Source organism: Inquilinus sp. YAF38, from assembly GCF_052113205.1.
Taxonomy (GTDB): domain Bacteria; phylum Pseudomonadota; class Alphaproteobacteria; order DSM-16000; family Inquilinaceae; genus Inquilinus.
Window position 1 is genome coordinate 1 of the sequence record NZ_JBFRCU010000023.1, and the last position, 81,903, is coordinate 81,903.

Genomic DNA, 81,903 nt, shown 5'->3' on the forward strand with positions numbered 1-81,903 from the left:
GCCGAAGCCCGCTTCAGCACCCTCTTCCTCGCCATCCGCCGCGCCGTCGCGCTCAAGCTGCGCCGGCGGCGGGAGGATGCCGTAGCGTGGCCGGGCGCGATCGAGGCCGACGCCGCGATGCTGTCCGAGCTGATGGAGCTCGCGGAGGCGCTGGCCCGCGGCTTTCACGCCCTGGCCCTCGCCGCCCTCGCGGCCGGCGATCTCGATCGCGCCGGGGATGCCGAGACCCGCTTCAGCAGCCTGTTCCTCGGCATCCGCCGCGCCATCGCGCTCAAGGCCAGGCTGCGGCAGCAGCGGGAGCTGGCACAGCGCGAGGCCGAAATCCGGCGGAAGGCCCGGCAGGACGAGAAGGACGATCGGCGCCAGGCCGCCGCCCAGGGCGTCGCCGCCGCCATCGCCGCGGTTTCCGACGCCGACGCCCAGGAGCGGCTGACCGCCGAGCTCCGGGAAAAGCTGACCGAGGACGAGCGCATCGACACCGACCTGGCCGACACCGCCTTGCCGATCGAGGCCCTGATCGCCAGCCTGTGCCGGGCCCTCGGCCTCCCGCCCCCCGGCACTCCTCCGGCCGGCGGGCCTGCCGCAGGCGGCCCCGCTGCCGGCGGCACCACCGCCGCGGCGAAAGCCGGGGCCGATGTGGCCGGCGCCGGCCCGAAGCGTCAGGCCTCCGGCCCGGCCTCGCACCGAGCCTCTTCCCACCTCCGTTCTGCCATCCCGGCCGAAGACGCCGGCAGGCCCGAGCACGAACGCTCTATCCACACCGTCGCCGCCGGGCCGCCCGATCCGGCTCTGCCCCGCGCGCCGCCCTGATCGGCCGACGCCGGACGGGCCGAACGTCACCGCCGGGACAACGGGCGCAATGCCCGGTAGCGCCACCTGCCGGGGGTGTTAGGGGGAGGGGGCTTGCCGTCAGGACCGGCCTGGACTCTGGCGGTCCGGTGGAGAGTTTGCGAGGGAAGTCTCCCGACTTCACTCTCGCCTTTGCACGTCTTGCGCTCCGCTACCGCGAGACGGAGAGCCTGCGTCCGAAGCCAGCCATCCAGCCACGATCAGCCCATGAGGCGCGCGCGAAACAATGTGCAACCATCCGTCAGGCGCGACCTGGAAATATCCCGGAATCCGGCCTCGGTCATCCACGCGCGATATTGACCTTCGGTGTAGGATTCGCCGTGGCGATAGAGGTTCAGGAAGGTGAGATTCAGAAAGACACCCTCAGGCGGGCCGAGGCGGTCGTCATCGACGACACCCCACCCCGCGATCGCGATCTCGCCTCCGGGTGTGAGGCACCGCGCCGCGTTCAGGATCGAACGGCGCGCCCGATCCGGCGGAAGGACCTGAACGACGGCCTTCAGGATCGCCAGATCGTGCCGCCCTTTCGATGGCGCGACAGTGATGTCCCCGTCTTCGACAATCACGTCGCCGGCGCCGTATTCCGACAGGATATCCGGCGCGACCGCTGCGACGGTCGGAAGTTCCATCAGCGTCGCCGCGATCTGCGGCCACCGCTCGCGAAGCCCGACGAGAATGGTCCCGGCGCCCCCGCCGATGTCGATCACCGAATGGACCGCCGAGAGGTCCATCTCCCGGGCCAGATGTCGGCCGAAAATCACCCCGCCCGGTGCGAGCATGCGGCTGAAGGCCGCCGCGGCCTCGGGCCCCGCTTCGGCAAAGTCGTGCAGCGCCGCGGGCCGGTTCTGCCGCAGCGACTCCGCGGTCAGCAGGTCGGCGCCCCAGAGCTCGCGCAGGAGCGCATGATCGCCGCCGCGATAGGTCGGCTTGGACGCGTCGAGGAAGGCCGACGCTTCAGCTCCGTTGCGGAATTGGCCATTCTCGACTTCGAGGAGACCGATGCTGGCGAGCGCGTAGAGGAGCCGCGACAGGCGATCGGGATCGATGCCGAGCGCGGCCCCAAGGCTSTCGGCRGTCACCGCGCCGCCACCGAGCCGGGTGAAGATGCCGAGGTCCAGCCCGGCGCGAAGCGCCAAGGCGGGGGGCACCGCTGCGATCAGGTTGTCGATCCGATCAGAATCCACCATGTCACACCCCTCCCGGACGGTGCTCTCGGCCCTGTTCTGCCGGCAGCAGCGGCCTGAGTGTCCATTTCTCGTCCGATACCACAATCCGCTCGCCCGGCGCTGCGTCCCGGCAAGGAGGCAGGAGCGGGGGGACGGCATCATAAATACATCATTCATCTGATATTTGCCGTCGGCATGGCTGATTGGCTGTGAATTGGGTTGTGATCCGCTGAAGCGATCTGTATGACGCGCCGCACGGGCTTTGTCCGTCATATCGACCGGAGTCCTCGACAGTCCCGTTCTGCCGAAAGTGCCATGGCCGACCCATCGATCACCGCCGAGCTCGTCAAGCTCATCCGCTCCTCGGCCCCGGGGCCGGAGGCGATCGCCGCCGCCCGGGACGGCGTGCTCGACTTCCTGGCCTGCGCCTTCGGCGGCGTCGGCGACCGCGCCATTGCACCGCTCGAGGCCGCTTTGGGCGGCGAGGGTGGGGCGACGACCGCCTCAGTGATCGGCCGGGGCGAGCGCGTGGCGCCGCTGACCGCCGCCCTGCTGAACGGCACCATCGGCCACGCGCTCGATTATGACGATGTCCAGCGCAGCGTCGGCGGCCATCCCAGCACCGTGATCCTGCCGGCGCTCTTCGCCCTGGCGGAGGAGCAGGGCCACACCGCTGAGGCGCTGCTCGACGCCTATGTCGTCGGGGTCGAGGCGATGGCCCGGATCGGCCTTGCCCTCGGGCGACAGCATTACGAAGCCGGGTTCCACCCGACCGCGACGCTCGGCCCCGTCGGTGCTGCCGCGGCCACCGCCTTCCTCGCCGGGCTGGACGAGGCCGGAACCGCCAGGGCGCTCGGCCTCGCCGTCACCCAGTCGGCCGGGCTGCGGCTGCAGTTCGGCAGCGACGCCAAGCCGCTGCACGCCGGCCTGGCGGCCCGCGCGGGGCTGTTCGCCACCCGGCTGGCCCTGGCCGGCTTCGGCGCCGCCGAGACCGCCTTCGACGGGCCGATCGGCTTCCTCGCCGTCTATGGCGGGGCGGAGCCGGGGCGCGCGGTCGAGGGCTGGGGCCAGCCCTGGCAGATCGTCTCTCCCGGCCTGATCTTCAAACGTTACGCCTGCTGCTCCGCCTCGCATTTCGCCGCCGACGCCGCCTTGGCATTGCAGGCGGAGCACGCGATCGATCCGGCCTCGGTGGTCGAGGCGACCGTGACCTTCGCCCGCGGCGGCGACGCGGCCCTGACCGTGCGCCGGCCGCGCACCGGCCTCGAAGGCCGGTTCAGCGTCGAATATGTCGTCGCGGCGGCGCTGCAGGACGGACGGCTCGGGCTCGACCTCTTCGCCGACGCGCCGGTGCGGCCGGAGCTCGCTTCCCTGTCCGCCAGGGTCGAGCGCCGGATCGATCCGGACGCCCCGCCGGTCTCGAACGACCCCGCCACCCGCTTCTCGACCGTCGAGATCCGCCTGGCCGATGGCCGCACCCTGTCGCGCCGGATCGACCGGCCGCTGCCGGCGGACGACCTGGCCGCCAAGTTCCGCGACGCAGCCGGCTCCGGCCCGGAGCGCGACGCCGTGCCGGAAATCGTCCGGACCATGCGCAGCCGGGACGACCTCGCCGCTCTGTTCGCCGCCTTCCGCGCCGCCTGACCTGGAGACCGCCCCGATGTTCCGATCCCTCGCCGGAACCCTTCTCGCCGCCGCGGCACTGCTGGCTGCTCCCCTGGCGCATGCCGACTCCACGCTCGACCGGGTCAAGGACCGCGGCGTGCTGACCGCCGGCATCCTGGTCAACGGCACCGCCTTCGGCTTCCTCGACCCCGCCAGCAACACGGTGAAGGGCTTCAATGTCGACCTCGCCCAGGCGGTGGCCGACAAGCTCGGGGTCAAGCTCGACATCGTCACCGTCGACCCGCCGAACCGGGTGCAGTTCCTGCAGCAGGGCAAGGTCGACCTGCTCGTCGCCTCCTTCACCGACACGCCGGAGCGGCGCGAGCAGACCAGCGTCATCCCGACCGCCTATTACGAGGTCGGCGGCGCCGCCATGACCCGCAAGGACAGCGGCATCGCCGGCTGGGCCGATCTGCGCGGCAAGAGCGCCTGCGCCTCGCAGGGCAGCCACTATGCCCGGCTGCTGGCCACCGAATACGGCGCCGAGGTGCGGGCGCTGAAGACCTCGGCCGAGGCGCTGTCGACCCTGCGGGCCGGYGGCTGCGTCGTCTCGGTGCATGACAACACCCTGATTTCCTCCCTGCTGAAGCAGCCGGAATGGCAGGACTACAAGGCCGACCTGCCGCTGATCGGCCTCGGCACCTGGGTCGCCGCGGTGCGCAAGGGGCAGGACGACACCGCGGCCCTGGTCGACGGCGTGATCCGCGACCTGCACAAGAGCGGCGGCCTGATCGAGATCGAGAAGCGGTGGGAGATCGCCCCGCCGTCGCCGTTCCTGGCGCAGATGCACGAGAAGCTGCTCAACGGCGGCTCATGATCGACACCCTGATCGACCGGCTGGCGGCGCTCGGGCTCGATTTCAGCTTCATCCAGACCGCCTATGACCGCGGCCTGTTCCTCGATGGCGCGGTGACGACGGTCGAGATCGCGGTGCTGTCGATCCTCGGCAGCCTGGTCCTCGGCCTCGTCCTCACCGTGCTGCAGCTGACCCGGCGGCCCTGGCTGGCGGCGATGATCCGCGCCCAGATCGAGCTGACCCGCAACACGCCGCCGCTGGTGCAGCTGTACTTCGCCTTCTTCGCGCTGAACGCCCTGATCGGCGCGGTGAGCGGCGAGGCCGCCGCGGTGGTCACGCCCTTCGCCTGGGTCGTGGTCGTGCTGTCGGTCTACAAGGCCGCCTTCAACGCCGAGGCGTTGCGCGCCGGCCTCGAGGCGGTGCCGAACGTGACGCTGGAGGCCGCGGCCGCGCTGGGCCTGACGCCGCGCCTGGCCTTCCTGCTGGTGCGGCTGCCGATCGGGCTGCGCTTCGCCTTGCCGTCGCTGGTCAACAACGCCATCGACCTGGTGAAGACCTCGGCCATCGCCTCGGCCATCGCGGTCGGCGACATCACCTACGCCTCGATCATGATCTGGTCGGACCGCGACAACGTCACTGAGCTGATGATCCTGCTGCTGGTGTTCTTCAACATCCTGACCTTCGGCATCGACCGCATCGGGCGGTGGCTGGAGGATCGGCTCCGGATGCCCGGCTATGGTCAGTGACGCCGTCGCGGCGCCGCGCCGCCGCACCGCCGCCCTGCCGCTGCTGGTCGCGGCCGTCCTCCTCGGCGGTGCCGCCTGGGCATTCTGGCCGCAGGTCGCGGACAATGCCGCCCTGCTCGCGCTGTGGATGCCGGTGCTGCTGCTGGGCTTCCTGCAGAACATCCTGATCGGCGCGGTGGCGATCGCGGCGGGCACCGCGGCCGGCCTGCTGGTCGGGGCGCTGCAGATCTCGCCGGTCAAGCCGTTGCGTTGGCCGGCCCGGGCCTTCGTGCTGTTCTTCCGCAACTCGCCCTGGCTCGTCTTCATCTACTTCATGACCTACATCCTGCCGTTCGAGATCGTGATCGGGCGCAGCTACCTGCCGTTCCCGGACTGGCTCAAGGCGACGGTCGGCCTGGCCCTGCCGGCCTCGGCCAATGTCGCGGAGATCTTCCGCGGCGCCATCATGTCGATCCCGAGCGCGCAGTGGGACGCGGCCAGCTGCCTGTCCTTCAGCCGCGCCCAGATCTTCCGGCTGATCATCCTGCCGCAATGCCTGCGCCGGATGCTGCCGCCCTGGATGAATCTCTACGCCATCATCACCAAGGGCACGGTGCTGGCCTCGCTGGTCGGGGTGACCGAGGTGCTGACCACCGCCCAGCGCGCCGCCAATTCGGTGCACCGCACCGACTTCACCCTCTTGGTCTACTTGACCGTGTTCCTGCTGTTCTTCCTGTACTGCTACCCGATCGCCCGGCTGACCCGCCGGCTGGAGCGGCGCCATGCCGGGCGCTGAGATCCTGGCCGAGCTCGCCGGCGTCGAGGTCACGCTCGGCGGCACCCGGGTGCTGCGCGGCATCGACCTGGCCGTGCGCCGCGGCCAGGCGGTGTCGGTGATCGGCCCGTCGGGCTCGGGCAAATCGACCCTCCTGCGCTGCATCGCCGGGCTGCAGCCGGTCGAGCGCGGCACCGTCACCGTCTGCGGCCTGCCGGTCCATGCCCTGCGCAAGCACGAGGCCAAGCGGCCGCTGTGGCGCCGCGTCGGCGTCGTGTTCCAGCAGTTCAACCTGTTCCCGCATCTGACCGCGCTGCAGAACCTGACCATCGCCCCGACCCGCGCCCTCGGCCGCGACCCGGGCGAGGTCGAGCGCGAGGCGCGCGCCCTGCTGGACCGGGTCGGCCTCGCCGACAAGGCGAATGCCTATCCGTCGGAGCTGTCCGGCGGCCAGCAGCAGCGAGTGGCGATCGCCCGGTCGCTGGCGATGAAGCCGGAGCTGATCCTGTTCGACGAGGTCACCTCGGCCCTCGACCCCGAGACGGTGGGCGAGGTGCTGGCGATCATCCGCGACCTGGTGCGCGACGGCATGACCTGCCTGCTGGTGACGCATGAGCTGCGCTTCGCCGAGGAGATCAGCGACGAGATCCACTTCACCGAGGGCGGCGTGGTGGTCGAGCGCGGCCCGCCCGCCGCCCTGTTCCATGCGCCGCAGCACGACCGCACCCGGGCCTTCGTGAACCGGGCCCGTCCTTCCGACCGGATCTGAGCGAGAGAGAATGAGCGAGACCAAGCGCGAGATGAAGCTGGGCCTGTTCCTGCAGCCGCTGGGCCACCATGTGGCCGGCTGGCGCCATCCGGAGGCGCAGGCGGTGGAGCAGGACCTGGCCCTGATCCAGCGCATCGCCCGGACGGCGGAGGACGCGAAGTTCGACATGGTCTTCCTGGCCGACGGCCTGACCACCGGCCGCGACGCCCACCCCTCCTGGGTGGTGCGGTTCGAGCCGCTGACCCTCCTGGCCGCGCTGGCGATGACGACGACGAAGATCGGCCTCGCCGCCACCGCCTCGACCACCTATGGCGACCCGTTCACCACCGCCCGCGCCTTCGCCTCGCTCGACCATCTCAGTCGGGGCCGCGCCGCCTGGAACGTGGTCACCACCTCCTATGACCGCTCGGCCACCAATTTCAGCCGCGAGCAGCATCTCGAGCACGACCTGCGCTACGAGGTGGCGGAGGAGTTCGTCGCCGTCGCCAAGGGGCTGTGGGACAGCTGGGACGCGGACGCCTTCCCGAAGGACAAGGCGGCCGGCGTGTTCTTCGACCCGGCCAAGTTCCACGAGCTGAACCACAAGGGCCGGTTCTTCTCGGTCAAGGGGCCGCTCAACGTCGCCCGGGCGCCGCAGGGCCATCCGGTGCTGATCCAGGCCGGCTCCTCCGGCATCGGCATGGATTTCGCGGCGAAGATCGCCGAGGTGGTGTTCACCGCCCAGTTCGGCACCGACGAGGCGCGCGAATTCTACCGCGGCCTGAAGGAGCGGGTGGCGGCGCAGGGGCGGCGGCCGGACCAGGTCCACATCATGCCCGGGGTGATGCCGGTGATCGGCCGCACCACCCAGGAGGCGAAGGACAAGTACGCCGAGCTGCAGCGCTGGTCGGATGATTCCGGCGCGCTGTTCCTGCTGTCGGAGCGGCTCGGCCACGACATCTCCGGCTATCCGCTGGACGGGCCGCTGCCGCAGCTGCCGCCCTCGAACCAGAACCGCAGCCGGGCCGAGCTGCTGACCCGCCTGGCGCGCGAGCAGAACCTGACCATCCGCGAGCTGTACCACCTGGTCGCCAGCGCCCGCGGCCACCGCATCGTCTGGGGCACGGCGGAGGAGGTGGCGGACGCGCTGCAGGACTGGTTCACCGGCGGCGCCGCCGACGGCTTCAACATCATGCCGGCCTATTTCCCCGGCACCTTCGAGGAGTTCACCGGCCAGGTGGTGCCGATCCTGCAGGACCGCGGTCTGTTCCGGCGGGATTATGAGGGCACGACACTGCGGGACCACCTCGGGCTGCCAGTGCCGCAGAGCCGGTGGGCTTAGCCCGTCGGGCAAGGCCACTCGGGGCGCTGATCCGATTGCCTCTCCCGCTTGCGGGAGAGGTCGGAGACGCGAAGCGGCTCCGGGTGAGGGCTCTTTGTCGAGGCCCGGGCCAGCCCTCACCCGGTCGTCCTGCGGACGCCCGACCTCTCCCGCCACGCGGGAGAGGCAACGCAAAGCAAAGCCGGCCGGGGCCTCCCCGCCAGCCTCAGGTCACCGGCGCCGGATTGAACAGCGTCAGCGCATTGAACAGGCCCCAGCGGTCGGACCAGGGCTTGATGCGGCCGCTGGCGACGTCGAGGATCAGGCGGAACAGGTCCCAGCCGACCTGCTCGATCGTCGCCTCGCCGCTGGCGATCCGGCCGGCATCCAGATCGATCAGGTCGGACCAGCGCTCGGCCAGGTCGGTGCGGGTCGACATCTTGATCACCGGCGCCGCCGCCAGGCCGTAGGGCGTGCCGCGGCCGGTGGTGAAGACCTGCAGCGTCATGCCCGAGGCCAGCTGCAGCGTGCCGCAGACGAAATCGCTGGCCGGGGTGGCGGCGAAGACCAGGCCCTTCCTGCGCACCCGCTCGCCGGGCGCCAGCACGTCGACGATCGGGCTCGCCCCCGACTTGACGACGGAGCCCAGGGCCTTCTCGACGACATTGGCCAAGCCGCCCTTCTTGTTGCCGGGCGACGGGTTGGCGCTGCGGTCGGCCTGGCCGCGGGCGAGATAGGCGTCGTACCAAGCCATCTCGCGGATCAAGGCGCGGCCGACCTCCTCGGTCGCCGCGCGCGGCGTCAGCAGATGGATGGCGTCGCGCACCTCGGTGACCTCGGAGAACATCACCGTGGCGCCGGCGCGGACCAGCAGGTCGGCGGCGAATCCCACCGCCGGGTTGGCGGTGACGCCGGAGAAGGCGTCGCTGCCGCCGCACTGCACCCCGACCACGAGGTCGGAGGCCGGGCAGGTCTCGCGCCGCCGCCGGTTCAGGATCTCCAGCCGGGCCTCGGCCATCGCCAGGATCGACTCCACCATGGCGCCGAAGCCCGCCTCCTCCTGCAGCCGGACGATGCCCGGAGGTGCCCCGTCGGGCAGCAGCCGCTCCGGCTGCAGCTTCTCGCAGCCCAGGCCGACGATCATCACCTCGCCGCCGAAATTCGGGTTCAGCGCCAGGTTCTGCAGGGTGCGGATCGGTATCACCGCCTCCGGCGCGTTGATCGCCACGCCGCAACCGTAACTATGGTTCAGCGCCACCACGTCGTCGACATTGGGGAAGCGGGGCAGCAGCTGCTCCTTGATCCGCTTCACCGCGAAATCCAGCGTCCCGGCCACGCATTGCACGCTGGTGCTGATCGCCAGCACGTTCTTGGTGCCGACCGACCCGTCCGGGTTGCGGAAGCCCTCGAAGGCATAGCCCTCGAGCGGCGGCAGCGGCGCCGGCGCCCGGGTGGCTAGCTCCAGCCGGTCGAGATCCGGCGCGGCCGGCACCAGCACCGCCGCCTCCTCGACCCAGTCGCCGGCCGTCAGCGGCCGGGCGGCGCGGCCGATCACCTCGCCGTAGCGCCGGATCTCGGCGCCCTCGGCGATGTCGGACAGCGCCACCTTGTGCCCCTGCGGCACGAACTGCCGCAGGGTCGGGCCGTCCGGCAGGCGCGTGCCTTCCGGCAGGCCGAAGGAGTTGACCACGATGGCGACGTTGTCGGTCTCGTGCAGCCGGATGGTGCGGGGAATGTCCGGCGTTCCTGGCTCCGGCATCGCCGCTCTCCGTTACGCCGCGGCGGCGAAGCTGCTCCGCGCCAGGCCCTGCACCAACGAGGCCAGCTGCTCGGTCTCCGCCTCGGTCAGGTCGTGCAGCGGCGCCCGCACCGGGCCGGAATCCCGCCCGATCACCCGCATCCCGGCCTTGATGATCGAGACCGCATAGCCCTTGCGGCGGTTGCGGATGGTCAGCAGCGGCAGGATGAAGTCGCGCAGCCCCGCCTGCACCGTCTCGCGGTCGCGGCGGCGCACCGCGGCGTAGAACTTGGTCGCGAACTCCGGCACGAAGTTGAACACGGCGGAGGAATAGGTGGTCACGCCCATCTCCAGATAGGGCAGGGCGTAGGTCTCGGCCGTCGGCAGCCCGCCGATATAGGTCAGCCGGTCGCCCATGCGCAGCTGGACCCGGGTCATCAGCTCGATATCGCCGATGCCGTCCTTGTAGCCGACCAGGTTCGGGCAGCGCTCGCACAGCCCGGCCAGCGTGTCCTCGGTCACGATCGCGTTGTCGCGGTTGTAGACGATGACGCCGAGCTTGGTCGACGCGCACACCGCCTCGATATGGGCCGCCAGCCCCTCCTGCTCGGACTGCACGAGATAGGGCGGCAGCAGCAGGATGCCGTCGGCGCCGGCGCGCTCCGCCGCCACGGCCATCTGCTTGGCGATCTCGGTGCCGTAGCCGGCCCCGGCGATCACCGGCACCCGGCCGCGGGTCTCCTCGACAGCGGTCCGGACCACGGTCTCGACCTCGGACGGGGCCAGCGAGAAGAACTCCCCGGTGCCGCCGGCGGCGAACAGCCCGGCAACGTCATAGCCGCATAGCCAGTCGAGGTTGGAGCGGTAGCGCGCCGCATCGAAGCCGTTGTCGCGGTCGAACGGGGTGACGGGGAAGGACAGCAGGCCGGAGCCGAGCTGCTGCGCCATCTCGTTCGGGGTCATCCTGGCCATCAATCGTCCTCCCGGCATCGAAATCAAGGTCGCCCTCGTTCTAGCGTCCGGATCAATTCCGTTCCAACCCGATTGCTGGATCGATCGATGCGGCTTCGGTATCGGCCGGCCGGTGCTGCTCCGCCAGCCCGCCGGCGATCTCGAGGATCGCCGGCAGCAGCGGATTGTCGTTGTCCTGGCGCCAGGCGATGTACAGCTCGGCCGAGCGCGGTGAGGCGAGGTCGAGCGGCCGCAGCACCACGCCCCGGCTGTACAGGTGCAGCGCCGCCTCCGGCACGATCGAGATGCCCAGGCCGGCCCGCACCAGGGCCAGGATCGAATGGATCTGGCTGAGATGCTGGACATAGTCCGGCAGCAGGCCGGAGCGGGCGAACAGCTCGATCACCAGGTCGTGGAAATATCGCGCCTCGTAGGGCGCATACATGATGAAGGGCTCGCCCGCGAAGTCGCGCAGCGACAGGCTGGGCGCCCGGGCGAGGGGATGGTCCTCCGGCAGGGCGGCCATCAGCCGCTCCTCGGCGACGCGGAAGCTGGCGGTGCCGGCCTGCACCACCGGCGGCCGCAGCAGCCCGGCATCGATCTGGCCATTGCCGAGCGCCTCGAACTGGTCGCCGGAGACCATCTCGCGCAGCACCAGGGTGACGTCGGGCAGCTGGCGGCGGCAGGCGGCGACCAGGTCGGGCAGGCAGCTATGGGCCGAGGTGGCGGTGAAGCCGATGCCGATCGCGCCGGCCCGGCCGGCGGCGACGCGGCGGGCCAGCAGCGCCGCGCCCTCGGCCTGTTTCAGCAGCCGCCGGGCCTCGACCAGGAAGCTCTGCCCGGCCGGGGTCAGCCGGACCGACCGGCTGGTCCGCTCGAACAGCGCGACGTCGAGGATGCGCTCGAGGATCTGCACCTGCCGGCTCAAGGGCGGCTGGGTCATGTTCAGCCGGGCGGCGGCGCGGCCGAAATGCAGCTCCTCGGCGACGGCGACGAAGCAGCGCAGCTGGTTCAGGTCGAACATCGGTGGGCGTCCCGCGTCAGTCAGGGGCGGAGTGTGCCCCGTCTGCCGCGGCTGGCGAAAGGGGAGGGACCGGATCGGCCCCCTCACCGCTTCAACTCGCCGAGTGCATGGAACCGGTTGGTCCCGTAGCGGAAGCGTCTCCTGGATCTGCGGTCGACGGCGGCAGTGACGGCCATCGGATTCCTCCCGGGTTCGGCTAAAGATAAAAGCTATGCTTCCGGTGCGTTGGGCTCACGGGCCTGGATGATCCAGGCGCTGCCGAAGCGTCTCGATCCAGGCGCCGGCTGTCCTGAGATCATGGGTGTCGAAGCCCTCTGTAAAGCGACCATGGACGGAGGAGAGAAGCTGATAAGCGTCCGCCATGCGGTCTTTCCGGTACCAGAGCTGGGCCAGGCTCGTAGCCGCCCGCAGTTCCCATGACACGGCGCCCTGCTGTCGCGCCAAGCCGAGCGCCTGCCCGCAGTGCTCCTCTGATGACAGAAGCCCGGCCTTGATGCGAAGCAATTCCGGCAGGCACCAGCGCTCCTCGTTTCGCTCGGCCATCCCGATCGCGTCCTCGATGGTGTTGCCGGCCTGCACGGGCTGCCCTGCAAGCGCCAAGCCCTGCGCCAGTGTCCCGAGATAGGCCGGCAGGCGCATGAGGAATTCTGCCTCGCGAAGCTCGTCGGCCGCCCTGCGCAGCAGCGGGACCCCGGCGACATCGCCCCGCTGAATCAGCAGCACGCCTTCCAGACAATCTGCCGTCGCGTGGTGAATATCCAGCGGCTGGTTCGCCAGACTCTCCCTGACGATGCCGAGCACGCGCCCGGCGGCGGTCCAATCCCCGACATACAGGAAGACCGCGAGAGGCCAGTGGATGAGAACATCGCAGAGACTCGACCCGCTCAGGATGGCTTGAGCCTCGCGAACGGCGTTTTCCGCCGTGTGCACCGCTTGATCCGGATACCCCTGCAACCAGAGAATGTTGGACAGGATTCCAGACGCCCTGACGCGCTGATCATGTGGAAAGCGAGCATCGGTCGCCGGGCTGCGGTGTTGCGCGAGGAAGCGATCGACGATGCGGCGTGCGTCGTCGTGATGGCCCAAGTGGAAGCGCGCTCCGGCAATCAGCCTGTCGGCCGCGAGCTGAACGGCGGAATCGCTGCTCGCCTGCGCCGCATCGCGACACATCTCCGCGAGCCTCAATGCCTCTCGATGGCTGCCGCGGGAGCGGTGATAGCTGGACAGGCCCCACAGCGCCTGCAGCCGATGCTCGCTGTCATTGAGCCGATCGGCGATCTGAAGCGCCTTGTTCCAGGCAGAGCCGACATCATGTTTCGGCCCGTTGATGCGGCGCAGCGCTATGCTGAGGGCGGCATAGAGCTTCATCTGATCGCTTTCCTGGACTCTGCCCGGCTCCCCCGCGAGTGCCCGCTCGATGCACAGGCAGCATTCACTCCACAATGAGAGGTGCATCCAGAGGCCAATCGCCATGACGGTCATGGACACGCCGATGGAGCGATCTCCATCCGCGGAGAACGCCCAGTCCAACGCGGCGCGAACGTCGTCGATCTTGCGGCCATAGGCCGCGAGCCAGTCGGCGTCGGGACGCGTCTCCAACTCGGCCGCCGCCCGCTCCAGCAGATCCCGGTGATGCTCCGCGTGGCGTCGGGCGACCGGCTCGGCCTCTCCAGCCTCGGCGAGCTTTCGGAAGGCGTAGGCACGCGTCGTGTCGAGCAGGCGGTATTGCATGGCGATACCGCTCACATCCGCGGAAATCAGCGATTTCGCCACCAGGGTCGCCACTCCGTCCACGATCCCGGAAGCGGCGACGTTGCCTCCTGCCGCCACGGCGCAGGCGGATTCCAACGTGAAATCGCTGGCAAACACGGACAGGCGCCGCAGGATGATGCGCTCATCCTCCAACAGCAGCTCGTAACTCCAATCGAATGTCGCGGCCAAGGTCTGCTGCCGCGGCGGAGCGGTCCTCCTGCCCAAGTTCTTCAGCAGGAACCCATCGTCGAGGAGAGCCGCGAGCTGGTGGATTCCGAATGCATCGACACGGGCGGCCGCGAGCTCGATCGCCAGTGCGATGCCATCCAGTTTCCGGCAGATGTCGGAAACGAGGGGAGCTTCGGCATCGCCGAACTCGAAATCCTCCCGGCTGGCCGTCGCGCGCTCGACAAAAAGCTGCACGGCCGGAAAGTCGAGCGCCTCCGCAGCCGTCGGGTCGGACCGGCGGGGCGGGCTCGCCAGCGGCGGCAGGCGGTGTACGTGTTCATGGCTCAGCCGCAGGGATTCACGGCTGGTCGCCAGGATGTGCACGCCTGGAGCGTCGGCCTGGATCTGCTCCGTCACGAAGGCCGCGGCCTCGATGACGTGCTCACAATTGTCAAGCAGGAGCAGCAGCCGTTTGTCCCGCAAATATGTCGACAACCCGGTGACGATGTCCTGGGAGCGAATTGTCAGCCCGAGCGCGGACGCCAGAGTGCTCGGCACCAGTCGCGGATCGCGCAGCGGCGCCAGGTCGACGAACCAGGCCCCATGATCATAGGCAGGCATCAGGGTGTCCGCCGCGGCGAGCGCAACGGTTGTCTTGCCAATGCCGCCAGGACCCACGATGGAGACGAGCCGGTGCTGCCGCAGATGTCCGAGCAACGCACCGAGAGTATCGGCGCGGCCGATTGTCCGGATCAATGAAGGTGGCAAATTGTGCATGCGCTGGACGGTGGCGGCCGGAACCACCGGCCCCAACTCGCTGAGCTCCACCGGCGCGACAAAGCGGTAACCGCGGCCGGATATGCTCGCGACATAGCGATGCCCGGGCCGACCTTCGCCGAGCGCCTTTCTCAGCGCCGTGATCTGGACCCTGAGATTGGCTTCTTCGACGACGATACCGGGCCAGACGCGGGCCATCAGTTCTGCCTTGGTGACCAACTCGCCCGGACGTTCGACCAGCGCGGTCAGGATTTCCAGGGACCGATTGCCCAGGCGCACTGGCCTTTCCCCCTCCAGAAGGAGTTGACGGGACGGGAGGAGGCGGAAAGATCCGAACGAATAGGCGCGCTCGCGCAAGGCGGACGCGTCGACCACAGCGCTTAGCCTTTTTTGCAATTTCTAACTTGACGAAGAGTATGGGGGCGCTCCGGGCTTGTCCATTCCGACCAAGCCGGCGCGGCGGTGCCAGGCCCCGTCATCGGGCCGTCGGTCTCAGTCCCAGACTGCCAGCATCTCCCTTTGGACGTAGTCGAGATGCGCGGCCATTGATGCCCGGGCCCGGTCCGGGTCGCCGGCGGCGATCGCGGTGGCGATGTCGTCATGGTCGGCCATGATCCGGTCCAGGAGCGTGGGCTGACGCGACAGGTGCAGATGGAAGGCGGCGCTCAGCCCTTCCTCGCGGCCGCGCCACAGGGTCAGCGCGATCTCGCGCAGCGCCTGGTTGCCGCAATGCTCGGCGATCAGCAGGTGCAGGGCACGGTCCGACTCCTGTGACCATTCCCGCCGCGCCGTCTGGCCGCGCATGGCGGCGACGATGCCGGCCAACTCGGCCCGGCCCTCGGCAGTAATGTGCTGGGCCGCCAGCGCCGCCAGCTCCGGCTCCACCAGCGCCCGGGCCTGCATGATCTCCAACGCCGAATGGTCGGCCTCGGGCAGGGCGCTGCCGGGCTTGGCCACAGCGCGGACGAAGGCGCCGACCCCGATCTTGACCTCGACCAGCCCCGCCACCTCCAGCGCGATCAGCGCCTCGCGCACGGTCGGCCGGCTGACGCCCAGCTCCTGCGCCAGGTCGCGCTCCGACGGCAGCTGCTGCCCCGGCTTGAACTCGCCGGATTCGATGGCCGCCGTGATCTGCTCGGCGATCTGGATGTAGAGCTTGCGATTGACGACCGCTTGAAGGGGCATCCTGCCCTGCCGCTCGAAGGTCTCACCATCGGCCCGGACGGCGCCCAAAAATCTTCTTCTAAATCCCATTTGAGCTGGCCTGACCACTTGACAGCCTATCCGGGGTCACGCCCTAATGCCAGCGCTCTGCCGTCGATCGGCGGGGCAAAGCCGCCGGAGAAGCGGCTGTGGAACGTCGCTCGGGCCGCTGTCATGGCGTGCCGTCCTGGGACGGAGACACCCTTGAAAATCGACCGGATCAGCGTCCTCGACATCCGTTTCCCGACCGCGAAAGCGCTGGACGGGTCGGACGCCATGAATCCCGATCCCGACTATTCCGCCGCCTATGTGATCCTGTCGACCGATGGCGGGTTGGAGGGCCATGGCCTGACCTTCACCATCGGCCGCGGCAACGACATCGTCTGCGCCGCGATCGAGGCCTTGAAGCCGGCGGTGCTGGGCCGCGACCTGGCAGAATTCACCCGCGACATGGGCGCCACCTACCGCCACCTCACCGGCGACAGCCAGCTGCGCTGGCTGGGGCCGGAGAAGGGGGTGATGCAGCTCGCCACCGCGGCGATGCTGAACGCGATCTGGGACCTCTGGGCCAAGGCCGAGGGCAAACCGCTGTGGCGCCTGCTGGCCGACATGACGCCAGAGGAGACGGTGCGCTGCATCGATTTCCGCTACATCACCGACGCGCTGACGCCGGCCGAGGCGGTAGAGCTGCTGCGCAAGCAGGAGGCCGGCAAGGCGGAACGGATCGAGCGGCTGCTGGCCGAGGGCTATCCCGCCTACACCACCAGCGCCGGCTGGCTCGGCTACGGCGACGACAAGATCCGCCGCCTGGTGCGCGAGGCGCTGGCCCAGGGCTTCAAGGCGTTCAAGATCAAGGTCGGCGCCGACCGAGAGGCCGATTTGGCCCGTGCCGCCCTGGTCCGCGCCGAGATCGGCGACGACCTGACCTTCATGGTCGACGCCAACCAGGTCTGGGATGTCGGCCAGGCGATCGAATGGTCGGTCGCGCTGCTGCCGTTCAAGCCGCTGTGGGTGGAGGAGCCGACCAGCCCGGACGACATCCTCGGCCACGCCGCGATCGACCGGGTGCTGCGGCGCTACGGCACCCGGGTCGCGACCGGCGAGCATGTCCACAACCGGGTGATGTTCAAGCAGTACCTGCAGGCCACGGCCATGGGGTTCTGCCAGATCGACGCGGCCCGGGTCGGCGGGGTGAACGAGAACCTGGCCATCATCCTGATGGCGGCCAAGTTCGGCGTGCCGGTCTGCCCCCATGCCGGCGGCGTCGGCCTGTGCGAATACGTGCAGCATCTGTCGATGTGGGACTTCATCTCGGTCAGCGGCAGCAAGGACCGTCGCTTCATCGAATATGTCGACCATCTGCATGAGCATTTCGTCGACCCGGTGCGGATCGTGGACGGCTGCTACGCCGTGCCGACCGCGCCCGGCTATTCCATCGCCATGAAGCCCGCCTCGCTCCAGGCCCATCGCTTCCCCGACGGCAGCGCCTGGCATGACGAGCCGGTCGTGAAGGACGGCTGAGCTTCGGCCGCACCATCCATCAAGCGTCCGCCCGGCAGAAGGCGGCCGCAGCAGGAGGACGAACGCCATGAAGACGCTGACGACCATTCTGACGGTGGCCGCCGCCGCCCTGTCGCTGTCCGCCCCGCCGGCCCGGGCCGAGCCGGTGACCCTGACCTGGCAGATGTGGAGCGGCACCGATGCCGAGACCGCGGCCTGGCAGCATGTCGCCGGGCTGGTCAACGCCCAGTACCCCGACATCAAGGTAGAGCTGCAGACCTCGCCCTGGCGCGACTACTGGACCAAGCTGCCGACCCTCGCGGCCTCGAACACGCTGCCGGACATCGTCAGCATCCAGTCGCTGCGCCTGTCCGGCTTCACCACCCTGTTCGAGCCGCTGGACGAGCATGTAAAGGACGGCTTCGACCTTGGCCAGTTCGACAAATCGATCCTGGACGGCCTCAGCTATGGCGGCCATCTCTACGCGCTGCCCTATGATTTCGGGCCGCTGATCGTCTACTACAACCGCGACCTGTTCGCGAAATACAAGGCCGAGCCGCCCAAGGCCGGCTGGACCCGGGCGGATTTCCTGGCCGCGGCCAAGGCGCTGAGCCAGGACGGCAATTACGGCTTCGCCGTCACCGCCAGCGACTGGCTGGAATTCGCGCTGTCCGACGGCGCCAAGTACCTGACCGAGGACGGAGCGCTGAACTTCGCTGACCCGGAGCTGAAGACCTCGTTCCAGTCCTATGTCGACCTGGTGACCAAGGAGAAGGTGGCGCCGGTGATCGCCGCCAGCGGTCAGCCCTCCGGCGACATCGCCCGCGGCCGCTTCCTGGCCGGCAATGTCGCCATGTACGTTGCTGGCCCGTGGGAGATGATCAACATCCGCAAGTCTTCCAACTTCCCGGTCGGGCTGGCGCCGCTGCCCGCCGGCAAGGCCGGCAGCATCACCCTCAGCGCCGGTTCGGGCTTCGGCATCAACAAGGTCGGCCCGCACAAGGATCTGGCGTGGAAGGCGATCCAGGTGCTGACCGGGCCCGAGGCGGAGCAATATCTGGCGTCGCAGGGCCGTGCTTTCCCGGCCCGGACCGCGCAGCAGGGCTCCTGGTACGATGTCGCGGCGCAAGGCGTCGCCAATGCCCGCGAGACCATCGACTATGCGCTGAAGACCGCCCAGCCCTACCGCACCACGGCCAACTGGAACACGGTGTCCGAGTTGCTGGAGCAGTATGCGCCGCTGGCCTATAGCGGGTCGCAGAGCGGCGGCGAGGTGCTGGACACCGTGCAGGGGCTGGCCGCGGAATGACCGTGCAGGCCCAGGATCTCGGGGCCCGGGCGGCGAGCGTTCCCCAGGCCCGGCGGCGCCGCCGGGCCTTCCGGGCGGAGGGGCGGGCGGCCTTCTGGTTCCTGCTGCCCAGCCTGCTCGGCTTCCTCGCCTTCCTCCTGTTCCCGCTGCTGGCCTCGCTGGCGCTCAGTTTTACCAACTGGCAGCTGCTGACCGAGCCGAAATTCGTCGGCGTCGCCAACTACATCCGGCTGTTCAAGGTCGATCCCAGCTTCTGGCGGGCGCTGGCCAACACCGTCTTCTACACCGCCGAATACCTGGTGCTAAACATCGTGCTGGCGGTCGGGATGGCGGTCTGGATCTCCAGCCTGCGCTGGGGCAAGCGTTTCTTCCGGCTGATCTTCTTCCTGCCGACCTTCACCCCGATGATCGGCGCCTCGCTGGTCTGGGTGCTGATCTTCACCCCGGGCGGTCTGATGGACTGGGTCGTGCAGTCCCTCGGCCTGCCGATCCCGAACCTGCTGGTCGATCCCGGCTGGGCGATGCAGGCGATCGTCATCGTCTCGCTGTGGTCGGGCTTCGGCTACAACCTGCTGCTGTTCGGGGCGGCGCTGGAATCGATCCCGCAGACCTATCTCGACGCCGCCCAGATCGACGGCGCCACCGCCTGGCAGCGCTTCTGGCGGATCAAGCTGCCGCTGATCTCGCCGACCCTGTTCTTCGGCACGGTGATGACCGCGATCACCGCGCTGCAGGTTTTCGACCAGGTCTATTCCATGACCCGCGGCGGGCCCGGCGCCGCCACCGCGACGCTCGGCTTCTTCATCTACCAGAACGGCTTCACCACCTACCGGATGGGCTACGCCTCGTCGATCGCCTGGGTGATGTTCGTCATCATCATGGCGCTGACGGCGTTCCAGTTCCGGCTGCAGCGGAAATGGGTGCATTATGACGACTAGGCGCGAAGAGCGCGGCGCCGTCACCGCCGGCACGCTGGTGTCGCAAGGGGCGATGGCGCTGGTGGCGCTGGCCTTCCTGTTCCCGTTCTTCTGGATGCTGACCAACGCCATCCGGCCGAATGGCGAGGTGCTGGCCGTGCCGCCGCGGCTGCTGCCCAGCGAATGGCAATGGGGCAATTTCCTGGACGCCTGGGTGTACCTGCCGTTCGGCCGGTTCTTCCTGAACAGCGCCATGGTCTCCGCCGCCGTCACCGTGATCGTACTGATCGTCTCCAGCCTCGCCGCCTATGCCTTCGCCCGGCTGCGCTTCGTCGGCCGCGACACGCTGTTCCTGACCTATCTGTCGACGCTGATGATCCCGCAGGTGGTGCTGGTGATCCCGCTGTTCCTGCTGATCAGCAGGCTGGACTGGGTGAACACCTTCCAGGCGCTGATCCTGCCGGTGGCCTTCGGCTCCTTCGGCACCTTCATGCTGCGCCAGTTCTTCAAGACCATCCCGCGCGAGCTGGAGGAGGCGGCGCTGTGCGACGGCGCCTCCCGCCTGCGCATCCTGGTCAGCATCATCCTGCCGATGTCGCTGCCGGTGCTGGGCCTGCTGGCCCTGTTCACCTTCACGGCGCAGTGGAACAGCTTCCTGTGRCCGCTGATCATCGTGAACGGGACGGAGCACGCGACCATCCCGCTGGGCCTCACCATGTTCCAGACCCAGCAGGGCACGCAGTGGAACTACCTGATGGCCGGCGCCGCGATCTCGATGATCCCCGGCCTGTGCCTGACCATCCTGCTGCAGCGCTACATCTTCAGCGGCATCGCCATGAATTCCGGGTTCGGCGGGCGGTGACGCCCGTGCATATCGTCATGGCGAGCCCGAAGGGCGTGGCCATCCAGGCGGCACCGGCCACTGGGAGGGCCACGTCGGCTTCGCCTCCTCGCCATGACGGTGATGGTTTTAGATAGGATCTATAACGATGCCTCTATTGCTAAATCCCATCTAGAGTCGCATTATCAGGCCAGCAACGACGTGGGAAGGGAAACGACCATGGACATGCATGTTCCGGCGCAGGCCGAGGCGCCGCGCCTCCTCACCGACGCGCAGATCCGGCAATTCCTGGCAAACGGCTATCTGGTGCTGCAGACGGCGCTGCCGAAGTCGTTCCACGACCAGGTCTTCCAGCGCTTCGACGACCTGATCGGCGCCGACCGGCATGAGAACCCGGGCAACAACCTGCTGCCGCTGGTGCCGGAGATCAATGCCGTGTTCGAGGACCCGGTGGTGAAGGGCGCCCTGACCAGCGTGCTGGGGCCGGACTACATCATGCACCCGCACCGGGCGCTGCATAAGAACCCGCCCGGCTCGCCGATCCAGCAATGGCACAAGGACAGCTACTGGGGCTACATGCGACGGGTGCGGAACCACCGGCCGCGCTGGGTCATGATCATGTACTACCCGCAGGACACGCCGGCCGAGCTGGGGCCGACCGGGGTGGTGCCGGGCAGCCACCTGCTCGCCGCCGGAATCCAGGACCCGGACGCGCTGGAGCGCAACGGCTCCGGCCCGGCCGGATCGGTGCTGATGATCCACTACGACATCTGGCACCGGAAGATGAAGAACCTGACCGCCGACAAGCGGTTCATGATGAAGTTCGAGTTCATCCGCATGTCCCCGGTCACAGCGCCGGCCTGGCCGCACGGCGACCCGGCCTGGCGGGCGCCGGAACAGGTCCCGTCCTTCGCCATGGAGGCGGCCTGGAAGGCGCATTGGCGCTGGCTGACCGGCGGCACTCCGGCCGGCGGCACGGCCGATCCCGACGCCCTGCGCGCGGCTCTGGCCGGCACGCCGGCGGAAGCAGCCGCCGCGATGTCGACCATCTCCGATCTCGGCCTCGCCGCCTCGGGGTTGGTGCCGGCGCTGCTGCCGCATCTCGACGGTGACGACGAGGCGCTGCAGCTCGACGCCGCCTATGCCCTGGGCGCGATCGGCGAGGCGGCGCTGCCGGCGCTGCTGCAGCGGGTCGAGGCCGACACCCGCCGCGATCCGGAGGACGGTTCGAACAAGAGCGATTCCGGCCGGCTGACGCCGAAGGACTGCATCGCCCTGTCGTCCATCTATGGTCTGGTCGAGGTCGGGGCGCCCGCGGTGCCGGAGCTGCTGCGCCTGCTGCGAAGCGGCGCCGGCCGGTCGCGCAAATTCGCCGCCTTCGCCCTCGGCGAGATCGCCGGCACCGGGCTGGAGGTGCGTAACGCTCTGATCGCCGCTGCCGGCGATCCCGACCCGCATCTGCGCATCGCCGCGGTCGAGGCGCTGGGGCTGAAGCCGGCCGACGACTTGATCGTCGCCGCGCTCGCCCAGGCCTTGGACGATGTCGATGCGGAGGTTCGCTTCGACGCGGTGCTCGGCCTGGCGCGGATGGGGCAGGCGGCCGCTGCGGCGGTGCCGGCGCTGGGGCGGGTGCTGACCAAGGACGAGAACCGCTATGTCCGCGGCTATGCGGTCGAGGCGCTGTCCCGCATCGGGGATGACGCCGCATACCAGGTGCTGCTACCCTATCTGAAACTCTCCCGCTGGTGTCCGATGACGACGTCGGCGAGCATTTTCTGACCTGTTTCAACGGCGCGGCATTGGCGGATCGGCGGCACTCCCCCACCAGCGGACATTCAGTCCAGGATTCGGCAGCCCAGGATCCGGAAGCGCTGGCCGCGCTGCTGGAACGGACCCTGTCCGGCGCCTCCGGCCGCTCGCTCGCGGGCGGCGCGGTGCGCCAGACGGTGCAGACGCTGGGCCGCGCCATCGTCGCCGGCCGCTATGCCGCCGACCGGCCGCTGCCGACCGAGACCGAGCTGGCCGCCGAACACGCGGTCGGCCGCAACGCCATGCGCGAGGCGATCAAGGTCTTGGCCGGCAAGGGGCTGATCCGCACCGCCAGGCGCTACGGCTCCCGCATCCGGCCGCGCGAGGAATGGTCGATCCTCGACCCCGACGTGCTGGCCTGGCACCTGCGCGAGCCGGACGGCATCGGCCGCTTCCTGGTCGAGATCTCCGAGCTGCGCGAGATCGTCGAGCCGCAGGCGGCCGAGCTGGCGGCCCTGCGCGCCTCGGATGAGGAGGCGGAGGCGATCGTCGCCCTGGCCGCAAGGCTGGCGGTGGAGACCATGCCGCAGGTGCTCGACACCGACGTCGCCTTCCACCTGGCGGTGCTGAACGCCTCGCACAACCGGCTGCTGTCCGGCTTCGCCCGGCCGCTCGACGTGCTGCTGCGGGTGCAGTTCCTGGTCTCGGCGCACGGCATCGCGGCGGAATATGCCTACAGCCCCTCGGCCGACTATCATATGGCGATCGCCGAAGGCATCCGCGGCCGCGACCCACGGAGGGCGCGAGACGCGGTGATGGCGATGCTGACCCGCAACCGCGGCATCGCCGAGAAGGTGGCGGCGCCGGACTGAAACGGGGAGGGCCGCATGGCGCGCGATCCGGGGCTGGAGGAGCTGGTGCGGGAGGCGCTGGGCGCCGAGCCCGGCCTGGACGAGAAGCGGATGTTCGGCGGCCTGGCCTGGCTGCTGCACGGCAACCTGCTGTGCGGCGCCAGGGTCGACAGCATGCTGGTGCGCCTCGGCAAGGGGAATGACGGCTGGGCGCTCGAGCAGCCGGGCATCGCGACGATGGTCATGCAGGACCGTCCCTTGCCGGGCTGGATCCGGGCCGGTGCCGCGGCCTATGGCGACGACGCGCTGCGCCGGCGGCTGCTCGACGCCGCGCTCGCCTTCGTCCGCACCCTGCCGCCGAAATAGCTACAGCGTGCCCAGCACGAAATCGGCGCGTTCGGCCACGCTCACCTTCGGCAGGATCACGACCTCATAGCCCAGCACCGGATAGTCCTGCAGCAGCCGCTCATACTCGGTGATGGCAGCGTCCAGGCCGTGGCGCCGCTCCGGATCGGTGCCGTAGATCTCCGGCCAGGGCGGGGCCAGGAACACCCGCTGATGATAGGGATGCGGCCGGGCCAGCGTCTCCAGCGCCGGCTCTCCGGTCATGTGCTGCAGCGCGGAGGCGGCGTCGACCAGGCTGCGGTCGAAGAACACCCAGCCGGGCCGACACTCGGCCACCGTCCGGTCGGCCAGCGCCACGGCAATGGCGCGGCGGGCGAAGGCCGGCCCGTCGACCCAGGGCAGGGCCCGGCCGCCGCTCTCCAGCTCTTCCTTGACGATGCGCCGCCCGGGCTCCTCGACCACCGCATGCCCGCGCCGGCCGAACTCCGCCAGCAGCGTCGACTTGCCGCCGCCCGAGCAGCCGGAGATGACGACGAAACGGTTCATCTCGAACCCTTGTCCGCGTTTGATCTGGGATGTCGCGGCACTCAGCCGTCCCGGGTGAGCGCCATGATGTCGTCTGTGCTCATCGCCACATCGTCCCGTCCCCGCAGATGGGAGACAATCTGGCCGCGGCCATACTGCCGCGGCGAGCAGCCCATCACCCGCTTGAACGCCGTGCTGAAAGCGCTTTCGGATTCGTAGCCGAGCGAGAGGGCGATGGCGGAGACGGAATCGCCGGAATGCGTCAGCCGGTCCGCGGCCAGCAGCATGCGCCAGCGCGTCAGGTATTCCAGCGGGGCCTCGCCGACAGTCTCCTTGAACCGCAGGGCGAAGCTCGACCGCGACATGCCGGACCGCGCCGCCAGGTCCTGCAGCGTCCAGCGCTGCGCCGGGTCGTCGTGCATGGCGGTGATCGCCGTGCCGATCCGCCGGTCCGCCAGGGCAAACAGCCAGCCGACACCGGCCTTCGGCCCTTCCGCCAGATGCAGCCGCAGCGCCTGGATCAGCATCATATAGGCCAGATGCTGCGCCACCAGGAAGCCGCCCGGCTGCCGCTCGCGCAACTCCTGCCCCATCCGCTCCATGCACCAGCGCAGCGACGCTCGGTCCGGCTCGGACCGGATATGGACGATCGGCGGCAGCGCCCGCAGCAGCATGCGGGCGTGGCTGCCGTCGAGGATGAAGTGCCCGCCGAGGACGGAGAACTGGTCGCCGCCGTTGAGCAGGGCGATGCCGCCGCTGCGCCGGCTGGGCAAGATCGTCATGGCGTCGACGGGGGTCAGCGCCAGGTCGCTGGCCAGGCGGAAGGGCTGGCCCCAGGGCAGCAGGAAGCAGTCGCCCCGCTGTAGCTGCACCGGCGAGGCATCGACACCCTCCACCGCCAGCCAGCATTCGCCGGACCCGATAGTGTAGCATTTGATCCCGTCGTGCCGGGGAAAGCGGATCGACCAGTCCCCGCCGGCCTCGAAGCCGCCGAACCGGTAGCTGCGCGGCTTCAGCAGGGACAGCACGTCGGACAGCGGATCCATGAGCGGTCTCGGACGATCGCGAAGAAAGTCTGGACTTCATAGCATAGATCGTCCCTCCGAACCGCCTATCCTCACGGTCGTGCCGCAGGGCGGCCCCTGACATCACATCAAGGACAGAGCGATGCGTGTCTTCGTTACCGGCGCCACCGGTTTCGTCGGCTCGGCCGTTGTCGGCGAGCTGATCGGCGCGGGCCACCAAGTGCTCGGCCTCACCCGCTCCGATGAGGGTGCGGAAGCCCTTCTCGCCGCGGGCGCCCAGCCGCACCGCGGCGATCTCGAGGATCTCGACAGCCTGCGCCGCGGCGCCGCTGCCGCGGACGCCGTGGTCCACACCGCCTTCATCCATGACTTCTCGAAGTTCCGGGAGAATTGCGAGATCGACCGCCGGGCCATTGAGGCGCTCGGCGCCGTGCTCGCGGGCTCCGACCGCCCGCTGCTGGTCACCTCCGGTGCGGCGGTGGTGGCGGCGGGGCCGGTCGGGACCGAGGAGGATGGGCCGGTTCCCAGCTCCGCCACCTATCCCCGCATGTCCGAGGCGACGGCCGCCGAGCAGGTGGCGCGGGGCGTGCGCGCGGCCGTGGTGCGCCTGCCGCCTTCGGTCCATGGCGACGGCGACCACGCCTTCGTCCCGATCCTGATCAAGCTGGCCCGAGAGAAGGGCGTGTCGGTCACGATCGGCGAGGGGCTGAACCGCTGGCCCGCCGTGCACCGGTTCGATGCCGCCCGTGTCTACCGGCTGGCGCTGGAGCGCGGCCCCGTCGCCGGGGCCCGCTATCACGCGATCGCGGAGGAGGGCGTGCCGTTCCGGGACATCGCCGGCGTGATCGGCCATCGCCTGGGCGTGCCGGTGGTTGGCAAGTCCCCGGACGAGGCGGCGGCGCATTTCGGCTGGTTCGCGATGTTCGTCGGGATGGACGTCCCGACCTCGAGCGAACAGACCCGGGCCATGCTGGGCTGGCAGCCGCAGCAGCCCGGGCTGATCGCCGATATCGATCGGCCGGCCTATTTCGCAGGCTGACCGGACGTGTGGGCGGGTGCTACGGCGCCCGGCCCTTGCTCCGCAGCCAGTCCTCGTATTCCGGCCGCGCGGCGTCGCTCAACGGGTAGTAGCGGCGCAGGTCGCCGCCTTCGGACAGGCGCTCGCGCGAGAACTCCTCCCATTCATGGTGGTGGGTCGCCTTCTCGATCACCTCCGGCGCCAGCGCCACCGGCACCACCACGGCGCCGTCGTCGTCGGCGACGATGATGTCGCCCGGCATCACCAGCACGCCGCCGCAGGCGATCGGGATGTTGACGCCGAAGGGCATCAAGTCGGTCTGGGTGTGGAAGTTCGGGGTCACGCCGCGCAGCCAGAAGCCGAGGTCCAGCCGCCCGGTGTTCGGATAGTCGCGGATGCAGCCGTCGATCACCACGCCCAGCCCGCCGCGGCCCTTGAAGTAGGTCAGCATCATGTCGCCGAACACGCCGCTCTTCATGTCGCCCCGGGCGTCGACGACGACGATGTCGCCCTTCTGCGCGTGATACAGCACGTGCCGGTGCAGCTGCTTCTCCGGCTCGGCGTATTCGTCTTCGCCATAGAGGTCCTCGCGCTTCGGCATGAACTGCAGCGTCAGCGCCGGCCCGGCGATCGCCTTGCCCTTGGTCCAGGCCACCGGGCCGCCGATATGGGTGTTGCGGATGCCCATATGGGCCAGGGTGCTGCTGGCCGTGGCGGCGCCGATCGCCTGCAGCGCCGCGCACCATTCCGCCGGCGGCCGCTTGATGTCGCTGGTCTCGATCATTCTGGGGTTGCTTTCTCTTCGAAGATCAATGCTTTGTGCCCGGATCCCCTCCATTGTCATTGCCGGGCTTGACCCGACAATCCAGAGGGTCTCGACAGTCTCTGGATGCCCGGGTCAAGCCCGGGCATGACAGGAGAGGGGATGGCGGCGGCTAAGGCTCGTCGCCGAAATAGCTGGTGCCTGGCTGCAGATGCGCCCGCGCCACATCCTCGTTCAGGGTCAGGCCGTGGCCCGGCCGGTCGTTCAGGTGGATGAAGCCGTCGACGATCGGCGGGCCGCCATCGACCAGGTCGCTCCACCACGCCACGTCATGGGCGTGGAATTCCATCACCAGGAAGTTGTTCATGGCGGCGCAGACATGGGCGCCGGCCACGGTGCCGATCGGGCTGGCCACGTTGTGCGGCGCGATCGGAATGTAATACAGGTCGGCATGGTCGGCGACCTTCTTGGCCTCGGCCAGCCCGCCCATCTTCGGGATGTCCGGGGCGATGATCCGGGCCGCCTGCTTCTCGATCAGCTCGCGGTAGCCGTGCTTGCGGTACAGGTTCTCGCCGGTGCAGATCGGCGTCCGGGTCGAATGGGTGACATGGCGCTGCGCCTCGATGTTCTCCGGCGGCACCGGGTCCTCCAGCCACAGCAGGTCGAACGGCTCCAGCGCCTGCGCCAGCTTGATGGCGTCGTTCACCCCGAACTTCCAATGCGCGTCCATCGCCACCATGATCTCGGGCCCCACCGCCTCGCGCACGGCGCGGACGAAGTCGACCATCCAGGCCATCTCGCGCGACCCGATGGTGCGGTTGAACGGCTCGAACCACTGTCGGCGCGGGTTCGGATCGTCGGAGATGTCGATGGTGTGGGGGTTGCGGGTGTCGAGGTCGAACTTGATGGCGCTGAAGCCGTCCGCCACCACCTCGCGCGCCTTGGCGGCGTAGGAGGACGGCTCCGGCGTGTCGCCGGCGTGGCAGTCGGCATAGATCCGGATCTTGTCGCGGAAACGGCCGCCGAAGAAGGTGGAGATCGGGGTCTGCAGCGCCCGGCCCAGCAGGTCCCACAGCGCGATCTCGATGCCGCTGATCGCGGTCACGGTGGCGCCGGCCTGCGATCCCTCGCCGGACAGGCAGCGGATCAGGATCTCGACGATCTTGCCGATGTTGACCGGGTCCTCGCCGATGATGACCGGCTTGGCCTTGTGCACCAGCTCGGCCACCCCGGCGCCCCAATAGGCTTCGCCCAGGCCGGTGATGCCGGCATCGGTCTCCACCTTCACCAGCACCCACGGGAAGTTCCCCGCGATGACGGCGGTGCGCAGATTGGTGATCTTCACGTGTTTCCCTCCGAGAGCCGGCCCGCTTGCCGGGGCCGGTGATTGGTCAGGCTGCCGGCAGCGCGCGACCGGTCTTGCCGTCGAACAGGTGCAGCTTCTGCTGGTCGAATTCGAGCCAGACCGGCTGGTCGATCCCCAGCTTGACGTCGGGGGTGACGCTGACCACCAGCGGGGCCGACCCCAGATGCACATGGGCGTAGGTGATGTCGCCGGTCGGCTCGACCGTGTAGACCCGGCCGGCGACCGCCCCCGGCACCGCCTCGCGGTGCAGCCGGATGGTGCTGTGCCGGGCGCCCAGCACGATCTCGCCATCGGTCGCCGCCCGGGCCTTGCGGGCATTGGCGTCGGACAGGGCATAGCGCCAGCCGTCCGGGCTCTCGATCTCGGCGCCGTTCCCAGTCACCCGGGCCCGCACCAGGTTCATCGCCGGGCTGCCGACGAAGCCGGCGACGAAGGTGTTGACCGGGTGCTCGAACACCTGCTCCGGCGTGTCGTATTGCTGCAGCACGCCGCCGCTCATCACCGCCATCTTGTCGGCCATGGTGACGGCTTCCATCTGGTCGTGGGTGACGTAGATCACCGTCGCCTTCAGGTCCTGGTGGAAGCGCTTCAGCTCGGCCCGCATCTGGGTGCGCAGCTTGGCGTCCAGGTTCGACAGCGGCTCGTCCATCAGGAACACGCGGGGGTCGCGCACCAGGGCCCGGCCCAGCGCCACGCGCTGCTGCTGCCCGCCGGACAGCTCGCGCGGCCGCCGCTCCAGCAGATGCTCGATGTCCAGCAGCTTGGCGGCGGCCCGGACCTTAGTCTCGATCTCGGCGTTCGGCAGCTTCCGCATCTTCAGCGGGAAGGCCAGGTTCTTGAAGATCGTCTTGTTCGGGTACAGCGCATAGTTCTGGAACACCATGGCGATGTCCCGGTCCTTGGGGTCCAGGTCGTTGACCAGCCGGTCGCCGATCTGGATGTCGCCGTCGCTCAGCTCGATCAGCCCGGCCACCAGGTTCAGCGTCGTCGTCTTGCCGCAGCCGGACGGGCCGACCAGGGCCACGAACTCGCCGTCGCCGACCGTCAGCGAGACATGGTCGACGACCGTCAGGTCGCCATACCGCTTGACCACGTCCCGCAGGACCACCTCTGCCATCGGCTCCCCTTCTCGTCAGGACTTGACCGCGCCCTCGGTCAGGGCGCGGACGAAGTATTTCTGCAGGACCAGGAACAGCACGACGACCGGCACGCTCATGATGAACGACGCCGCCATCAGCCCGGGCCAGTTGGTCGCGTATTCGGTGAAGAAGCGTTCCAGCCCGACCGGCAGGGTCAGCTTGCTCTTGTCGTTGATGAAGGTCAGGGCATAGACGTATTCGTTCCACGCCAGGACGAAGGAATAGATCGCGGTGGCGATGATCCCGGGCGTGGACAGCGGCATGACCACGAAGATGAAGGCCTGGAACCGGGTGGCGCCGTCGATCCGCGCCGCCTGCTCCAGCTGCGGCGGGATGTTGTCGTAGAAGCCCTTCAGCAGCCAGATCGACAGCGGCAGGCCGAAGGTCAGGTACGTCAGGATCAGCGACCAGGCCGTGTTCACCAGCCCCATCCACTTCATCATGATGAACAGCGGCATCAGGAAGACCACGGCCGGGAACATGTTCCGGACCAGCACCGCGTAGAACAGCAGCTTGCGGCCAGGGAAGCGGAAGCGCGAGAAGGCGTAGGCCGCCGGCACCGCGATGACGACGCCCAGGATCGTGGTCGCGGTCGACACCATGACGCTGTTCAGCAGGTAGTGCAGGAACTCCTGCCCGACCTCGTTGGTCGGCGACAGCAGCCGCGTGTACTGCTCCAGCGTCGGGTTCGACGGGATCCATTCCGGCGGGTATTGCAGCGCGGCGAACTGCGTCTTCACCGAGGTCAGCAGCATCCAGGCCATCGGCAGCACGGTGAAGATGCCGAGCAGGACCAGGTAGACGATGCGGGCCACGCCCCAGCCGCCGGTCTTGGCGCGGCGGCGCTTCGCGGCGGGCCGCCGTTCAAGCGTCACGGCGCTCATGGCCTTTCGCCCTGGGTCAGCGCCCGGACGTAGAACCAGCCCAAGCCCATCATCACCACGAACAGGATCACCGAATAGGCCGAGGCAATGCCGAAGCGGATGCGGCCGAAGGCCAGCTGGTAGATCTGGGTGATCCAGATGTCGGACGACCCGGCCGGGCCGCCCCCGGTCATGATCCAGGGGATGGTGAAGCCGTTCAGGTTGGTGACCAGCAGCAGCAGCACGGTCACCATCGTCACCCCCTTCAGATGCGGCATGGTGATGTGCCAGAAGCGCTGCCAGATGCCGGCGCCGTCGACCTTGGCGGCGCGGTGCAGCTCGTCCGGCACGGTCTGCAGCCCGGCCAGCAGCATGATCATGGCGAAGGGGAACTCCTTCCAGACATTGACCACGATCAGCGACGGCAGCGAGGTGTGGACGTTGTCCAGGAAGTTGATCGGCGTCTCGGTGATGCCGAAGGCCACCGACAGCGCCCCGATCACGCCGAAATCGCTGTGGTACAGCCAGCGCCAGACATAGGAGGCAGCGACCGCGCTGATCACATAGGGAATCAGGAACAGCCCGCGCAGCATGCCGCGGCCGATGAAGGAGGTGTTCAGCGACAGCGCGGCGCCGAGCCCGAGGATGAAGGCGAATAAGGTGGAGAACACCGTCCAGATCAGGGTGTTGACCGTGACTTCGCGGAAGCTGTCGCTGCCCAGGATACGGCTGTAATTGTCGAGGCCGACGTAGGTCTTGTCGGCCATCGCCAGGCTGGGCGGGGTGTTGAAGAAGGACAGGTAGACTGTGTCGTAGATCGGGTAGCCGATCACCAGCAGCATCACCGCGAAGGCCGGCAGGATGTAGAGATAGTCCGCCCAGTGGGGGGCGATGCGTCGCATCAGCCCGAGGCGGCGGCGGGGTGCCGCCCGCGCCCTGGGCGCATCGTCCTGCGCGGCAGCCATGGTCACGCCCGGCTCTCCTCTTGTGGCGGAAGGGGACCGGCCGGCGCCTCAGGCACCGGCCGGGTGCGGGACGGGGCCTAGAGGCCCGACAGCAGGTCCTTGATCTTGCTGGCGGCGTCGTCGGCCGCCTCGGCCACGGTCATCTTCCCGGTCAGCGCGTTCTGCATCATGTTCGGGACGATGATGTTCATGATCTCCGCCGATTCCGGGATCACCGGGAACGGGATTCCGCTCGGCAGCATCGAGGTGGTGACGTTCAGGAACTTGATCTCGTCCAGCCGCTGCTTCATCCATTTGGTGCGGAAGCCGCGGGTGTTGCCGGGGTTGGAGCCGACCCAGGCCACCTTGGTCGACCATTCCGGCCCGGTGGCGAAGGCGATGAAGGCGCGGGCGGCGTCCTTGTCCAGCCCGCCATCGACCACATCCGGGTTGAAGATGTGGGCGTTGGACCCGCCGAACACCACGGCGCGCCGCGCCGGCCCCTTCGGGATCAGCCCGTAACGCATATTCGCCACCACCGCGTCGGCCACCGCCTTGTCGGCGCCGGTCGCCTTCTTGGCGCGGTCGAGCATCGTGGCGTATTCCAGCGGGTGGCTGATCATCATCGCCAGCTGGCCGGAGATGAACGGGTCCTGGTTCTCGGTCTGGGTGTTGGTCAGGGCCGAGGTCGGCACCGACTTGTCCCGGACATACATGTCGTAGGACGCCTGCAGCGCGGCCTTGGAGCCGTCATTGTTGATGTAGACGTTCTGGTAGGTCGGGCTCGCCTCGGCCTCGTCCAGTGCGCCGCCGCCATAGGCCCAGCATTGCGGCATGTAGCGGAACGGTGTGTTGCCGGCATTCGGCCGGGCCACCAGGCCGTAGCCGTTCTTGCCGGTCTTGTCCTTGATCTGCTTGGAATAGGCGACCAGGTCGTCCCAGGTCGCCGGCGGGCTCTCGGGGTCGAGCCCGGCCTCCTTGAAGATCTCGGCGTTCCAGATCAGCGCCATGGTCTCGTTGTTGGTCGGCACCCCGTAGGTCTTGTCCTTCCAGGTCACCGACTTCATCGCGCCGGGCCAGAAATCGGCGGTGTGGTGGCCGACCAGCTCGGGCGACAGCTCGCTCAGCTGGCCCTTGGCGGCGAATTCGACGCCCCACAGGATCGGCAGCTTCGCCGCCATCGGCGCGGCGTTGCCCAGCGCCGCGGCGCGCAGCTTGTTCAGCATCTGGTTGTAGTCGAGGTTCTGCTTCTCGACCGTGATGTTCGGGTAGGTCTTGGCGAAGGCCTCCCAGAACTGGGCGTCGATCTCGTGATCGATCCGGGGCGACGCCTCGTTCGGCCCGACCCACCAGTAGGTCAGCCGGCCCTTGTAGTCGAGCGGCACCACCTTGGCGCATTCCGCCGCGGTGTCGACCTCGATCGTGCCGGCGATGCTGCTGATGTAGTCCGGCGTCCAGTTGGCGATGTCGATGCCCGTGTCCTGCGCCAGGGCGCGGAGCGGGCCGAGCCCGGCGGCCAGCGCCCCGGCTCCGGCGGCATAGCCGAGGAAGCGCCTGCGGTCGACGGCATGGGTAAAGAGGTCACCTGCATGAGGCTTGGTCATGAGCGGTCCTCCCAATGGCCTCGCTTGTCGTCTGCGAGTTCCGGGTCAGCCTAGGCTTCGGGGGCAAAACGCGTCAAGGTTCTCTGCGCAACAAGTTGCGGTTTTTGTTATGTTGTTAGTCAGTAACATTCCTCGACCGGGCGTTCAGTCGAAGAATTCCCTGTCTTCATCGGCCAGGTATTGCCGGGCGCGTTCGGGGTTGATCTCGACGCCCATGCCGGGCCGGTCCCAGACCTCGATCAGCCCGTTCCGCACGATCGGGTTCGGCAGGCCATCGACGATGTCATACCACCAGGCCGGATTGCCGCTCGGGTACTCGAAAGCGATGAAGTTGTTCGGCAGCGTGGCCGAGACCTGGACCAGCGCGGCCAGGCCCAGGAGCCCGTTGCCGGTGCCGTGCGGCGCCATCAGGATGCCGTGCAGGTTGGCGTATTCGGCGATCCATTTCAGCTCGGCGATGCCGCCGACATCGCAGGGGTCGGGGCCGACCACGTTGACCGCATGGCCCTCGATCAGCGCCTTGAAGTTCTGGCGCAGATAGATCTGCTCGCCGGTGTGGATCGGGGTCGAGGTCGCGCGGGTGACCTCGCGATACACGTCGGCGTTGACATAGGGCACGTAGTCGCCGGTGAGCAGGTCCTCGAGCCAGAGCAGGTTGTAGGGCTCGACTGCACGGGCGAAGCGGATCGCGTCCGGCACGGTCCAGCCCGGCCCACAATCCAGCGCCAGCGCGACCTTGTCGCCCAGCACTTCCTTCATCGCCGCGACGCAGTCGACCATGTGCTTCAGGCCGCGCTCGGTGATCAGTCCGGAATCCATCGCGCCGTGGAACACGCTCTGTCCCGGGTCGCCATAGTAGAAGCCGGGCACCTCCCGCTTCATCGGGCTGTGGAAGCCGATGCCCTGCTTGATCATGGTGAAGCCCTCGGGCAGGGCCATCTGCCGCTTGGCGTCGGCGGCGTAGTGCTCCGGCGAGTAGCCGCCCATCGGCACGCGCAGCGAGCCGTTATAGACCCGCACCTGGTCGCGCACCTTGCCGCCCAGCAGCTTGTGCACCGGCAAGCCCGCCGCCTTGCCGGCGACGTCCCACAGCGCCATCTCGATGGCGCTGACTGCAGCCCCCCAAGGCTTGAACGCGCCGCGCTGGCGGATCCGGGTCATGGTCCGCTCGACCAGCGTCGGGTCCTCGCCGATCAGGGCGTCGCGGAAATGCAGGATGTGCGGCTTCAGATAGGGCTTGTAGGATTCGACCTCGCCATAGCCGCTGATGCCCTGGTCGGTGACGATGCGCGCGATCGGGTTCTTGCCGATCACGGCACATTTCAGATCGGTGATCTTCATGGTCCTGGGCGCCCCGCTCGGTGGGGACGGGCGTCGCCGCCCACCCGGTTGTTTCCTCCGCTGCCCTTTTTATGTCCGATCTAGGCAGTCGATGGCCGAGCCTAACACAGGCAAGAGTCATTGCAACTTGTTAGGTACGAAAAAATGCGAGAGCCAGTTTCGCGTTGCCTCTCCCGCTTGCGGGAGAGGTCGGAGACGCGAAGCGGCTCCGGGTGAGGGTCCTTTGTCGAGGCCCGGGCCAGCCCTCACCCGGTCTCGCTGACGCGAGCCCGACCTCTCCCGCCAGGCGGGAGAGGCAATTAGAGCGGACCGGGTAGGCCGGATCCCACTATTTCGCCGCCTTCGCCCGCTTCAGCACCGGCGCCAGCCAGGCCGTCGGCGCGGCGGGGCCGGTCGAGCCACGGGTGACGATCTCGGCCACCAGCGCCAGGCGCACCGGCGGACGGGCCGCGGCTTCGGCGTCGCCCAGCCGGTCGGCGATGCAGCGCACCATGGCGGCGCCGATCTCGACCTGCGGCGTCCGCACCGTGGTCAGTCGCGGCGACATCTGCGAGGCCGCGGCGAAGTCGTTGAACCCGACCACCGAGATGTCCTCGGGCACGCGGATGCCCAGGCGCAGCAGGTCCGAGACCACGTTCACGGCGATACCGTCATGGGCGCAGAACAGCGCCGTCGGCGCGCTGCCGCGACGGAGATGGGCCAGGAAGACGCCGCGGAACCCCTCCGCCTCGTCGAAGACGATGTCCTCGGCCGTGGCGTCCGGCGCCTCCAGCATGCCGTCGCGGAAGCCGCGGTAGCGCTCGGCCCGGCCAAGCGGCAGCGTGCTGCCATGGACGAAGGCCGTGGCCCGGTGGCCAAGCCCGAGCAGCAGCCGGGCCACGCCGACCCCGGCCTCCCAATCGGCGCCGACCACCTGGTCGATCCGCTCCATCGCCCCGACATAGGTGGCGCAGACCACCGGCAGCCCCGTGCAGGCGGCGGTGGCGGAGATCTCCTGCGGCCGCGGCACCGCCAGGATCAGCCCCGCGACGGCACTGTCCAGCGGGCCGCCCTCGGCCAGATGCCGGGCCTGGCGCGGCACGATCGAGAAGCCCAGCCGCTCGCCCTCGCGCTCGGCGCCGTGCAGCATGTTCAGCCACAGCTCGCTGGAGACCGGGTCGATCTCCTGCCGGATGAACAGGATCTGGCCATCGGCGGCTGGCAGCTCCTGGCTGCGGCGATAGCCCAGGCTGTGGGCGGCGCGCAGCACCCGGTTGCGGGTGGCCTCGCCGACACCGGACTTGCCGGACAGCGCACGGGACACCGAGAACTTCGAGATCCCGAGCCGGTCGGCGATGTCCTGGATGGTGACGCGGCCTGCGCTCATGCGGCGTTGCGCTCCTGTTTGGGCCGCACCTTCTGCCGCAGCGCTGGTTCCGCCGTCAACATCATCGCATGCAACCGGTCCGGCTTGCGCAACTTGTTTGGTGATGATAGCAAATTACCTAACGAACAGCAAACTGCAGGGGCGGAGACCATGACCACCGGACGTCTGGATGACGCTGCCATGGGCAGGGTCGAGGATGCCGCGTCGACCCATTCCCGGCCGAGCGAGCTCAGGATCACCGATCTGCGGGTCGCGGTGGTGGTCGGCAGCGGCTACCACCCGATCATCCGGATCGACACCAACCAGGGCATCTCCGGCCTCGGCGAGGTGCGGGACGGCGGCCATGCCGAATATGCCCTGCAGTTCAAGCACATGCTGCTGGGGCAGAATCCCTGCAATGTCGACATGATCTTCTCGGCCCTGCGCCGCTACGGCAATTGGGGGCGGGAAGGGGGCGGCGTCTCCGGCATCGAGATCGCGTTGTGGGACCTGGTCGGCAAGGCCTATGGCGTGCCCTGCCACCAGTTCCTCGGCGGCAAGCACCGCGACCGGGTGCGGATCTATGGCGACACGCCGGCCCCGGCCCAGCCGACGCCGGAGGGCTATGTCGAGGCGGTGCTGCGGCGCAAGGCGCTGGGCCTGACCTTCATCAAGTTCGACCTGCCGCCGCGCTTCTTCAACGCGGTCGACGGCGCCCTGGTCGGCCAGGCCACCCGCCACGAATACGACCTGGCCAAGGCCTGGCGCGCGCCGGGCGCTGGCCGGGGCATCAAGCTCAGCCAGAAGGGCATCGCCGCCGCGGTCGACGTGGTCCGCGCCGTGCGCGAGGCGGTCGGCCCCGAAATCTCGCTGTGCATCGACCATTTCGGCGAGGGCTTCGTGACCGCCGACGAGGCGATCCGCCTGGGCCACGCGCTGGAGCCGTTCGATCTCGCCTGGGTCGAGGACCCGCTGCCCTGGCACGATTTTGCCGGCCACAAGAAAGTGGCCGACGCGCTGCTGACCCCGGTCGCGGCGGGCGAGGAGCTGTATCTCTGGGACGGCTTCCGCGAGCCGATCGAGACCCGCGCCTTCGACATCCTGCATCCCGACCTGCTGACCTCGGGCGGCATGCTGGAGACCAAGCGCATCGCCGACTACGGCGAGCGCTTCGGCCTGGCGACCGCGCTGCACGCCTGCTGCACGCCGATCGGCCTGATGGCGAATGTCCATTGTGGCGCCGCGATCTCCGGCCTGGTGGCGGTCGAGCATCACGGGCTGGACATCCCGAACTGGGGCGACCTGGTGACCGGGATCGACCCCGATTATCTCGAGGGCGGCTACGTCACCGTGCCGGACACTCCGGGCCTGGGCATCGAGCTGAACGAGGAGGCGGTGGCGGCGCAGCTGCGCCACCCCGGCGCCCTGTTCCAGCCGACCGAAGAGTGGAACCGCATCCGCATCGGCTTCGAGCGCCGGTCGCGGGGGTGACGCAGCCGGCGCCCCGCACCCCGCTACAGCTGGAACTGCAGCCGGCGCGACAGCACGATGCCCGCCGCCCCGCGCAGCGTGGCGAAGCCTCGCTGGTCGGTCAGCAGCACATGCGGGTCGCTGCCGGGGCGCGGCGGCACCAGGCGGCCGACATGCGCCTCGATCGCCGCCCGCAGCCGCTCGCCGGCCTCGACCACCTCGCCGTGCAGCACGAAATGGTTGGGTGCCAGCGTCTGCTGCAGGTTGGCGATGCCGACCGCGATGTTGCGGGCATAGAGGTCCAGCAGCCGCCCGGCCGCGTCGGAGCCGGCCTCGGCCTGGCCGGCCAGCAGGGCAGGGGTCATCGCCTCGGCCCCGGGCAATCCGGCGGCCTGCGCCTGGCGCCGCAGCCAGCCGATCGTCGCGATCGTCTCCCAGCAGCCGCGGCGGCCGCAGGCGCAGATCTCGCCGTCGAGCTGGACGAAGGTGTGGCCCAGCTCGCCGCCGGCGCCGGCCGGCCCGCTCTGCAGATGCCCTTCCAGCTGCAGGGCGCCGCCGATCACGTCCGACAGGTACAGCACCGCGAAGGTGCGCAGGCTGCGGCCGATGCCGAACCAGCGGTCGGCCAGCAGCAGCGCCCGCGGATGGTGGTCGAGATAGACCGGCAGGCCGGTCCGCTCCTCCAGCGCCGCGCCGAGGCCGAGGCCGGACAGGACCGGCGCCAGGTTGACCTTGACGATGACGCCGCGGTCCGTGTCGATCATGCCGGTGGCGCCGACGCCGATGCCCAGCGGCGGCTGCCGGGCGGTCGACAGGGTGCGCGACAGGCTCTCGGCGATCGCCGCGACCGCCTGGCCGGGGTCGTCGCCCTCCGTGGCGAACTCGGCGCGTTCGAGGGCCGTGATCTCGCCGGTCCAGGACACCAGCGCGGTGCGGACCGAGCCGTGGCTCAGAGCCACCGCTCCGATCTGCGGCGCATCGCGCGAGAACTGCAGCGGCCGGGCCGGCTTGCCGCCGGCGCCGCCCGACGAGGCGGGCTCGCCCTCGACCAGGATGCCATCATCGATCAGCGGCTGGACGATGCCGGTGATGGTGGCGCGGTTGACGCCGATATGGCGGGCGAGGTCGGCGCGGCTGGTCGGGCCGAGATCGAACAGCGATTGCAGCAGCCGGCCCCGGTTCACGTCGCCCATCTTGGCCGGGGACAGCAGGGAATGGGGCCGCGGCTTCACCGCCTCGGCGGCCGGGGATGCCTCGGCGGCGCTGTCTCCATCCCGACCCCGCGCGGCGGTCCCCGTCACCCGGCCTGACATCTTTCCAGTCGACATATCCCGTCTTCCCAAGAGGCAGGGTCCGGCCTCCCGACATAGTCTATCGCAGTGGTGCGTGATCCGGAGCGCTCGCCACTCCGTCCGGCCCATGCTCCGCCATGGTAACCGCGTTGACCGCAAGTTTGTTAGGAATTATAACAAACATGCGGAATAGCCGGTTCGAAACCTGTCTTCTTTAGACTGCAGTGCGGTTTCGTCCGCGGTCTATGGTCGGCACCGCGAATAACGCCGTACCCGGTTCCCGACACCAACACCCTTCGACATCGGAGACCCAGATGGGACTGCAGGAATGGTTCGGCCTCGACGGCAAGCGGGCGCTGGTCACGGGCGCAAGCCGGGGCCTCGGCCGTGAGATGGCCCTGGCACTGGCCGAGGCCGGCGCCGACATCATCATCACCGGCCGCACGCAGGAGACGCTCGACCAGACCGCCGCCGACATCCGTGCCGTCGGCCGCCAGGCCTGGACGGTCAGTACCGATATGGCGGTGCCGGAGGAGTGCGAGACGGCCTGCGGGACGATCCTCGCCGAGCTCGGCCCGATCGACATCCTGATCAACAATGTCGGCAACCGCGACCTCAACGTCCCGATCGAGGAGGAGACGCTGGCGGACTGGCGGTCGCTGATGGACCTCAACCTGACCAGCTGCTTTCTCGCGACCAAGCTGATCGGCGGTGCCATGCTGAAGCGCGGCCAGGGCGGGCGGATCATCAACATCGCCTCGATCAGCGCCCTGATCGCCAATCGCGGCATCGGTGGCCGCCACTATGAGACCAGCAAGGCGGCGGTGCTGCACTTCACCCGCTGCGCCGCGGCCGACTGGGCGCCGCACGGCATCACCGTCAACGCCATCTGCCCCGGCCTGTTCATGACCGACGCGAACCGGCACTGGAACGAGACGCGGCCCGACGTCATCGAGACCTTCGTCCGGCAGGTGCCGATGGGCCGCCCCGGCAACCCGCCCGAGATCGGGCCGCTCGCGGTCTATCTGGCCAGCCCCGCCGCGACCTATGTCACCGGCGCCGCCTATGTGATCGATGGCGGCTACACGTTGTGGTGAGCCCCTGGCAGGACGGCACCCCGCCGGTTCACCCCTTCGGCCGGTCGCGAGACGGCAGGGTGGTCCGCGGGATTCCGTCTTGCCGCCGGCGCCGCCTCCTTCGCGGTGAATTCGAGCCTGGGCGCCCCGCACGCATTCCATACGCATCCCGCGTTGACGACTAGTTTGTTTGGATCTATAACAAACATACCAATGAAGCGAGCCCGTGCCGGCGGTCCTGCCGGATGGAAGCAAGCCCGAAAAATCACAGGAGAGGCGAATGGATAAGGATCTGTTGGGTCGTTATCTGATGTCCCGCCGTCGTCTGCTGCAGGGCGCCGCCCTGGGGTCGGGCGCCGCCTTGACGGGGCTCGGCGGCCGATTGGCCCGCGCCGCGCCGGCCACGCCCCTGAGCTTCATCGGCTGGCAGTTCCAGCCGCAGATCGTCGAAGAGAACGTCAACACCTTCAAGAAGCTGTATGACGAGAACGTCAATTACGAGCTGGTGACCGGCGACTATCACCCGGTGGTCGAAACCAAGCTGACCGGCGGCCAGCGCATCGACATGCTGTATGCCGAGGAAGACCACATCGCCCGCTGGTGCACGGCGGAGTGGACCCGCGACCTCGAGGGGCTGGACGGTGTCGACGAGATGAAGGCCGGCATGTTCCCGGTCAGCGTCAAGTCGATGTCGCTGCCCAACGGCAAGCTGGCGGGGCTGCCCTATTACGCCGGGCACAACGCCTTCATCTACAATGAGGAGCATCTGCAGAAAGCCGGGCTGGCGGTGCCGGACAGCTGGGATTCGCTGCTCGACGCCTGCCGCAAGCTGAAGAAGGACGGCGTGTCGGACGCGCCCTACAACAGCGCCTGGGGCCAGAAATGGCCGGAGCTGTCCTGGAGCATCTTCTCCTGCTGGTACGCGGAAGGCGCGCCCGTCTTCGATGCGAAGAGCGACTTCGTCGACGACGCCGCGCTGCGCAAGGTGCTGGAGACGCACCAGGCCCTGTACAAGGAGCAGCTGGTGGCGGCCGATATCATGACGCTGCCGAATGAAGGCGTGCCCAGCTACGCCACCGGCCGCCACACCTTCATGGTGCTGCACGATTACGACCAGAAGGTCGCCAACGATCCCAAGCTCTCCAAGGCCGCCGGCAAGGTGAAGAACGCCCTGATGCCGGGCAAGACCAAGTCGACCTTCGCCTGGACCGCCGTCTACATGATGGGGGCGCAGCCGACCGACATCGACCGGACCTGGAACCTGCTGCGCTTCTTCGGCGGCAAGTCCAAGGACGGCCAGTACCATGTGATCAAGCGCTGGGCGCTCGATTTCGGCCTGGGCTCCGCCTACAAGGAGGTGATGGCCGATCCCGAAGTCGTCGCCAGCTTCGGCACGTGGCGCGACCTTGCCGTCACCAACAAGCAGCTCGAGCTCGCCACCTCCCGCGACATCGCCAAGCAGATCTGGTTCCCGGAATGGGACCTGTTCATGATGCAGCGGGTGCAGGAATACATCCGTGGCAGCATGTCGACCGACCAGATCGTCGACGAGCTCGRCAAGAAGGTCGCCGAGCTGAAGCAGCAATACCAGTAGCCGGCAGGAACGGCGGTCGCGGCCGTGCCGCGATCGTCCTTCGCCAGCCATTCGTCGGAGGGGCGGCCCGGTGACGATCACCATTCCGCAAGCAGCTGCCATCACCCGCCCGCGCCGCCGCATCGGACGGATCCCGGGCTTCGCCTATGGCGCGGTGGCGCCGACGCTGGCGATCGTGATCGCCGTCGTCGGCCTGCCGCTGGCCTACAGCCTGTATCTCAGCCTCCACCGCACCAACCCGATCACCAAGCGCTGGATCTTCGTCGGGCTCGACAACTATGCCGGCATGCTCGGCAATGCCGAGTTCTGGGCGGCGCTGGGCCGCACCGGCTATTTCGCCGCCTTTTCGGTGATCGGCACCACCCTGATCGGCATGGCCATGGCGCTGGTGCTGAACGAGCGCTTCGCCGGGCGCGGCTTCCTGCGCAGCGTCATGCTGGTGCCCTGGGCCATGGCGCCGGTCTCGGTCGGCGTCCTCTGGTCCTTCGTCTATGCCGGCGACTACGGCGCGCTGAACGGGCTGCTCAACGATCTCGGCCTCGGCTTCCTGGCCACGCCCTGGCTCGGCGATGGCTTTCGCGCACTCAACCTGGTCGCCCTGACCCAGGTCTGGAACCAGGCGCCGCTGACCGCCCTGCTGCTGCTGGCCGGGCTGCAGTCGATGCCGGGGAACCTGCACCGGGCGGCCATGCTGGACGGCGCCGGGCCGGTCGCCCGCTTCTTCGCCATCACGCTGCCCTGGCTGAAGCCCAACCTGCTGTTCATCGCCATCATCGCGACGATCAACTCGCTGATGGCCTTCGACATCCTGTGGATCATGACCCGCGGCGGGCCGGGCGCCGCCACCACGGTCTTCGCCTGGCTCGGCTACCTCTACTCCTTCCAGTTCCTGAAGTTCGGGGAAGGGGCGGCGATCCTGTACGGCCTCACCATCCTCAGCTTCGTCCTGGCGATCCTGTACTTCCTGGTGCTCGGGCCGCGGCAGAGCCGGGCGGCCGAGGCCTCCAGCGGCATCGTCCCGGACAGCGGCCGGGTCGGCGCCGGCCGTCGCCACGCCATGGTGACGCTGCCGCGCTACCGGCCGCGGGCGCGGCTGCCCCGGCCGGTCGAGGCCGTGCTGGCCCGCTGCGGCTTCGCCCTGTCCGCCCTACTGATCTTCCTGTGGTCGGCGCTGCCGGTGATCGCCCTGGTGCTGATGAGCATCACCCCGGCCTCGGACCTGATCCGGACGCCGCCCACCATGATCCCCAGCGGCTTTACGCTGCAGAACTTCACCGCGGTGCTGGCGCCGGAGCTGGCGGCCGGCAACGAGACCAGCGTCCAGGCCAAGCGGGTGCCGCTGTCGCTGCTGAACAGCTTCATCGTCGGCGTGGTGGTGGTGACGATCAGCGTCGCCCTGGGCACGCTGGCAGGCTACGCCTTCGCCCGGCACGGCAAGGCCCGCTTCTTCCGGATCAGCCTGTGGGGCCTGCTGCTGACCCGGATGACGCCGGCGCTGACCCTGGTGCTGCCCTTCTTCGTCATCTTCCGCACGCTGGGGCTGATCGACACCCGCACCGGGCTGGTCATCGCCTACAGCAGCATCCTGCTGCCGCTCAGCGCCTGGATGATGAAGAGCTACTTCGAGGGCATCCCGGTCAGCCTGGACCGGGCGGCGCTGATCGACGGCTGCTCGCGGCTGAAGATGCTGTGGAAGATCCTGTTGCCGGTGGCCCGGCCGGGCATCATCGCCGCCGCGATCTTCTGCTTCCTGGTCAGCTGGAACGAGTTCCTGTTCGCGCTGATCCTGACCTCGACCCCCGCGTCGCAGACCATCCCGGTGGTGCTGTCGGGCTTCCTCAGCCAAGCGCGCTTCTACGAATACGGGCCGATGTTCGCCGCCAGCGTGCTGTCGATCGCGCCGCCGGTGCTCATCGCCTTCCTGTTCCAACGCTACCTCGTCCAGGGCGCGCTCTCAGGCGCCGTCAAGGGCTGAGCCGGGAGGCCCGCATGACCTCGATCAACATCCGCGCCGTGTCCAAGAGCTACTCCCAGCACCGGGTGCTGAAGGGGCTCGACCTCGACATCGCCGATGGCGAGTTCATCTCCTTCCTCGGCCCGTCCGGCTGCGGCAAGAGCACCTTGCTCTACTGCATTGCCGGGCTGGAGGAGATCTCGACCGGCAGCATCCTGTTCGACGGGCGCGACATCAGCGGCCTGGCGCCCCGCGACCGCAACATCGCCCTGGTGTTCCAGGACTACGCCCTCTATCCGCACATGGCGGTGCGGGACAACATGGCCTTCCCGCTGCGCCAGCAGAGGGTCGGCGCCGACGCCATCAAGCGCCAGGTCGCCTGGGCGGCGGAGCTGCTGGGGCTGGAGGAACTGCTGGACCGGTCGCCGGCCGAACTGTCCGGCGGCCAGCGCCAGCGCGTCGCCGTCGGTCGCGCCATCGTCCGCAACCCGGCGGCGCTTTTGATGGACGAGCCGCTGTCCAACCTCGACGCCAGTCTGCGGGTGCGGATGCGGACCGAGATCAAGCGCCTGCAGCGCGAGCTGGCGGTGACGACCATCTTCGTCACCCATGACCAGGAGGAGGCGATGGTCCTGTCGGACCGGATCGCTGTGATGCATGACGGCGTGCTGCAGCAATTCGCCGACCCGATGGCGGTGTATCGCGAGCCCGCCAACCAGTTCGTCGCCGGCTTCATCGGGAGCCCGCAGATGAACTTCCTGCMCGGCTCCGCCGTCTCCGGCGGCCAGGACGACAGCCGGGTCGTCGGCATCCGCCCGCACGACCTGACGCCGTCCACCGGATCGGAGGACGGGGCGCTGTCCCTGACCGGCGAGCTGGCGCTGATCGAGCCGGCCGGGCCGATCCATTTCCTCGACGTGCTGGTCGGCGACCGCATGGTCAAGGCGACCTGCGGCGATCCCGGGGCCTTGCGCCCCGGCGCCAGCCTGACCCTGACCGCCGGCGATCGCAGCATCCACCTGTTCGACCGCGCCAGCGGCGCCCGGGTCTGATTTCACCGCAAGGAAGCGTTGCTCCCATGGCCTTCGATCTCGTGCTCAGGAACGGTCGGGTGATCGACCCGTCGCAGGGCATCGACCGCGTCGCCGACGTCGCCTTCGCCGGCGGCAAGGTCGCGGCGGTCGGCGCCGGCCTGGACCCTGGCGGCGGCGCCGTCCGCGACGTCTCCGGCCTGATCGTCACACCGGGGCTGATCGACCTGCATACCCATGTCTATTGGGGCGGTACCTCGCTCGGCATCGACGCCGAGGACTTCGCGCGGACAAGCGGGGTCACCACCTGCGTCGACACCGGCAGCGCCGGCCCCGGCAACTTCCCGGGCTTCCGCAAGCATGTGATCGAGCCGAGCCAGATCCGCATCCTGGTCTATCTCCACGTCTCCTTCGCCGGCATCTTCGCCTTCTCCGAACGGGTCATGGTGGGGGAAAGCCACGACATCCGGCTGATGGCGGCGCGGGACGCGGTCGAGGTGGCGGAGGCGAACCGCGACGTCATCATCGGCATCAAGGTCCGCATCGGCCGCATCGCCAGCGGCCCGGCCGGCATCGCCCCGCTCGACGTCGCCCTGCAGGTGGCCGACGAGACCGGCCTGCCGCTGATGGTCCATATCGACGAGCCGCCGCCCTCCTATGAGGCGGTGGTGGACCGGCTGCGGCCGGGCGATGTGCTGACCCACTGCTTCCGGCCCTTCCCGAATTCGCCGGTCACCCGCGACGGCACGATCAAGCCCGAGGTGCTGGCGGCGCGGCAGCGCGGCGTGCTGTTCGACATCGGCCACGGCAAGGGATCGTTCGGCTGGAAGACCGCGCGGACGATGCTGGACCACGGCTTCAAGCCGGACACCATCTCCTCCGACGTCCACGCGCTGTGCATCAACGGCCCGGCCTACGACCAGGTGACGACGCTGTCGAAGTTCCTGGCGCTGGGCATGCCGCTCGACGAGGTGATCGCGGCCTCGACCGTCAACGCCGCCAAGGCGCTGAACCGGCCCGAGCTCGGCACCTTCAAGCCCGGCAGCGTCGGCGATGCCAGCATCCTGTCGCTGAAGGACGGCGCCTTCCCGCTGGAGGATGTGCGCGGCGAGATCGTCACCGCCGACCGTCGGATCTTCGCCGAGGGCGTCGTGGTCAACGGGCGCTGGTGGCACCCGGCGGAAGGAACGAAGTGATGCAGCGCGGCGACGTCGAGACCTTCGCCAACCATATCGGCGGGTGCTGGGAAACCGAGCCGGAATGGATGCCGGCGGTGAACCCGGCGACCGGCGAGCCGATCGGTCGCCTGCCGCGCAGCAGCCGCGAGACGGCGCGGCGCGCCATCGCCACCGCGCGGGCTGCGCAGCCCGGCTGGGYCGCCACGCCGGTGTGGGAGCGGGCGAAGGCCTGCCTCGACATCGCGGCGCAGATCGACGCCGCGCGCGACCGCATCGCCCGCACCCTGAGCCTGGAGCAGGGCAAGCCTTTCAAGGAGGCGCAGGGCGAGGTCGGCAAGGCGGCGGACGGGTTCCGGCTGGCGGCCGAGCTGGTCAAGCAGCTGGGCGGCGAGACCCTGCCGGCGGAGGATCCGAGCAAGCTGGTGCTGACCCTGCGCCAGCCGCGCGGTGTCTACGCCGTGATCACGCCCTGGAACTTCCCGGTCAACATCCCGGTCGAGTACCTCGCCCCCGGCATCGCCACCGGCAACGCCATCGTCTGGGTGCCGGCGCCGACCACCTCGATGGCCGCGGTCGAGCTGATGCGCGCGATCGAGGCGGCGGGGCTGCCGCCCGGCGTGGTCAACCTGGTGATCGGGGAGGGGGCGGTGGTCGGCGACGAGATCGTCGGCCATCCCGACACCAACGGCATCGGCTTCACCGGCAGCCCGGCCACCGGCCAGCGCATCGCCGAGCGTGGCGCCGGCAAGCCGATGCTGCTGGAGCTCGGCGGCAACGGGCCGGTGCTGGTGTTCGCGGACGCCGATCTCGACCGTGCCGCCGCGGCAGCCGCCGGCGGTGCCTTCTTCAACGCCGGCCAGGTCTGCGCCGCCACCGGCCGGGTCCTGGCCCATCGCAGCATCGTCGAGCCCCTGGCGCAGCGGCTGGTCGAGATCGCCCGGTCGCACAAACTGGGCGACCCGCTGCAGCAGGGCACGACCATGGGGCCGCTGAACAACCCGAAGGTCGCGGCCAAGGTGCGCGAGCATGTCGACGACGCCGTCGCCCGCGGCGCCACGGTCCTGGCCGGCGGCAAGCCGCGGCCGGACCTGGGCAGCGACCTGTTCTTCGAGCCGACCGTGATCACCGGCGTCACCCGCGAGATGAAGATCAACCGGGAGGAGACGTTCGGCCCGGTGGTCCCGGTGCTGGCCTTCGACGATGACGATGAGGCGCTGGACCTCGCGCTGGACACCGAGCATGGCCTCAGCGTCGGTGTGTTCACCGCCGACATGGACCGGGCGCTGCGCTTCGGCGAGGCGATCCCGGCCGGCATCGTCAACGTCAATGCCGGCAGCACCTGGTGGGAGCTGCACCTGCCCTTCGGCGGCGGCTCCGGCACGAAGAGCGGCATCGGCCGCCTCGGCGGGCGCCACACGCTCGAGGCGATGACCGAACTCAAGATGATCTCGATCACCCGGACCGGGAAATGACGACAACCACACCTTCATCCGCCGTCGCGGCCCGGCTGCTGGCCGACCTCGTCGACCTGCTGCTGCCGGGCGATGGCGACTGGCCCTCCGGCGCCACCATCGGCGTCCAGTCGACGCTGGCGATCCGGCTGGTCGAGGAGCGCGGCGAGCCGGACCTCGCGCGCCTCTCTCAGGCGATCCTGCGAGCCGGCGGTCCCTTCGCCGATCATCCGGAGGAGCGGCGGATCGCCATCGTCAAGGCCCTGGAGGCGGCGGAGCCGGAGCTGTTCGGCTGGGTCCGCGACGCCGCGTACTTCGCCTATTACGAAAGCCCCTATGTGGTCGCGGTGATCAACGCCCAGGGTCATCCCTACCAGCTGCGGCCGCATGTGAAGGGCTACCCGCTGCAGCGTTTCGACCCGGCCCGCGACGCGCCGAAGCACGGCCGCGGCCGCTGGCTGCCGACCGGGGATGTGCGCCCGGTCGACATCTCCGCCCTCGATCTCGACACCGACCGCACGCAAGCCTGGGGCCTGAAGCGATGACCAAGCCAACCTGCGACGTCCTGATCATCGGTGCCGGCGCCACCGGCTCGCTGGCCGCCGTGGTGCTGGCCCAGGCCGGGCTGAACGTCGTCTGCCTCGAGCAAGGCTCATGGGTCGAGGCCGGCGACCACCCGCATTACAGCTCCGACTGGTCCTGGCAGCGAAAGACCCGGTGGAACGCCGACGTCAACCGCCGCCACCATCCGGACGACTACCCGGTCGTCTCCGACAGCTCGCAGGTGCTGATGTGGAACGGCGTCGGCGGCTCGACCAATGTCTATGGCGCGATCTGGCCGCGCTACCGCCCGTCGGACTTCCGCAAGGGCGACGAGCACGGGCTGCAGCCGAACTGGCCGATCGCCTACGAGGACATCGCCCCGTTCTACGAGGTGGCGGACCGCATGATCGGCGTCAGCGGCCTGGCCGGCGACCCGGCGATGCCGCCGCGCGACGCGTGCCCGACCGGGCCGCTGCCCTTCACCAAGGCGGCGCGCCGGCTGTCCCAGGCCTTCGACCATCTCGGCTGGCACTGGTGGCCGGCCGAGGCAGGGGTGATCTCGGAGGATTACGACGGCCGGCCGGGCTGCAACGGCTGCGGCATCTGCAACGGCTGCCCGCGCGGGTCGATGAGCAAGTATTCGCTGTCGATCTGGCCCAAGGCCCTGTCGGCCGGGACCGAGCTGCGCATCCATGCCCGGGTGCTGCGAATCGAGAAGGGCAGGGACGGCCGGGCCACCGGCGCCGTCTATATCGACCGCGAGACCGGCCGCACCGAGTTCCAGCCGGCCGAGATCGTGGTCGTCGCCGCCAACGGCGTCGGCACGCCGCGGCTGCTGCTGGCGTCGGACAACCTCGCCAACCAGTCCGACCAGGTCGGCCGCAACCTGCTGCACCACACGCTGGTGGGGGCCGAGATCTGGGTCGACGAGCCGATCGACGGCCATATGGGCTATGTCGCCTCGCTGATCAGCCGGCAATTCGCCGAGACCGACACCAGCCGCGGCTTCGTCAACGGCTTCAACTTCAACTGCCTGACCAGCACCTCGGCCGCGGCGGAAGTCGCCGCCGGCTGGATCACCGAGACCCGGGCGCCTTGGGGCCGTGATCACCACCGTTGGTTCGAGCGCCATTTCGGCCACGGCATCGGCGTCTACGCCATCGGCGACGACCTGCCGAACCCGGAGAACCGCGTCGCCCTCGATCCGGTGAAGCGCGATGCCGACGGCATCCCGGTCGCGACCATGCATTACGCGCCGGGTGAGAACGACCGGCGGATGATGAACTACATGCTCGACCGGCTGGTCGACATCGGCACCGCCGCCGGCGCCTTCGAGGTCAAGCTGCAGGACTACCGCGACAAGGACGGCGTCTACCGCACCCCGGCCTGGCACATGATCGGCACCTGCCGCATGGGCAGCGACCCGGAGACGTCGGTGGTGAACAAATGGCAGCAGAGCTGGGACGTGCCGAACCTGTTCATCGTCGACGGCAGCGTCCTGGCCACCGGCGGCGTGGTCAACCCGACCCCGACGATCTCGGCCCTGGCCTTGCGGGCGGCGACCCATATCCGCGACAATTTCCGCGAGCTGAAGGGCGCGACCCGGCCGATGGCGGCCTGAGCCCGAGGGAGTCCGATCGATGCTGCAGCCGCCGCCGGCCGAGCCGGGCATGCGCGAGGAGGAGGTCGACACCCCGGCCCTGATCCTCGACCTCGACGCCTTCGAGGCCAATCTCGACCATATGGCCGGGCTGGCCGCGGCGGCCGGGGTGAAGCTGCGGCCGCATGCCAAGACCCACAAATCGCCGGTGATCGCCCATCTGCAGCTGGCGCGCGGTGCGGTCGGCCAATGCACCCAGAAGGTGGCGGAGGCCGAGGTGCTGGCCTGGGGCGGCGTGCCCGACATCCTGGTCAGCAACGAGGTGGTCGGTGCGCGCAAGCTGGCGCGGCTGGCGGCGCTGACCCGGATCGCGCGGGTCGCCGTCTGCGCCGACCATCCCGATGGCGTGGCGGCGATCGAGGCCGCGGCGGAGGCGGCGGGCACGCGGCTGACCGTGCTGGTCGAGATCGATGTCGGCACCGGCCGCTGCGGCGTGGCGCCGGGCGACGAGGCGGTATCGCTGGCCCGGCGCATCGCCGCCAGCCGGCACCTCGTGTTCGGCGGGCTGCAGGCCTATCACGGCCGCGCCCAGCACCGCCGGTCGCCGGAGGAGCGTGCCGCCGCCATCGCCGAAGCGGCCGACGCGGCGCGGCGGACGGTGGAGGGGCTGCGTGGCGCAGGCCTCGGCTGCCCGATCGTCGGCGGCGCCGGCACCGGCACCTTCGCGCTGGAGGCGGCCAGCGGCGTGTTCACCGAGCTGCAGGTCGGCTCCTACGCCTTCATGGACGCGGACTACGCCCGCAACGACCCGCCACCGCCCTTCCGCCACGCCCTGTTCGTGCTGGCCACGGTGATGAGCGTGCCGCGCGACGGCGCCGCCGTGGTCGATGCCGGGCACAAGGCGCTGCCGACCGACAGCGGCATGCCCCTGGTCTGGGGCCGCGACGGCATCCGCTACGAGGGCCCGTCGGACGAGCATGGCCGGCTGGTGATCGATCCCGGCGCCGATCGGCCGAAGCTCGGCGAGCGGCTGCGCCTGGTGCCGGGCCATTGCGACCCGACGGTCGACCGCTACGACTGGTATGTCGGCACCCGCAACGGACGGGTCGAGTGCCTGTGGCCGGTCGCCGCCCGCGGTGCGATGGCGTGAAGGGCGGTCAGCAGCTTGGGTTACGAAGGGCGGCTTGAAAATACGGCAATTTGCCGTATATGTTCGAGCGAAGGAGGCCGCCATGCCCAAGCTCGAAGGTGAAGCCGAGACTGCCCGATTGGAAGCGCGCATCCCGGTCCAGATCTACGACCAGATGCAGCGCGCCGCCCGGCTGCGCGGCATGACCCTGACCGGTTACCTCATCGCCACCGCTGGCGAGGACGCAAGGCGTGTCGTCGAGGACGCCGACATCATGCGCCTTGCGCGCGAGGATCAAATCCGCTTCGCCGAGGCGCTGATCGATCCGCCCAAGCCGAACGCGCGGTTGGCCCGCGCAGCGAAGCGCCATGCCGAGCTGATCGAGCGCCGGTGAGCGTCCGCTTCGCCATTGGGCCGCCGGCGAAGGCGCACAGGCGGGCGGACTTCACCTGTGGCAACGACCGGATCGACAGTTATTTCCGCGAGACCGTCTGGCGGGACGTGAAGCGCAGATACGCCACCTGTTTCGTCGCGAGGGAGATCGCGACGGACCAGGTGGCGGGCTTCTACACCCTTTCCTCCAGCAACGTGCCGCTGACCGAGGTTCCCGAGCCGATCGCGAAGAAGCTGCCGCGCTACCCGACCGTCCCGGCGGTGCTGATCGGTTGGCTCGGGCGACACAGCGATTTCGCCGGGCAAGGGCTCGGAGAAGCCTTGCTGTTCGATGCGATCAAGACCGTCGCCACCGCGCCGATCGGCGCCCACGCCATCTTTGCCGACGCTATCGACGACCGGGCGGCGGCGTTCTATGCGGCCTTCGGCTTCACGCCCTTGGTCCGGCGCCCCCGCACGCTCTATCTGCCGGTCGCGACGGCGTTGAGCGTGATATCGCCATGACCCGCCAATGCCCGGTCGCGCTGGGCCCGCTTGCCGCCGCCGCGTGTAACAAACTGGGCAACGCCGCCGAGCTGACTGTGCCGTAAGTGGCTGATTTCGCTGTATCGCGGGATGATCGCCTTGGGATCAAATGGCGGAGAGGGTGGGATTCGAACCCACGGTGCCCTTGCAGACACAACGGTTTTCGAGACCGTCCTATTCAACCACTCTAGCACCTCTCCGCAGAGGCATGGCGGGCGGTCTGTAAAGACCCCCTCCGCGTGGCCGGCGCGGAACATAGTGGAGAGCGTTCCACCACGCAAGCGTCGATTGCGGGGTGGAATCCCCCGCTCCGCATTCCGCCGTTGACACGCCGACGCGCCTGACTATAGTGCCGCGTTCACGGACACGGGTGCTGGTTCGGCTGGCACCCGTGCTCGTTTTTGATCACCTGAGGACGGACCGCCAACGGGCCATCCTCCTAGTCGACGGCAGCTTGACCATGTTCGCAGTCATCCGCACCGGCGGGAAACAGTACCGGGTCGCCCAGGACCAGCTCATTACCGTCGAGCGCCTCGCCGGCGAGCCCGGCGCGTCCGTCACCCTCGACGAGGTGCTGATGCTCGGCGGCGAGGGGGCCATCCAGATCGGCACCCCCGTTCTGGCCGGTGCCTCGGTCACCGCCGAGGTGGTCGAGCAGACCCGCGGCCCGAAGATCATCATCTTCAAGAAGAAGCGCCGCCAGAACTACCGGCGGAAGAAGGGCCACCGCCAGGACCTGACGGTGCTCAAGATCACCGCCATCGCCGGCGCGTAAAGAGGAGATCGACAGATGGCACATAAGAAGGCCGGTGGTTCGTCGCGCAACGGCCGTGATTCGGCTGGTCAGCGCCTCGGCGTCAAGATTTTCGGCGGCCAGGCCGTCATTCCCGGCAACATCATCGTGCGGCAGCGCGGCACCAAGTTCCATCCCGGCGTCAATGTCGGCATGGGCAAGGACCACACCCTGTTCGCCCTGGTTCCCGGCAGCGTCCAGTTCAAGTCGGCCGGCGGCCGGATGACGGTGTCGATCGCCCAGGCGGAAGCCGCGGAGTAACGCCTCGCCCCTTCGGGGGCTCGCAGGCACGAGACTATGGTGAAGCGGGGGAATGGGCGACCATTCCCCCGTTTCCTATTTGATGCGACAAGAAGAGGGCCGGCCCCGGGGCCGGCGGCACGGGGCGATTCGGCCATGAAGTTCCTCGACGAAGCCAAGATCTTCCTGAAGAGCGGCGACGGCGGGAATGGCTGCGTCGCCTTCCGGCGCGAGAAGTTCATCGAGTTCGGCGGCCCCAGCGGCGGCGATGGCGGCCGCGGCGGCGACGTCTGGGTCGAGGCGGTGGACGGGCTGAACACCCTGATCGACTACCGCTACCAGCAGCATTTCAAGGCTGACCGCGGCCATCACGGCATGGGCTCCGACCGGTTCGGTGCCGCCGGGGACGATGCCGTGCTGCGCGTGCCGGTCGGCACCCAGGTGCTGGATGAGGACAAGGAGACGGTGCTGGCCGACCTGACCGAGGTCGGGCAGCGCCTGCGGCTGCTCAAGGGCGGCGACGGCGGCTTCGGCAACGCCCATTTCAAGACCTCGACCAACCGTGCCCCGCGCCGCTTCGATCCCGGCTGGCCGGGGGAGGAGCGCTGGGTCTGGCTGCGGCTGAAGCTGATCGCCGATGCCGGGCTGGTCGGGCTGCCCAATGCCGGCAAGTCGACCTTCCTGGCCGCCACCACCGCGGCCAAGCCGAAGATTGCCGACTATCCCTTCACCACGCTGCACCCGAATCTCGGCGTGGTCCGCAGCGACGACCACGAGTTCGTGCTGGCGGATATCCCCGGCCTGATCGAGGGCGCGCATGAGGGTGCCGGGCTGGGCGACCGCTTCCTCGGCCATGTCGAGCGCTGCAATGTGCTGTTGCACCTGGTCGACGGCACGAGCGAGGATGTGGCGGAGGCCTATCGCGTGGTCCGCGGCGAGCTCGCGGCCTATGGCGGCGGCCTGGCCGGCAAGCTGGAGATCGTCGGTCTGAACAAGACCGACGCGCTCGACAAGGAGACGATCGCGGCGCGGCTGAAGGCGCTGAAGGCCGCGGCCGGCCGCAAGGCCAAGGTCGTCGCCCTGTCCGGCGCCACCGGCGGCGGCGTGCAGGACGTGCTGCGCCTGCTCTGGGCCCGCATCGCCGAGAGCCGTCCGGCCCCGCTCGAGGAAGAGGCGGCGCCGGTCGACATCACGCCCTGGGCGGCGACCGACTCCGACTGAGCGGCCCGGTCGGGGGCGAACGGGAGAAGCCGATGGCCTTCGAGTCTCCGTCGCACCCGCTCGACGACGCGCAGGTGGAGCGGTTCATCGCGGACGGATTCGTTCGCATCGACGGGGCCTTTTCCCGCGACCTGGCCGAGCAGGCGCGCGCCATCCTGTGGCGGGACCTGCCCGGCGACCCGCAGGACCCGAAGTCCTGGACCCAGCCGGTCGTCCGGCTCGGCTGGTACGGGCAGGAGCCGTTCCGGCAGGCGGCGAACACGCCGGCCCTCCACGCCGCGCTCAACCGGCTGGTCGGCCCAGGCCGCTGGCAGCCGCGCGCCGATCTCGGCACCTTTCCGGTCCGCTTCCCGGCCCGGGCGGCGCCCAACGACGACGGCTGGCATGTCGATGTCAGCTTCCCCGGCGACAGCAGCGACCCGAACGAGCGGAGCGACTACTCGTCCTGGCGAGTGAATGTCAGCTCGCGCGGCCGGGCGCTGGTGATGCTGTTCCTGTTCTCCGACATCGGGCCGGACGACGCGCCGACGCGGCTCCGGGTCGGCTCGCATCTCGATATGGCACGGTTCCTCGAGCCGGCGGGGGAGGCGGGGCTGGCCACTCCGAAGGTCGACCGGGTCGGCGCCGGCCGGCCGGAGGCGCTGGCGACCGGCGAGGCCGGCACGGTCTATCTGTGCCACCCCTTCATGATCCACGCGGCGCAGCGGCATCGCGGGACGGAACCGCGCTTCCTGGCGCAGCCCTCGCTCGGCCTGGCCGAGCCCTATCGGCTGGAGCGGCCGGACGGCGCTTATTCCCCGGTCGAGACCGCGATCCGCCGGGCGCTCGGCCGGGGCTGAGGGCACCAACGAAGAGCGCTCCTGGTCCCGGATATCCCATTGATGTCATTGCCGGGCTTGACCCGGCAATCCAGAGAATGTCGAGACCCACTGGATGCCCGGGTCAAGCCCGGGCATGACATAAGTGATATGAAACTCCTGACCACCAGTGCGCTGGGTCGCTAGCGCCTCACATACACCCACGCCTCCAGGCCGGAGCGCAGCCGGACCAGGATCCGCTTGTAGTCCGACACCTCATAGGCATCGGCGGCGGTCAACTCGGCTGCGGTGATGTGGAACACCGTGCCCGCCACCTCGTCCGCGGCGTCGCCGGGCTCGACGATCGGATGGAAGCGCTTGCCGCTGGTGCGGATCACCTCGGGGTCGGTGATCTCGATCTCGCCGCGCCGCCAGCCCGGCATCGCGTCGGGCGTCCCCTCCAGCCGGCGGCCGAAGGATGACAGCTGGACATTCTCCTGCTGCAGCGTGCCGTAGGAGAACAGCAGGACGGTCGCGTCCTCGGTCATGAGGCATCCTTGGAATCGGGTGTCGCGCCGGATCATAGCCGCCGTGCCGCGGCGAGGGGAGGGCGGGTCGCGGAACGGCTTGGCTCGGGTGCGGTCGGAGGGCTAGGAAGAAGCCTCTCTTCCGTCCGCCGAATGCCCTCATGACCGCTTCCCTCGCCCAGGCCCGCCGCATCGTCGTCAAGGTCGGCTCCGCGCTACTGGTCGACCCGCGCACCGGGCAGCTGCGCCGCGCCTGGCTCGACGCTCTGGCCGACGACGTCGCCCGCTGCCGGGCGCGCGGGCAGGAGGTGGTGATCGTCTCCTCCGGCTCCATCGCGGCGGGGCGCGAGCATCTCGGCCTCAAGGGCCGGGCGCTGCGGCTGGAGGAGAAGCAGGCGGCGGCGGCCACCGGGCAGATCCGGCTGGCCCACGCCTATCAGGAGACGCTGGCCCGGCACGACATCACCGTGGCCCAGATCCTGCTGACCCTGCAGGACACCGAGGACCGCCGCCGCCACCTCAACGGCCGCGCCACGATCGAGACGCTGCTGCGGCTCGGCGCGGTGCCGGTGATCAACGAGAACGACACGGTGGCCACGGCCGAGATCCGCTTCGGCGACAATGATCGGCTGGCGGCGCGGGTGTCGCAGATGATCTCGGCCGACACGCTGGTGCTGCTGTCCGACATCGACGGGCTGTACACCGCCGACCCGAAGCGCGACCCCTCGGCGACGCTGATCCCGGAGGTCGGCGAGCTGACGCCGGAGATCGAGGCGATGGCCGGCGAGGCGCTGCCCGGCTATTCCTCCGGCGGCATGGTGACCAAGCTGGTCGCCGCCCGCATCGCCATGGGCGCCGGCTGCCGCATGGTCATCGCCATGGGCAAGGAGGCGGCGCCGCTGCAACGGATCGAATCCGGCGCGCCCTGCACCTGGTTCGTGCCGGGGGCGGAGCCGCGCACCGCCCGCAAGCGCTGGATCGCCGGCTCGCTGAAGCCGGTCGGGTCGGTGGTGATCGACGCCGGCGCGGCCAGGGCGCTGGCCGATGGCCGCAGCCTTCTGCCGGCCGGGGTCACCGCGGTCGAGGGCAGCTTCCGCCGCGGCGACCCGATCGCGGTCAAGGATAGCGACGGCCGGGTGCTGGCCCGCGGCCTCTCGGCCTATGATTCCGACGACGCCGACCGCATCCGCGGCCACAAGAGCCGCGAGATCGAGGCCATCCTCGGCTATCGCGGCCGGGACGAGATGATCCACCGCGACGACCTGGTGCTGGGGTGAGGGATGATCCTCTCCGCCGCTTCGTGCCGCGGCGGGGCGCCGATCCGCGCGAGACCGTGCTGATGTCGGACGAGGAACGATCCGTCGCCGAATTCCTGAAGGGGACTCAGCTCGGCTGGCCGGCCTCGCGGTATTGGATCCTAGCACTCGCCGGTGCCGGCGCCGGGGTGTTGCTGCCTCTGATCGCCATCGCGACGGTCGCGATCCTGCGGCCCGGCGTCGACGCCCTTGCCTTCTTACGTCGGATGTGGACTGGGCTGGTCGGTCTTGGCGCCATAGTGGCGGTCGTCCTTGTGGGCGCCGAGATGCTCGGAGTGCGGTTCGATCGGCGAAAGGCCTATTGGAACCGGCTGCCGTCCGAGGGGCGTGTGGCGCTGGAGCGGATGGCGCTCCAGGGGGCGGTGGCGTTCTGGGTGCATCCGATAGCCGATGTAGCAGTGGGCACGCCACGGTATGTATTGAATTGGTGGTCCACAATGGCGCCGAGGGCGCAGATCGTGCTGGCACGTACGGAGCGAAGCTGGTGGATCCACGCCGACCGCGTGCCCCCGGAATGGGATGGGCGTCCAGCACTGTGGCGGACGTTGGCGCGCAACATCGCCATTGTCTATGCGCCGCGGACCGAGATCAAACTGGGTATCCGCGTCGCGGGACCGGAGATCCCGGTGGTGGCGACGTCTGAGGAACTGACCGAAGACGAGCTCGATATGCTGCAGCGGGCAACAGGAGTCGAGGCGGGGGAACTGCCCTCCGGTCACGTCCACGAGCCCGATGCCGTGCGGGCGGTCGACACCTTGGTCCGCACCCGGCTGGGCGCAGCGGCCGGCGTCATTCCGGGGCTATCGGCCTGACCTACGCGTCCTTCCCCAGATGGTCGCGATACCGCTTCCGCAACTCGCTTTTCAGCAGCTTGCCGGTGGCGGTATGCGGCAGCTCGTCGACGAAGACCACGTCGTCCGGGCGCCACCATTTCGCGACCTTGCCGTCGAACCAGGCCAGGATTTCGTCCCGGGTCGGGGCGGCGCCTTCGGCCGGCACGGCGATCAGCACCGGCCGCTCGTCCCATTTCGGGTGGCGGGCGCCGATCACCGCGGCCTCGCGCAGCTTGGGGTGGCCGACGGCGATGTTCTCCAGCGCGATCGAGCTGATCCATTCGCCGCCGGACTTGATCACGTCCTTGGCCCGATCGACGATCTCGACAAAGCCGCTGCCGTCGACGGTGGCGACGTCGCCGGTGCGGAACCAGCCGTCCGGGGTGAAGGCGGGGTCGTCGTCGCGGCCGAAATAGGCGGCGGCGACCCAGGGGCCGCGCACCAGGATCTCGCCGAAGGCGACGCCGTCCGCCGGCACGTCGTTTCCCTCGGCATCGGCGATGCGCAGCCGGATCCCCGGGATCGGCCGGCCCTGCTTGCGCTTCAAGGCGCGCTGCTCCGTCTCGTCCCGGTCCAGTGTCTCCGGCTTCGGCGCGTTGAACAGGCCGATCGGGCTGGTCTCGGTCATGCCCCAGGCATGGCCGATCTCGACGCCGTAGTCGCGTTCGAACGCCTCGATCATCGGCAACGGGCAGGCCGAGCCGCCGATCACCAGCCGCGGCGGGCGGGCGAAGCGGCCGCCGCTCTCGCGCAGATGGGCCAACAGGCCGAGCCAGATCGTCGGCACGCCGGCCGAGAAGGTCACGCCGGTCGCTTCGATCAGCCGGAACAGCGAGGCGCCGTCCAGCCGCGGACCGGGCAGCACCAGCGATGCCCCGGCCAGCAGGGCGACGAAGGGGATGCCCCAGGCGTTGACGTGGAACATCGGCACCACCGGCATGGCGGTGTCGGTGGCGCGCAGCCCGAACACGTCCGGCTGGTTGGCGGCATAGGCGTGCAGCAGGGTCGAGCGGTGCGAGGACAGCACGCCCTTCGGCTCGCCGGTGGTGCCGGAGGAGTAGCAGAGGAAGGCGGCCGTATTCTCGTCCAGCACCGGCCAGTCGAAGGTCTCGGCATGGCCGGCGATCAGCGCCTCGTAATCCAGGATCTCGAAGCGGGCGGCCAGGGCGGGCGCTATCGGCTCGGCCGGCGGCTCCAGCAGCACCAGGGTCTTCAGGGCCGCTGGCAGCCGGTCGCCGATCCCGGCCAGGATGGGCAGGGCCATCGGGTCCAGGAACAGGTGGGTGTCGCCGGCATCGGCCAGGATGTAGGCGATCTGGTCCGGGAACAGCCGCGGATTGACCGTGTGGCACACCGCGCCGATGCCGCTGACGCCGTAATAGAGCTCGAGGTGGCGATGGTCGTTCCAGGCCAGCGTCGCCAGCCGCTCGCCCTGGGCCACGCCGCGTGCGGCCAGGGCATGGGCCAGCCGGGCGGTGCGGGCGGCGATCTCGGGGTAGGAGTGGGTGACGGTRCTGCCGTCGCGGCGCTGGGTGACGACCCGCGAGCCCCGGTGCAGCCGCGCCGCCTGGTCGAGCAGCGATCCGATCTGCAAGGGTTCGTGCTGCATCCGGCCGAGCATCGAATCCTCCCCCGTCATTCTTTCACGAGAGGATAAGGGGAAAGCCAGCCGGAGCCACAGGGAAAACCGGGGGAAAGCCGCCACTTGACATGTCTATACAGGTGCGGACACCGTTGCCGAAACCGTGGCGGCACGGACCGCGCGGTTGTCTCCGGGGAGGGCGAAGTCTAAGAACCGCAAGAGCCGCGCGGCGCTCGACGCCCTGCGGTCGACAAAGAACAGGGATGTGGAGGCATATGATGCGGGTTCTGGGAGCGTTCGTTGCCGGCCTGATGGCCGTGGGGACCTTGGCCGCCGCGCCGCAAGGGCATGCGGCCGATCTGCTGGCTCAGGTGAAGTCGTCCGGCGAGCTGGTGATCGGCACCGAGATGCAGTTCGCGCCGTTCGATTTCTCCGAGGATGGCGAGCACAAGGGGCTGAACGTCGAGGTCTTCGACGAGATCGGCAAGGAACTCGGGGTCAAGATCAGCTTCGTCGACCTGCCCTGGGACAGCGTCCTGCCTGGGCTCGAGGCCGGCAAGTTCCAGATCGTCGCCGGGCCGGTGACGATCACCAAGGCGCGGATGGAGCGCTACCGCTTCACCTCGCCGATCGCCGACGCCTCGGTCGCGCTGCTGAAGCGGGCCGGCGACACCTCCGTCTCGAAGCCCGAGGAGATTGCTGGCAAGGTGGTCGGCGCCGGCAAGGCCTCGTCGCAGCTCGAGCAGCTCAAGGCCTATGTGGCGACCCTGCCGGGCAAGGCCGAGGTCCGCGAATATGTCGACAACAACCAGGCCTATGCCGATCTCGCGGCCGGCCGGATCGTCGCCGTCGGCAACTCGCTGCCGAACATCGCCTATGTCGCGCAGCAGCGGTCGGAGACCTTCGAGGTCGTCATGCCGCCGTTCGGCAAGAAGGTCTATTTCGGCTATCTCGGCCGCAAGGACGCCGACAGCGCGCCGCTGCTCGACGCGATCGACGCCGCCCTCGCCAAGATGAAGGCCGATGGCCGCCTCGCCGCGATCCAGAAGAAGTGGTTCGGGGTCGAGATGGACGTGCCCGCCCAGGTGACCGACCCGAACGTCTGAGACCGGTTGCCTGAGAGGGTCCGGTGTTCAGCACGGCCGTCATCCTGAAGAGCCTGCCGCTGCTGCTGAAGGGCGCGGGCACGACCCTCTGGGTCTCGGCCGTGTCGCTCGGGCTCGGCTTCCTGCTCGCGGTCGGCATCTGCCTGCTGCGGCTGTCGCACCGGGCCGGGCCGCGCCGGGCCGGCACGCTGTATGTCAGCTTCTTCCGCGGCGTGCCGCTGCTGGTGCAACTGCTGCTGGTGTTCTACCTGCTGCCCTTCATCGGCATCGACGTGCCGCCGCTGGTCGCGGCGATCGCGGCGCTGGCGCTGTGTACCGCGGCCTATATGGCGGAGATCCTGCGCGGCGGCTTCCTCGGCGTGCCCGGGGGGCAGCTGGAGGCGGCGCGGCTGCTCGGCTTCCGTCCGACCCAGGTGCTGTGGCGCATCCGGGTGCCGCTGGCGCTGCGCCTGACCATGCCGGCGCTGGTCAATGAGTGCACCATGATCCTGAAGGCGTCGTCGCTGATCTCCGTGGTCGGGGTGGCGGAGCTGACCCGGGTCAGCCAGAACATCGTCGCCACCAGCTACCGGCCGCTCGAGATCTACCTCGCCGGCGGCGTGCTGTACCTGGTGCTGTGCCTCGCCCTGTCCGGCCTCGGCCTGTGGCTGCAGCGGCGGCTGGGGGCCGGGCGATGAGCTTCGATCCCGCCGTCATCCTGGACCGCTGGCCCGAGGTGCTGTCCGGCCTCGGCGTCACCCTCGGCACCTGGATCGTGGGCGTCGTCATCGGCCTTGTCCTCGGCTTCATCCTGGCGCTGATGCAGCGCGGCCTCGGCCGGGTGGTCCGCGCCGCGGTGCGGGTGGTGATCGAAATCGTCCGCGGCACGCCCTTCCTGGTGCAGCTCTTCATCCTCTATTACGGCGGCCCCGGCTTCGGCCTCGTGCTCGATCCGATCGGGGCCGGGCTGCTCGGCCTCGGCCTCTATGCCGGCGCTTATTTCGCCGAGATCTTCCGGGCCGGCTTTGAATCCGTGCCGAAGGGCCAGGTCGAGGCCGCCGCCTGCCTCGGCATGGGCCGCGCCACTATCCTGATGCGGATCGTGCTGCCGCAGATGCTGGTGGTGATCCTGCCGGCGCTGGTCAACATGGTCATCCTGCTCAGCAAGGAGACTGCGATTCTGTCGATCGTCACCATTCCCGAGCTGACCTTCGTCATCCGCGGCATCGGCGCCGAGACCTTCGCCTTCGTCGAGACGACGCTGGCCCTGGCGCTGATCTATTGGGGCCTGGTCGAGGTCGCCGCCGGCTTCGGCCGCTGGGCCGAGCGCCGGGTCGGCCGCTTCCTGGTGCCGGCGTCATGACCCAGCGGGCCCTGATCCAGCTCAGCGGCGTCACCAAGCAGTTCGGCGCGACCCGGGTGCTCAAGGGCGTCGATCTCGAGATCGACCAGTCCGAGGTCGTCTGCATCGTCGGCCCCWCCGGCTCGGGCAAGAGCACGCTGCTGCGCTGCATGGTCTTCCTCGAGGAGCACGATGCCGGCGAGATCCGCATCGACGGTGAGCCGATCGGCTTCGTCACCGGCAAGGATGGAAAGCGCCGGCGCATGGGCGAGGCCGGGATCCGCAAGGCGCGGCGCAATGTCGGCATGGTGTTCCAGCAGTTCAACCTGTGGCCGCACATGACCGCGCTCGGCAATGTCGCCGAGGCGCTGGTCCGGGTCCGCCGGCTGCCGCGGGCCGAGGCGCAGCGCAAGGCCCAGGCCGCGCTCGACCGGGTCGGGCTGGCCGGCAAGGGCGGCTCCTACCCGTCGCAGCTGTCCGGCGGCCAGCAGCAGCGCGTGGCGATCGCCCGGGCGCTGGCGATGGAGCCGGAGATCATGCTGTTCGACGAGCCGACCTCCTCGCTCGACCCGGAGCTGGTCGGCGAGGTGCTGGAAGTGATGCGCGCCCTGGCCCGCGACGGCATGACCATGGTGGTGGTCACGCATGAGATGGGCTTCGCCGCCCAGGTCGCGACCTCCGTCGTGTTCGTCGACGAGGGGCGGATCCTGGCCAAGGGGCCGCCGCGGCAGATCTTCCTCGAGGACGGGCATCCCCGGATCCGCCAGTTCCTGGACAATTACCGGCGGCGCAACGCCTTCTGGCAGGATGCGCCGGCCGAAACCGAAGCAGTGGGAGGATGAGATGAGCGAGACGCTGGGCCTTCCGATCGTCGACTTCGCACCCGTGGTCGCCGGCGACCCGGCGGGCACTGCAGAGGCGGCGCAGCAGATCCACGCCGCCTGCACGCAAGTCGGCTTCTTCTACATCCGCAACCACGGCGTGAAGCAGGACGTGATCGACGCGGCGGTCGCCACCATGCGGCGCTTCTTCGACCTGCCGGTCGAGACCAAGCGCCAGGTCAAGGTCAACCAGCGCCACCGCGGCTTCCACGAGATCGGCGGGGCGCTGATGTACGGGGCGAAGAAGCCCGACTACAAGGAGTTCTTCTCGACCGGGCTGGAGCTGCCTGAGGACGACCCCGACGTGCTGGCCGGCCAGGCGCTGCGCGGGCCGAACAACTGGCCGTCCTTCATGCCGGAGGTGCAGCGCGACTTCTACCGCTACTACGAGGCGATCGGGGTCTGCGGCGCCCATCTGCTGCGGGCGGTGGCCCTCAGCCTCGGCATCGCCCCGGACTTCTTCGCCGAGCGCTACACCAAGCGCATGCAGCGCACCCAGGCGGTGTTCTACCCGCCGCAGCCGGCCGATCTGGGCGCCGAGCAGTTCGGCGTCGCGCCGCACACCGACTATGGCTGCATCACCCTGCTGTGGCAGGACCAGACCGGGGGGCTCGAGGTCCAGCGCAAGGACGGGCAGTGGATCGACGCCGTGCCGGTCGACGGAACTTTCGTGATCAATGTCGGCGACCTGCTGGCCCGCTGGTCGAACGACCGCTTCGCCTCGACCCCGCACCGGGTGGTGAACCGCAGCGGCCGCAAGCGCCTGTCGATCGCCACCTTCTACGACCCGACCTACACCGCCTCGGTCGACCCGCTGGACCTGAACCTGGGGCCGGGAGAGGAACCGCACTATCCGCCGGTCTCCGCCGGCGACTACATCGTCGGCCGGATCAACGATTCCTTCAAATACCGGCAAAAGTCTTGATGTCCGACATTACGCTCTGGACCGAATTGCTGTGACAGACTCATGGTGATCGTGCTTGAATCACAGAATTGCGGTGCATGAATTGAGTGGCGTCCGGATGTGATCGGGGGGCCGTGATCGGCCGAACGCCAGAGCAGCGATAATCCGCTACCACCAACGAGTGGGGTAAGCGTCATGGGGGCGAGAGCGTTTCGGATCGTTCTGGTGAAGCCGTCGCATTACGACGACGACGGCTATGTCATCCAATGGCGGCGCTCGACCATCCCGTCCAACAGCCTCGCCAGCGTGCACGGATTGCTGACGGAGTGCGCCGCGGAGCGGGTGCTCGGGCCGGATGTCGACATCGCCATCGAGGCTTATGACGAGTGCAACACCGTCGTCGATGTCGCCGCGATCACGCGCCGCATCCAGGAGGCGGGGGCCGGTTTCGTGGCGCTGGTCGGGGTGCAGTCGAACCAGTACCCGCGCGCGCTCGATCTCGCGCGCCGGTTCCGCGCGTCCGGCCTGACGGTGGTGATCGGCGGCTTCCATGTCAGCGGCTGCATCTCGATGCTGCCGGAGCTGCCGCCCGACCTGCAGGAGGCGCTCGACCTCGGCATCAGCCTGTATGCGGGCGAGGGCGAGGGTCGCCTCGGCGCCCTGCTGCAGGACATCGCTGCCGGTCAGCTCAAGCCGATCTACAACTATCTCTCCGACATGCCCGAGATGGCGGCGGCGACGCTGCCGATCCTGCCGCGCGACGTGGTGCAGCGGATCGCCGGCCACTACACCAGCTTCGATGCGGGGCGCGGCTGCCCGTTCCAATGCTCGTTCTGCACCATCATCAACGTACAGGGGCGGAAGTCGCGCTACCGCACCGCGGACGACGTCGAGGCGATCGTGCGCGCCAATCAGGCGCAGGGCGTCACGCGCTTCTTCGTCACCGACGACAATTTCGCCCGTAATCGCAACTGGGAGCCGATCCTCGACCGGCTGATCGAGCTGCGCGAGCAGCACCGTTTCAGAATCCGCCTGGTGCTGCAGGTCGACACGCTGTGCCACCGCATCCCGGGCTTCATCGAGAAGGCGGCGCGCGCCGGCTGCAACGCCGTCTTCATCGGGCTCGAGAACATCAACCCGGAATCGCTGCTCAACACCAAGAAGCGCCAGAACAAGATCTGGGAATACCGTGAGATGCTGCAGGCCTGGCGCAACCAGAAGGTGATGACCTGGGCCGGCTATATCCTGGGCTTCCCGACCGACACGCCGCAGAGCATCGCCCGCGACATCGAGATCATCAAGCGCGAGCTGCCGATCGACATCCTCGAATTCTTCTGCCTGACGCCGCTGCCCGGGTCGGAGGACCACAAGAACCTGTATCTCAAGCAGGTGCCGATGGACCCGGACATGAACAAATACGACCTCGAGCATGTCTGTACCGGCCATGCGATGATGTCGAAGGAGGAGTGGAACGGCGTCTACCGTGATGCCTGGGCCCGCTATTACACCGACGACCACGTCGAGACGGTGCTGCGGCGGGCCGCGGTCAGCGGCCTCAGCCTCAAGAAGATCGCCGACATCCTCACCGTGTTCTCCGGCGCGTCGCGGATCGAGGGCGTGCATCCGCTCCAGTTCGGCTATGCCCGCCGCAAGCTGCGGACCCAGCGGCGGCATGGCCTGCCGATCGAGAACCCGCTGATCTTCTATCCCCGCCGCGCCGTCGAGTTCGTCAAGGTGGCCGCGCAGTGGCTCACCCTGCTCCGGCGCTATCGCGTCATCATGAAGCGGGTGCAGGCCGATCCGGCGGCTTCGGCTTACACGGACGAGGCGCTGCGGCCGCTCGCGACCGACCATGCGGTGGATGATTTCGTCAAAGTCTTCGCCGACAAGATCCCCCACACCCACGGCGCCCCGGTGCTGCAGGCGGGTGTGGGAGGCTGATCCTCCGGCTGCCGCAGCCGCGGTAGTTCGGGAAGGCCTTATGCCAGCGAGCCCATAAAAGACCGTCATTGCGAGCGCAGCGAAGCAATCCAGGGGCCGTTACGTGCGGCCCCTGGATTGCTTCGTCGGCTTCGCCGCCTCGCAATGACGGGTCTTTACGGAGAAGGAAGAACCTGATCCGATCTCGCCGGGATCAGACCCGCACAGCCACGTATTCCCGGTCGACCGAGGAGTCGTGCACGCGGGGATCGAAGCCGTAGATGTGCAGCGAGATCGCGATCGTGCCGCTGTCATTGACCATCTGATGGATGTTGGGCTGGGCCGTCGCCAGGGACACGATGTCGCCCGCCCGATGCACGGTCTCCCAGGTCTTCGCCACCCGCACCTCGTCCAAAGCCCGGAAGCGGAATTCGGTCAGGCGGCCGCTCACGATGCCGAAGGCGCAGGAGCAGTGGTGATCATGGATCGCCGTCCGGGCGCCGCGGTCCCACACGATGGCCCAGACGCTCGACGCGGCATCGCCCCAGAGCAGGGTGCGGGCGTATGTGCCAGGCTTGTGCTCCAGGTCGAGATTGCGGACGAGCTCGGGATGGGCCGTGACATGCTCCAGCACCGCCTGCGGCGATCCGCCGAACTCCGGCAGGGTCTTCAGCATCGTGCCTCTCCACCCGGCGGTGGACCGGAAGGCTTCTGCTGCAACGGCGTGGTTCATGGTCCGGCCTGCCTCTCCAAACATGGGAACAGCGTATGCCGGACCGGCGGGAAGCAGCTTGCGTTGTTGCCGGAGATCGTCCGGTCGATGGAAATGGATTTTCCTGTTTCGCCGTTCTGGTAGAAACTGATTCCATGATCGGCTTTCGGGGCGATGCCGCCCGCGCGCCGCGCAGGAAGGAGCCCGTGCCATGGCCTCGTCGTCCTCGCTCAAGCTCGACGAGATCGACCTCAGGATCCTGAAGGCGCTGCAGGCGGATGCGACGATCGCGCTGGCCGATCTCGCGGCCAAGGCCGGCATCTCCGCCACGCCGTGCTGGCGCCGGGTGCAGAAGCTGGAGCAGGCGGGCATCGTCCGCAAGCGCGTGGCGCTGCTCGACAAGGCGGCCCTCAATGTCGGCGTGACGGTGTTCATCGCCGTGCGGACGAACCAGCACACGGTCGAATGGCTYGAGCGTTTCAGCGGCGCCGTGCGCGACCTGCCGGAGATCRTCGACGTCTATCGCATGAGCGGCGAAATCGACTACCTGCTCAAGGCCTATGTCGCCGATATCGGCAGCTATGACGCGCTGTACCGGAAGATCATCGCGCGCATCGAGCTGGCCGACGTCACCTCCATGTTCGCGATGGAGGAGATCAAGTCGACGACCGAGATCCCGTTGACCTTCGTCGCGACCTGAGTCCGGCCGGCATCCATGCAAAAACAAGCCGCGGGGGACCGCGGCTTGGTTAAGGTCGTTAGGAAGCGGAAGGGTGCAGAAGGTACTGCACGGAGGACTATACCATAAATTCAGCAAGTGTGGAGTGTTTTTCTAAAGGATCGGCGCGAGGTGTTTGATTGCACACAGAAATTGCCAGACAATTGGGCTTGTATTTCGCCATCAATACTATAGAGGCTGAAGTTGATCTTGTGACGTGAGTTTTGTTTCTAGAGCCCTGATTCGGAACGAATTTGCGGGGCTGACTTTGGCACCGGCACGGTCAGGGTGGTGCGGGTGCCGCCGTTCCGGTCGATGGTCAGGATGCCATCAAGGCGGCGGACCATGGCCTCGACCAGGGTCATGCCGAAGCCGCGCCGGCTGCCGTCGTCGGGCCGGCCGTCATCGACGATGGTCAGGGTCAGGCTGTCGTCGTCGGTGCGCTGCAGCGACACGGCGATATGCCCGCCGCGGCCGTCGCGGAAGCCGTGCTTCAGGCTGTTGGTCACCAGCTCGTTGACGATCAGGCCGAGATGGATGGCATTGTCCAGCGGGATCTGCTGGTGCGGCGCCTCGACCGTCAGCGCCACCGGGCCGGTGCCGGCGGCGAAGGCGGATTGCAGATGGGCGCACAGATCCTGGACATAGCCGCCGGCGTCGATGTGCGACAGGTCGTCGGAATGGTACAGCTTCTGATGCACCAGGCTCAGCGACTGGATGCGGTGGCCGACCACTGCCAGCTCCTCCCGCACTGCCGGCTCGGTGGCGCGCGAGGCCTGCAGGTTGAGCAGGCTGGAGATGATCTGCAGGTTGTTGTTGACGCGGTGATGCAYCTCCCGCATCAGCACGTCCTTCTCCTCCAGGCTGGCACGCAGCGCCCGCTCGACTTCGCGCAGCTGGGCGTTGGCGGCGATCAGCTGCTCCTCGCGCTGGCGCAGCTCGGTCAGACTGGCGATCTGTTCCACGGTCTGGCGGTGCACCTCCTCGAAGGGATCAACGCCGGTTTCGTCCGCCAGTGCCGCCATGGTCCGATGCGCCAGCGCGGTCGGGTCGCGGCCGGCGCTGGCCGGCAGCTCCTTGCGCATCACCAGCCGGACCACGCCGCGGGCGTGGCGCAGCTCGACCGAATCCATCAGCGCCCGCACCGCCGCGGTGTCCAGGCGCGGCCGCTGCGGCTGCCCCTGGCCCAGCGGTCGGCGCGGCGCGGCCAGCACGATCTCCAGCGCCATCGGCGGGCCGGCGGTGACCAGCAGCGACAGGTTGGCCTGCTCGAAGCGCGCCAGGAAGCTGCGGGTCATGGCCGAGGCGGCGGCGACGATGCGCACCCGGTCGCGGCCGTCGAAGCCTAGTTCGGTCGCCACCAGCCGGACACGCTGCCGGGCCGCGATCACGTCGCGCTCCTCGCGGGTGTCGATGGCGGTGATCAGGGCGGTGGTCATGGCGCCGCCGCTCGACCCGGTCGCCATCCGGCGTCAGGCCCGCGCGGGCGGCGGATGCATCGCCAGCGCCTGGCCGATCACCGAGACCAGGGCCTCGGACTTGAACGGCTTGGTGACGACGAAGGTCGGCTCCAGCCGCTCGCCGGTCAGGAGGCGCTCGGGGAAGCCGGTGACGAAGACCACCGGCACCGAGATGCCGCGAAGGATGTCCTGCACCGCCTCGATGCCGCTGTCGCCGCCCTTGAGCTGGATGTCGGCAAGCACGATGTGCGGCGACTCGCGCTTCGCCAGGGCGACCGCCGCGGCATGGTCGGCGGCGGTGCCGCAGACGGTGTGGCCCATCTCCTCGACGATGCGGGCGATGTCCATGGCGATCAGCGGCTCGTCCTCGACGATCAGGATCCGGGCCGGGTGCTGGCGTTGCATCTCCTTGCGGGCGGAGTCCAGCAGGTCGCGTACTTCCGCTTCCGGCAGGTGCAGGATGAAGCCGACATCCTCGAAGGAGAAGCCTTCCAGCGACACCAGCAGCAGCACCTGGCGCTGCGTCGGTGTCAGCTGCGACAGCCGGGCCTCGACCGGCACCAGCCCCTCCAGCGGTGCCACGGCGCCCTCGTCGTCGGTGGCGTGCAGCAGGGTGCAGACGTCGTGGAATACAGCGAAGATCTGGACCCGCAGGTTGCCGTCCGCCGGAATCCGCTGCGGCTCGGCCAGGATCGCCTCCAGGAACACCCGCATATATTGGTCACCCCGATCCTGCGACCCGACCAGGGCCCGGGCATAGCGCCGCAGGTAGGGCAGGTGCTTCAGAATCTCCTGCGAAGTGCCGGTCATCGCGTCCACCTTACGAATACGGAAGGGCTTGCCCGTCCAGCGTTATGCTTAACGGCCGTCGCCCCGGATCGCAATCCGTTCCAATGCCGCAGAACCGGTCGGCAGGCAAGGGGTGGCGCAGGAACTTCCATCCTGGTCGAGGATTGGTAGTGTAGGGTACCACCAATGGCCGAAGCAGAGCGGGATCGAGCGTTGATGAATCGACGTCGCGGCGAGAAAACGCGAAGGCGGGAAGCGGGGGCGCGGCCGACCGACCCCAGCCGTCCGGGGCCGGACCGCCTGAAGCGGCCGCCGCAATTCGACAACTGGCTCTCGCAGCAGCTCCGATCGCTGTACGATCCGGTGCTGGAGGAGCCGTTGCCGGACGACCTGATGAAGATGCTCGAGGACGGTGCCAACAGCACCGACAAGCCGAAGGAGGACAAGGATCGCTGACCGAAACAAGCCGGGCGCATGGCGGAAGGGCCGAATTTCTGCCTTATTCGGTGCCGACAGTTCGGACCGCACCACCATCGATCCCGCGTGGCCGGCACAGCCGTCGGCGTCAACAAGGAGGGGAATGTGCCATTCGACTTTCACGCTGAGCTGACCAAGGCGATCCCGCATCTGCGGGCCTTCGCGCGTTCGCTCAGCGGTGATGCGGATCGCGCCGATGATCTGGTCCAGGACGCGATCCTTCGCGCGCTCCGGGCCGAGACTCAGTTCACGCCGGGTACCAACTTCCGGGCCTGGATCTTCACGATTCTGCGCAACCAGTACGTCAACCAGCTGCGACGCCGGAAGTTCGTGGCCGAGCCGAAGGACGGGGTCGATCTCGACCTCCTCTGGGTGCCGCCGTCACAGGATTCGAAGCTGGAGTTCCAGGATTTCCGCCGGGCGCTGATGATGCTGACGCCCGACCAGCGCGAGATCCTGCTGATGGTCGGGGCCTCGGGCTTCAGCTACGAGGAGGCGGCGGAGATCTGCAACTGCGCCGTCGGCACGGTGAAGAGCCGCCTGTCCCGGGCCCGGCGCGAGCTGTCGAGGCTGCTCAGCTCGGGGCGAGGATTGGCGAGACGAGGCGACTTCGCAGGCGAGCGGCGCGGACGCGGAGCCGCCGCGGCGCCGGCGAAAATGACAGCCCCTCGTCTCGCCGTGCAGCCCGCGTCGCGGCGGACGGCGTAGCGGTCGTCGCGAAGTAGCCTTGTTGCGGTAAAGCGGGCGGCCTCCGGGCCGCCCGATCCGTTTCTGGCGTACGAGCCCGTGATTGGCCTCCTTTGCAAGAAAGCTGTCATTGCGAGCGCAGCGAAGCCGACGAAGCAATCCAGGGGCCTGTGCGAGCGGCCCTGGATTGCTTCGCTTCGCTCGCAATGACGGCCCTTTGATGAGCCCTGCCGGTATCAGCCTGCCGTCTTCGACTCGCGCGCGGTCATCTCGCCGACGATCGGGCTGGTTGCCGGGCGGTTGACGAAGGGCTCGCGCGCCTCCGCCGGCAGGGCCTGGCGGCGGGTCATGCGCCAGGCGGTGAAGATTGCGGTGACGGTGGCGATGGCGGCGCCGTGCAGGAACAGCCCCTGCGGCCCCACCCAGCCCATCACGGTCGATGCCACCAGCGGCCCGGCGCAGGCGCCGACCCCCCAGCACAGGAGCAGGCTGCTCGACAGCGCCACTGCCGTGCCGCGCGGCGCCAGGTCGTTGGCATGGGCGACGCAGATGCCGTAGGTCGAGATCGAGGCCGCGCCCCACAGGCCGAACAGCACCGCCAGCAGCCAGTCGGAGTCCGGCCGCGCCAGGGCCAGCGCCAGCGACACCAGGATGGTGACGACGCTGGCGCCCAGCATGACGCTGCGCCGGTCGATCCGGTCGGACAGCCGGCCCAGCGGCCATTGCGCCAGCAGGTTGCCGACCTGCGACATGGCCGGGATGGCGCCGGCCAGGCCGACGCCGAGCCCGACCTGCAGCCCCCAGATCGGTCCGATCGAGGCGACGGCGCTGTTGATCAGCCCGCTGGAGACGCAGCCGATCACCGCGGCCGGGGCGATCCGGTACAGCTGACGCAGCGGCAGGGTGCGGATGGCGGCGATCGACGGGGTCGGCGCCCGGGTCATCGCCACCGGGATCAGCGACATCGAATAGAAGGCCGAGGCGATCATGAACAGCCCCAGCACCACCGGGCCGCCGGTGACCAGCAGCACGAACTGGCCGCCGACCAGCGCCACCTTCTGGACGATGGTGTAGACCGAGAACACCCGGCCGCGATGGGCGTTCGGCGTCATCTCGTTCAGCCAGCTCTCGGCCACGGTGAACAGCCCGGCGGAGCAGAAGCCGGTGACCAGGCGCAGCGCCATCCACCAGGCCGGGTCGGGGGCAAGGGTGAAGCTCAGCGCCGTCACCGAGGTGGCGGCGGCATAGGCGGCGAAGGCGCGGATGTGCCCGACCGCGCCGATGATCCGGGTCGACAGCACGCAGCCCAGCAGGAAGCTCAGCGAATGCGCTGTCGCCACCGCGCTGAAGGCCTGGATCGAATAGCCGGCCTGGGTCAGCGAGATCGGCAGGATGGTGACCAGGATGCCGTTGGCGATCTGCAGGACGGAGATGCCGAGGATGATGGCGGCGACGGGCAGGTAGAGGGCGGTCATGATCCAGGCGTCGTCGGGCGTTTTTTGCAGCCAAGCGCGGCCCGGCGAGACGTGTCAAACGGCGTGATCGAAGGGCAGCCCCGATTTGTCCAGCATGGCCCGATCGGACGGGTTCCGGCCGGCACGCCGTCGGGCTAGGGTGGCCGGGCACAACCCTGGGAGGGGGCATGCGGGGGGTGGCTGCAACCGGATTCGGGCCGTGGAAGCTGCAGGTCGTGGTGGCGGCGGTGTTCGCCGTCATCGTCCTGGCGATCGCCGGCGGCCTGATCTGGTACAACAATGGCGAGGTGAGGCAACTCGTCCGGGCCGATGCCAGCGCCCGCTTCGACCAGGTGGTCGACCGGGTCCGGGATGACTTCAGGGGTGGCCTGAACCTGGCCGAGGTGGTGCTGGACACATCCACGCTGACGGTCGAGACCGACGTACCGGAGGACCATCTGGGCGTGGTGATGGGCGGCACCCTGCGCGACCTGGAGACGGTGCTGCCGGCAGCCACGTCCTTCTTCGTCGCCTGGAACGATGGCCGCTTCGTCCTGGCGCAGTCGCTGGCCACGGCGCGATTGCCGGAGATGAAGGCCGCGGCGCTGCCGGGGGCGACCTATGTGCTGCAATTCGTCGACCGCCACGCGAACGGCGCGACCGCGCGCTGGGTGGTGACCGATGCCACGGGGCATCCGATCGGCGAGCCGCAGACGACGGCGACCGATTTCGATCCCCGCACCCGGCCCTGGTATCAACAGGCCTTCGCCGCGACCGAGGCGATCGTCACCGAGCCCTATCGCTTCGCCAATATGAACCAGGTGGGCCTGACCCTGGCGCGGAGGTCCCGGCTGGCCGGCGACGTCGTGTTCGGGATCGATATCGGCCTGGCGAGCGTCGACCAGACCCTGGCCGATCTGCGCCGGGAGCATGGTCTCGATCTGGTGGTGTTCAGCCGGTCCGGAGAGCTGATCGCCCATCCCGACGGCGTCCGGTTCCGCACCGAATTCCGGGAGGCACGGGCAGAGCATCTGCCGCTGCTGACAGAGCTGGGATCGCCGATTCTGGCCGAGCTCTACCGCAGCTTCCAGTCGGTCGGCACCGGGCGGAACTTCACCGGCCAGCTCGGGGACGAAGCCTATCTGGAACGCTTCGAGCTCATCGCCGCCAACATGCCCGACGTGGTGCTCGGCATTGCCTATCCCTACGATCTGGTGGTCGGACCGGCCGACCGAATCCGGCTCATCTCGCTCCTGATCGGCGTCGGCGCCACCATCCTGGCGCTCGGCATCGTCCTGGCCGCTTCGCGGGCCCTGGCCCGGCCGCTGCGCCGGGTGACCGGGGATCTCGGCCGGATCATGCGCTTCGACTTCCACGGCGGCGGTCAGGCCCAATCGCGGATCGAGGAAATCCGGTCACTGTCCTCGGCCATCGACGTGCTCGGCCTCACCCTGCGCAGCTTCGCCGCCTATGTCCCGGGCCAGATCGTCCGCGGCATCCTCGGCCGGACGCTGGTGCCCGAGCTGGGCGGGCGGCGCCAGCCGGTGACCGTGCTGTTCTCCGACATCTACGGCTTCACCGCCCTGGCCGAGGGGCTGGCGCCGGAGGAGCTGATGGAGCGCACCTCGCGCTATTTCGGCGCGCTGGGGGAGGAGCTGATCGCCGGTGGCGCCACCATCGACAAGTACATCGGCGACAGCGTCATGGCGTTCTGGAACGCGCCGGAGGATCAGCCCGATCATGTCCGGCTGGCCTGCTTCGGTGCCCTCAGGGCCGCGGCGCGGATCGACCGGCTGAACGCCGAGTTCGAGGCCGAGGGCCGCCTGCCGATGCCGACCCGATTCGGGCTGCACACCGGCGAGGCCGTGGTCGGCAATGTCGGCTCGATCGACCGGATGAACTACACGGCGCTCGGCCACACGGTAAATGTGGCGGCGCGGCTCGAGGTGCTGAACAAGATCCACGGCACCAGGATCCTGGTCAGCGAGGCGGTGCGGCAGGAGGCGGGCGAGGGGTTCGAGTTCCGCTTCGTCGGCAACGAGGTGCCGCGCGGCGCCCGCGAGCCGGTGCCGATCTACAGCCTGGTCGGGCTGCGCGAGGAGGCGGACCCTCAGGGTTGAGGGCCGACATAGCGGGCCCGGGGACGGATCAGCCGGGCCGCGGCATACTGCTCCATCACATGCGCCATCCAGCCGACGCTGCGGCCGAGGGCGAAGACCGCCAGTGGCGCCTCCGGCGGCAGGCCGATCAGCCGGGCCGCCAGCACCAGGGCGAAATCCATGGTCGGGCGCTCGCCGGTCAGGTCGAACACGGTCTCGACCAGGGTGCGGGCGACCGCCAGCTCCGGCCCGTCCGGCAGGGTGGCGACGATGCGGTCCAGCAGGTGCTGGCCGCGCGGATCGCCGGCGGGATAAAGGGTATGTCCGAAGCCGGGCAGGTCCTCGCCATGCTGCAGCCGTTCCACCACCAGGCGGCGGGCGTCGGCGGCGCCCAGCACCAACTCCAGGAAGGTGCCGGTGCGGGCACTCAGGCCGCCATGCAGCGGGCCGTTCAGCGCCGCCAGGCCGGCGGCCACTGCGGCGTGCGGCGAGGCGCCGGTCGAAGCGGCGATGCGGGCGGCGAAGGTCGAGGCGGTCAGCTCGTGGTCGGCGCACAGCACCAGAGCCCGGCGCAGCAGGTCGGCGCCGGGCCCTGGTGCCCCCCAGGCCTCGGCCAGATCCTCATGCGCCGGCGCCGCCGAAGCGGGGCGCCGCAGCATCATGGCGGTCAGCCAGCGCAAGAGGCGCACGCCGGTGCGCTGCAGCCCGGCGGCGGAGCGGGCGAGGGCGCGGTCGTCTTCGACCCCCAGCGCCGGTAGCACCGCCATGGCCCGCTCGAGCGGCGGCAGGTTGGCCGCCTCTGCGGCGATGCGTGCGGCGACCGGCGGCAGCGGCGCCACCGGCGCGGCGAAGGGATCGTCGGCGGCGATGGTCCAGAGCAGCCCGGCGACGCTTTCCAGCGTCGCGCTCTCGGCCAGCCGCACCGCGTCGCGGCCGCGGTAATAGAGCCGCCCGCCGGCCACCAGGGTGATCGCCGATTCCAGTACCGGCTGGCCCCAATACAACGGCGGCGGGGCCGTCTCGGGCTCGGATTTGCGGGCCAGGCGGCGGATATCGGCGGCGGCATAGCGGCGCTGGCGGCGGCCGGGCTCGGCGATCGAGCGGACCATGCCGCGGCTGACATAGGCGTACAGCGTCGCCAGGCTGACCCCCAGCTCCGCCGCCGCCTCGCTCGCCGACAGGGTGGGTTCCTGGATCATGGGAGTGCAGGGCGGCCGTCGGTCGTGCGCCGGCCCCGACTCTTGAAGTTGACCTGCCCGTTCATGATCCTCTCACTCCAAAGTCTATATATTGATCGCATCTATCAAGATTGACAACCTATCCTCTCGGCTCGACCTTTTGTGCACCTGCGAAGAAGGAGATCGAGATGACGACAGGACTGGATGGCATCGTCGCCGCCGAGACGGTGATGAGCCTGGTGGACGGGCAGCGCGGCGTGCTGGTGATCCGCGGCCTGCCGATTGAGGAGGCGGCGCGGACGCTCGATTTCGAAGGCGTGCTGGCGCTGCTGTGGGACGGCTTCGCCGATACCGCCGATCTCAAGCCCCGGCTCGGCGCCGCTCGTACCGCCGCCTTCCGCCACGTGTCACGGTTGCTGCCGGGCGCCGCGGGGTTGCCCCCGATCGACGGGCTGCGGGCGATGATCGCCGGCCTGGCCGATGATCAGGATGGCACGCCGCTCGGCCTCGTCGCGGCGATGCCGGTGTTCCTGGCGGCGCTGGTGCGCCAGGCCCAGGGTAAGGCCCCGGTCGCGCCCGACCCGAAGGCCGGCCATGCCGCCGACCTGCTGCGCATGCTGGCGGACAGGCCGGCCGACCCGGCGCTGGCCCGGGCGCTCGACGCCTATCTCGTCACCGTGTCAGACCACGGCCTGAACGCTTCGACCTTCGCCGCCCGGGTGGTGGCCTCGACCCTGGCCGGCACGGTGGCCTCGGTCACCGCCGCGCTCTGCGCCCTCAAGGGCCCGCTGCATGGCGGCGCCCCGGGGCCGGTGCTGGACATGCTCGACGCCATCGGCACCGCCCAGGCCGCGCCCGGCTGGATCGAGGCCGAGCTGGTGGCCGGCCGCCGGCTGATGGGCTTCGGCCACCGCATCTACCGCACCCGCGACCCGCGCGCCGACGTGCTGAAATCGGTGGTCGCGCGCCTGTCCAGCCCGCGCATCGCCTTGGCCGAGGCGGTGGAGAAGGCGGCCCTGGCGGCGCTGCACAAGCACAAGCCGGACCGGCCGCTCGACATCAATGTCGAGTTCTACACCGCCCTGGTGCTCGACGCGGTCGGGCTCGACCGGTCGCTGTTCACCCCGGCCTTCGCCATCGGCCGCGTCGCCGGCTGGACCGCCCATATCCTGGAGCAGGAGCAGACCGGCCGGCTGCTGCGGCCCGACAGCCGCTATGTCGGCCCGGCGCCCAGCCTGGCGGCATAGGGATCCCCGCCGCTCGTACCGGTCGCGGCGCCCGCCGCTGCGACAGGGCGAGCCGGCTCCGGCCGCGCCGGGCGTTGCGGCCAGACCGGCCGGGGCCGGATCGCCCGGACGGTCTCGGGTCCCGGGAAGGGCAGGGGCAGCTGGCGGATTCGGTGCTCCGGTGCCGGCAGGATGCGGCCACGGCTCGGGCACAGCTCCCGCACCGGGCAGCTGCCGCAGCGTGGCCGCCGGTCGGTGCAATGGTCGTGGCCCAGGCGCTTGACCARCCAGTGGTGCCGCTCGATCCGGTCGTTGTCCCAGCCCGGCGGCAGCATTGCCAGCAGCGGCTCATGCGCCGCCTCGGCGCCGGCGCGGCGCGAGATCAGGCCGAGCCGCTTGGCGATGCGGTGATGGCCGGTCGAGACCGGCAAAGCGCGCCGCCGCAGCCGGCTGAACAGCAGCACGCAGGACGCGGTCTTCGGCCCGACGCCCGGCAGAGTCCGCAGCCAGGCGGTGGCCTCGACGACGCCGAGCCCGGCCAGGAAGTCGAGCTCCAGCCGGCCGCGCGCGGTCTGCAGCGCCCGCAGCGCCTCCTGCAGATGGAGCGTCTTCCTGTCCGGCCAGGTGGTGCGCCCGATCAGCCGCTCGACCACCGCCGGATCGGCCTTGAGCAAGTCTTCCCACCGCGGGAAGCGCACCCGCAGCACCCGATGGGCGGCCAGCGCCACCTCGTCCCGGGTGCGCGCGGACAGCAGCGCCAGCACCAGCACCTCGACCGGGTCCGGATACAGCCACCGCGGCGGCGGCCCGAAGGCGTCAGCCAAGGCGGCATCGATCCGGATCAGGCGGGCGGGCATGGCATCGACCATGCCTGGAGGCTAGAACAAATTGGGAACGAGAGCGAGTCGATTCCCTTGCCGTCATTGCGAGCGCAGCGAAGCAATCCAGGGCTGCTTGGCGTGGCCCCTGGATTGCTTCGTCGGCTTCGCCTCCTCGCAATGACGGTGAGAGGTTCCGCCAGTCCCTCGTCAGACCGTCCTCACCAGGCCGTGTACCCGCCATCCGGCCCCAGGATCGCGCCGGTGAAGAAGCCGGAGGCGTCGGCCGCCAGGAACAGGGCGGTGGCGGCGATCTCCCAGGGCTCGCCGCAGCGGCCCATCGGGGTCATCTCGATCCACTGGTCGTACCATTCCTTCTTGGTGCGGCCGGCCAGGGTCATGTCGGTGGCGATGTAGCCGGGGGCGATGGCGTTGACCCGCACCCCGTGCGGCGCCCATTCGCAGGCCAGCGACTTGGTCAGCAGGTGCACCGCGGCCTTGCTGGCGTTGTAATGCGCCTGGCCCTGCGGCTTGTTGACGATGATGCCGGACATCGACCCGATATTGACCACGCTGCCGCTCTTGGCCGCCACCATGTGCTTGCCGAAGGCGCGGGCGCACCAGAAGACGGCGTTGACGTTCAGGTCCATGACCTTGCGCCATTCCTCGTCGCTGGTCTCCAGCGCATCGCTGTTGCGGGCCATGCCGGCGTTGTTGACCAGCACGTCGACCCGGCCGAGCCGGGCCCGGACGTCGTCGGCCGCCTTGGTCACGGCGTCGGGGTCGGTGACGTCCAGCTTGATGAACTCGCCGCCCACGGCCTTGGCGGTGTCGGCGCCGATATCCGCCAGGATCTCGGCCACCACCACCTTGGCGCCGGCCTCGGCCAGCGCCTCGCAGGTGGCCCGGCCGATGCCGCGGCCGCCGCCGGTCACCACCGCCACGCGGCCGGAAAGGTCGAATTTCTCGCGGTACATGGTCCTCTCCATCGGAACTAGTTCGGAATCAGATCGACCGCCCGGTCGGCCACCGCCAGCACCGGGGCGTTGGTGTTGCCGCTGGTCACCCGCGGCAGGATCGAGGCGTCGATGACGCGCAGCCGCTCCACCCCGCGGACATTGAGCGCACGGTCGACCACCGCCATCGGGTCGCCCTCCGGCCCCATGCGGCAGGTGCCGACCGGGTGGTAGTTGGTCTTGACCGTGCGCCGGCAATGCGCCGCCAGCTCGTCGTCGCTGGTGGCGGCGTCGCCGGGGAAGATCTCGCCGGTCACCATCCGCCGCACCGGGTCGGCGGCCAGCACCCGGCGGGCGTAGCGCAGGCCGGCCACCGACAGGCGCAGATCCTCCGGGTCGCCGAAGAAGGCGCAGTCGATCAGCGGCGGGTCGGCCGGGTCGGCCGAGCGCAGCGCCACCGACCCGCGCGCCCGCGGCCGCATCAGGCAGGCGTTCAGCGTCACCCCGTCGGTCGGCGCCACGCCGGTGACGTCGCGGTCGAGATAGACGGTGGGCACGCAGTACAGCTGCAGCTTCGGGTCGCTCTGGTCGTCGCCATCCGGGTCGATGAAGGCGCAGGCCTCGACCCCGGTCGTGGTCACCGGCCCGGTCTTGAACATCAGGTATTGCAGCCCGGCCTTGACCATCGGCAGGCCGCGGTCCTGGCCGAAATAGCCATAGGCGCCGTTGGTGGCGGCCACCACCGGCACCTCGTGATGGTCCTGCAGGTTGGCGCCGACGCCGGCCAGGTCGGACTTGACCTTGATGCCGTGCCGGCCCAGGGCCGCGGCCGGGCCGATGCCGCTGAGCATCAGCAGCTTGGGCGAGGCATAGGCGCCGGCGGCCAGGATCACCTCGGCCCCGCCGGCGCGGCGGCTCTGCCCGTCCTTGATGTAGTCGACGCCGGTGGCGCGGCCGCGCTCGACCAGGATGCGGGTGACGACGGCGCCGGTCTCGACCGTCAGCTTCGGGTCGCGCAGCACCGGGCCGAGGAAGGCGGCGACGGCGCTGCAGCGGGTGCGTGTCACGGCGTCGATGGTGTGCTGCATGAAGCCGACGCCGGCCTGCTCGCCGCCGTTGAAATCCGGCCGGTACGGCACGCCCATGCCCTGCAGCGCCTGGACGAAGGCGCGGCTCATGGCGCAGTGCTGGCCGAGATGCGAGACCTTCAGCGGCCCGTCGGTGCCGTGGAACGGGGCGCCGAGATGGTCGTTGCCCTCCTGCTTGACGAAATAGGGCAGGAGGTCGGCCCAGCCCCAGCCGGAATTGCCGCCGAGCTCGGCATCCCAGCTGTCGTAGTCCTGCGGCCGGCCGCGCATATAGACCATGGCGTTGACCGCGCTGCCGCCGCCCAGCAGCTTGCCGGTCGGGATGATCGGCGCGCGGCCGCCCAGCTGTTCCTGCGGCACGGTCTGGTTCAGGGTCAGATAGGTGTCCTGGTTCAGGAACTTCATGTAGCCGGCCGGCATGTCCAGCAGGCGGCTGCCGCGCCGCCCCCCGGCCTCCAGCAGCAGCACCCGGGCCCGCCGCTCGGTCACCAGCCGGCTGGCGACGACGCACCCGGCGCTGCCGCCGCCGACGATGATGAAGTCGTAGCTATCGGCCACGGCTACTTCACAGCGCCGAAGGTCAGGCCGCGCACCAGCTGGCGCTGCGACAGCCAGCCCAGCACCAGGATCGGCGCGATCGCCAGCGTCGAGGCGGCGGAGAGCTTGGCCCAGAACAGCCCCTCCGGGCTGGAGAAGGAGGCGATGAAGGCGGTCAGCGGCCCGGAATCCGGCCCGGTCAGGTTGATGCTCCAGAACGCCTCGTTCCAGCTCAGGATGATGGTCAGCAGCGAGGTCGAGACGATGCCGGGCAGGGTGGTGGGCAGCAGGATGTACAGCATCTCCTGCCACGACCCGGCGCCGTCCACCCGCGCCGCCTCCAGGATCTCCTTCGGATAGTCGCGGAAGTAGGTGTACAGCATCCACACCACGATCGGCAGGTTGACCAGGGTCATCAGCAGCACCATGCCGGTGACCGTGTTCAGCAGGCCGACATCGCGGAAGCCCATATACATCGGCACCAGCACGCCGACCGCGGGCATCATCTTGGTCGACAGCATCCACAGCAGCGTGCCTTCGGTCCGCTTGGTCGGGAAGAAGGCCATCGAATAGGCCGCCATGCCGCCGATGATCAGGCACAGCAGGGTCGACCCGAAGGCGATGTAGACCGAGTTCAGGGCGTAGTGGACATAGTCGATGCGCGAATTGACCGCGACGTAGTTCTCCAGCGTCGGGGTGAAGAAGATCGACGGCGGGGTGGCGAAGGCCTCGATCTCGGTCTTGAAGCTGGTCAGGACCATCCAGCCGATCGGGAAGAACAGGACCAGCCCGACCGCCCAGCCCAGGATGGTGACGCCGACGGTCTGCCGCATGCTGCGTTGCGCCATGACTCAAGCCCCCTTGCGCAGGGTGCGGGCCAGGGCGCGCACCAGGAAGAAGGCGACGATGTTGGCCAGGATCACGGCGACCACGCCGCCGGCCGAGGCGCTGCCGACATTGAACTGCTGCAGGCCGTTCCGGTAGACGAGGTAGGTCAGGTTGGTGCTGGCCGTGCCCGGCCCGCCATTGGTGGTGACCAGGATCTCGGCGAAGATCGCCAGCAGGAAGATGGTCTGCACCATGATGACCACTCCGATGGCGTGCATCAGATGCGGCAGCACGATGTAGAAGAACATCGCGATCGGCCCGGCGCCGTCGATCCGCGCCGCCTCGCGCTGCTCATGGTCCAGCGACTGCAGCGCGGTCAGCAGGATCAGCACGGCGAAGGGCAGCCACTGCCAGGCGACGATGATGATGATCGCGGCCAGCGGCGCCTGGCTCAGCCAGTCGATCGGCTCCAGCCCGACCGAGCGCGCCACCCAGGTCAGCACGCCGGAGACCGGGTGCAGCATCATGTTCTTCCACACCAGGGCGCTGACCGTCGGCATGACGAAGAACGGCGCGATCACCAGCACGCGGACGATGCCGCGGCCGGCGAAGGGCTGGTCCAGCAGCAGCGCGATCAGGGTGCCCAGCACCACGGTGATCGCCAGCACGGCGCCGACCAGGATCAGCGTGTTCTGGATCGCGTCCCAGAACGCCGGGTCGCTCAGCAGGTAGGTGTAGTTGCCCAGGCCGACGAAGCCGCGCCGCGCCGGATTCATCAGGTTCCAGCGCAGGGTCGAGAAATAGATCGTCGCCGCCAGCGGCACGAAGGCCCAGAGGGCCAGGACCGTGACCGAGGGGGCGAGCAGCAGCGTCGCCTTGCGCCGGGTCGAGGCGATGGCGGCCATGGCATGCATCCTTTCCTTGCGCGGAAGCGCGACGGGCGCGGGGGGCGGGAAGTCTCAGCCCGATCCTCCCCGCCGCCCAATCCTTCCCCGTCATCCCCGCGAAAGCGGGGATCTCGTGACGGAAGAACCGGCGGGAGATTCCCGCTTTCGCGGGAATGACGGCGGGGGAAGGGAGGCCCCGGAGACCCGAGGTCTCCGGGTGGAGGACAGGTCAGCCCTACTTGTACCCGCCCTGGGTCACCGCCCGATCCGCCGCGTCCTGCGCGGATTTCAGCGCCGCGTCGACAGTGACCGAGCCGGCGAGGGCGGCGGCGATCTGCTGGCCGACCTCGGTGCCGATGGCCTGGAACTCCGGGATGCCGACGAACTGCACCCCGGTATAGGGCACCTTCTCGACCGTGGCGTCGTTCGGGTCCGCGGTCTCGATCGCCTTCAGCACGAAGGACGCGAAGGGCGCGGCCTTCTGGTATTCGGGGTTGGCGTAGGTCGAGCTGCGGGTGCCGGGCGGGACCACGGTCCAGCCGTCGCTCTTCGCCACCGCCTCGATATAGGGCTTGGACGTGGCCCAGGCGATGAACTTCTTGGCGGCGTCCGGCGCCTTGGTCGACTTCGGCACGGCCAGGGCCCAGGACCACAGCCAGTGGTTGCCCTTCGGCGACTTGGCGATCGGCGCCTGGGCGAAGGCGACCTTGTCGGCCACCGTCGAGTCCTTCGGGTTGTACAGGTAGCCGGCGGCCGAGGTGGCGTCGATCCACATCGCGCATTTGCCGCTGGCGAACAGCGCCCGGTTCTCGTTGTGGCCGTTCGACGGCGCGCCCGGGGGGCCGTAGTTCTTCAGCAGGTCGACATAATAGGTGATGGCCTCGTGCCAGGCCGGCGTGTCGATCGTCGGGTTCCACTTCTCGTCGAACCAGCGGCCGCCATAGGTGTTCACCAGCGGGCCGACGAAGGCCATGTTCTCGCCCCAGCCCGGCTTGCCGCGCAGGCACATGCCGTAGATCTCGTGCGACGGGTCGTGCAGCTTGGCCGCGAATTCCTTGATCTGGTCGTAGGTCGGCTGGTCGGGCATCTTCAGCCCGGCCTTCTCGAACAGGTCCTTGCGGTAGAAGGTCATCGAGCTTTCGGCATAGAACGGTAGGGCATACAGCTTGCCGTCATGCGAAAGCCCGTCGCGCACCGGCTTCAGCACGTCGTCCAGCGCATAGTCGGCCGGCAGGTTGTCCATCGGCAGCAGCCAATCCTGGCCGGCCCAGATCGGCACCTCATAGGTGCCGATGGTCAGCACGTCGAACTGGCCGCCATTGGTGGCGATGTCGGTGGTGACGCGCTGGCGCAGCACGTTCTCCTCCAGCACCACCCAGTTCAGGGCGATGCCGCTCTCCTTCTCGAAGTCCTTCGACAGGCGCTGCATGATGATCATGTCGGCGTTGTTGACCGTGGCGATGGTCAGCTTCTGCTGCGCCATCGCCGAAGCGGACGACAGCAGCAGCGCCAGCGCGCCGGCGCCGGCCAGGGCCTTGCACATCTTCCAGGGCATGGTGGGCCTCCTCGGGTTGTTCCTCCAAAGCCGCGTCTGTCCGCGGTCTCGCTCTCTTCCGGCCGGAAGCCTACGCCGTTTCGGGCGGCGGCGCCTGACGGTCGATCGGACAGGGTGTGATTCTGCTCGACCAATGAACAGATGTTCATGCCGCAGCCAGCCGAAGTCAAGCGCGGAGGTGCGGGCGCGGCGGCTGCGGCGGCGAACAGCGGCGAGCCGTCGCGCGCCCCTGTCACGGCCCGCGCTTTGCGCTACTCTCGAGTCAAGAGAGACCGAGGGGAGACACCGAGCCGTGACGACCGACCAATCCGTGCTGAACCGGATCGAGAAGCTGGTGGCGGAGGAGGAGCGGCTGTGGGCCGGCGGCCAGCCGAGCGATCCCGAGCTGAAGCGGCTGAAGGAGATCGAGATCGAGCTCGACCGCGCCTGGGACCTGCTGCGCCAGCGCCGCGCCCGCCGCGAATTCGGCCAGGACCCCGACGATGCCCATCTCCGCCCCGCCGGCATCGTCCGCACCTATCGCGACGAGTAGGGGCCGCGACGAACAGGGGGCGCGACGAAGGCTGAAGGAGAACCCGATGCGGCGATGGATCCTGGCCGCCTGGCTGCTGCTGGGCGCGCTGCCGGCGGTCGCGCCCCGGACGGTCGCCGCAG

General features: G+C 69.1%; 75 protein-coding genes and 1 tRNA gene. 45 read left to right on the plus strand and 31 right to left on the minus strand.

The window, feature by feature from the left end; genetic code table 11:
- The coding region (locus tag AB4Z01_RS12755) for a hypothetical protein (RefSeq protein WP_441694105.1) at positions 1-810 on the plus strand (810 nt) is incomplete at its 5' end.
- Between the two features lie 239 nt (positions 811-1,049).
- Here AB4Z01_RS12755 and AB4Z01_RS12760 read toward each other — a convergent pair.
- The gene (locus AB4Z01_RS12760; RefSeq protein WP_441694107.1) at positions 1,050-2,036 is read right to left on the minus strand and encodes a methyltransferase; all 987 of its coding nucleotides are present in this window, start codon (positions 2,034-2,036) and stop codon (positions 1,050-1,052) included.
- A 294-nt stretch (positions 2,037-2,330) separates the two neighbouring features.
- On the opposite strand from AB4Z01_RS12760, the gene AB4Z01_RS12765 reads away from it, so the two are divergent.
- From AB4Z01_RS12765 to AB4Z01_RS12790, 6 genes are read left to right on the plus strand one after another with little or no spacing between them, the layout of a single operon-like run.
- On the plus strand, positions 2,331-3,659 hold the full coding sequence (locus tag AB4Z01_RS12765) for an MmgE/PrpD family protein (protein WP_441694110.1): 1,329 nt from the start codon (positions 2,331-2,333) through the stop codon (positions 3,657-3,659).
- Positions 3,660-3,675: 16 nt separating this feature from the next.
- On the plus strand, positions 3,676-4,497 hold the full coding sequence (locus tag AB4Z01_RS12770) for a transporter substrate-binding domain-containing protein (protein WP_441694113.1): 822 nt from the start codon (positions 3,676-3,678) through the stop codon (positions 4,495-4,497).
- On the plus strand, positions 4,494-5,222 hold the full coding sequence (locus AB4Z01_RS12775; protein ID WP_441694116.1) for an amino acid ABC transporter permease: 729 nt from the start codon (positions 4,494-4,496) through the stop codon (positions 5,220-5,222). Before AB4Z01_RS12770 ends, AB4Z01_RS12775 begins: the two co-directional genes overlap by 4 nt.
- A complete protein-coding gene (locus AB4Z01_RS12780; protein ID WP_441694119.1) occupies positions 5,212-5,997 on the plus strand; it encodes an amino acid ABC transporter permease in 786 nt (261 codons plus the stop codon). Before AB4Z01_RS12775 ends, AB4Z01_RS12780 begins: the two co-directional genes overlap by 11 nt.
- The gene (locus AB4Z01_RS12785; RefSeq protein ID WP_441694122.1) at positions 5,984-6,745 is read left to right on the plus strand and encodes an amino acid ABC transporter ATP-binding protein; all 762 of its coding nucleotides are present in this window, start codon (positions 5,984-5,986) and stop codon (positions 6,743-6,745) included. Before AB4Z01_RS12780 ends, AB4Z01_RS12785 begins: the two co-directional genes overlap by 14 nt.
- A gap of 10 nt (positions 6,746-6,755) precedes the next feature.
- Complete coding sequence (locus AB4Z01_RS12790; protein ID WP_441694125.1) at positions 6,756-8,066, plus strand: LLM class flavin-dependent oxidoreductase; 1,311 nt, start codon at positions 6,756-6,758, stop codon at positions 8,064-8,066.
- Between the two features lie 205 nt (positions 8,067-8,271).
- Here the strand turns inward: AB4Z01_RS12790 and garD are convergent, their stop codons facing one another.
- The 5 genes from garD to AB4Z01_RS12815 all read right to left on the minus strand — a co-directional run bounded on the left by garD (position 8,272) and on the right by AB4Z01_RS12815 (position 15,640).
- The gene (garD, locus tag AB4Z01_RS12795) at positions 8,272-9,804 is read right to left on the minus strand and encodes a galactarate dehydratase (RefSeq protein WP_441694128.1); all 1,533 of its coding nucleotides are present in this window, start codon (positions 9,802-9,804) and stop codon (positions 8,272-8,274) included.
- 12 nt (positions 9,805-9,816) lie between these two features.
- Entirely contained in the window at positions 9,817-10,755 is a 939-nt protein-coding gene (kdgD, locus tag AB4Z01_RS12800; protein WP_441694131.1) for a 5-dehydro-4-deoxyglucarate dehydratase, read from the minus strand.
- Between the two features lie 52 nt (positions 10,756-10,807).
- Positions 10,808-11,758 carry a LysR substrate-binding domain-containing protein gene (locus AB4Z01_RS12805; protein WP_441694134.1) on the minus strand — a complete coding sequence of 317 codons (951 nt, stop codon included), beginning with the start codon at positions 11,756-11,758 and terminating at the stop codon, positions 10,808-10,810.
- A 231-nt stretch (positions 11,759-11,989) separates the two neighbouring features.
- Positions 11,990-14,830: an ATP-binding protein gene (locus tag AB4Z01_RS12810; RefSeq protein WP_441694136.1), complete on the minus strand. Its 2,841-nt coding sequence runs from the start codon at positions 14,828-14,830 to the stop codon at positions 11,990-11,992.
- 117 nt (positions 14,831-14,947) lie between these two features.
- On the minus strand, positions 14,948-15,640 hold the full coding sequence (locus AB4Z01_RS12815; RefSeq protein ID WP_441694139.1) for a FadR/GntR family transcriptional regulator: 693 nt from the start codon (positions 15,638-15,640) through the stop codon (positions 14,948-14,950).
- A gap of 222 nt (positions 15,641-15,862) precedes the next feature.
- Here AB4Z01_RS12815 and AB4Z01_RS12820 point away from each other — a divergent pair, with 222 nt between their 5' ends.
- The 7 genes from AB4Z01_RS12820 (at position 15,863) to AB4Z01_RS12850 (ending at position 23,191) form a co-directional block, all read left to right on the plus strand.
- Positions 15,863-17,179 carry an L-fuconate dehydratase gene (locus AB4Z01_RS12820; RefSeq protein ID WP_441694142.1) on the plus strand — a complete coding sequence of 439 codons (1,317 nt, stop codon included), beginning with the start codon at positions 15,863-15,865 and terminating at the stop codon, positions 17,177-17,179.
- Between the two features lie 67 nt (positions 17,180-17,246).
- Positions 17,247-18,467 (plus strand): ABC transporter substrate-binding protein, encoded by a 1,221-nt coding sequence (locus AB4Z01_RS12825; protein ID WP_441694144.1) that lies wholly within the window; start codon positions 17,247-17,249, stop codon positions 18,465-18,467.
- Positions 18,464-19,405, plus strand: coding sequence for a carbohydrate ABC transporter permease (locus AB4Z01_RS12830; protein WP_441694147.1), 942 nt, complete (start codon positions 18,464-18,466; stop codon positions 19,403-19,405). The genes AB4Z01_RS12825 and AB4Z01_RS12830 overlap by 4 nt, the downstream gene beginning before the upstream one ends.
- Complete coding sequence (locus AB4Z01_RS12835; RefSeq protein WP_441694150.1) at positions 19,395-20,246, plus strand: carbohydrate ABC transporter permease; 852 nt, start codon at positions 19,395-19,397, stop codon at positions 20,244-20,246. The genes AB4Z01_RS12830 and AB4Z01_RS12835 overlap by 11 nt, the downstream gene beginning before the upstream one ends.
- 198 nt (positions 20,247-20,444) lie before the next feature.
- Complete coding sequence (locus AB4Z01_RS12840) at positions 20,445-22,004, plus strand: HEAT repeat domain-containing protein (RefSeq protein WP_441694152.1); 1,560 nt, start codon at positions 20,445-20,447, stop codon at positions 22,002-22,004.
- Complete coding sequence (locus tag AB4Z01_RS12845) at positions 21,971-22,846, plus strand: FadR/GntR family transcriptional regulator (protein ID WP_441694155.1); 876 nt, start codon at positions 21,971-21,973, stop codon at positions 22,844-22,846. Before AB4Z01_RS12840 ends, AB4Z01_RS12845 begins: the two co-directional genes overlap by 34 nt.
- A gap of 15 nt (positions 22,847-22,861) precedes the next feature.
- Complete coding sequence (locus AB4Z01_RS12850; protein WP_441694158.1) at positions 22,862-23,191, plus strand: TfoX/Sxy family protein; 330 nt, start codon at positions 22,862-22,864, stop codon at positions 23,189-23,191.
- On the opposite strand, the gene AB4Z01_RS12855 is transcribed toward AB4Z01_RS12850, so the two are convergent.
- Together AB4Z01_RS12855 and AB4Z01_RS12860 are read right to left on the minus strand one after the other, a co-directional pair.
- On the minus strand, positions 23,192-23,716 hold the full coding sequence (locus AB4Z01_RS12855; RefSeq protein ID WP_441694161.1) for an AAA family ATPase: 525 nt from the start codon (positions 23,714-23,716) through the stop codon (positions 23,192-23,194).
- A 41-nt stretch (positions 23,717-23,757) separates the two neighbouring features.
- The gene (locus AB4Z01_RS12860; RefSeq protein ID WP_441694164.1) at positions 23,758-24,741 is read right to left on the minus strand and encodes an AraC family transcriptional regulator; all 984 of its coding nucleotides are present in this window, start codon (positions 24,739-24,741) and stop codon (positions 23,758-23,760) included.
- A 121-nt stretch (positions 24,742-24,862) separates the two neighbouring features.
- Here AB4Z01_RS12860 and AB4Z01_RS12865 point away from each other — a divergent pair, with 121 nt between their 5' ends.
- Positions 24,863-25,759 (plus strand): SDR family oxidoreductase, encoded by an 897-nt coding sequence (locus tag AB4Z01_RS12865; RefSeq protein ID WP_441694167.1) that lies wholly within the window; start codon positions 24,863-24,865, stop codon positions 25,757-25,759.
- Between the two features lie 19 nt (positions 25,760-25,778).
- On the opposite strand, the gene AB4Z01_RS12870 is transcribed toward AB4Z01_RS12865, so the two are convergent.
- The 8 genes from AB4Z01_RS12870 to AB4Z01_RS12905 form a co-directional block, all read right to left on the minus strand.
- Entirely contained in the window at positions 25,779-26,522 is a 744-nt protein-coding gene (locus AB4Z01_RS12870; protein ID WP_441694170.1) for a ribonuclease activity regulator RraA, read from the minus strand.
- Between the two features lie 151 nt (positions 26,523-26,673).
- The gene (locus AB4Z01_RS12875) at positions 26,674-27,846 is read right to left on the minus strand and encodes a mandelate racemase/muconate lactonizing enzyme family protein (protein WP_441694172.1); all 1,173 of its coding nucleotides are present in this window, start codon (positions 27,844-27,846) and stop codon (positions 26,674-26,676) included.
- Positions 27,847-27,892: 46 nt separating this feature from the next.
- Entirely contained in the window at positions 27,893-28,984 is a 1,092-nt protein-coding gene (locus AB4Z01_RS12880; RefSeq protein ID WP_441694175.1) for an ABC transporter ATP-binding protein, read from the minus strand.
- 15 nt (positions 28,985-28,999) lie between these two features.
- Positions 29,000-29,890 carry a carbohydrate ABC transporter permease gene (locus tag AB4Z01_RS12885; RefSeq protein WP_441694177.1) on the minus strand — a complete coding sequence of 297 codons (891 nt, stop codon included), beginning with the start codon at positions 29,888-29,890 and terminating at the stop codon, positions 29,000-29,002.
- Positions 29,887-30,834, minus strand: a complete 948-nt coding sequence (locus tag AB4Z01_RS12890; protein WP_441694258.1) for a carbohydrate ABC transporter permease — start codon at positions 30,832-30,834, stop codon at positions 29,887-29,889. The genes AB4Z01_RS12885 and AB4Z01_RS12890 overlap by 4 nt, the downstream gene beginning before the upstream one ends.
- A gap of 77 nt (positions 30,835-30,911) precedes the next feature.
- Positions 30,912-32,417 carry an ABC transporter substrate-binding protein gene (locus tag AB4Z01_RS12895; protein WP_441694179.1) on the minus strand — a complete coding sequence of 502 codons (1,506 nt, stop codon included), beginning with the start codon at positions 32,415-32,417 and terminating at the stop codon, positions 30,912-30,914.
- A 144-nt stretch (positions 32,418-32,561) separates the two neighbouring features.
- The gene (locus tag AB4Z01_RS12900) at positions 32,562-33,758 is read right to left on the minus strand and encodes a mandelate racemase/muconate lactonizing enzyme family protein (protein WP_441694180.1); all 1,197 of its coding nucleotides are present in this window, start codon (positions 33,756-33,758) and stop codon (positions 32,562-32,564) included.
- Positions 33,759-34,086: 328 nt separating this feature from the next.
- Positions 34,087-35,124, minus strand: coding sequence for a LacI family DNA-binding transcriptional regulator (locus tag AB4Z01_RS12905; protein ID WP_441694182.1), 1,038 nt, complete (start codon positions 35,122-35,124; stop codon positions 34,087-34,089).
- A gap of 150 nt (positions 35,125-35,274) precedes the next feature.
- Between AB4Z01_RS12905 and AB4Z01_RS12910 the strand changes: the two genes are divergently transcribed.
- Complete coding sequence (locus tag AB4Z01_RS12910; protein WP_441694184.1) at positions 35,275-36,594, plus strand: mandelate racemase/muconate lactonizing enzyme family protein; 1,320 nt, start codon at positions 35,275-35,277, stop codon at positions 36,592-36,594.
- A 23-nt stretch (positions 36,595-36,617) separates the two neighbouring features.
- Here AB4Z01_RS12910 and AB4Z01_RS12915 read toward each other — a convergent pair whose 3' ends face one another.
- Complete coding sequence (locus AB4Z01_RS12915) at positions 36,618-37,901, minus strand: ROK family protein (protein WP_441694186.1); 1,284 nt, start codon at positions 37,899-37,901, stop codon at positions 36,618-36,620.
- Between the two features lie 278 nt (positions 37,902-38,179).
- Here AB4Z01_RS12915 and AB4Z01_RS12920 point away from each other — a divergent pair, with 278 nt between their 5' ends.
- The 11 genes from AB4Z01_RS12920 (at position 38,180) to AB4Z01_RS12970 (ending at position 50,318) form a co-directional block, all read left to right on the plus strand.
- On the plus strand, positions 38,180-38,962 hold the full coding sequence (locus AB4Z01_RS12920) for an SDR family NAD(P)-dependent oxidoreductase (RefSeq protein ID WP_441694188.1): 783 nt from the start codon (positions 38,180-38,182) through the stop codon (positions 38,960-38,962).
- Between the two features lie 259 nt (positions 38,963-39,221).
- A complete protein-coding gene (locus AB4Z01_RS12925; protein ID WP_441694190.1) occupies positions 39,222-40,535 on the plus strand; it encodes an ABC transporter substrate-binding protein in 1,314 nt (437 codons plus the stop codon).
- Positions 40,536-40,605: 70 nt separating this feature from the next.
- Entirely contained in the window at positions 40,606-42,510 is a 1,905-nt protein-coding gene (locus AB4Z01_RS12930) for an ABC transporter permease (RefSeq protein ID WP_441694192.1), read from the plus strand.
- A 14-nt stretch (positions 42,511-42,524) separates the two neighbouring features.
- Positions 42,525-43,541 carry an ABC transporter ATP-binding protein gene (locus tag AB4Z01_RS12935; protein ID WP_441694194.1) on the plus strand — a complete coding sequence of 339 codons (1,017 nt, stop codon included), beginning with the start codon at positions 42,525-42,527 and terminating at the stop codon, positions 43,539-43,541.
- Positions 43,542-43,567: 26 nt separating this feature from the next.
- The gene (locus AB4Z01_RS12940; RefSeq protein WP_441694196.1) at positions 43,568-44,716 is read left to right on the plus strand and encodes an amidohydrolase/deacetylase family metallohydrolase; all 1,149 of its coding nucleotides are present in this window, start codon (positions 43,568-43,570) and stop codon (positions 44,714-44,716) included.
- The gene (locus AB4Z01_RS12945) at positions 44,716-46,170 is read left to right on the plus strand and encodes an aldehyde dehydrogenase family protein (RefSeq protein WP_441694198.1); all 1,455 of its coding nucleotides are present in this window, start codon (positions 44,716-44,718) and stop codon (positions 46,168-46,170) included. The genes AB4Z01_RS12940 and AB4Z01_RS12945 overlap by 1 nt, the downstream gene beginning before the upstream one ends.
- Positions 46,167-46,694: a hypothetical protein gene (locus tag AB4Z01_RS12950; RefSeq protein ID WP_441694200.1), complete on the plus strand. Its 528-nt coding sequence runs from the start codon at positions 46,167-46,169 to the stop codon at positions 46,692-46,694. Before AB4Z01_RS12945 ends, AB4Z01_RS12950 begins: the two co-directional genes overlap by 4 nt.
- Positions 46,691-48,313, plus strand: coding sequence for a GMC family oxidoreductase (locus AB4Z01_RS12955; protein WP_441694202.1), 1,623 nt, complete (start codon positions 46,691-46,693; stop codon positions 48,311-48,313). The genes AB4Z01_RS12950 and AB4Z01_RS12955 overlap by 4 nt, the downstream gene beginning before the upstream one ends.
- A gap of 19 nt (positions 48,314-48,332) precedes the next feature.
- Positions 48,333-49,442 carry a DSD1 family PLP-dependent enzyme gene (locus tag AB4Z01_RS12960; RefSeq protein WP_441694203.1) on the plus strand — a complete coding sequence of 370 codons (1,110 nt, stop codon included), beginning with the start codon at positions 48,333-48,335 and terminating at the stop codon, positions 49,440-49,442.
- Positions 49,443-49,524: 82 nt separating this feature from the next.
- Positions 49,525-49,815 carry a type II toxin-antitoxin system TacA family antitoxin gene (locus tag AB4Z01_RS12965; RefSeq protein ID WP_441694205.1) on the plus strand — a complete coding sequence of 97 codons (291 nt, stop codon included), beginning with the start codon at positions 49,525-49,527 and terminating at the stop codon, positions 49,813-49,815.
- Positions 49,812-50,318, plus strand: coding sequence for a GNAT family N-acetyltransferase (locus AB4Z01_RS12970; RefSeq protein ID WP_441694207.1), 507 nt, complete (start codon positions 49,812-49,814; stop codon positions 50,316-50,318). Before AB4Z01_RS12965 ends, AB4Z01_RS12970 begins: the two co-directional genes overlap by 4 nt.
- A 131-nt stretch (positions 50,319-50,449) precedes the next feature.
- On the opposite strand, the gene AB4Z01_RS12975 is transcribed toward AB4Z01_RS12970, so the two are convergent.
- Positions 50,450-50,539: transfer RNA gene (locus AB4Z01_RS12975), tRNA-Ser, on the minus strand.
- Between the two features lie 260 nt (positions 50,540-50,799).
- On the opposite strand from AB4Z01_RS12975, the gene rplU reads away from it, so the two are divergent.
- From rplU to AB4Z01_RS12995, 4 genes are all read left to right on the plus strand, one after another.
- Complete coding sequence (gene rplU, locus AB4Z01_RS12980) at positions 50,800-51,114, plus strand: 50S ribosomal protein L21 (RefSeq protein ID WP_395681932.1); 315 nt, start codon at positions 50,800-50,802, stop codon at positions 51,112-51,114.
- A gap of 15 nt (positions 51,115-51,129) precedes the next feature.
- On the plus strand, positions 51,130-51,393 hold the full coding sequence (gene rpmA / locus AB4Z01_RS12985; RefSeq protein ID WP_429228069.1) for a 50S ribosomal protein L27: 264 nt from the start codon (positions 51,130-51,132) through the stop codon (positions 51,391-51,393).
- A gap of 135 nt (positions 51,394-51,528) precedes the next feature.
- Positions 51,529-52,593 carry a GTPase ObgE gene (gene obgE / locus AB4Z01_RS12990; protein WP_441694210.1) on the plus strand — a complete coding sequence of 355 codons (1,065 nt, stop codon included), beginning with the start codon at positions 51,529-51,531 and terminating at the stop codon, positions 52,591-52,593.
- Between the two features lie 32 nt (positions 52,594-52,625).
- A complete protein-coding gene (locus AB4Z01_RS12995; protein ID WP_441694212.1) occupies positions 52,626-53,432 on the plus strand; it encodes a hypothetical protein in 807 nt (268 codons plus the stop codon).
- A 161-nt stretch (positions 53,433-53,593) separates the two neighbouring features.
- Here AB4Z01_RS12995 and AB4Z01_RS13000 read toward each other — a convergent pair whose 3' ends face one another.
- Positions 53,594-53,938 carry a gamma-glutamylcyclotransferase family protein gene (locus tag AB4Z01_RS13000; RefSeq protein ID WP_441694213.1) on the minus strand — a complete coding sequence of 115 codons (345 nt, stop codon included), beginning with the start codon at positions 53,936-53,938 and terminating at the stop codon, positions 53,594-53,596.
- A gap of 140 nt (positions 53,939-54,078) precedes the next feature.
- Here AB4Z01_RS13000 and proB point away from each other — a divergent pair, with 140 nt between their 5' ends.
- Entirely contained in the window at positions 54,079-55,194 is a 1,116-nt protein-coding gene (proB, locus tag AB4Z01_RS13005; protein ID WP_441694214.1) for a glutamate 5-kinase, read from the plus strand.
- A gap of 62 nt (positions 55,195-55,256) precedes the next feature.
- Positions 55,257-56,045: a hypothetical protein gene (locus tag AB4Z01_RS13010; protein WP_441694216.1), complete on the plus strand. Its 789-nt coding sequence runs from the start codon at positions 55,257-55,259 to the stop codon at positions 56,043-56,045.
- A gap of 1 nt (position 56,046) precedes the next feature.
- On the opposite strand, the gene AB4Z01_RS13015 is transcribed toward AB4Z01_RS13010, so the two are convergent.
- Entirely contained in the window at positions 56,047-57,687 is a 1,641-nt protein-coding gene (locus tag AB4Z01_RS13015; protein ID WP_441694218.1) for a long-chain-fatty-acid--CoA ligase, read from the minus strand.
- A gap of 239 nt (positions 57,688-57,926) precedes the next feature.
- Here AB4Z01_RS13015 and AB4Z01_RS13020 point away from each other — a divergent pair, with 239 nt between their 5' ends.
- The 6 genes from AB4Z01_RS13020 to AB4Z01_RS13045 all read left to right on the plus strand — a co-directional run bounded on the left by AB4Z01_RS13020 (position 57,927) and on the right by AB4Z01_RS13045 (position 63,801).
- On the plus strand, positions 57,927-58,754 hold the full coding sequence (locus AB4Z01_RS13020) for a transporter substrate-binding domain-containing protein (RefSeq protein ID WP_441694219.1): 828 nt from the start codon (positions 57,927-57,929) through the stop codon (positions 58,752-58,754).
- A gap of 23 nt (positions 58,755-58,777) precedes the next feature.
- Positions 58,778-59,431: an amino acid ABC transporter permease gene (locus tag AB4Z01_RS13025; RefSeq protein WP_441694220.1), complete on the plus strand. Its 654-nt coding sequence runs from the start codon at positions 58,778-58,780 to the stop codon at positions 59,429-59,431.
- Positions 59,428-60,096: an amino acid ABC transporter permease gene (locus AB4Z01_RS13030; protein ID WP_441694222.1), complete on the plus strand. Its 669-nt coding sequence runs from the start codon at positions 59,428-59,430 to the stop codon at positions 60,094-60,096. Before AB4Z01_RS13025 ends, AB4Z01_RS13030 begins: the two co-directional genes overlap by 4 nt.
- Positions 60,093-60,917: an amino acid ABC transporter ATP-binding protein gene (locus AB4Z01_RS13035; RefSeq protein ID WP_441694224.1), complete on the plus strand. Its 825-nt coding sequence runs from the start codon at positions 60,093-60,095 to the stop codon at positions 60,915-60,917. Before AB4Z01_RS13030 ends, AB4Z01_RS13035 begins: the two co-directional genes overlap by 4 nt.
- 1 nt (position 60,918) lies before the next feature.
- Positions 60,919-61,881, plus strand: a complete 963-nt coding sequence (locus AB4Z01_RS13040) for an isopenicillin N synthase family dioxygenase (RefSeq protein WP_441694226.1) — start codon at positions 60,919-60,921, stop codon at positions 61,879-61,881.
- 204 nt (positions 61,882-62,085) lie between these two features.
- Positions 62,086-63,801 (plus strand): B12-binding domain-containing radical SAM protein, encoded by a 1,716-nt coding sequence (locus AB4Z01_RS13045; protein ID WP_441694228.1) that lies wholly within the window; start codon positions 62,086-62,088, stop codon positions 63,799-63,801.
- A 193-nt stretch (positions 63,802-63,994) separates the two neighbouring features.
- Here the strand turns inward: AB4Z01_RS13045 and AB4Z01_RS13050 are convergent, their stop codons facing one another.
- Positions 63,995-64,456: a cysteine dioxygenase gene (locus AB4Z01_RS13050; RefSeq protein ID WP_441694229.1), complete on the minus strand. Its 462-nt coding sequence runs from the start codon at positions 64,454-64,456 to the stop codon at positions 63,995-63,997.
- Between the two features lie 247 nt (positions 64,457-64,703).
- Here AB4Z01_RS13050 and AB4Z01_RS13055 point away from each other — a divergent pair, with 247 nt between their 5' ends.
- A complete protein-coding gene (locus AB4Z01_RS13055) occupies positions 64,704-65,192 on the plus strand; it encodes an Lrp/AsnC family transcriptional regulator (protein ID WP_441694231.1) in 489 nt (162 codons plus the stop codon).
- 248 nt (positions 65,193-65,440) lie between these two features.
- Here the strand turns inward: AB4Z01_RS13055 and AB4Z01_RS13060 are convergent, their stop codons facing one another.
- Both AB4Z01_RS13060 and AB4Z01_RS13065 read right to left on the minus strand, forming a co-directional pair.
- A complete protein-coding gene (locus tag AB4Z01_RS13060; RefSeq protein ID WP_441694232.1) occupies positions 65,441-66,649 on the minus strand; it encodes a sensor histidine kinase in 1,209 nt (402 codons plus the stop codon).
- Between the two features lie 33 nt (positions 66,650-66,682).
- Complete coding sequence (locus tag AB4Z01_RS13065) at positions 66,683-67,480, minus strand: response regulator (protein WP_441694234.1); 798 nt, start codon at positions 67,478-67,480, stop codon at positions 66,683-66,685.
- Between the two features lie 195 nt (positions 67,481-67,675).
- Between AB4Z01_RS13065 and AB4Z01_RS13070 the strand changes: the two genes are divergently transcribed.
- Both AB4Z01_RS13070 and AB4Z01_RS13075 read left to right on the plus strand, forming a co-directional pair.
- Entirely contained in the window at positions 67,676-67,915 is a 240-nt protein-coding gene (locus AB4Z01_RS13070; RefSeq protein WP_441694236.1) for a NepR family anti-sigma factor, read from the plus strand.
- Between the two features lie 18 nt (positions 67,916-67,933).
- A complete protein-coding gene (locus AB4Z01_RS13075) occupies positions 67,934-68,644 on the plus strand; it encodes a sigma-70 family RNA polymerase sigma factor (protein WP_441694238.1) in 711 nt (236 codons plus the stop codon).
- A 215-nt stretch (positions 68,645-68,859) separates the two neighbouring features.
- Here the strand turns inward: AB4Z01_RS13075 and AB4Z01_RS13080 are convergent, their stop codons facing one another.
- Positions 68,860-70,098 (minus strand): MFS transporter, encoded by a 1,239-nt coding sequence (locus AB4Z01_RS13080; RefSeq protein ID WP_441694240.1) that lies wholly within the window; start codon positions 70,096-70,098, stop codon positions 68,860-68,862.
- A gap of 176 nt (positions 70,099-70,274) precedes the next feature.
- Here AB4Z01_RS13080 and AB4Z01_RS13085 point away from each other — a divergent pair, with 176 nt between their 5' ends.
- Entirely contained in the window at positions 70,275-72,197 is a 1,923-nt protein-coding gene (locus tag AB4Z01_RS13085) for an adenylate/guanylate cyclase domain-containing protein (protein ID WP_441694241.1), read from the plus strand.
- On the opposite strand, the gene AB4Z01_RS13090 is transcribed toward AB4Z01_RS13085, so the two are convergent.
- Positions 72,188-73,375 (minus strand): citrate/2-methylcitrate synthase, encoded by a 1,188-nt coding sequence (locus AB4Z01_RS13090; protein ID WP_441694242.1) that lies wholly within the window; start codon positions 73,373-73,375, stop codon positions 72,188-72,190. The genes AB4Z01_RS13085 and AB4Z01_RS13090 overlap by 10 nt on opposite strands.
- Before the next feature lie 167 nt (positions 73,376-73,542).
- Between AB4Z01_RS13090 and AB4Z01_RS13095 the strand changes: the two genes are divergently transcribed.
- Positions 73,543-74,601 (plus strand): citrate synthase/methylcitrate synthase, encoded by a 1,059-nt coding sequence (locus AB4Z01_RS13095; RefSeq protein ID WP_441694244.1) that lies wholly within the window; start codon positions 73,543-73,545, stop codon positions 74,599-74,601.
- On the opposite strand, the gene AB4Z01_RS13100 is transcribed toward AB4Z01_RS13095, so the two are convergent.
- From AB4Z01_RS13100 to AB4Z01_RS13125, 6 genes are all read right to left on the minus strand, one after another.
- Complete coding sequence (locus AB4Z01_RS13100; protein ID WP_441694246.1) at positions 74,568-75,437, minus strand: endonuclease III domain-containing protein; 870 nt, start codon at positions 75,435-75,437, stop codon at positions 74,568-74,570. The genes AB4Z01_RS13095 and AB4Z01_RS13100 overlap by 34 nt on opposite strands.
- 182 nt (positions 75,438-75,619) lie before the next feature.
- Positions 75,620-76,375, minus strand: a complete 756-nt coding sequence (locus AB4Z01_RS13105) for an SDR family NAD(P)-dependent oxidoreductase (RefSeq protein WP_441694247.1) — start codon at positions 76,373-76,375, stop codon at positions 75,620-75,622.
- Positions 76,376-76,392: 17 nt separating this feature from the next.
- A complete protein-coding gene (locus tag AB4Z01_RS13110) occupies positions 76,393-78,000 on the minus strand; it encodes a GMC family oxidoreductase (protein WP_441694248.1) in 1,608 nt (535 codons plus the stop codon).
- Positions 78,001-78,002: 2 nt separating this feature from the next.
- Positions 78,003-78,827, minus strand: coding sequence for a carbohydrate ABC transporter permease (locus AB4Z01_RS13115; RefSeq protein WP_441694250.1), 825 nt, complete (start codon positions 78,825-78,827; stop codon positions 78,003-78,005).
- Positions 78,828-78,830: 3 nt separating this feature from the next.
- Positions 78,831-79,712 carry a carbohydrate ABC transporter permease gene (locus AB4Z01_RS13120; RefSeq protein ID WP_441694252.1) on the minus strand — a complete coding sequence of 294 codons (882 nt, stop codon included), beginning with the start codon at positions 79,710-79,712 and terminating at the stop codon, positions 78,831-78,833.
- Between the two features lie 217 nt (positions 79,713-79,929).
- Positions 79,930-81,249 carry an ABC transporter substrate-binding protein gene (locus AB4Z01_RS13125; protein ID WP_441694254.1) on the minus strand — a complete coding sequence of 440 codons (1,320 nt, stop codon included), beginning with the start codon at positions 81,247-81,249 and terminating at the stop codon, positions 79,930-79,932.
- 292 nt (positions 81,250-81,541) lie between these two features.
- On the opposite strand from AB4Z01_RS13125, the gene AB4Z01_RS13130 reads away from it, so the two are divergent.
- Positions 81,542-81,781 (plus strand): DUF2630 family protein, encoded by a 240-nt coding sequence (locus AB4Z01_RS13130; protein WP_441694256.1) that lies wholly within the window; start codon positions 81,542-81,544, stop codon positions 81,779-81,781.
- The last annotated feature ends 122 nt before the right edge of the window (positions 81,782-81,903 follow it).

Coding starts and splice junctions, on each gene's coding strand:
- AB4Z01_RS12765 (WP_441694110.1), top strand. CDS start 2,331: ATGGCCGACCCATCGATCACCGCCGAGCTCGTCAAGCTCATCCGCTCC.
- AB4Z01_RS12775 (WP_441694116.1), top strand. CDS start 4,494: ATGATCGACACCCTGATCGACCGGCTGGCGGCGCTCGGGCTCGATTTC.
- AB4Z01_RS12780 (WP_441694119.1), top strand. CDS start 5,212: ATGGTCAGTGACGCCGTCGCGGCGCCGCGCCGCCGCACCGCCGCCCTG.
- AB4Z01_RS12785 (WP_441694122.1), top strand. CDS start 5,984: ATGCCGGGCGCTGAGATCCTGGCCGAGCTCGCCGGCGTCGAGGTCACG.
- AB4Z01_RS12790 (WP_441694125.1), top strand. CDS start 6,756: ATGAGCGAGACCAAGCGCGAGATGAAGCTGGGCCTGTTCCTGCAGCCG.
- garD (WP_441694128.1), bottom strand. CDS start 9,804: ATGCCGGAGCCAGGAACGCCGGACATTCCCCGCACCATCCGGCTGCAC.
- kdgD (WP_441694131.1), bottom strand. CDS start 10,755: ATGGCCAGGATGACCCCGAACGAGATGGCGCAGCAGCTCGGCTCCGGC.
- AB4Z01_RS12805 (WP_441694134.1), bottom strand. CDS start 11,758: ATGTTCGACCTGAACCAGCTGCGCTGCTTCGTCGCCGTCGCCGAGGAG.
- AB4Z01_RS12815 (WP_441694139.1), bottom strand. CDS start 15,640: ATGCCCCTTCAAGCGGTCGTCAATCGCAAGCTCTACATCCAGATCGCC.
- AB4Z01_RS12825 (WP_441694144.1), top strand. CDS start 17,247: ATGAAGACGCTGACGACCATTCTGACGGTGGCCGCCGCCGCCCTGTCG.
- AB4Z01_RS12830 (WP_441694147.1), top strand. CDS start 18,464: ATGACCGTGCAGGCCCAGGATCTCGGGGCCCGGGCGGCGAGCGTTCCC.
- AB4Z01_RS12840 (WP_441694152.1), top strand. CDS start 20,445: ATGGACATGCATGTTCCGGCGCAGGCCGAGGCGCCGCGCCTCCTCACC.
- AB4Z01_RS12850 (WP_441694158.1), top strand. CDS start 22,862: ATGGCGCGCGATCCGGGGCTGGAGGAGCTGGTGCGGGAGGCGCTGGGC.
- AB4Z01_RS12855 (WP_441694161.1), bottom strand. CDS start 23,716: ATGAACCGTTTCGTCGTCATCTCCGGCTGCTCGGGCGGCGGCAAGTCG.
- AB4Z01_RS12860 (WP_441694164.1), bottom strand. CDS start 24,741: ATGGATCCGCTGTCCGACGTGCTGTCCCTGCTGAAGCCGCGCAGCTAC.
- AB4Z01_RS12865 (WP_441694167.1), top strand. CDS start 24,863: ATGCGTGTCTTCGTTACCGGCGCCACCGGTTTCGTCGGCTCGGCCGTT.
- AB4Z01_RS12870 (WP_441694170.1), bottom strand. CDS start 26,522: ATGATCGAGACCAGCGACATCAAGCGGCCGCCGGCGGAATGGTGCGCG.
- AB4Z01_RS12880 (WP_441694175.1), bottom strand. CDS start 28,984: ATGGCAGAGGTGGTCCTGCGGGACGTGGTCAAGCGGTATGGCGACCTG.
- AB4Z01_RS12885 (WP_441694177.1), bottom strand. CDS start 29,890: ATGAGCGCCGTGACGCTTGAACGGCGGCCCGCCGCGAAGCGCCGCCGC.
- AB4Z01_RS12890 (WP_441694258.1), bottom strand. CDS start 30,834: ATGGCTGCCGCGCAGGACGATGCGCCCAGGGCGCGGGCGGCACCCCGC.
- AB4Z01_RS12895 (WP_441694179.1), bottom strand. CDS start 32,417: ATGACCAAGCCTCATGCAGGTGACCTCTTTACCCATGCCGTCGACCGC.
- AB4Z01_RS12900 (WP_441694180.1), bottom strand. CDS start 33,758: ATGAAGATCACCGATCTGAAATGTGCCGTGATCGGCAAGAACCCGATC.
- AB4Z01_RS12905 (WP_441694182.1), bottom strand. CDS start 35,124: ATGAGCGCAGGCCGCGTCACCATCCAGGACATCGCCGACCGGCTCGGG.
- AB4Z01_RS12910 (WP_441694184.1), top strand. CDS start 35,275: ATGACCACCGGACGTCTGGATGACGCTGCCATGGGCAGGGTCGAGGAT.
- AB4Z01_RS12915 (WP_441694186.1), bottom strand. CDS start 37,901: ATGTCGACTGGAAAGATGTCAGGCCGGGTGACGGGGACCGCCGCGCGG.
- AB4Z01_RS12920 (WP_441694188.1), top strand. CDS start 38,180: ATGGGACTGCAGGAATGGTTCGGCCTCGACGGCAAGCGGGCGCTGGTC.
- AB4Z01_RS12940 (WP_441694196.1), top strand. CDS start 43,568: ATGGCCTTCGATCTCGTGCTCAGGAACGGTCGGGTGATCGACCCGTCG.
- AB4Z01_RS12950 (WP_441694200.1), top strand. CDS start 46,167: ATGACGACAACCACACCTTCATCCGCCGTCGCGGCCCGGCTGCTGGCC.
- AB4Z01_RS12955 (WP_441694202.1), top strand. CDS start 46,691: ATGACCAAGCCAACCTGCGACGTCCTGATCATCGGTGCCGGCGCCACC.
- AB4Z01_RS12960 (WP_441694203.1), top strand. CDS start 48,333: ATGCTGCAGCCGCCGCCGGCCGAGCCGGGCATGCGCGAGGAGGAGGTC.
- AB4Z01_RS12965 (WP_441694205.1), top strand. CDS start 49,525: ATGCCCAAGCTCGAAGGTGAAGCCGAGACTGCCCGATTGGAAGCGCGC.
- rplU (WP_395681932.1), top strand. CDS start 50,800: ATGTTCGCAGTCATCCGCACCGGCGGGAAACAGTACCGGGTCGCCCAG.
- rpmA (WP_429228069.1), top strand. CDS start 51,130: ATGGCACATAAGAAGGCCGGTGGTTCGTCGCGCAACGGCCGTGATTCG.
- obgE (WP_441694210.1), top strand. CDS start 51,529: ATGAAGTTCCTCGACGAAGCCAAGATCTTCCTGAAGAGCGGCGACGGC.
- AB4Z01_RS12995 (WP_441694212.1), top strand. CDS start 52,626: ATGGCCTTCGAGTCTCCGTCGCACCCGCTCGACGACGCGCAGGTGGAG.
- AB4Z01_RS13000 (WP_441694213.1), bottom strand. CDS start 53,938: ATGACCGAGGACGCGACCGTCCTGCTGTTCTCCTACGGCACGCTGCAG.
- proB (WP_441694214.1), top strand. CDS start 54,079: ATGACCGCTTCCCTCGCCCAGGCCCGCCGCATCGTCGTCAAGGTCGGC.
- AB4Z01_RS13010 (WP_441694216.1), top strand. CDS start 55,257: ATGTCGGACGAGGAACGATCCGTCGCCGAATTCCTGAAGGGGACTCAG.
- AB4Z01_RS13020 (WP_441694219.1), top strand. CDS start 57,927: ATGCGGGTTCTGGGAGCGTTCGTTGCCGGCCTGATGGCCGTGGGGACC.
- AB4Z01_RS13030 (WP_441694222.1), top strand. CDS start 59,428: ATGAGCTTCGATCCCGCCGTCATCCTGGACCGCTGGCCCGAGGTGCTG.
- AB4Z01_RS13040 (WP_441694226.1), top strand. CDS start 60,919: ATGAGCGAGACGCTGGGCCTTCCGATCGTCGACTTCGCACCCGTGGTC.
- AB4Z01_RS13050 (WP_441694229.1), bottom strand. CDS start 64,456: ATGCTGAAGACCCTGCCGGAGTTCGGCGGATCGCCGCAGGCGGTGCTG.
- AB4Z01_RS13065 (WP_441694234.1), bottom strand. CDS start 67,480: ATGACCGGCACTTCGCAGGAGATTCTGAAGCACCTGCCCTACCTGCGG.
- AB4Z01_RS13070 (WP_441694236.1), top strand. CDS start 67,676: ATGAATCGACGTCGCGGCGAGAAAACGCGAAGGCGGGAAGCGGGGGCG.
- AB4Z01_RS13075 (WP_441694238.1), top strand. CDS start 67,934: ATGGCGGAAGGGCCGAATTTCTGCCTTATTCGGTGCCGACAGTTCGGA.
- AB4Z01_RS13080 (WP_441694240.1), bottom strand. CDS start 70,098: ATGACCGCCCTCTACCTGCCCGTCGCCGCCATCATCCTCGGCATCTCC.
- AB4Z01_RS13090 (WP_441694242.1), bottom strand. CDS start 73,375: ATGATCCAGGAACCCACCCTGTCGGCGAGCGAGGCGGCGGCGGAGCTG.
- AB4Z01_RS13095 (WP_441694244.1), top strand. CDS start 73,543: ATGACGACAGGACTGGATGGCATCGTCGCCGCCGAGACGGTGATGAGC.
- AB4Z01_RS13105 (WP_441694247.1), bottom strand. CDS start 76,375: ATGTACCGCGAGAAATTCGACCTTTCCGGCCGCGTGGCGGTGGTGACC.
- AB4Z01_RS13115 (WP_441694250.1), bottom strand. CDS start 78,827: ATGGCGCAACGCAGCATGCGGCAGACCGTCGGCGTCACCATCCTGGGC.
- AB4Z01_RS13120 (WP_441694252.1), bottom strand. CDS start 79,712: ATGGCCGCCATCGCCTCGACCCGGCGCAAGGCGACGCTGCTGCTCGCC.
- AB4Z01_RS13125 (WP_441694254.1), bottom strand. CDS start 81,249: ATGCCCTGGAAGATGTGCAAGGCCCTGGCCGGCGCCGGCGCGCTGGCG.